This is a genomic window from Ensifer sp. VA4 (assembly GCF_055710065.1).
The window spans coordinates 225,328-339,345 of record NZ_JBVQPO010000006.1; the positions used below are offsets into that span (position 1 = coordinate 225,328).

Annotated in this window: 102 protein-coding genes, 5 tRNA genes, 2 pseudogenes and 1 riboswitch (1 of these 110 only partly in view); of the genes and pseudogenes, 56 read left to right on the top strand and 53 right to left on the bottom strand. The window is 62.0% G+C overall.

Going from position 1 to position 114,018, the window contains the following annotated elements; genetic code table 11:
* Positions 1-3,294, top strand: the 3' portion of a protein-coding gene (locus AC0C6X_RS12495; RefSeq protein ID WP_247958948.1) for a DUF3971 domain-containing protein. Its footprint begins 99 nt before the window's first position; 3,294 of the gene's 3,393 nt are visible here — the last part of the coding sequence; the start codon falls outside the window, past its left edge; it ends in the stop codon at positions 3,292-3,294.
* A gap of 153 nt (positions 3,295-3,447) precedes the next feature.
* Here AC0C6X_RS12495 and tyrS read toward each other — a convergent pair whose 3' ends face one another.
* Complete coding sequence (gene tyrS, locus AC0C6X_RS12500; protein WP_472953391.1) at positions 3,448-4,701, bottom strand: tyrosine--tRNA ligase; 1,254 nt, start codon at positions 4,699-4,701, stop codon at positions 3,448-3,450.
* Between the two features lie 98 nt (positions 4,702-4,799).
* On the opposite strand from tyrS, the gene AC0C6X_RS12505 reads away from it, so the two are divergent.
* Positions 4,800-5,948 (top strand): anhydro-N-acetylmuramic acid kinase, encoded by a 1,149-nt coding sequence (locus tag AC0C6X_RS12505; RefSeq protein ID WP_472953393.1) that lies wholly within the window; start codon positions 4,800-4,802, stop codon positions 5,946-5,948.
* Positions 5,949-6,066: 118 nt separating this feature from the next.
* Entirely contained in the window at positions 6,067-7,272 is a 1,206-nt protein-coding gene (locus AC0C6X_RS12510) for a GGDEF domain-containing protein (protein ID WP_472953396.1), read from the top strand.
* Positions 7,273-7,337: 65 nt separating this feature from the next.
* Here the strand turns inward: AC0C6X_RS12510 and AC0C6X_RS12515 are convergent, their stop codons facing one another.
* The gene (locus AC0C6X_RS12515; protein WP_173516584.1) at positions 7,338-8,015 is read right to left on the bottom strand and encodes an alpha/beta hydrolase; all 678 of its coding nucleotides are present in this window, start codon (positions 8,013-8,015) and stop codon (positions 7,338-7,340) included.
* Positions 8,016-8,239: 224 nt separating this feature from the next.
* On the opposite strand from AC0C6X_RS12515, the gene AC0C6X_RS12520 reads away from it, so the two are divergent.
* The 9 genes from AC0C6X_RS12520 to AC0C6X_RS12560 all read left to right on the top strand — a co-directional run bounded on the left by AC0C6X_RS12520 (position 8,240) and on the right by AC0C6X_RS12560 (position 17,514).
* Positions 8,240-9,406, top strand: coding sequence for a cysteine desulfurase family protein (locus tag AC0C6X_RS12520; protein ID WP_472953398.1), 1,167 nt, complete (start codon positions 8,240-8,242; stop codon positions 9,404-9,406).
* 152 nt (positions 9,407-9,558) lie between these two features.
* On the top strand, positions 9,559-11,028 hold the full coding sequence (gene sufB, locus AC0C6X_RS12525) for a Fe-S cluster assembly protein SufB (RefSeq protein WP_173516582.1): 1,470 nt from the start codon (positions 9,559-9,561) through the stop codon (positions 11,026-11,028).
* A 78-nt stretch (positions 11,029-11,106) separates the two neighbouring features.
* Positions 11,107-11,862, top strand: coding sequence for a Fe-S cluster assembly ATPase SufC (sufC, locus tag AC0C6X_RS12530; protein ID WP_173516581.1), 756 nt, complete (start codon positions 11,107-11,109; stop codon positions 11,860-11,862).
* 22 nt (positions 11,863-11,884) lie between these two features.
* Complete coding sequence (sufD, locus tag AC0C6X_RS12535; RefSeq protein WP_472953400.1) at positions 11,885-13,165, top strand: Fe-S cluster assembly protein SufD; 1,281 nt, start codon at positions 11,885-11,887, stop codon at positions 13,163-13,165.
* A gap of 129 nt (positions 13,166-13,294) precedes the next feature.
* Positions 13,295-14,536, top strand: coding sequence for a cysteine desulfurase (locus AC0C6X_RS12540; RefSeq protein ID WP_472953401.1), 1,242 nt, complete (start codon positions 13,295-13,297; stop codon positions 14,534-14,536).
* A 69-nt stretch (positions 14,537-14,605) separates the two neighbouring features.
* Positions 14,606-14,986: an SUF system Fe-S cluster assembly protein gene (locus AC0C6X_RS12545; RefSeq protein WP_173516578.1), complete on the top strand. Its 381-nt coding sequence runs from the start codon at positions 14,606-14,608 to the stop codon at positions 14,984-14,986.
* Between the two features lie 98 nt (positions 14,987-15,084).
* Positions 15,085-15,477, top strand: a complete 393-nt coding sequence (gene sufA / locus AC0C6X_RS12550) for a Fe-S cluster assembly scaffold SufA (RefSeq protein ID WP_247958953.1) — start codon at positions 15,085-15,087, stop codon at positions 15,475-15,477.
* Between the two features lie 92 nt (positions 15,478-15,569).
* Positions 15,570-17,075, top strand: coding sequence for a sensor histidine kinase (locus tag AC0C6X_RS12555; protein ID WP_472953403.1), 1,506 nt, complete (start codon positions 15,570-15,572; stop codon positions 17,073-17,075).
* 10 nt (positions 17,076-17,085) lie between these two features.
* Positions 17,086-17,514, top strand: coding sequence for a response regulator (locus AC0C6X_RS12560; protein ID WP_173516575.1), 429 nt, complete (start codon positions 17,086-17,088; stop codon positions 17,512-17,514).
* Positions 17,515-17,681: 167 nt separating this feature from the next.
* On the opposite strand, the gene gcvP is transcribed toward AC0C6X_RS12560, so the two are convergent.
* Genes gcvP through gcvT form a run of 3 tightly spaced genes read right to left on the bottom strand, consistent with a single transcriptional unit; the run spans position 17,682 to position 22,064 of the window.
* Positions 17,682-20,546: an aminomethyl-transferring glycine dehydrogenase gene (gene gcvP, locus AC0C6X_RS12565; protein ID WP_247958955.1), complete on the bottom strand. Its 2,865-nt coding sequence runs from the start codon at positions 20,544-20,546 to the stop codon at positions 17,682-17,684.
* Positions 20,546-20,908: a glycine cleavage system protein GcvH gene (gcvH, locus tag AC0C6X_RS12570; protein WP_173516573.1), complete on the bottom strand. Its 363-nt coding sequence runs from the start codon at positions 20,906-20,908 to the stop codon at positions 20,546-20,548. The genes gcvP and gcvH overlap by 1 nt, the downstream gene beginning before the upstream one ends.
* Positions 20,909-20,924: 16 nt before the next feature.
* Positions 20,925-22,064, bottom strand: coding sequence for a glycine cleavage system aminomethyltransferase GcvT (gene gcvT, locus AC0C6X_RS12575; RefSeq protein ID WP_173516572.1), 1,140 nt, complete (start codon positions 22,062-22,064; stop codon positions 20,925-20,927).
* Positions 22,065-22,205: 141 nt separating this feature from the next.
* Positions 22,206-22,293: riboswitch (glycine riboswitch) on the bottom strand.
* Between the two features lie 221 nt (positions 22,294-22,514).
* Here gcvT and AC0C6X_RS12580 point away from each other — a divergent pair.
* Positions 22,515-22,904 (top strand): hypothetical protein, encoded by a 390-nt coding sequence (locus AC0C6X_RS12580; protein ID WP_247958958.1) that lies wholly within the window; start codon positions 22,515-22,517, stop codon positions 22,902-22,904.
* Between the two features lie 96 nt (positions 22,905-23,000).
* The gene (locus AC0C6X_RS12585; RefSeq protein ID WP_472953405.1) at positions 23,001-23,999 is read left to right on the top strand and encodes a DUF1775 domain-containing protein; all 999 of its coding nucleotides are present in this window, start codon (positions 23,001-23,003) and stop codon (positions 23,997-23,999) included.
* 22 nt (positions 24,000-24,021) lie between these two features.
* Here the strand turns inward: AC0C6X_RS12585 and AC0C6X_RS12590 are convergent, their stop codons facing one another.
* Positions 24,022-24,378, bottom strand: coding sequence for a hypothetical protein (locus AC0C6X_RS12590; RefSeq protein ID WP_173516569.1), 357 nt, complete (start codon positions 24,376-24,378; stop codon positions 24,022-24,024).
* Positions 24,379-24,586: 208 nt separating this feature from the next.
* On the opposite strand from AC0C6X_RS12590, the gene AC0C6X_RS12595 reads away from it, so the two are divergent.
* Positions 24,587-25,039, top strand: a complete 453-nt coding sequence (locus tag AC0C6X_RS12595; protein WP_173516568.1) for a nuclear transport factor 2 family protein — start codon at positions 24,587-24,589, stop codon at positions 25,037-25,039.
* Here AC0C6X_RS12595 and AC0C6X_RS12600 read toward each other — a convergent pair.
* Positions 25,003-25,317: a chaperone modulator CbpM gene (locus AC0C6X_RS12600; protein WP_173516567.1), complete on the bottom strand. Its 315-nt coding sequence runs from the start codon at positions 25,315-25,317 to the stop codon at positions 25,003-25,005. The genes AC0C6X_RS12595 and AC0C6X_RS12600 overlap by 37 nt on opposite strands.
* Positions 25,314-26,234: a DnaJ C-terminal domain-containing protein gene (locus AC0C6X_RS12605; RefSeq protein WP_173516566.1), complete on the bottom strand. Its 921-nt coding sequence runs from the start codon at positions 26,232-26,234 to the stop codon at positions 25,314-25,316. The genes AC0C6X_RS12600 and AC0C6X_RS12605 overlap by 4 nt, the downstream gene beginning before the upstream one ends.
* Before the next feature lie 267 nt (positions 26,235-26,501).
* On the opposite strand from AC0C6X_RS12605, the gene AC0C6X_RS12610 reads away from it, so the two are divergent.
* Positions 26,502-26,744: a hypothetical protein gene (locus AC0C6X_RS12610; RefSeq protein WP_173516565.1), complete on the top strand. Its 243-nt coding sequence runs from the start codon at positions 26,502-26,504 to the stop codon at positions 26,742-26,744.
* A 217-nt stretch (positions 26,745-26,961) separates the two neighbouring features.
* Entirely contained in the window at positions 26,962-27,084 is a 123-nt protein-coding gene (locus AC0C6X_RS12615; protein ID WP_472953408.1) for a hypothetical protein, read from the top strand.
* 300 nt (positions 27,085-27,384) lie between these two features.
* Here the strand turns inward: AC0C6X_RS12615 and AC0C6X_RS12620 are convergent, their stop codons facing one another.
* From AC0C6X_RS12620 to uvrA, 8 genes are all read right to left on the bottom strand, one after another.
* On the bottom strand, positions 27,385-28,704 hold the full coding sequence (locus tag AC0C6X_RS12620) for a glucoamylase family protein (protein WP_472953410.1): 1,320 nt from the start codon (positions 28,702-28,704) through the stop codon (positions 27,385-27,387).
* Positions 28,705-28,800: 96 nt separating this feature from the next.
* Positions 28,801-31,263: a phosphoketolase family protein gene (locus tag AC0C6X_RS12625; RefSeq protein ID WP_472953412.1), complete on the bottom strand. Its 2,463-nt coding sequence runs from the start codon at positions 31,261-31,263 to the stop codon at positions 28,801-28,803.
* Positions 31,264-31,473: 210 nt separating this feature from the next.
* Positions 31,474-32,139, bottom strand: coding sequence for a CBS domain-containing protein (locus tag AC0C6X_RS12630; protein WP_247958965.1), 666 nt, complete (start codon positions 32,137-32,139; stop codon positions 31,474-31,476).
* Between the two features lie 232 nt (positions 32,140-32,371).
* Positions 32,372-32,447 (bottom strand) — tRNA-Ala (locus AC0C6X_RS12635).
* Positions 32,448-33,366: 919 nt separating this feature from the next.
* The gene (locus AC0C6X_RS12640) at positions 33,367-37,164 is read right to left on the bottom strand and encodes a vitamin B12-dependent ribonucleotide reductase (RefSeq protein WP_472953413.1); all 3,798 of its coding nucleotides are present in this window, start codon (positions 37,162-37,164) and stop codon (positions 33,367-33,369) included.
* A gap of 783 nt (positions 37,165-37,947) precedes the next feature.
* A complete protein-coding gene (locus tag AC0C6X_RS12645; RefSeq protein ID WP_173516558.1) occupies positions 37,948-38,751 on the bottom strand; it encodes a DUF72 domain-containing protein in 804 nt (267 codons plus the stop codon).
* Between the two features lie 42 nt (positions 38,752-38,793).
* A complete protein-coding gene (locus AC0C6X_RS12650; protein WP_472953526.1) occupies positions 38,794-39,246 on the bottom strand; it encodes a GNAT family N-acetyltransferase in 453 nt (150 codons plus the stop codon).
* Between the two features lie 45 nt (positions 39,247-39,291).
* The gene (gene uvrA / locus AC0C6X_RS12655) at positions 39,292-42,213 is read right to left on the bottom strand and encodes an excinuclease ABC subunit UvrA (RefSeq protein WP_472953415.1); all 2,922 of its coding nucleotides are present in this window, start codon (positions 42,211-42,213) and stop codon (positions 39,292-39,294) included.
* A 279-nt stretch (positions 42,214-42,492) separates the two neighbouring features.
* On the opposite strand from uvrA, the gene AC0C6X_RS12660 reads away from it, so the two are divergent.
* Positions 42,493-43,041 (top strand): single-stranded DNA-binding protein, encoded by a 549-nt coding sequence (locus AC0C6X_RS12660; protein ID WP_173516556.1) that lies wholly within the window; start codon positions 42,493-42,495, stop codon positions 43,039-43,041.
* 106 nt (positions 43,042-43,147) lie between these two features.
* Here AC0C6X_RS12660 and AC0C6X_RS12665 read toward each other — a convergent pair whose 3' ends face one another.
* Positions 43,148-43,777, bottom strand: a complete 630-nt coding sequence (locus AC0C6X_RS12665) for a MarC family protein (RefSeq protein WP_173516555.1) — start codon at positions 43,775-43,777, stop codon at positions 43,148-43,150.
* Between the two features lie 420 nt (positions 43,778-44,197).
* Between AC0C6X_RS12665 and gyrA the strand changes: the two genes are divergently transcribed.
* Positions 44,198-46,975: a DNA gyrase subunit A gene (gene gyrA / locus AC0C6X_RS12670; RefSeq protein ID WP_247958970.1), complete on the top strand. Its 2,778-nt coding sequence runs from the start codon at positions 44,198-44,200 to the stop codon at positions 46,973-46,975.
* A 204-nt stretch (positions 46,976-47,179) separates the two neighbouring features.
* Here the strand turns inward: gyrA and AC0C6X_RS12675 are convergent, their stop codons facing one another.
* Complete coding sequence (locus AC0C6X_RS12675; protein ID WP_173516553.1) at positions 47,180-48,109, bottom strand: LysR family transcriptional regulator; 930 nt, start codon at positions 48,107-48,109, stop codon at positions 47,180-47,182.
* Positions 48,110-48,201: 92 nt separating this feature from the next.
* Between AC0C6X_RS12675 and AC0C6X_RS12680 the strand changes: the two genes are divergently transcribed.
* The gene (locus AC0C6X_RS12680) at positions 48,202-49,215 is read left to right on the top strand and encodes an SDR family NAD(P)-dependent oxidoreductase (RefSeq protein ID WP_247958971.1); all 1,014 of its coding nucleotides are present in this window, start codon (positions 48,202-48,204) and stop codon (positions 49,213-49,215) included.
* Here the strand turns inward: AC0C6X_RS12680 and AC0C6X_RS12685 are convergent, their stop codons facing one another.
* A complete protein-coding gene (locus tag AC0C6X_RS12685; RefSeq protein WP_376741631.1) occupies positions 49,216-50,160 on the bottom strand; it encodes a lytic transglycosylase domain-containing protein in 945 nt (314 codons plus the stop codon).
* Between the two features lie 106 nt (positions 50,161-50,266).
* Positions 50,267-50,776, bottom strand: coding sequence for a GNAT family N-acetyltransferase (locus AC0C6X_RS12690; RefSeq protein WP_247958972.1), 510 nt, complete (start codon positions 50,774-50,776; stop codon positions 50,267-50,269).
* Between the two features lie 37 nt (positions 50,777-50,813).
* Between AC0C6X_RS12690 and AC0C6X_RS12695 the strand changes: the two genes are divergently transcribed.
* A complete protein-coding gene (locus AC0C6X_RS12695; RefSeq protein ID WP_247959117.1) occupies positions 50,814-51,383 on the top strand; it encodes a helix-turn-helix domain-containing protein in 570 nt (189 codons plus the stop codon).
* Between the two features lie 2 nt (positions 51,384-51,385).
* Here AC0C6X_RS12695 and AC0C6X_RS12700 read toward each other — a convergent pair whose 3' ends face one another.
* The 3 genes from AC0C6X_RS12700 to AC0C6X_RS12710 form a co-directional block, all read right to left on the bottom strand.
* Positions 51,386-52,189 carry an aminoglycoside phosphotransferase family protein gene (locus AC0C6X_RS12700; protein WP_472953417.1) on the bottom strand — a complete coding sequence of 268 codons (804 nt, stop codon included), beginning with the start codon at positions 52,187-52,189 and terminating at the stop codon, positions 51,386-51,388.
* A 66-nt stretch (positions 52,190-52,255) separates the two neighbouring features.
* A complete protein-coding gene (locus AC0C6X_RS12705; protein ID WP_472953420.1) occupies positions 52,256-53,377 on the bottom strand; it encodes an alkene reductase in 1,122 nt (373 codons plus the stop codon).
* Positions 53,378-53,432: 55 nt separating this feature from the next.
* Complete coding sequence (locus AC0C6X_RS12710; RefSeq protein ID WP_247958974.1) at positions 53,433-53,723, bottom strand: ArsR/SmtB family transcription factor; 291 nt, start codon at positions 53,721-53,723, stop codon at positions 53,433-53,435.
* 307 nt (positions 53,724-54,030) lie between these two features.
* On the opposite strand from AC0C6X_RS12710, the gene AC0C6X_RS12715 reads away from it, so the two are divergent.
* Entirely contained in the window at positions 54,031-54,375 is a 345-nt protein-coding gene (locus AC0C6X_RS12715; RefSeq protein WP_472953423.1) for a hypothetical protein, read from the top strand.
* Here AC0C6X_RS12715 and AC0C6X_RS12720 read toward each other — a convergent pair.
* Together AC0C6X_RS12720 and trxB are read right to left on the bottom strand one after the other, a co-directional pair.
* Entirely contained in the window at positions 54,339-55,235 is an 897-nt protein-coding gene (locus AC0C6X_RS12720; protein WP_173518131.1) for a LysR family transcriptional regulator VtlR, read from the bottom strand. The genes AC0C6X_RS12715 and AC0C6X_RS12720 overlap by 37 nt on opposite strands.
* Before the next feature lie 115 nt (positions 55,236-55,350).
* A complete protein-coding gene (gene trxB / locus AC0C6X_RS12725) occupies positions 55,351-56,325 on the bottom strand; it encodes a thioredoxin-disulfide reductase (RefSeq protein WP_472953425.1) in 975 nt (324 codons plus the stop codon).
* Positions 56,326-56,981: 656 nt separating this feature from the next.
* Between trxB and AC0C6X_RS12730 the strand changes: the two genes are divergently transcribed.
* Genes AC0C6X_RS12730 through AC0C6X_RS12740 form a run of 3 tightly spaced genes read left to right on the top strand, consistent with a single transcriptional unit; the run spans position 56,982 to position 59,313 of the window.
* Entirely contained in the window at positions 56,982-57,452 is a 471-nt protein-coding gene (locus tag AC0C6X_RS12730; protein WP_043614306.1) for an Lrp/AsnC family transcriptional regulator, read from the top strand.
* A 9-nt stretch (positions 57,453-57,461) separates the two neighbouring features.
* On the top strand, positions 57,462-58,283 hold the full coding sequence (locus tag AC0C6X_RS12735; RefSeq protein WP_472953426.1) for a glycosyltransferase family 2 protein: 822 nt from the start codon (positions 57,462-57,464) through the stop codon (positions 58,281-58,283).
* 7 nt (positions 58,284-58,290) lie between these two features.
* A complete protein-coding gene (locus tag AC0C6X_RS12740) occupies positions 58,291-59,313 on the top strand; it encodes a glycosyltransferase (protein WP_173516545.1) in 1,023 nt (340 codons plus the stop codon).
* A gap of 128 nt (positions 59,314-59,441) precedes the next feature.
* Here AC0C6X_RS12740 and AC0C6X_RS12745 read toward each other — a convergent pair whose 3' ends face one another.
* Both AC0C6X_RS12745 and greA read right to left on the bottom strand, forming a co-directional pair.
* A complete protein-coding gene (locus AC0C6X_RS12745; RefSeq protein ID WP_472953427.1) occupies positions 59,442-60,500 on the bottom strand; it encodes a glycosyltransferase family 4 protein in 1,059 nt (352 codons plus the stop codon).
* Between the two features lie 86 nt (positions 60,501-60,586).
* A complete protein-coding gene (gene greA / locus AC0C6X_RS12750) occupies positions 60,587-61,063 on the bottom strand; it encodes a transcription elongation factor GreA (RefSeq protein WP_077961205.1) in 477 nt (158 codons plus the stop codon).
* A 294-nt stretch (positions 61,064-61,357) separates the two neighbouring features.
* Between greA and AC0C6X_RS12755 the strand changes: the two genes are divergently transcribed.
* On the top strand, positions 61,358-62,872 hold the full coding sequence (locus AC0C6X_RS12755; protein ID WP_472953428.1) for an MFS transporter: 1,515 nt from the start codon (positions 61,358-61,360) through the stop codon (positions 62,870-62,872).
* Between the two features lie 116 nt (positions 62,873-62,988).
* Here the strand turns inward: AC0C6X_RS12755 and AC0C6X_RS12760 are convergent, their stop codons facing one another.
* The 3 genes and pseudogenes from AC0C6X_RS12760 to AC0C6X_RS12770 form a co-directional block, all read right to left on the bottom strand.
* A complete protein-coding gene (locus tag AC0C6X_RS12760; RefSeq protein ID WP_173516542.1) occupies positions 62,989-63,264 on the bottom strand; it encodes a DUF6894 family protein in 276 nt (91 codons plus the stop codon).
* A 198-nt stretch (positions 63,265-63,462) separates the two neighbouring features.
* Positions 63,463-66,954: a carbamoyl-phosphate synthase large subunit gene (gene carB / locus AC0C6X_RS12765; RefSeq protein ID WP_472953431.1), complete on the bottom strand. Its 3,492-nt coding sequence runs from the start codon at positions 66,952-66,954 to the stop codon at positions 63,463-63,465.
* Positions 66,955-67,168: 214 nt separating this feature from the next.
* Positions 67,169-67,300: pseudogene (locus AC0C6X_RS12770) on the bottom strand (zinc-dependent alcohol dehydrogenase family protein); the annotation flags it as partial.
* Positions 67,301-67,521: 221 nt separating this feature from the next.
* On the opposite strand from AC0C6X_RS12770, the gene ypfJ reads away from it, so the two are divergent.
* Positions 67,522-68,460 (top strand): KPN_02809 family neutral zinc metallopeptidase, encoded by a 939-nt coding sequence (ypfJ, locus tag AC0C6X_RS12775; RefSeq protein ID WP_472953433.1) that lies wholly within the window; start codon positions 67,522-67,524, stop codon positions 68,458-68,460.
* A gap of 62 nt (positions 68,461-68,522) precedes the next feature.
* Here ypfJ and AC0C6X_RS12780 read toward each other — a convergent pair whose 3' ends face one another.
* Complete coding sequence (locus tag AC0C6X_RS12780; protein ID WP_173516539.1) at positions 68,523-69,515, bottom strand: aldo/keto reductase; 993 nt, start codon at positions 69,513-69,515, stop codon at positions 68,523-68,525.
* 120 nt (positions 69,516-69,635) lie between these two features.
* On the opposite strand from AC0C6X_RS12780, the gene AC0C6X_RS12785 reads away from it, so the two are divergent.
* The 3 genes from AC0C6X_RS12785 to AC0C6X_RS12795 all read left to right on the top strand — a co-directional run bounded on the left by AC0C6X_RS12785 (position 69,636) and on the right by AC0C6X_RS12795 (position 73,581).
* Positions 69,636-70,544: a LysR substrate-binding domain-containing protein gene (locus tag AC0C6X_RS12785; RefSeq protein ID WP_472953435.1), complete on the top strand. Its 909-nt coding sequence runs from the start codon at positions 69,636-69,638 to the stop codon at positions 70,542-70,544.
* A 169-nt stretch (positions 70,545-70,713) separates the two neighbouring features.
* Positions 70,714-72,021 carry a TCR/Tet family MFS transporter gene (locus AC0C6X_RS12790; protein WP_173516537.1) on the top strand — a complete coding sequence of 436 codons (1,308 nt, stop codon included), beginning with the start codon at positions 70,714-70,716 and terminating at the stop codon, positions 72,019-72,021.
* Between the two features lie 144 nt (positions 72,022-72,165).
* A complete protein-coding gene (locus tag AC0C6X_RS12795) occupies positions 72,166-73,581 on the top strand; it encodes an MATE family efflux transporter (RefSeq protein WP_173516536.1) in 1,416 nt (471 codons plus the stop codon).
* Between the two features lie 126 nt (positions 73,582-73,707).
* On the opposite strand, the gene AC0C6X_RS12800 is transcribed toward AC0C6X_RS12795, so the two are convergent.
* On the bottom strand, positions 73,708-73,836 hold the full coding sequence (locus AC0C6X_RS12800) for a hypothetical protein (protein ID WP_349508020.1): 129 nt from the start codon (positions 73,834-73,836) through the stop codon (positions 73,708-73,710).
* Between the two features lie 360 nt (positions 73,837-74,196).
* Between AC0C6X_RS12800 and coaD the strand changes: the two genes are divergently transcribed.
* The 5 genes from coaD (at position 74,197) to tgt (ending at position 78,116) form a co-directional block, all read left to right on the top strand.
* Complete coding sequence (gene coaD / locus AC0C6X_RS12805; protein ID WP_173516535.1) at positions 74,197-74,691, top strand: pantetheine-phosphate adenylyltransferase; 495 nt, start codon at positions 74,197-74,199, stop codon at positions 74,689-74,691.
* A gap of 33 nt (positions 74,692-74,724) precedes the next feature.
* The gene (locus AC0C6X_RS12810; protein ID WP_472953436.1) at positions 74,725-75,297 is read left to right on the top strand and encodes a peptidylprolyl isomerase; all 573 of its coding nucleotides are present in this window, start codon (positions 74,725-74,727) and stop codon (positions 75,295-75,297) included.
* A 22-nt stretch (positions 75,298-75,319) separates the two neighbouring features.
* Positions 75,320-75,829 carry a peptidylprolyl isomerase gene (locus AC0C6X_RS12815; RefSeq protein ID WP_173516533.1) on the top strand — a complete coding sequence of 170 codons (510 nt, stop codon included), beginning with the start codon at positions 75,320-75,322 and terminating at the stop codon, positions 75,827-75,829.
* 73 nt (positions 75,830-75,902) lie between these two features.
* A complete protein-coding gene (gene queA, locus AC0C6X_RS12820; RefSeq protein ID WP_247958979.1) occupies positions 75,903-76,985 on the top strand; it encodes a tRNA preQ1(34) S-adenosylmethionine ribosyltransferase-isomerase QueA in 1,083 nt (360 codons plus the stop codon).
* Positions 76,986-78,116 (top strand): tRNA guanosine(34) transglycosylase Tgt, encoded by a 1,131-nt coding sequence (tgt, locus tag AC0C6X_RS12825; RefSeq protein WP_173516531.1) that lies wholly within the window; start codon positions 76,986-76,988, stop codon positions 78,114-78,116.
* Positions 78,117-78,128: 12 nt separating this feature from the next.
* Here tgt and AC0C6X_RS12830 read toward each other — a convergent pair whose 3' ends face one another.
* Positions 78,129-78,548: a DUF4864 domain-containing protein gene (locus AC0C6X_RS12830; RefSeq protein ID WP_247958980.1), complete on the bottom strand. Its 420-nt coding sequence runs from the start codon at positions 78,546-78,548 to the stop codon at positions 78,129-78,131.
* A 345-nt stretch (positions 78,549-78,893) separates the two neighbouring features.
* On the opposite strand from AC0C6X_RS12830, the gene AC0C6X_RS12835 reads away from it, so the two are divergent.
* On the top strand, positions 78,894-79,610 hold the full coding sequence (locus AC0C6X_RS12835; RefSeq protein WP_247958981.1) for a sulfite exporter TauE/SafE family protein: 717 nt from the start codon (positions 78,894-78,896) through the stop codon (positions 79,608-79,610).
* A gap of 250 nt (positions 79,611-79,860) precedes the next feature.
* Entirely contained in the window at positions 79,861-80,808 is a 948-nt protein-coding gene (locus AC0C6X_RS12840; RefSeq protein ID WP_246304402.1) for a phosphoribosylaminoimidazolesuccinocarboxamide synthase, read from the top strand.
* Positions 80,809-80,840: 32 nt separating this feature from the next.
* Here the strand turns inward: AC0C6X_RS12840 and AC0C6X_RS12845 are convergent, their stop codons facing one another.
* Genes AC0C6X_RS12845 through metG form a run of 3 tightly spaced genes read right to left on the bottom strand, consistent with a single transcriptional unit; the run spans position 80,841 to position 84,027 of the window.
* Complete coding sequence (locus tag AC0C6X_RS12845) at positions 80,841-81,680, bottom strand: MBL fold metallo-hydrolase (RefSeq protein ID WP_472953440.1); 840 nt, start codon at positions 81,678-81,680, stop codon at positions 80,841-80,843.
* 1 nt (position 81,681) lies between these two features.
* On the bottom strand, positions 81,682-82,461 hold the full coding sequence (locus AC0C6X_RS12850; RefSeq protein ID WP_472953442.1) for a TatD family hydrolase: 780 nt from the start codon (positions 82,459-82,461) through the stop codon (positions 81,682-81,684).
* 12 nt (positions 82,462-82,473) lie between these two features.
* Complete coding sequence (gene metG, locus AC0C6X_RS12855) at positions 82,474-84,027, bottom strand: methionine--tRNA ligase (protein ID WP_173516525.1); 1,554 nt, start codon at positions 84,025-84,027, stop codon at positions 82,474-82,476.
* Positions 84,028-84,205: 178 nt separating this feature from the next.
* Here metG and AC0C6X_RS12860 point away from each other — a divergent pair, with 178 nt between their 5' ends.
* Positions 84,206-84,511 carry a pyrophosphatase gene (locus AC0C6X_RS12860; protein ID WP_472953445.1) on the top strand — a complete coding sequence of 102 codons (306 nt, stop codon included), beginning with the start codon at positions 84,206-84,208 and terminating at the stop codon, positions 84,509-84,511.
* On the opposite strand, the gene AC0C6X_RS12865 is transcribed toward AC0C6X_RS12860, so the two are convergent.
* The 4 genes from AC0C6X_RS12865 to AC0C6X_RS12880 all read right to left on the bottom strand — a co-directional run bounded on the left by AC0C6X_RS12865 (position 84,506) and on the right by AC0C6X_RS12880 (position 88,693).
* Positions 84,506-85,537 carry a DNA polymerase III subunit delta' gene (locus AC0C6X_RS12865; RefSeq protein WP_472953447.1) on the bottom strand — a complete coding sequence of 344 codons (1,032 nt, stop codon included), beginning with the start codon at positions 85,535-85,537 and terminating at the stop codon, positions 84,506-84,508. The genes AC0C6X_RS12860 and AC0C6X_RS12865 overlap by 6 nt on opposite strands.
* On the bottom strand, positions 85,534-86,214 hold the full coding sequence (tmk, locus tag AC0C6X_RS12870) for a dTMP kinase (RefSeq protein ID WP_247959118.1): 681 nt from the start codon (positions 86,212-86,214) through the stop codon (positions 85,534-85,536). Before tmk ends, AC0C6X_RS12865 begins: the two co-directional genes overlap by 4 nt.
* 220 nt (positions 86,215-86,434) lie before the next feature.
* Positions 86,435-87,595: a D-alanyl-D-alanine carboxypeptidase family protein gene (locus AC0C6X_RS12875; protein WP_472953450.1), complete on the bottom strand. Its 1,161-nt coding sequence runs from the start codon at positions 87,593-87,595 to the stop codon at positions 86,435-86,437.
* Between the two features lie 63 nt (positions 87,596-87,658).
* The gene (locus AC0C6X_RS12880) at positions 87,659-88,693 is read right to left on the bottom strand and encodes a septal ring lytic transglycosylase RlpA family protein (protein WP_472953452.1); all 1,035 of its coding nucleotides are present in this window, start codon (positions 88,691-88,693) and stop codon (positions 87,659-87,661) included.
* A gap of 313 nt (positions 88,694-89,006) precedes the next feature.
* Between AC0C6X_RS12880 and AC0C6X_RS12885 the strand changes: the two genes are divergently transcribed.
* The 3 genes from AC0C6X_RS12885 to lexA all read left to right on the top strand — a co-directional run bounded on the left by AC0C6X_RS12885 (position 89,007) and on the right by lexA (position 90,672).
* A tRNA-Ser gene (locus tag AC0C6X_RS12885) sits at positions 89,007-89,096 on the top strand.
* 233 nt (positions 89,097-89,329) lie between these two features.
* Positions 89,330-89,626: a hypothetical protein gene (locus AC0C6X_RS12890; RefSeq protein ID WP_173516520.1), complete on the top strand. Its 297-nt coding sequence runs from the start codon at positions 89,330-89,332 to the stop codon at positions 89,624-89,626.
* Between the two features lie 317 nt (positions 89,627-89,943).
* Positions 89,944-90,672, top strand: coding sequence for a transcriptional repressor LexA (gene lexA / locus AC0C6X_RS12895; RefSeq protein WP_247958987.1), 729 nt, complete (start codon positions 89,944-89,946; stop codon positions 90,670-90,672).
* A 475-nt stretch (positions 90,673-91,147) separates the two neighbouring features.
* Here lexA and AC0C6X_RS12900 read toward each other — a convergent pair whose 3' ends face one another.
* From AC0C6X_RS12900 to AC0C6X_RS12920, 5 genes are all read right to left on the bottom strand, one after another.
* The gene (locus AC0C6X_RS12900; protein ID WP_472953455.1) at positions 91,148-92,230 is read right to left on the bottom strand and encodes an acyltransferase family protein; all 1,083 of its coding nucleotides are present in this window, start codon (positions 92,228-92,230) and stop codon (positions 91,148-91,150) included.
* A gap of 30 nt (positions 92,231-92,260) precedes the next feature.
* The gene (locus tag AC0C6X_RS12905; protein WP_472953458.1) at positions 92,261-93,442 is read right to left on the bottom strand and encodes a serine hydrolase domain-containing protein; all 1,182 of its coding nucleotides are present in this window, start codon (positions 93,440-93,442) and stop codon (positions 92,261-92,263) included.
* Positions 93,443-94,101: 659 nt separating this feature from the next.
* Positions 94,102-94,175: transfer RNA gene (locus tag AC0C6X_RS12910), tRNA-Cys, on the bottom strand.
* Positions 94,176-94,328: 153 nt separating this feature from the next.
* On the bottom strand, positions 94,329-94,985 hold the full coding sequence (locus tag AC0C6X_RS12915) for a thermonuclease family protein (RefSeq protein ID WP_472953460.1): 657 nt from the start codon (positions 94,983-94,985) through the stop codon (positions 94,329-94,331).
* 262 nt (positions 94,986-95,247) lie between these two features.
* A complete protein-coding gene (locus AC0C6X_RS12920) occupies positions 95,248-95,541 on the bottom strand; it encodes a hypothetical protein (RefSeq protein ID WP_173516515.1) in 294 nt (97 codons plus the stop codon).
* A 159-nt stretch (positions 95,542-95,700) separates the two neighbouring features.
* Here AC0C6X_RS12920 and AC0C6X_RS12925 point away from each other — a divergent pair.
* From AC0C6X_RS12925 to AC0C6X_RS12940, 4 genes and pseudogenes are all read left to right on the top strand, one after another.
* Positions 95,701-95,775 (top strand) — tRNA-Asn (locus tag AC0C6X_RS12925).
* 340 nt (positions 95,776-96,115) lie between these two features.
* A pseudogene (locus AC0C6X_RS12930) lies at positions 96,116-96,306 on the top strand (class I SAM-dependent methyltransferase); the annotation flags it as partial.
* Between the two features lie 80 nt (positions 96,307-96,386).
* Entirely contained in the window at positions 96,387-96,758 is a 372-nt protein-coding gene (locus AC0C6X_RS12935; protein ID WP_472953462.1) for an SMR family transporter, read from the top strand.
* The gene (locus AC0C6X_RS12940) at positions 96,745-97,071 is read left to right on the top strand and encodes an SMR family transporter (RefSeq protein WP_472953464.1); all 327 of its coding nucleotides are present in this window, start codon (positions 96,745-96,747) and stop codon (positions 97,069-97,071) included. The genes AC0C6X_RS12935 and AC0C6X_RS12940 overlap by 14 nt, the downstream gene beginning before the upstream one ends.
* On the opposite strand, the gene AC0C6X_RS12945 is transcribed toward AC0C6X_RS12940, so the two are convergent.
* Positions 97,059-97,898, bottom strand: coding sequence for an SDR family NAD(P)-dependent oxidoreductase (locus AC0C6X_RS12945; protein ID WP_173516512.1), 840 nt, complete (start codon positions 97,896-97,898; stop codon positions 97,059-97,061). The two genes, AC0C6X_RS12940 and AC0C6X_RS12945, sit on opposite strands and share 13 nt — an antisense overlap.
* A gap of 304 nt (positions 97,899-98,202) precedes the next feature.
* Here AC0C6X_RS12945 and AC0C6X_RS12950 point away from each other — a divergent pair, with 304 nt between their 5' ends.
* From AC0C6X_RS12950 to AC0C6X_RS12970, 5 genes are all read left to right on the top strand, one after another.
* The gene (locus AC0C6X_RS12950; RefSeq protein ID WP_173516511.1) at positions 98,203-99,243 is read left to right on the top strand and encodes a cysteine synthase A; all 1,041 of its coding nucleotides are present in this window, start codon (positions 98,203-98,205) and stop codon (positions 99,241-99,243) included.
* Between the two features lie 7 nt (positions 99,244-99,250).
* Positions 99,251-100,000, top strand: a complete 750-nt coding sequence (locus tag AC0C6X_RS12955) for an alanyl-tRNA editing protein (protein WP_472953467.1) — start codon at positions 99,251-99,253, stop codon at positions 99,998-100,000.
* 16 nt (positions 100,001-100,016) lie between these two features.
* Positions 100,017-100,871: a 3-mercaptopyruvate sulfurtransferase gene (sseA, locus tag AC0C6X_RS12960; protein WP_472953469.1), complete on the top strand. Its 855-nt coding sequence runs from the start codon at positions 100,017-100,019 to the stop codon at positions 100,869-100,871.
* A gap of 4 nt (positions 100,872-100,875) precedes the next feature.
* A complete protein-coding gene (locus AC0C6X_RS12965) occupies positions 100,876-101,439 on the top strand; it encodes a GNAT family N-acetyltransferase (RefSeq protein ID WP_472953470.1) in 564 nt (187 codons plus the stop codon).
* Positions 101,440-101,531: 92 nt separating this feature from the next.
* Positions 101,532-101,999 carry a DUF1203 domain-containing protein gene (locus tag AC0C6X_RS12970; RefSeq protein WP_472953471.1) on the top strand — a complete coding sequence of 156 codons (468 nt, stop codon included), beginning with the start codon at positions 101,532-101,534 and terminating at the stop codon, positions 101,997-101,999.
* Positions 102,000-102,046: 47 nt separating this feature from the next.
* Here AC0C6X_RS12970 and ald read toward each other — a convergent pair whose 3' ends face one another.
* On the bottom strand, positions 102,047-103,165 hold the full coding sequence (gene ald, locus AC0C6X_RS12975; RefSeq protein ID WP_472953474.1) for an alanine dehydrogenase: 1,119 nt from the start codon (positions 103,163-103,165) through the stop codon (positions 102,047-102,049).
* Positions 103,166-103,321: 156 nt separating this feature from the next.
* Here ald and AC0C6X_RS12980 point away from each other — a divergent pair, with 156 nt between their 5' ends.
* Positions 103,322-103,783 (top strand): Lrp/AsnC family transcriptional regulator, encoded by a 462-nt coding sequence (locus AC0C6X_RS12980; protein WP_057255972.1) that lies wholly within the window; start codon positions 103,322-103,324, stop codon positions 103,781-103,783.
* 9 nt (positions 103,784-103,792) lie between these two features.
* On the opposite strand, the gene AC0C6X_RS12985 is transcribed toward AC0C6X_RS12980, so the two are convergent.
* Positions 103,793-105,040 (bottom strand): GGDEF domain-containing protein, encoded by a 1,248-nt coding sequence (locus AC0C6X_RS12985; RefSeq protein ID WP_173516507.1) that lies wholly within the window; start codon positions 105,038-105,040, stop codon positions 103,793-103,795.
* 237 nt (positions 105,041-105,277) lie between these two features.
* On the opposite strand from AC0C6X_RS12985, the gene AC0C6X_RS12990 reads away from it, so the two are divergent.
* Complete coding sequence (locus AC0C6X_RS12990) at positions 105,278-107,251, top strand: bifunctional 2',3'-cyclic-nucleotide 2'-phosphodiesterase/3'-nucleotidase (RefSeq protein WP_173518129.1); 1,974 nt, start codon at positions 105,278-105,280, stop codon at positions 107,249-107,251.
* A 177-nt stretch (positions 107,252-107,428) separates the two neighbouring features.
* Here AC0C6X_RS12990 and AC0C6X_RS12995 read toward each other — a convergent pair whose 3' ends face one another.
* Together AC0C6X_RS12995 and ilvA are read right to left on the bottom strand one after the other, a co-directional pair.
* Positions 107,429-107,749, bottom strand: coding sequence for an HlyU family transcriptional regulator (locus AC0C6X_RS12995; protein ID WP_173516506.1), 321 nt, complete (start codon positions 107,747-107,749; stop codon positions 107,429-107,431).
* Between the two features lie 77 nt (positions 107,750-107,826).
* Positions 107,827-109,074 carry a threonine ammonia-lyase gene (gene ilvA / locus AC0C6X_RS13000; protein ID WP_472953477.1) on the bottom strand — a complete coding sequence of 416 codons (1,248 nt, stop codon included), beginning with the start codon at positions 109,072-109,074 and terminating at the stop codon, positions 107,827-107,829.
* Positions 109,075-109,230: 156 nt separating this feature from the next.
* Between ilvA and AC0C6X_RS13005 the strand changes: the two genes are divergently transcribed.
* The 4 genes from AC0C6X_RS13005 (at position 109,231) to AC0C6X_RS13020 (ending at position 112,408) form a co-directional block, all read left to right on the top strand.
* Complete coding sequence (locus AC0C6X_RS13005) at positions 109,231-110,685, top strand: TrkH family potassium uptake protein (protein ID WP_247958994.1); 1,455 nt, start codon at positions 109,231-109,233, stop codon at positions 110,683-110,685.
* Between the two features lie 82 nt (positions 110,686-110,767).
* Positions 110,768-111,358 (top strand): hypothetical protein, encoded by a 591-nt coding sequence (locus AC0C6X_RS13010; protein WP_173516503.1) that lies wholly within the window; start codon positions 110,768-110,770, stop codon positions 111,356-111,358.
* Between the two features lie 4 nt (positions 111,359-111,362).
* The gene (locus AC0C6X_RS13015) at positions 111,363-112,067 is read left to right on the top strand and encodes an HAD family hydrolase (RefSeq protein WP_472953479.1); all 705 of its coding nucleotides are present in this window, start codon (positions 111,363-111,365) and stop codon (positions 112,065-112,067) included.
* A 256-nt stretch (positions 112,068-112,323) separates the two neighbouring features.
* Positions 112,324-112,408, top strand: a tRNA-Leu gene (locus tag AC0C6X_RS13020).
* 84 nt (positions 112,409-112,492) lie between these two features.
* On the opposite strand, the gene AC0C6X_RS13025 is transcribed toward AC0C6X_RS13020, so the two are convergent.
* From AC0C6X_RS13025 to wrbA, 3 genes are all read right to left on the bottom strand, one after another.
* Positions 112,493-112,711, bottom strand: coding sequence for a hypothetical protein (locus AC0C6X_RS13025; RefSeq protein ID WP_173516501.1), 219 nt, complete (start codon positions 112,709-112,711; stop codon positions 112,493-112,495).
* A 193-nt stretch (positions 112,712-112,904) separates the two neighbouring features.
* Entirely contained in the window at positions 112,905-113,147 is a 243-nt protein-coding gene (locus AC0C6X_RS13030; RefSeq protein WP_173516500.1) for a DUF2188 domain-containing protein, read from the bottom strand.
* Between the two features lie 229 nt (positions 113,148-113,376).
* Entirely contained in the window at positions 113,377-113,976 is a 600-nt protein-coding gene (wrbA, locus tag AC0C6X_RS13035; protein ID WP_173516499.1) for an NAD(P)H:quinone oxidoreductase, read from the bottom strand.
* Positions 113,977-114,018: the final 42 nt, after the last annotated feature.

A 114,018-nucleotide genomic window follows, 5' to 3' on the forward strand; every position in this document is an offset into this window, starting at 1 on the left:
CACGCACCGCGCAAGAGCTCTCCTTTGCGTCTCTGTGCCAAGATTGTCCTGTCCATATCGCTGCTTGCCTTCATCCTGGGCGCGATCCTCGTAACCGTGATCGAAAGCGGGATGATGGACAGCACGCTGAATGCGCGTGCCCGGACCGCCCTCAATGCCGCGCTCGGGAGCGCCTACCGCGCCGACGTCGGCAGCACGGTGGTGCGCATGACGGCAAGCGGCGCGATTGCGCTCAAGGCGCGGGAGGTAGCTCTCAGCGAAACGGCAACCGGCCAACCCGTCGCAAAGCTTCGTTCGATCTCGATCGCGCTCGACCCGCTGTCACTGATGACGGGCCATATCGCCGTCTCCCGCCTGGAAGCGGAAGGTGGCGATTTCGACACTGGCCTGCTTCCTCGGGGCGAGCCGCTCGACCTCACCAAGATCCGCATCGCCGATGTCGGTGATGCTCTCGAGGCCCTGTTTTCCCATGTCGACCGCATGTCGCGGATGGCGGCCGGGAGAGGCAGCCAGACCGTAACGCTCTCCGACTTCAGCTTCTCCGTCGTCGGCGCGCGCAATCGCGTCGTTCCGGTCGTCGCCTCCGCGCTCGAATTCAACCGTGACGCAAGCGGCTCCATGAGCGTGCAGGGCAGCGCCATCGTCGATGGCGTCGCGGTCGATATCAAAGCCGATGCGCTTGGCCAAAGTGGGCACGTGACGGGCTTCGAGGCGGCGATCACCAACCTGCCGCTCGCGCCGTTCTTCTATCACGGCAAGTCGGGTGCGGAGCAGGCCTTTGGCATCGACGCAGCCGCAGGACTGACGCTGAAGGCGACACGGGCAGCCGGGGAGGCGAAGCCGGATCTGCGCGTAGCGGTGCGTACCTCCAAGGGTGCATTCCACGCTGGCGGCCTCGTCTCGACACTCAATCCGTCGCAAATGGACATCGCCTATGATTTCGAGCGCGCCTCGGTCGAGATCCTGCCGTCGGTGGTCAAGATCGGTCGTTCGACCTTTCCGTTTACCGGCGCCGTCATCGACCTCGACAAACTTGCCGGCGGCACGGACAAGGGCTTCGCTATCGATCTGCTTCTAAAGAACGCCAGCACGGCTCCGGAAGATGTCGCCGAGCAGCCGCTGATCTTCGATGCCAAGGCAAGCGGCCGGTTCACTTCGGACAGCCACCGGCTGATCTTCGACCAGCTCGCGGTGTCGAGCCCGCTCGGCTCGATGTACGGTTCGCTTTCGGTCGCTTTCGGCAAGACCTCGCCGCGGGTCAGCTTTGCCGCCGTCAGCGATAGCATGGAGGCGACGGCGGTCAAGCAATTGTGGCCGTGGTGGATCGCGAAGGGCGCTCGCCGCTGGGCGATCGGCAACCTCTTCGGCGGTATCGTCACCAATGCGCGCATCGAAGTGTCGGTTGCCGAAGGACGGATTGCCAATAACGAAGGGGAGTTGAAGCTCAACGAGCAGGAGCTCAACATCAACTTCGACATCGACGACACCCGTATCAACATAACCGGCGAGATACCGCCGCTGCGCGACACTTCCGGCAAGTTCAAGCTGAGCGGCCAGCGCATGACGGTTCAAGTGGGGAAGGGCACCGCCTATTTCCCGTCGGGACGGTCCGTGGCGCTCAACGGCGGCGACTTCATCCTTCCCGACGTATACACGAAGCCGCTGATGGCGGAGATGAAGATCGAGGTTGGAGGTGCCGCGGATGCGATCGCCGAGCTCGTCACCTACAAACCGATCCAGGCATTGCAAAAGACATCGTTGCTGCCCGAGGACTTCAGCGGTCCTCTCACCGCCCTTGTCGGCGCGCGCTTCGGCCTGATCTCGGACCAGCATCCGCCCAAGCCGCTGTGGCAGGTGGAGATGCAATTGGACAAGGTCAGCGTCAACAGGGCGTTCTACGGCCGGCCCGTTTCCGACCTCGTCGGGACGTTCCGGGTCGATAACCAGCAGGCCGTGCTCGATGCCGACGCGCGCCTGGAGGGTGCGAAGGTCAGCATCGCCTTGACGGAGCCGGTCGACAGCGATTCGAAGGTCAAACGCTCGCGTCAGATTTCGGGCATCCTGGACCAAGATGTCTGGCAGAAGCTGGCGCCGGGCCTGGCGAAGATCGTGTCCGGGCCGATCAGCGCCGACGTGACGATTGGCGATCAGGATCGTGTAGAGGCGAAGATCGGGCTCGCAAAGGCCGCTCTGTCCCTGCCATGGATCGGCTGGAGCAAGGGAGCGGGGATCCCGGCGGAAGCACGATTCACGGCGAGCAAATCCGATGAGACCGTTGTCATCGACGATTTTGCCGTCGCGGGAGACGGCTTCGGGGCACGGGGTGGCCTGCAGGTGGATGGCGGCGGACTGGTCTCCGCCCGCCTCGACAACGTCCGCCTAGCCCAGGGCGACGATTTCAGGGTCTCGGTCGACCGCCGCAAGGGTGGCTATACGGCGACGCTCAGCGGCGCGGCGGCGGACATCAGACCGATTCTTGCGCAGATGAAGGCGGGAAGCGACCAGAGCCGGGGCGGAGGCGACGACATCACGATCAAGGCCCAGCTCGATCGCGTCACCGGCTTCAATGGCGAGGCGCTGTCGAATGTGAACCTGGTCTACGCAGAGCGCGGCAGCCAGATCGAGGATGTCAACCTTTCGGCGGTTACCGGCAGCGGCCAGGCGCTCGTCGCCCGGCTCACCAAGGCCGGCGCCGACAACACGCTCGAGCTGACTGCAGGCGACGCCGGCGCGCTGGCGCGCTTCGCCGACATCTACCAGAACATGCGCGGCGGCTTGCTCAATCTGAAACTGCGTGATCGTGGGGGACGTTCCTGGCGCGGCAGCGTCGACATCCGCAAATTCCAGCTCGTCGGCGAGCAACGGCTGCAATCGATGGTGTCGACGCCGACGGGCGCCGATGGGCGGAGCCTCAACCAGGCCGTTCGCCGCGACATCGACGTGAGTTCCGCCCGCTTCGAGCGCGGCTTTGCCCAACTCGCCCTCGACCGCGGCGCGATCCGCGTCGATGGCGGCGTGTTGCGCGGTACCGACGTCGGCGCGACATTCCAGGGAACGGTGCGCGACACCAACGGCATCATGGACATGACCGGCACCTTCATGCCGGCCTACGGCTTGAACCGCATCTTCGGCGAACTGCCGCTGATCGGCGTTTTGCTCGGCAATGGCCGCGACCGTGGCCTGCTCGGGATTACCTTCAAGCTCAACGGTCCCTTCAATCAGCCGAAGCTGACGATCAACCCCCTGTCGATCATCGCGCCGGGCGTCTTCCGCAGCATCTTCGAGTTCCAATGAAAAAGGCCGGCGCACTGCATGTTCCTTAAATCGTCGCCGATTTAAGGACAAAACATGCAGCACTTCAAAGTGCGACAGCGACCTTTGCGCGTCTTACAATGACGCGCGGCGCTGTAGGGCCGGCCTTCTGGATCGATCGTGGGATGCCTTGGCTCAGGCCGGGCGCACGAGGATGTGCTTCTTCTTGCCGAGCGACAGCTTGACGATATTGTCGGCGGTCACGTCGCCGGTGCCGATCACGCGGCGCTCATCGCTGACAGCCTCGTCGTTGATCTTGACGGCGCCGCCCTGCACATGGCGACGCGCCTCGCCATTGGACGCAGCGAGGCCGGCGCGCACGATCAGCGTCAGCAGGCCCAGGCCCGCCTCCAGCTCAGCGGTCGGGATCTCGACCGAAGGCAGGTTCTCGGCCAGCGCACCTTCCTCGAAGGTCTTGCGGGCGGTCTCCGCCGCCTGCTCGGCGGCCGGGCGGCCGTGCAGCATGGCGGTGATTTCCGTCGCCAGGATCTTCTTGACCTCGTTGATCTCCGCGCCGCCGAGCTTCGAAAGCCGCTCGATCTCTGCGATCGGCAGGGTCGTGTAGAGCTTCAGGAAGCGGGTGACGTCGGCATCTTCGGTGTTGCGCCAGTACTGCCAGAAGTCATAGGCCGACAGCATATCCGGGTTCAGCCAGATCGCGCCGTTGACCGATTTGCCCATCTTGGCGCCCGACGACGTCGTCAGCAGCGGCGAGGTCAGCGCATAAAGCTGCTCAGTGCCCATGCGGTGGCCGAGGTCGATGCCGTTGACGATGTTGCCCCACTGGTCCGAGCCGCCCATCTGCAAGCGGCAGCCGGTCCGCTTGTACAGCTCGACGAAGTCATAGGCCTGCAGGATCATGTAGTTGAACTCGAGGAACGACAGCGACTGTTCGCGATCGAGCCGCATCTTGACGCTGTCGAAGGACAGCATGCGGTTGACCGAGAAGTGGCGGCCGACGTCGCGCAGGAATTCGAGGTAGTTGATGCCGAGCAGCCAGTCGGCATTGTTGATCATCAACGCGTCCTTCGGACCTTCGCCATAGGTCAGGTAGTTGGAGAAGACCGTCTTGATGCTGGCGATGTTGGCTTCGATCGTTGCCGGCGTCATCAGTTGCCGCGCCTCGTCCTTGAAGGACGGGTCGCCGACCATGCCGGTGCCGCCGCCCATCAGCGAGATCGGGCGATGGCCGGTCGCCTGCATCCAGTGCAGCATCATGATCTGGATGAGACCGCCGGCGTGAAGGCTCGGTGCGGTCGGGTCGAAGCCGATATAGGCCGTCACGGTTTCCTTCCGGAACAGTTCATCCAGGCCAGACTCGTCGGAGATCTGGTGGATGAAGCCACGCTCGCTGAGGGTGTGAAGGAAATCGGACTTGAAACCGGACATAATCTGTCTCTCTTGCGGGGAAGTTTTTGAACGAACGGGCGTTTAGCACTGTTTCCGCGCATAATCACTCCAAAAGTGATTCTGGAAACGTTGACGGCATGGCACAGACAAGAACGGCAATCGGCCTGATGAGCGGCACGAGCATGGACGGCATCGATGTCGCGCTGCTCAAGACCGATGGCGACGCCATCGTCGAGCGGGGCCCCTCTGCTGGCTTTGCCTATGACGCCCGCTTTCGCGACCGGCTGAAGCAGGGGTTGGTCGATGCGAAAGCGATCACGCAGCGGGACCAGAGGCCCGGCGCGCTGCCGGAGCTTGAGCGCGACCTGACGCTGCGGCATGCCGAAGCGGTCAAAACCTTCCTGCAGCAAAACAACCTGTCGCCGGCGGATATCGACGTGATCGGCTTCCACGGTCAAACCGTTCTGCATCGCCCTGACGAGGCCCTGACGGTGCAGATCGGTGACGGCCCGCTGCTTGCGCGCGAAACCGGTATCGACGTCGTCTACGACATGCGCGCCAACGACATGGTGCATGGCGGGCAGGGTGCGCCGCTCATCCCCGCCTATCACGCCGCTCTGGCGCGTGGCGCCGCCGGCCTTTCGGCGCCGGTCGTCTTCGTCAACATCGGCGGCATCTCCAACCTGACCTTCATCGGCGCCGGCGAGACGCTCGTCGCCTATGATAGCGGCCCAGGCAACACGCTGATCGATCAATGGGTGGAAGCCCATGCCGGCATTCCCTTCGACCAGGGCGGCATGGTCGCGAGCGAAGGGACCGTTCTTCCCGATCTTGCAGAGCGCTATCTCGCCAATCCGTTTTTCACCGCGAAACAGCGCCGCTCGCTCGACCGAAACGATTTCGTGCCGCCGGCGGGAAGCGACGCCGGCCTTGCCGACGGCGCCCGCACGCTTGCCCACGTCACCGCGGCTGCGATCCTCAAGTCGGCCGGACACCTGCCGCAGCGGCCATCCACCTACATCGTCTGCGGCGGAGGCCGCCTCAATCCGGTGATCATGCGCGACCTCGCAGCGCTCGCCGAGGCGGAGGGCGCTACGGTTCTGCCGGCGGAGGACGCCGGCTTCAATGGTGATTCCATGGAGGCAGAGGCCTGGGCGTACCTTGCCGTACGCTCGCTGCAGGGCCTGCCGCTGACCTATCCGGGAACGACCGGTGTCCGCCGGCCGATCACAGGTGGAAAACAAGCCGCCAGACCTCTTCGCGGAGAGGCCCGAAACAGTGTATAGGCTATCCACCGAACGGATTAATCAAATTTTCGCATCGGCCAATTAGCATCGGCAACCGCTACCGTCGGAGGTGGCGAAAGGCGGCTTGCCCCGCAATACGAAGGTTTCGGGTTCTTCGATGGGTGGTGCGATTTCTCTGCTGGCTGTGAACTTCATCATCGCGCAGATTTTCACGGTCGCATTCCTCACCATTGCTGTGAAGAGCCGTCAGCGTCCCGCGGCATTGTGGTGTGCGGCCGGTTTTGTCGTCGCCTCGCTTTCGGCCGTTTGTGAAGCGATCGTTCCTTTCTCGTCCACGCCACGGCTCTTCGCCATCGGTGCCTTCGCGTCTGTGCTCGGCGGCCTCTGTCTGCTGCGTTTTGGTCTCGGCCGCTTTTATGAGGTTCCGGTGCGCTGGACCGTGCTTTGCGCGTGTTTCCTCGCCGGCGTCGCGCTGGACGTGGCAATCTACGACCTGCCGCGCGGCACCTGGCAGCACGCGATCCCCTACCAGATGCCCTTCTTTCTGATCCAGGCGTGGACCGCATCCGTGGTAATCCGCTCGGGACGCCGCTCCTTTTTCGACCGGGTGCTCTTCGGGCTGTTGGCTTTGTCCGCGGCCTACTATCTCGTGAAAATCTATGCCGCCGTTGCCGCCGGCTCGGGCGCCACCGCCCAGGATTATGTCTCGAGCCCTTTTGCGCTCATTTCCCAGGCGCTTGGTGCGATGCTGATCGTCGGGGCGGGCCTGGCCGTGCTCGGCGTCATGGTCAAGGACATCGTCGACGACGCGCAGGCCCGCTCGGAAATCGATCTTCTTTCGGGACTCTACAATCGTCGCGGCTTCATGGACCGCGTCATACCGCTCCTGCATGCACGCGACACCCAGATGCCGGGCACGCTGATCCTCGCCGACCTCGATCGCTTCAAGCTAGTCAACGACACCTATGGCCACCTTGCTGGCGACGAGGTGATCCGCCGTTTCGCGCGGGTGCTGAAGGACGTCATGCCGAACCGTGCCGTGGCCGGTCGCCTCGGCGGTGAGGAGTTCGCGGTGTTTCTGCCCTGTACGGAGCTGTCGGAAGCGCGTGTCGTCGCCCATGGCATGCGCGCCGCCATCATGTCCCAGCAGATTGCCGGCCTGCCCGAAGCGGCGCGCGTGACGGCAAGCTTCGGCGTCACCGCCGCCGGTAGCGGCGAGGCTCTGGATCCCGTGATGCAGCGCGCCGACAAGGCGCTGTACGCGGCCAAGGCAAACGGACGCAACCGGGTCGAATGCGGCGAGACGCCGGGCACGGTCGTCAATCCGTCCGTGCCGCAGTGGGTCGGCCGCCCGCAAAGCTGATCTGAAACGAAAAGAGCCGCGCAATCCGAAGAACGCGCGCCTCTTTTGTTCAATTCATGAAACGATCAGCGAATGCGCTTGGCGGCCGGTTCCGGCGTCAACTCGCCATTCAGGCGACGGTCGAGGTAATCCTCGCATTCCGACATCAGGTTTTCGACCTGGCCGTTGAAGAAGTGGTTGGCGCCGGGAACGGTGCGGTGGGTGATGAGAATGCCCTTCTGGGCTTTAAGCTTCTCGACGAGACCGTTCACGTCCTTCTCCGGCGCGACCTTGTCGGAATCGCCGTTGATGATCAGGCCGGACGACGGGCAGGGCGCCAGGAACGAGAAGTCGTAGATGTTCGGCTGCGGTGCCACGGCCATGAAGCCCTCGATTTCCGGACGGCGCATCAGGAGCTGCATGCCGATCCAGGCGCCGAAGGAATAGCCGGCAACCCAGCAGCTCTTCGAATCCGGATGCAGGCTCTGCACCCAGTCGAGCGCGGACGCCGCATCCGACAGTTCGCCGGCGCCATGGTCGAACTCACCCTGGCTGCGCCCGATGCCACGGAAGTTGAAACGGAGCGTGGTGAAGCCGCGCTTCTGGAACATATAGAAGAGCTGGTAGACGATCTGGTTGTTCATCGTGCCGCCGAACTGCGGGTGCGGGTGCAGGATGATGGCGATCGGCGCGCTCTTTTGCTTCGAAGGCTGATAGCGGCCTTCGAGGCGGCCAGCGGGTCCGTTGAAGATAATTTCGGGCATTGGCTCTCCGGGAGTGTTCCTGGTTCGAATCTTGGTTTCAGATCGCGATCAGTCTTGACGAAAGCAGTCAGCTTTTCTAAAACCTAGTTTAGAACCGTTCAAAACTTCTGTGCGGGCATTCCGCCTTGTACTTCGTCTCATAAGGCAAGCGACGCGGAAAATTCAAGGAAAATGCATCGCCAGAGGTTGCCGGGTCGCAGCCTGTTGTTCTAGCGAAGGAAATCATGTCGGGTTCGCGCATCTACATGGACTGGAACGCCACGGCGCCGCTTCTGACCGAAGCGCGCGAGGCCTGCCTGTCGGCGCTCGACCTCGTCGGCAACCCTTCTTCCGTCCACGGCGAAGGCCGGGCGCTGCGCACGCTGATCGAAAACGCCCGCCGCGATGTGGCCGCCCTTTGCGAGGCAAAAGCGGCAAGCGTCATCTTCACCAGCGGCGCGACGGAAGCGGCCAACCTGGTGCTGACGCCCGATTTCCGCATGGGCCGCACACCGCTCAAGATCGGCCGGCTCTATGCTTCGGCGATCGAACATCCGGCAGTGCGCGAAGGCGGACGCTTTTCTCACGACGCCGTTTGCGAAATCCCGGTGACGCCTGCCGGCATCGTCGATCTCCAGGCGCTTCGTGAGCTGTTGACGGCACATGACCGCCAGCTCGGTCTGCCGATGGTTGCCGTCATGCTGGTCAACAACGAGACCGGCATCATCCAGCCGATCGCCGAGATCGCCGAGATCGTTCGCGCCAATGGTGGTATACTTGTCGTCGACGCGGTGCAGGCCGCCGGCCGCATGCCGCTTGCGATCGAAGAGCTCGGCGCCGATTTCCTCATTCTCTCCTCGCACAAGATCGGTGGCCCGAAGGGCGCCGGCGCGCTGGTGGCGCGCGGCGAGGTGATGATGCCCGCACCACTGATCCGCGGCGGTGGTCAGGAAAAGGGGCACCGTTCCGGCACCGAAAATTCGGTGGCGATTGCCGGCTTTGCCGCAGCCGCCCGGAAGGTCGGCGAAGGTGTCGGCCAACGGATGAGCATGATTGCCGCGTTGCGCGACAAGCTTGAAAACGCGATGCTGGCGGCGGCTGCCGATGTGGTCATTCACGGCCGTGACGTTTCGCGTGTTGGCAACACGACATTCTTCACGCTTCCTGGCCTGAAGGCGGAAACGGGGCAGATCGCCTTCGACCTTGAAGGCGTCGCGCTTTCGGCCGGATCGGCATGTTCGTCCGGCAAGGTGGGGCAAAGCCACGTGCTGACGGCGATGGGCTACGATCCGCGCCAGGGCGCGCTTAGAATTTCGATCGGCGAGGCGACGACGGCGGCTGAAATCGAACGTTGCGCCGCCGCTTTCGCAAAGGTAGCAGCAAGACGCCGGGCGCCGGGACGGGCGGCCTGAAGCGGGATGATGGGATGAAATTGCGGAAAAGCAATTTTCCGCTTGGCAAACAGGGTGAAAAGCGCCTTTTAGCCATTACATAAGCGGTGCGCCACGTTCGCATCGTGTTGACAAGCTGCCGGACCTTGGATCCGGCAAGATTGGAGAACGACATGCCTGCCGTGCAGGAAACCATTGATCAGGTCCGTCAGATCGACGTCGACCAGTACAAATACGGGTTCGAGACGCATATCGAAGTCGAGAAGGCGCCGAAGGGCCTTTCGGAAGACATCATTCGCTTCATTTCGGCGAAGAAGAATGAGCCGGAATGGATGCTCGAGTGGCGTCTTGGCGCCTATCGCCGTTGGCTGACGCTCGAAGAGCCGACCTGGGCCCGTGTCAGCTATCCGAAGATCGACTTCAACGAGATTTACTACTATGCCGCGCCGAAGGGCACGGCGGGTCCGAAGTCGCTCGACGAGGTCGATCCCGAAATCCTCAAGGTCTACGAGAAGCTCGGCATTCCGCTGAAGGAACAGGAAATCCTCGCGGGCGTCGAGAAGTCGAAGATCGCCGTAGACGCCGTCTTCGACAGCGTCTCGGTCGTCACCACCTTCAAGGAAGAGCTGAAGAAGGCCGGCGTGATCTTCATGTCGATCTCGGAGGCGATCCGCGAACATCCCGAGCTCGTGCAGAAGTATCTCGGCTCCGTCGTTCCGACGACCGATAACTACTATGCGACGCTGAACTCCGCGGTCTTCACCGACGGTTCCTTCGTCTATGTGCCGAAGGGCGTGCGTTGCCCGATGGAGCTCTCGACCTACTTCCGCATCAACGAGAAGAACACCGGCCAGTTCGAGCGCACGCTGATCATCGCCGACGAGGGCGCCTATGTGTCCTATCTCGAAGGCTGCACCGCGCCGCAGCGCGACGAGAACCAGCTTCACGCAGCCGTCGTCGAGCTCGTCGCGCTCGATGATGCCGAGATCAAGTATTCGACGGTGCAGAACTGGTATCCGGGCGACAAGGACGGCAAGGGCGGCATCTACAACTTCGTCACCAAGCGTGGCGATTGCCGCGGCAAGAACTCCAAGATCTCCTGGACGCAGGTCGAAACCGGTTCGGCGATCACCTGGAAATATCCGTCCTGCATCCTGCGCGGCGACAATTCGCGCGGCGAGTTCTATTCGATCGCGGTCTCGAACGGCCACCAGCAGATCGACTCGGGCACCAAGATGATCCACCTCGGCAAGAACACGTCGAGCCGCATTATCTCCAAGGGTATCGCTGCCGGCGTCTCGGAAAACACCTATCGCGGCCAGGTTTCGGCCCACCGCAAGGCCGAGAACGCCCGCAACTTCACCCAGTGCGACTCCTTGTTGATCGGCGACAAGTGCGGCGCGCACACCGTGCCCTATATCGAGGCGAAGAACTCGACGGCACAGTTCGAGCACGAGGCGACCACGTCGAAGATTTCCGAGGACCAGCTGTTCTACTGCCTGCAGCGCGGGATTCCGGAGGAAGCGGCGATCGCGCTGATCGTCAACGGCTTCGTCAAGGAAGTGATCCAGGAGCTGCCGATGGAATTCGCCGTCGAAGCGCAGAAGCTGATCGGCATCTCGCTCGAAGGCTCGGTCGGCTAAGGCCTTGAACTGAATATTGAATGGCGCGCATCGCGTTTGCGCGCGAACAGACATTCGCTTCCCAAGAGGACGATAGAAATGCTTGAAATCAAGAACCTGCACGCCCGTATCGCCGAAGACGGCACCGAAATCATCCGTGGCCTGAACCTGACCGTGAAGGCCGGCGAAGTTGCCGCCATCATGGGCCCGAACGGCTCCGGCAAGTCGACGCTTTCCTATATCCTCTCGGGCCGCGAAGACTACGAAGTCACCGAAGGCGACATCCTCTATAACGGCGAGAGCATCCTCGAGCTCGACGCTTCCGAGCGTGCGGCCAAGGGCATCTTCCTCGCCTTCCAGTATCCGGTCGAAATCCCCGGCGTTGCCACCATGCAGTTCCTCAAGGTGGCGATGAACGAGCAGCGCAAGTATCGCGGCGAAGACGAACTGACGACGCCGGAATTCATGCGCCGCGTCAAGGAAGCCGCAGCGGAACTGAAGATCGCGCCGGAAATGCTGCGTCGTCCGCTGAACGTCGGCTTCTCGGGTGGCGAAAAGAAGCGCGCCGAGATCCTGCAGATGTCGCTGCTTGAGCCGAAGCTGTGCGTGCTCGACGAAACCGACTCCGGCCTCGACATTGACGCGCTGAAGGTCGTCGCCGACGGCGTCAATGCGCTGCGTTCACCGGACCGCGCCGTCGTGGTCATCACCCACTACCAGCGCCTGCTCGACTATATCGTTCCCGATACCGTGCACGTGCTCTACAAGGGCCAGGTCATCAAGTCGGGCGACAAGACGCTGGCGCACGAACTCGAAGCCAACGGCTACGCGGACATCATCGGGGCCGCGGCCTGACGCCTGTTGAAGGAGTGTTCGAATGAATATGCAACAGGCAATCAAGATGACGGCCGCCGAAACGGCGCTTGTCGATGCCTATACGACGCAGATCGGCGATCTGCCGGGTGATGGCTCGGTGCTCTCGGTGCGCGACACGCTGGTGCACGAACTCAGGACCGCCGGCCTGCCGACCCGCCGGGTCGAATCCTGGCACTATACCGACCTGCGGACGTTGCTGCGTGCCGTGCCGGACGCTGATCCGACGGCCTTTGCCGACCGCGTTGACGCGCTGGTTCCGGGCTCGACCGTGCTTTCCGTCCGCAACGGCCGCGCCGAGGTCAAGGGCAGCCTGCCTGAAGGTGTGACCGTCCGTTCCTACGTCGACAGCCTGCTCGACGGTTCGGCGGCAGCCGGCCTGGCCGTGCTCGGCTTTGACGACGCGATCGGCCGCATCAATGGCGGCCTCGTTCGCGGCGGTCTCCAAATCGACGTAGCCGCTGGAACGGCACTGGAAGACCCGCTGGAAATCCAGCTGGTGCAGAGCCTGGGCCAGGCACACACGCGCTTCCCGGTGACCTTCGGGGCGGGTGTCACGGCAACGGTGATCGAACGGCATCTTTCAACTGATGACGCCGAAAGCTTCGTCTCGTCGGTCAGCGACGTGACGCTTGCCGAAGATGCCGATGTCATCTGGATCATCCTGCAGCAGCAGGGCGCTGCCGATACCCATCTCGGCCAGATCCGCTTCGACCTCGGCAAGAACGCCAAGTTGCATCTCTTCGTGATCAATGCCGGCGGCAAGCTGGTGCGCCAGGAGATCCACGGCAAGACGAGCGGCGAGGGCGCGGATTTCAAGCTGCGCGGCATCAACCTGCTTGGCGGCGAAAGCCACACGGACGTGACCTTCACGCTCGGCCACAACGTGCCGCACACGACCTCGACCGAGATCATCCGCAACGTCGTCTTCGATCGCGCCAAGGGCGTTTTCCAGGGCAAGATCCTGGTGGCCAAGGACGCCCAGAAGACGGACGCGAGGATGGCGTGCAACACGCTGCTCCTCTCCGACGATGCCGACCTGTCGGCAAAGCCGGAGCTGGAGATCTTCGCGGACGACGTTCAGTGCGGTCACGGCGCGACGGTTGCCGACATCGACCACACCCAGCTCTTCTACATGCTGGCGCGCGGCATTCCGGAGAACAAGGCACGGGCGATGCTCGTCAACGCCTTCGTCGCCGAGATCGTCGAAGAGCTGGAAGACCACGAAGCGGTGGTCGAGGCACTCGAAGGCGTCATTTCGACCTGGCTCGACAAGCACGCCTGAGCGTGCTCCTGCGTAATTCCTTAATTCGGCATCGATTTGGGGATAAATTATGCAGCAGTTCAACAAGTTACAGCGGCCTGGCGCGTCCTGGAAGGCGCACGGCGCTGTAGGGCAATTGGATTGAAAGACATGGAACACTCTGTACCGGTGCCCGCCTACGACGTCGAAGCGATCCGCAAGGATTTCCCGATCCTGTCGCGAACCGTCTACGGCAAGCCGCTTGTCTATCTCGACAACGGCGCATCGGCGCAGAAACCGCAGGCGGTGATCGACGCGGTGGCCCATGCCTATGCCAACGAATATGCCAATGTCCATCGTGGCCTGCATTTCCTGTCGAACGCGGCGACGGAAGCCTATGAGGCAGCGCGCGAGAAAGTGCGTCGCTTCCTGAACGCCCCTTCGCCCGACAACATTATCTTCACCAAATCCTCGACGGAAGCGATCAACACCGTCGCCTATGGCTACGGCATGCCAAAGCTCGGCGAGGGCGACGAGATCGTGCTGTCGATCATGGAGCACCACTCCAACATCGTTCCCTGGCACTTCATCCGCGAGCGACAGGGCGCCAAGCTCGTCTGGGCGCCGGTGGACGATGACGGCGCGTTCCACGTCGAAGATTTCGTCAAGTGCCTGACGGACCGCACCAGGCTCATCGCCATCACCCATATGTCGAATGCGCTGGGAACCGTGGTTCCGGTCAAGGAAATCTGCAGAATTGCCCGTGAGCGCGGCATTCCGGTTCTGGTCGACGGCAGCCAGGGCGCCGTTCACATGCCGGTCGATGTCCAGGATATCGATTGCGACTGGTACGTGATGACCGGCCACAAGCTCTATGGTCCGTCCGGCGTCGGCGTGCTCTACGGCAAGATGGACCGGCTGAAGGAGATGCGGCCGTTCCTCGGCGGCGGCGAGATGATCGAGGTGGTGACCGAGGACTACGTCACCTACAACGATCCGCCGCATCGCTTCGAGGCCGGCACGCCACCGATCGTCCAGGCGATCGGCCTTGGCTACGCGCTGGACTACATGGAAAAGCTCGGCCGCGAAGCGATCCGGGCGCATGAGGCGGACCTCACGGCTTACGCGCGCGAGCGTCTTTCGGCCGTCAATTCACTGCGGGTCTTCGGCGATGCGCCTGGTAAGGGCAGCATCTTTGCCTTCGAGATCGAAGGCATCCATTCGCACGACGTGTCGATGGTGATCGACCGCGCAGGCGTCGCCGTTCGCGCCGGCACCCATTGCGCCCAGCCGCTCTTGAAACGCTTCGGTGTCACCTCCACATGCCGTGCATCTTTCGGCCTCTATAATACAAGGGCCGAAGTGGACGCACTGGCGGACGCGCTGGAGCATGCGCGCAAGTTCTTCGCCTAAGAAATTGATAAAAGGTTCAAAGAGTTCCAGGATTTTTTTGAACCAAAAAAGAAAGCCCAGGAGGCCTGTATGAGCCTTGATGCTACGGAAGAAAAGGTCGATGTTCGCGAGGGCATCGTGCATTCGGCAATTCCGGCCGAGGAACTGGCGCGTCTCAGCGACGATATCATCGCCGCACTGAAGACCGTCTACGATCCGGAAATTCCGGCCGATATCTTCGAGCTCGGCCTCGTCTACAAGATCGACATCGAAGATGACCGCATGGTGAAGATCGACATGACGCTGACCGCGCCGGGCTGCCCCGTGGCCGGCGAAATGCCGGGCTGGGTCGAGAATGCCGTCGGCGCCGTCGAGGGCGTATCGGGCGTCGAAGTCTCGATGACCTTCGATCCGCCGTGGACACCGGACCGCATGTCCGAGGAGGCACAGGTCGCGGTCGGCTGGTACTGAGCCGACCACCGCGTATTGATCCGTCAAGGCACGGATACTACATTTGATTCTGTAAGGCGCCGGACCTTTACCCCGGTGACGACAAGGAGAATGAGCCCATGGGCTTTGCCGTTATGAGCCTGACCGATGCTGCCGCCGGCCGCGTCCGTTCAATTGTCGAAGGCGCCGGCGCCGATGCCAAGGGCATTCGCGTCAGCATCAAGAAGGGCGGTTGCGCCGGCATGGAGTATGCCGTCGATCTGGTGACCGAGCCCAATGCGAAGGACGACATGATCGAACATCAGGGCGCCAGGGTCTGGGTCGCGCCAGAGGCCGTGCTCTACCTGCTCGGCACACAGATGGATTTCGAAGTCACGGCGCTGCGTTCCGGCTTCACCTTCAACAACCCGAACCAGACGTCCGCCTGCGGCTGCGGCGAATCGGTCGAGCTGAAGCCCGCCGACCTCGCGGCACTCGCCGCTCGCGGTGATGCCGTGGTGCGCGCCAACTAATTTTCTCTGTTCCTTCAAACGGATAGGTCGGCCCGGTTTTCGCCGGGCCTTTTTTCTGCTGAGATGCGCTGACATGGAACAGGGGATCGGGCATGGCGGCGTTCAATGAGGATCTCGTCTTCAAGGCGCTCTACGAGGCCTTTCCCGATCCCGTGATCATCATCGACGCCGAGCGGATTATCCGCTCCGCAAACAATGCCGCCCTTCGCCAGTTCGGTTATCCCGCCGAAGAGTTCATCGACCGCTCGGTGCGGCTGATCTACGCCAACGACAAGGAATATGAGAAGCGCCTGCGCAACCGCGCGGCGCGCGTCGATGAAACCGCCGCCCGGACGTCGAACTATCTCTATGTCAGGCGCGACGGATCAACCTTTTCCGGCCACCTTCGCACGACGCCGCTGCTCGACAACCAGGGCGAGGAACTGGCGCTCATCGGCATCATCCGCGATGTTTCGGATCTGACGGAGGCTATGGGCGAGCGGCAGAAGGCTTCCGAGATGCTCAATGCAGCTCTGGAAGCGATGCCCGAGGGCTTTGCCATCTTCGACCGGCAGGAGCGGCTAGTCGTCTACAACAGGGCCTATCAGGCCATCTGCGGGCCGGCAGGAGCAGCCCTGAAGCCCGGTATCACCGCCGAGGAGATCCTGCTTCTGGGGCGGCAGGGCGGCCACTATCCCGATGCCTTGCCGGGCACCCGCGAGGGCGACGAGTGGATCGCCTCGCGCCTGCGCGATTTCCGTCACCCCGATGGTCGTCCCAAAATCTACCGCTATGCCGAAGATCGCTGGCTGCGCGTGGAGAACATCAAGGCGAAGGATGGCAATACCGTCGTCGCGCGCGTCGACGTCACCGATCTCAAGCGCGCCGAACTGGCGCTCGAGCGCCAGCGACAGGAACTCGAGCACAAGAACGAGGCGCTCGATCAATTCACGGCTACGGTGTCTCACGATCTGAAGGCGCCGCTCAGACACATCTCCATGTTCTCGGAAATGATCGAGGACGATCTGGCGGCAGGAGACCAGGCCGAACTCGCCGAGAATGCGCGTCATCTTCGCGACAGCGTGAAGCGGATGAACAGGGTGATCGACAGCCTGCTCGACTATGCGCAGATCGCGCACCGGATCAGCCATTGGACGAAGGTGCGACTAGCGGACGTCGTTTCCGAGACGCTGACGATGCTTGCCAGCGACGTGCAGGAAGCGCAGGCAACCTTCGAGGTCGGCGAGTTGCCGGAGGTGGATGGGGATCCGGAACTGCTCCGCCGCCTGGTCCAGAACCTGATCGGCAATGCGATCAAGTATCGGCACGCCGACCGCCAACCGGTGATCCGCATTCAGGGCGGCGTCGCCGACCAGATCGTCGAGCTGGTGGTCGAGGACAACGGCATCGGCATCGACCCGCGCTTTTCGACACGGATCTTCGAGGTGTTCCAGCGGCTGCACAAGGATGAATCCGTCTATGGCGGCACGGGGATCGGTCTGGCTCTTGCCAAACGCATAGCCGAAAGTCACGACGGCTCGATCCGACTTGACACCACCTTCCGCGAAGGCGCACGTTTCATCGTGCTTCTTCCGAGGCGGCTACGGAAGGCAAACTAGGGCGGAACAGGTGGTCTCGACGCCAAAGCGACTGCTCTTGGTGGAGGACGACGCGCACGACGCGCGCTTCGTGATGCGTGCCTTCGCGCAGGTGGACGAGACGATCGATCTGGTGCTGGCGGCGGATGCAGACCAAGCGATCGGTGAGCTTGCTCATGCCCATTTCGACTATGTGCTCCTGGATATCAAGTTGCCCGGCAGCGACGGTATCGAGCTTCTGCGGCGTATCCGCAGGGGACAGGCGACCGTCCTTATTCCCGTCATCGTGCTGACGTCGTCCAGCAATCCGGCCGACGTGCTCCATTGCTATCGCGCCGGTGCCAATGCCTATGTGGCCAAGCCTGCCTCGGTCGCCGGCTACCGGCACTTTGCCGAAGCCTTCGTGCGCTTCTGGATTGAAAACTCCATCCCGCCTCCCGGAATGAGCTCGCGTCGGTAAGTGCGCGGTCCGCAAGGACGCCGCGGATGAACGCTTCACGTCCTGGTGCCGATCTTTCTCTGCTTCGGAAGCGAATCTGGATGAGGGGCGCGTGGGGCGCGCTGTCACGCTCGCCGGATGGCGTGGGGGGAAACCGGCGGAGCGAGGCCCCGCCGGTTCGTTTGACGTTACTCTGCCGCTTCCGCGTAGCTTTCCAGCGGCGGGCAGGTGCAGACGAGGTTGCGGTCGCCATAGACGTTGTCGACGCGGTTGACCGGCGACCAATACTTGTCGACGCGGAAGGCGCCCGGCGGGAAGCAGGCCTGCTCGCGCGAATAGGGACGATCCCAATCGCCGACCAGGTCTTCGACCGTGTGCGGAGCGTTCTTCAGCGGGTTGTTGACCTTGTCCATGCGACCTTCCTCGATCGCGCGGGCTTCCTCGCGGATCGCCAGCATCGCATCGCAGAAGCGGTCGATTTCAGCCTTGGTCTCCGATTCCGTCGGCTCGATCATCAGCGTGCCGGCAACCGGCCAGCTCATGGTCGGGGCGTGGAAGCCGCAGTCGATCAGGCGCTTGGCAACATCGTCGACCGTGACGCCGGCGCTTTCGACCAGCGGACGGGTGTCGATGATGCACTCATGCGCGACACGGCCCTTCGACGACTTGTAGAGCACTTCGTAGGCCCCCTTCAGCCGTGCGGCGATGTAATTGGCGTTGAGGATCGCCACCTTCGTCGCCTGGGTCAGGCCTTCGCCGCCCATCATCAGGCAGTAGCTCCAGGAGATCGGCAGGATCGAAGCCGAGCCGAAGGGAGCTGCCGAGACCGCGCCCTCGTGTCCGTCCGTTTCCGGATGGCCGGGGAGGTAAGGGGCCAGATGCGCCTTGACGCCGATCGGGCCCATGCCGGGACCGCCGCCGCCATGCGGGATGCAGAAGGTCTTGTGCAGGTTCAGGTGGCTGACGTCGGAGCCGATGTCGCCGGGACGGGCAAGGCCGACCATGGCGTTCATGTTGGCACCGTCCATATAGACCTGACCGCCATGCTTGTGAACGATCTCGCAGACCTCACGCACGTTCTCCTCGAACACGCCATGGGTCGACGGATAGGTGATCATGCAGCAGGAGAGGTTTTCCGCGTACTGCTCTGCTTTCGCACGGAAATCTTCCATGTCGATATCGCCGTTGTCGCTGACCTTGACGACGACGACTTTCATGCCGGCCATCTGGGCAGAGGCAGGATTGGTGCCGTGCGCCGAGGTCGGGATCAGGCAGACGTCACGATGGCCGTTACCATTGGCGATGTGGTAGGCGCGGATCGTGAGGAGACCTGCATATTCACCTTGCGCACCGGAGTTCGGCTGCATCGAAATTGCGTCATAGCCGGTGACGGCGCAGAGCTTTTCCGAGAAGTCCTCGATCATGTGCTGGTAGCCAGCCGCCTGATCCTTCGGCACGAAGGGATGGATCTCCGAGAATTCCGGCCAGGTGATCGGCAGCATTTCCGCCGTGGCGTTCAGCTTCATCGTGCAGGATCCGAGCGGGATCATCGCCCGGTCAAGCGCGAGGTCACGGTCGGCCAGACGACGAATATAACGCGTCATCTCGCTCTCGGCGCGGTTCATGTGGAAGATCGGGTGTGTCAGATATTCGCTGGTGCGCAGCAGCGGCTGCGGCAGGCGGTAATCCGGCTCGAATTCTTCCACCTTGAAATCGCCGCCGAAGGCCCGCCAGACCGCCTCCAGCGTAACCGGCCGCGAACGTTCATCAAGGCTGATGCCGATCTTCGTGTCGCCGATCTTGCGCAGGTTCACTTCCTCGGCAACTGCGGTCTTGAGGATGATGCCCTGCAGCTTGCCGACCTCGACGGTGATCGTGTCGAAGAACACGTCGGGCTCGACGGTATAGCCGAGCTTTTCGAGGCCCATGGCAAGACGAACGGTCTTCTGGTGAACGCTCTGGGCGATCGCCTTGATGCCCTTCGGGCCGTGGAAGACGGCATACATCGAGGCCATGACGGCGAGCAGCACCTGCGCGGTGCAGATGTTCGACGTCGCCTTTTCGCGGCGGATATGCTGTTCGCGGGTCTGCAGCGACAGGCGATAGGCGCGGTTGCCGCGCGCATCGACCGATACGCCGACGAGGCGGCCGGGCATGGAGCGCTTGTGCGCGTCCTTGACCGCCATATAGGCCGCATGCGGACCACCGTAACCGACCGGGACACCGAAGCGCTGGGTGCAGCCGATGGCGATGTCTGCGCCCATTTCGCCGGGCGACTTCAGGAGCGCCAGCGCCAGCGGATCGGCGGCGACCGTGGCGATCGCCCCGGTCTGGTGCAGGCGGGCGATCAGTCCGGTGAAATCGTGCACGTGGCCGTAGGTGCCCGGATATTGGAAGATGGCGCCGAAAACGTCGACCGGATCGAGGTCGGTGAACGGATTGCCGACGACGATCTGCCAGCCGAGCGGCTCGGCGCGCGTTTTCAAGAGAGCAATCGTCTGCGGGTGGCAGTTTTCGTCGACAAAGAAGGTCTTGGCCTTCGACTTCGAGACACGCTCGGCCATCGCCATGGCTTCGGCGGCGGCGGTCGCTTCATCGAGCAGCGAAGCATTGGCAACGTCGAGGCCGGTCAGGTCGCAGACCATGGTCTGGTAGTTGAGCAGCGCTTCGAGACGGCCCTGGCTGATTTCCGGCTGGTAGGGCGTATAGGCCGTGTACCAGGCCGGGTTTTCCAGGATGTTGCGCTGGATGACCGGCGGCGTGATCGTGCCGTAGTAGCCCTGGCCGATCAGCGAGACGAGCTTCTGGTTGCGGTTGGCCGTTTCGCGCATCTTGTCGAGCGCTTCGCGCTCGGTCATCGGCGCGCCCCAGGAGAGCGGGGTCTTCTGGCGGATCGACGGCGGGACGGTGTCGTCGATCAGTGCATCGAGCGTCGGATAGCCGACGACCTTCAGCATCTCGTCCATTTCGGCCGGCGACGGGCCGATATGACGCCGGTTGGCGAAGTCATACGGCTTGTAGTCGGTAAAGGTGAAATCCTTGGGCATGCTCATCAGGCGACGAGCTCCTTATAGGCTTTTTCATCGAGAAGGGCGTCGGCATCGCCGGGATTGGTGAGCTTGAGCTTGAAGAACCAGGCAGCCCCCTGCGGGTCGCTGTTGACCAGCGACGGATCGTCAACGATCGCCTGGTTCACTTCGACGACTTCGCCGTCAAGCGGACAATAGACGTCGGAAGCTGCCTTGACGGACTCGACGGTGGCAGCGGAATCGCCCTTCGAGAAGGTCGAGCCGGTTTCCGGCAGTTCAACGAAGACGAGGTCGCCAAGCTGGCCGGCGGCGTGCTCGGTGATGCCGACGGTTGCGACACCAGCTTCGATCTTCAGCCACTCGTGTTCCTCAGTGAACTTCAACATGTGCGCTCTCTCCTGATCAGCGTTTGTAGGTTTGTTTGACAAAGGGCAGGGCGGCGACCGCTACAGGCAGGTATTTGCCGCGCACTTCCGCAAAAAGGGTGGTGCCGTTTTCGACATGGCCGGCGTCGACGTAGCCCATGGCAACAGGACCATCGAGGGAAGGGCCGAAACCACCCGAAGTCACCTGGCCGACCGGGGTCTTGCCCTCGGCGTCGGCGAAGAGCTTGGCGCCGCCGCGAACCGGCGCGCGTCCCTCCGGCTTCAGCCCGACGCGACGGCGCGAGGCGCCCTCGGCCAACTGCCCGAGGATGCGATCGGCACCGGGGAAGCCGCCTTCGCGGGCGCCACCGGCGCGGCGCGCCTTCTGCATCGCCCATTCGAGCGCTGCTTCCACCGGGGTCGTGGTGGTGTCGATGTCGTTTCCGTAGAGACAAAGGCCGGCTTCGAGGCGCAGCGAATCGCGGGCGCCGAGACCGATCGGCTTGACATCTGGATGTTCCAGCAGGCGCTGGGTCACATCGACGGCGGAGACGACGGGAATGGAGATCTCGAAGCCGTCTTCGCCGGTATAGCCCGAGCGAGAGATGATGCAGGTGACGTCGTGCAGGTCCGCCTCGGTAACATCCATGAAGCGCATGTCGGAGACATCGGCCCAGAGTTCGCCAAGAACAGCTTCGGCACGCGGCCCCTGAAGCGCGATCAGTGCCCGATCCGCGATCATCGTTACGTCGCAGGTGTCGGAAAGACCCTTCTTCAGCAGCTCGAAGTCGGCGTCCTTGCAGGCGGCGTTGACGACGAGGAACAGATGGTCGCCGCGATTGGTAATCATCAGATCGTCGAGGATGCCGCCTTCTGCATTGGTGAAGAGGCCATAACGCTGGCGTCCTTCGGCAAGGCCGAGCACATCGACCGGCACCAGCTTTTCGAGTGCCAGCGCCGCGTCTTCGATCTTGCCGGACTTCGGCCGGACGATGACCTGCCCCATATGCGAGACATCGAAGAGGCCGGCGGCAACGCGGGTATGCTGGTGTTCCTTCATCACGCCATCAGGGTACTGCACCGGCATTTCGTAGCCAGCAAAGGGCACCATGCGCGCGCCCAGGGAAAGGTGCAGCGCATGCAGCGGCGTATGTTTCAAATGAGGATTGTCTTCCAAATCCGGCCTCCAGGTCTGGCGCTCCCGCGCCGGCTCACACTTCCGGCGTCAATCGCCGTCGATTCGAGCCCCCTCTGTCCCTTTGCCTGAGATTGTTATCCCTTCGGCGAGCGCAAAAGCGCTTCTCTCCAGAGTCCTACCGGCACCTTGCTGGTCCTTTGGCCTGAGAGTTTCCGGGGCGGTTGCTCCTTCGGCACCGGAGTGAACCGGTTTCTCCCAACAAGATCGTCTCCAGATAACGGCGAAGGCGGGAGCTTGGCAAGAGGGCGGTGTCGCGGTGAAACATATTTTTGTCGCATGACCAAAAGACGCAGCCGACGCCGCTGCGGCAATTCTGCCTTTGCTTTCTTCTCCGGTTGAGGATAACCCAAGATCGATACGAGAGCGGGATGGGAAATATCTGTGCGGTTTTCCATCCGCATCCCACTCTAACCCATAAGAGTCGATCGGATGACAGGGCGCGAAGGCAAATTCGGGATAGCAGTGCGGCTGATCGCCGTATTTGCGCTCGTCTTCCTGACCTTTGCCCACAAGCCGCTCAGCGCCAAGACGCTGACACCGGCCGAGATCGCCGCCTATCAACTGCCCGACGGTACGCTCGCCGAAATCTGCTTCGGCATGGACGGAGTCGATCACCAAAGAGGCAAGGGCCAATCCATGGCCCCGGTCTGCGAAGCCTGCCGTCTTTCGAGTGCGATCCTTCTGCCGGTTCCGCCGGTGGAGAGCGTTCGCGCCGATACGGGCACATGGCTCGTTTCGCCTATCCTGACAGAAAACGATGCTGCCCATCAGCATCTGCGCCTGCTGCCGCCGTCGCGCGGGCCGCCGGCGCATTCGTAATCCTTCCTCCCGCTTTCCCATTACAATTCGCCGCTTTGGGCGGCTTGGACCACTGGCAGACGGGCAAAGGCCCGCGCGTGGTCAGGAGATTACGATATGACGAAAACCAGGATCGCTTCGCTTTCGCTCGGCCTTACCCTTGCCGCAAGCGGGATTGCCCACGCGCACGCGACGTTTGAAAACGACACGGCGCGGGTTGGGACCACCTTCAAGGCGGTGCTGCAGGTACCGCATGGCTGCGACGGCAAGCCGACGACGGAAGTTCAGATCAAGCTGCCGGAAGGCTTCGTCTTCGCCAAGCCGCAGCCGAAGCCCGGCTGGGAACTCGAGGTAATCAAGGGCGACTATAAGAAGACCTACGACAATCACGGCGAAAAGGTCTCGTCCGGACCGGTGGAAATCCGCTGGAAGGGCGGCAGCCTGCCGGACGAATACTACGACACCTTCGTCGTCCGCGGCAAAGTTTCGGGCTTCGACAAGGAGACCGTGCTTGCATTCCCGACCACGCAGCTTTGCGGATCCGGCGGCAAGGTCGTCTGGGACCAAGTGGCGGCCGAAGGCCAGAATGCGCATGACCTGAAGAGCCCGGCGCCGACTGTGACGGTAACGATGGCCGATGTCGCCGATCCCCATGCCGGCCATGGGGGGCATATGGGCGGGCATATGGCTGCTGCCGACGGGTCGGCAAAGATTGGCGACCTCGATATTTCGGACGGGTCGCTGAAGGCAATGCTGCCCGGCGCCAAGGTCGGTGGCGGCTTCCTGACGATCAAGAATGGGGGGGCAAGCGAAGACCGGCTGGTGGCCGTCGAGAGCCCCGCGGCCGCACGCGTCGAGATCCACGAGATGAAGATGGAAAACGACGTGATGAAGATGCGCAAGCTCGATGACGGCGTTGCGCTGCCGGCCGGAGAAACGGTCCAGCTCAAGGCCGGCGGCCTGCACCTGATGTTCATGGACGTGAAGACGCCGTTCGAGGAGGGCGATGCCGTTCCCGTCACGCTCGTCTTCGAAAAGGCCGGCAAGGTCGATGCGATGTTCCCGGTCGGCTCCGCCAAGGGCGGCGAAGCGGCTGGCGGCCACAAGCATCAGTGATTAAGATACTGCGACGCCCGCCTCAGGCGGCGTCGCTCTCATCCTCTTGGCCGCCGGGTTCCTCCTGCCGGCCTTCGTTTTCCTGCCTCTCGGCGCCGTCGTCATCATCACGCATGAATTCGAGATAGCGGCGCAGGGCTTCGGCCTCCGAGCGCTCCGGCAAGCGGCCATCGGCGCTTGCCAGCATGAAGGCGAGGGGCAGGGCACCCCTGGTCTTGGGGACGGAGACCGCCGTCAGCCGGGGCTCCTCGGGGCGCCGGATCGAAAGCAGCGTGATCGCCTCGTCGGTCGGACCGTCACCACCTACGCGTGCCGACGGCTTCAGCGCTTCCGCTGCATAGGCCGCCATCGTCGCGGATACTGTGACGACCTGTGTCACGTCTTTCCTGCCTTCCCGTTGTCAATCCTTTCTTGTCGCTCAATTCCACTTGCAGGCGTGTAAAAACCGGCGGCCAAATTTTAAGAAAATCCTAACGATAGCGAAATGGCAGCACTTGCCGCCAAAGAATCCCGAAGCACGACCTCATACTTGCGATATCGCTAAAGTGCGCGCACACTCGCCCTGATAGAAAACGGGGAGGCCTCCCATGACCGAGCGCAGCGTGCTGGAAAGCAGGGTGCGGGCCCTTTACAGCGCCCGCAATGTCAACGACCTCGATACCATAATGGCGCTGCTCGATCCCGACTTCAGCTTCCGCATCGTCGGGAACGCCAGGCTTGGCACGATGGCGCTCGCGGTCAACACGCCCGAGACCGTGCGCGGCAGTTTCCAGGCGCTCATAGAAAACTGGGACTTGAGCGAGATGGAGATGGTCGGCGCCTATGCTGACGGCGACACCATCGTCGTTCACCGCGCCGGCGTCGTTTGCTTCGTTCCCTCGCAAACCCGCGAACGGACCGAAATCATCGACAAGTTCACGTTCCGAAACGGCCGGATCATCGATCTGACGGAGTTCGTCGACACCTTGTTCGTCGCCGAAACGGTCGGGCTGCTGGACAGGGACTATTCGCCCTCAACCCTCGACAGGATGAGCCTTTGAACCTCCGGCTCCTGGGAGCGGATGGCGTCCATCAACTCGGCGAGGCGGCTGCGCAGGCCGTGGATCTGGTCGAGCAGCCGCATGGCGACGTCGACGCCGTTGTCGTTGACACCCATCGGGCCCGTCAGATCCTGGATCAGCCGGGCGCGGGCGAGGTCGGCCTCCTCGAAGAGCCAGCCGGCTTCAGCCTCACGCGGCATTAGCCAGCGCTGCTCGACCCAGATGCGCAGGACCTTCGCCTCGATATCCAGGTGTTCGCAGAATTCACGGTCGTTCATGCGTGCCCTCCCATGCCTTTGCGCGGGTCTTCCGTCTTTCCGGCTGCCCAGCTTTCGACGAAAGCGGACAACGCCGGGTCGGGGGTCTGCGGCAGCACGATCTTCAGGCTGACATAGGCGTCGCCATGGCCGCCGCCCGGCTTGTGCAGGCCCTTGCCCTTCAATCGCAGGGTCTTGCCGGTGTTGGAGTGCGGCGGGATCGTGACATTGACCGCCCCGTCGATCGTCGGAACCCGGATCTTGCCGCCAAGCACCGCTTCACTGAGTGAGATCGGCACCTCGTAGCGGACGTCGTCGCCATCGGCCGTAAACAGAGGATGGGGCCTGACGCGAATATCGATCAACGCATCGCCTGCCGGCGCGCCGTTGAACCCGGGCTCACCCTTGCCACGCAGCCGCAGCGTCTGGCCGTCGCGCGTGCCGGGCGGGATGGTAAGTTCGAGCGCCGGTCCGCCGCCCGGCAGGCTGATCTCGGTCTTGGTACCGTTGGCCGCATCGAGAAAGCCGATCTCCATGGAAAAGTGCTGATCGCGGCCGCGTCGACGTTGCTGCTGGCCGCCGCTGCGACGAGAAAAGAAGCTCGAGAAAATATCGTCCGCGTCGGCGAAATCCGAGAAACCATGCGCGTTCTCGTAGCGTCCCGCCGTATCGCCGGACGAGGCGTATTCGCGATAGTAGTGGCGGGGCGCAGTCTCCGCACCCGTCTCGTCAATTTCGCCGCGATCATATTTGCCGCGTTTCTCCTCGTCGCTGAGGAGGGCATAGGCTGCCGAAACCGCCTTGAAGCGGTCCTCCGCCCCTTTGTCTCCCGGGTTTAGGTCCGGGTGCAATTTCTTGGCGAGCTTGCGATAGGCGCTCTGGATGTCCTTCAGTGTCGCATCGCGGCTGACGCCGAGCGTTTCGTATGGGCTCGTCATGCGGTCTCCCTCAGGCGGCAACGATCGAGGGCGCATTGCCGACGCCCTGCGCGAACGGCCGCCATGCGTCTTCGATCACTCGCCTAAGAGCATAGGGCGGATTTTCCCGTGCGACAGGGGCAACGCGCTGTACGTGACGCATTGTCGCCGGCGCAGCCCGTGCGGCCGTGCCCTCGCGCCATTTCGCTTATTCGCGATCCCTGATAAAATCGGCGGCGGGAATTTCGTTCGAGGTGCGATGTGGCCTCGAAGCTCGGGGAGGTCGAAATGTCCGTCCGCCTGCAACTCGCCATCATGGTCGGCCTGATGATCAATGCGATTCTGTTCGGGATCGGCATCGTGACGGTTTTGTCGATCCCGGTGCTCGCCGATAACGCCAAGTATGCGATCCCGACGCTGGTCGTCGCCTGCTTTGTCACGACGCCATTCGTCGCCTGGATCATGGCGCCGCGGCTTCGCCTCAGATATTGGCAGGAGCGGGAGCAGGGGAACAAGCAGCAGTCGATCTAGTCCTCGCGCTCATCGATCGTTGACCACGTTTCACGTTCATCCATGAATTTCCGGGTGCGCGAGGCGCCAAGCGGATGCCGGCAAAATTTACATCTTCAACGATCAAGCGTTTTGTTATACCACCGACTGGATGCCGCTTGTCCCTTACGCTAAGCCTTATATACCCCACTAGTCTCAAGGACATAGCTGCCGCCAAGGCCCGAAAGGAATCGACTTCATGAGAACGATCGTATTGCTGCTCGCACTCGCCACCCTGGCCGCTTGCTCGCAGAACGGTGGTGGCCCGCGTTATGTTGGCGGTGACGGCGATTACTACCAGGGCATCGTCGCCCCCCGCTAAGAGCGACCGTTTTCCATCGATCCGTTGGCTGCTCCAAGCGTGCCTTCGCAAGAGGGAAAGGTCTGGGACAGCCTCTTTCAGGGGCCGGCGCTGGCCAGGCCGAAGTGGCAGGCTCCTGCGGTCTTCCGCGCACCGCGCCTGAGGCTGCACCGCGGAGCCCGGCGCAAGACGAACCGCTCAGTTGGGTGATGCGTCCAACGGCCATTCTCCCGGCAATCCAATATGGCTTCATAGAGGCCACACACAGCGCCTTCTGGTCGGCACTGGCTGTCCAGCCGAGTACCTTCGTTGGATTGGCCTTCAGAGCCAGCCGCCGGAGAAACCGGCTCGCCTCAACCCCACCACCAGCGGCCCGCATCGGCGCATGATGTTCCACAGCAGGCCGGTTCGGTAGTTCTCGATCATCAGGACAACCGGGCCCTGGTCGATGCCGAAGTGATAGGGGCTGACCCACCAGCCGGCTTCGGTTCCTTCCACCGGAAAGCTTCGATTGAAGGACGGCTTGAAGCCATAAAGCCTGGTCATGCCGAGATTCATGCGGGCAAAGTTCCGGACCGTCGGGATGACGATCTCCGGCGCGAACGGCAGCGAGGCGACGACGGCCCAGGGTGACACGGTCCCATCATCCGGGCCGAAGGGCGCGCCGCGGGCGAGGTAATCGAAGAACTCCCTTTCGCTGCCGTTCACGGTGCGCTTGGTCCAGCCCGGTCCGTCGCTTGCCGTGAAGCCCCAGCAATGCTCGCCGTAGCCGACGAAATTCAGCGGGTTGCGGATGGCATATTGCTGCTGGACGAAGGTCGCGTGCCGGCTGTTTTGGAAGTAGTCGCTGTTGTGCTCGCGCATGAAGGCGTCACGGATACCGCGGAAATCGATCCACATATGTGACAGCTGGTGCGTGAAGAGTGGGCCCGAATAGAGGAGCTCGCGACCATAGAGGTTCCGCCAGTCGTAGCTTTCGGTATAGGCGGTGTAGGCTTCCGCCGGCAGCGGACGGGTGGGGGAACCGAGGCCCAGGATGTAGAGAAGCAGGCCCTCGTCGTAACCGCGCCAGCGATAGGGAATGAAGCCGCTTTCCGGCCGCCAGCCATGCGTCAGCGTAAGTCCGTGATCGCAGGCCCAGTTCCAGTCGGCCCGTTCATAGAGCGCATTTGCCGAGCGGCGAATTTCGGCTTCGTCCGCCGCATCGCCATTCAAATAGGCGGCGACCGTCAGCGCGCCAGCGAAGAGGAAGGCGGAGTCGATCGTCGACAATTCGCATTCCCAAACGCGCCTGCCGGTCTCGATGTCAAGGAAGTGATAGAAGAAGCCCTTGTAGCCCGAGGCGTCCGGCTCCGGCCCCTGCGGGCATTGCAGCAGAAACTGCAGCCGTCGACGCGCGATCTTCGCGGCGAACTTGCGAATGACGATGCCCCGCTCGACCAGCACGGGGATCGTCGCAAGCGCCATGCCGATCGCCGCGATACTTGCGGGCGCATCTTCCTGAGTCTTGTCGCGCACGAGCCCGTTATCGGGATTGGTGCAATGCAGATAGTAGAGCAGGGTCGTGAACTGCAACCGGGCAAGGTCCTGCTCGGTCGGCATCCGGTTCAGTTCGGGATCTGTCGACAGCAATTCCGACATGGCCAGCCAGCCGCGATTACGACGAGGTTCATTCACCTAATGTGAGCGAGACGCCCCTGCCGGAGCGGCTCGGTCATCGATCTGGCAGCGCGCGCCTTAGACGTTATCGCCTTCCGTCGAGGTCGTCGGCTTTGCCTGCTGCGCATCCTTGACGCCCCATTTCCAGCCGCTGATCGACGGCATGTCGTCACCATGCTTTTCGATATATTCCCGATGCTCGATCAGCTTGGCTTGTATCGCCTGCTTGAAATAGGCGGCACGGGCGCCGAGCTGCGGCAAGCGGTCGATGACGTCGCCGGCGAGATGGAAACGATCGAGCTCGTTCAGCACCACCATGTCGAACGGCGTCGTCGTCGTGCCTTCCTCCTTGTAACCGCGCACATGCAGGTTGTCGTGGTTGGTACGGCGGTAGGTGAGGCGATGGATCAGCCACGGGTAGCCATGGAAGGCAAAGATGATCGGCTTGTCCCTGGTGAAGATGCCATCGAAATCGCGGTCGGAGAGGCCATGGGGGTGCTCTTCCGCCGGCTGCAGCTTCATCAGATTGACGACGTTGACGACCCGGACCTTCACTTCGGGAAGATGCTCTCGCAGCAATTGGACCGCGGCCAGCGTTTCGAGCGTCGGAACGTCGCCGCAGCAGGCCATGACGACGTCCGGCTCGCTGTTGGCATCATTGCTGGCCCAATCCCATATGCTGACGCCCATGCTGCAATGGCGCACGGCCTGCTCCATCGTCAGCCATTGCGGCCCCGGTTGTTTGCCGGCGACGACGACGTTAATGTAGTTGCGGCTGCGCAGGCAGTGGTCGGTGACGGAGAGCAGGGTGTTGGCATCCGGCGGCAGGTAGACGCGGATGACGTCGGCCTTCTTGTTGACGACGTGATCGATGAAGCCAGGATCCTGATGGCTGAAGCCGTTGTGGTCCTGCCGCCAGACATGGGAACTCAAGAAGTAGTTCAGCGACGCGACGGGCCGGCGCCAGGGAATCTCATTGCAGACCTTCAGCCATTTGGCATGCTGGTTGAACATCGAATCGATGATGTGAATGAAGGCTTCGTAGCAGGAGAAGAAGCCGTGGCGGCCGGTCAAGAGATAGCCTTCGAGCCAGCCCTGGCACTGGTGTTCGCTTAAGACCTCCATGATGCGGCCATCCGGTGAGAGGTGATCGTCCTCCGGATAGATCTCGGCCATGTAGCAGCGATTGGTGACCTCCAGCACGTCCTGCCAGCGGTTGGAATTGTTTTCGTCCGGGCTGAACAGACGGAAGTTCCTGGAGTCCATGTTGGACTTCATGACGTCGCGCAGGAACTTGCCCATGACACGGGCGGCCTCCACGGTCGTCGCACCCGGACGCGGAACGTCGACGGCATAATTCCGGAACGCCGGCATCTTCAGGTCGCGCAGCAGCAGGCCGCCATTGGCGTGCGGATTGTCGCTCATGCGGCGATGCCCCGTCGGCGCCAGCGCTGCGATTTCGGGCTTCAACCGGCCCTCGTCGCTGAAAAGCTCCTCGGGGCGGTAGCTCTTCATCCACTGCTCGAGGATGCGGATGTGCTCGGGCTTGTCCATTTCGCCCATCGGCACCTGGTGCGAGCGCCAGTAATCCTCGCATTTCTTGCCGTCGATCTCCTTCGGGCAGGTCCAGCCCTTGGGCGTGCGGAAGATGATCATCGGCCAGGCTGGCCGCTTCAGGTTACCCCTCACGCGGGCGTCGTCCCAGATCTGCCGGATCTCGGCCATGGCCGTATCGAGCACGCCCGCCAGTTGCTGGTGCACGCTTTCCGGATCATGCCCTTCGACGAAATAGGGCTTGTAGCCCATGCCCTCGAAGAACTTCTGCAACTCGTCACGCGGGATGCGGGCGAGGAAGCACGGGTTGGCGATCTTGTAGCCGTTCAAATGCAGGATCGGCAGGACGCAGCCGTCGCGGGCGGGGTTCAGGAACTTGTTGCCTTGCCAGCCGGTCGCAAGCGGCCCGGTCTCGGCCTCGCCATCGCCGACGATGCAGGCGACGACGAGATCCGGGTTGTCGAAGGCCGCGCCATAGGCGTGGCTCAGCGCATAGCCGAGCTCGCCGCCTTCATGGATGCTGCCGGGCGTTTCCGGCGCCACGTGGCTCGGTATGCCGCCCGGAAAGCTGAACTGCTTGAAGAGCCGCTGCATGCCCTCGGCGTCTTCGCCGATATCCGGATAGAACTCGCTATAGGTACCTTCGAGATAGGCATGCGCTACCAGCGACGGTCCGCCGTGCCCCGGCCCGATGATATAGATCATGTTGAGATCGTCGCGCTTGATCACGCGGTTGAGATGCACATAGAGCATGTTGAGGCCGGGCGAGGTGCCCCAATGGCCGAGCAGGCGTGGCTTGATGTGTTCGCGTTTCAGCGGCTCGCGCAGCAGCGGATTGTCGAGCAGATAGATCTGGCCGACGGAAAGGTAGTTGGAGGCTCGCCAATAGGCGTCCATCAGGCGGAGTTCGTCCGATGACAACGGAGTTGCTGAATGCGATTTTCCGGATGCCGTCTCTTTCATCGATGCCGTTTCAGGCGAAACCATCTGAACCTCCCGATCATTAGGACATTGCCTGGATTTCTCAGGCTCGCCGTGGTGAAGCCACTGCAGTCTTCTGAATTCGCTTCGGTCGATGCTGTCTCCCGGTGGCGGGCGGAAGGGTGGAACGCCTGTCTTCGGACGACAGCGGCAGGGATCGTCTTGCTATTTCAGTGCCGCGAACACCTGCGTGCCGCGGCGGTGTCAGGATGCGCTCTATTGCGGATATGGTTCCGAGAAATGCTCGACCACGGCCCGAACGCCGCGGACATTTTCCGCAACGATCCGCGCGGCTCGCCGGCACTCGGCCGTCTCCACATTGCCCCAGAGATGGACGATGCCGTCGGTCACAGCGACCTTTATATCCAGCCCTTCGACGCCGGTATTCTCGCCGAGGCGCACGAGAATGCTGCGCCGGATGGCTTCATCGCCTGCGGCCGTCTCGTCCTGCTTCGCTGACAAAACCGCCTGCAGCAGGTCGGCGCGGCTGACGATGCCGACCAGAATGCCGTTTCTGAGGACGGGAATGCGCTTGATGCCGCGCTCCTGCATGACCGCCGCCACACGCGCCACGGAAGCACCCTCATCGATCGTCACCGGATCGACTGTCATCGCGTCGCCGACCCGCCAGGAGGACCGCCGCACATAGGCGTTGGCACGATCGTCGGCGGCGATCGTCGCGTCCACCATCGGCACACCGCCCCCGAGTTCGGTCCGACGGATGAGATCACCCTCGCTGATCAAGCCCACCAGCCGGCCCTCATCGTCAACGACGGGGAGGCCGCTGACGTGATTGTCGAGCATGATCCGGGCTGCCTGTCTGACGCTGTTGTCAGGGGATAGCTTGACGACCGATGTCGTCATTACATCTTTGACGCGCATGTCGATCCAACCCCGAATAGGACCTTGGTACCGTCATCAGCGGGCGTAAGGTAAACCTATCGCGGTTGTTCGACAACCGGTTGGCGCGATGCAATTTCAATGGAGGCACAAACAAGCTGCATCTTCCAGGAGAAGACACATTCTGCCGGCGCTTACTGTGAGAGCACGAGATTGTCACCCGTGTCTTACGAACAAACTGTCACCTATGTCTTCGGGTCGGACACTTAGGTCTTGGTGGAGCCGAAGGGAGTCGAACCCTCGACCTCCGCAGTGCGATTGCGGCGCTCTCCCAACTGAGCTACGGCCCCATCCCAAGTGGGATCATGTACAAATCTACGGTCTTTGCAAGGGCAACGGCAGCAGACCTTGGTCCGTTCAGAACGTAAGAGGGCGAGGCGGGTCATCCGCCGATCGTGGCGTTGGTCTCAGAGTCACGTAGCAGGACGGCAAAAGCGGGCAGGCCCGCCATGCCGCTATGCGTGTCGTTATAGCGTCCAGCGTGGCGACGATGCCGCGGAGGTCGTCCGGGTCTTCGAGAATGATATCAATGATCGGGGTGGACATCCTGAGAACTCGGTTCGCAACTGAAATCGGCGGCCGACTCGGCCACCTTCGCGTCGATCAACAAACTCGGGGTATCAAACCGGACTTAATCTCTTAGAGGTTGCTAGGGCTGCTACTGTCATAAGTATGGCAGGAAAAACACCATAGACGACACCAACAAGAACGTCTTCGATATTATAATCACCTGAAAATAATTGCGGCAGACTATAGTCTGAAAAATCGTATGTGATGTAGCAAGGAGTGGCGCCTGTAGCTAATACACCCCAGGCGAGGCCTCTATTAATAAAGAGCAATAAAAATGATACGCAGAAGGTGCCTATATTACATCCCAGCTCTTTCGTGGACCATTTGTATGGTCGCGGCCTCATGAAGCCGAAGTAACAAAAGATTGCTATCGGAATAATCAAAAAAGGGGGCGCTCAGCATTGCCCCAACTTGGAAGCTACCTGTGTCCCCTTGCGTGCAGGTCTCGGAATAGCCGAGCGCTTGCAGAACACACGCCACCACTGTTGATACGAATGCTGCCCCCATCCACAAGCTCACGACCTCGCCTCTGCCGAGCAGCGCGTGACATTTTTAACGGCTCAATCTGTCTCGCACTATGGGCTCCGTGACATTTGTACGGAGCCCACCATCCTCCACCCACACTCGTCTGCGATCTGCTTAGCTGCAGCCGCTCGTCGCGCCGCAGGTGTCGCACTTCTCGCAGGTGCCGTTGCGCACCATCGTGAAGTTCTGGCACTCGGAGCACATGTTGCCGGTGTAGCCCTGCATGATCGAGCGGGCGCGGCGTTCGGCTTCCACCTTCTTGGCGTCAGCCTTCGCCGATGCCGCTTCCGCAGCGGCCTTGTCGGAGAAGAGCGCAGTCACTTCCTGCTCGACCTCAGTGGCGATCTCTTCTGCGAGTTCCGCGGCGCGCTCTTCGTATTCGCGCTTGAAGGCCACGACTTCAGAGCTTGCCGCAGCCGTTGCCGGCTCGAGCTTGCGGGCCGTGTTGCCGGCAATCGCCGTCACGGTCGCGCCGGAAGAGGCGCGGGCAGGGGCGGCGGTTGCGGAGCCCTTCGGCTCGCTGGCCGTGCGGTCGCTGGAGCCGCCGACGATGGTCGGCTTGTAGCCGCGGGTCCAGCCGGTGGAGATCAGGTTGGTCTTGCCTTCCTGGATGCCCTTGCCGAGCGCGGTGTTGCCGAAATCGGAGGTGTCGACATGGGCGAGGTCGTGGCGGCCCAGGTAGGAAACCGCGAGCTCGCGGAACACGTAGTCGAGGATCGACGTCGCGTTCTTGATCGCATCGTTGCCCTGAACCATGCCGGCCGGTTCGAACTTGGTGAAGGTGAAGGCCTCCACATATTCTTCGAGCGGCACGCCATATTGCAGGCCGAGCGAGATGGCGATGGCGAAGTTGTTCATCATCGCACGGAAGGCAGCACCTTCCTTGTGCATGTCGATGAAGATCTCGCCGAGGCGGCCGTCACCGAATTCGCCGGTGCGCAGATACACCTTGTGGCCACCGACGACGGCCTTCTGGGTGTAGCCCTGGCGGCGGTTCGGCAGTTTCTCGCGGGCGCGGATCACCTTTTCGATGACACGCTCGACGATCTTCTCGGTGATCGTGACGGCCTGGGCGGCGGCAGGTGCCTGGATCAGATCCTCCAGCGCATCCTCGTCCTTGTCGTCCTCGATCAGCGAGGCATTCAGCGGCTGCGACAGCTTGGAGCCGTCGCGATAGAGGGCGTTTGCCTTCAGCGCCAGCTTCCAGGAAAGCATATAGGCGTTCTTGCAATCCTCGACCGTCGCCTCGTTCGGCATGTTGATCGTCTTGGAAATCGCGCCCGAGATGAACGGCTGGGCCGCCGCCATCATGCGGATGTGGCTTTCGACCGAGAGGTAGCGCTTGCCGATCTTGCCGCAGGGGTTGGCGCAATCGAAGACCGGCAGGTGCTCGTTCTTGAGGAACGGCGCGCCTTCAAGCGTCATGGCGCCGCAGACGTGGATGTTGGCCGCTTCGATGTCCTTCTTCGAGAAGCCCATGTGCTCCAGCAGGTTGAAGTCCATCGCGCCGAGCTGTTCGTCGGTGACCTTCAGCGTGCCCTTCAGGAAATCGGCGCCGAGCGTCCACTGGTTGAAGACGAACTTGATGTCGAAGGCGCTCTTCAGCGCGGCGTTGACGGCTTCCACCTTCTCGTCGGTGAAGCCCTTGGCCTTCAGCGTCGTCGGGTTGATCGCCGGCGCCTGGTTCAGGTTGCCGTGGCCGACTGCATAGGCTTCGATCTCGGCGATCTGGCTCTCGCTATAGCCGAGCGAACGCAGCGCTTCCGGAACGGCGCGGTTGATGATCTTGAAGTAGCCGCCGCCGGCGAGCTTCTTGAACTTGACCAGCGCGAAGTCGGGCTCGATGCCAGTCGTGTCGCAGTCCATGACGAGGCCGATCGTGCCGGTCGGCGCAATCACGGTCGCCTGGGCGTTGCGGTAGCCGTGCTTCTCGCCGAGTTCCAGCGCCTTGTCCCAGGCGCTCATGGCGTGGATGACGAGGTCCTGGTCCGGATTATCGGCGTGGATGAGCGCGACCGGGTTGACCGAAAGTGCCTCGTAGCCGGTCGTCTCGCCATAGGCGGCGCGGCGATGGTTGCGGATGACGCGAAGCATGTTTTCGCGATTCGGCGCAAAGCCCGGGAACGGGCCCAGCTTCTCAGCCATCTCGGCGGAGGTGGCGTAGGAAATGCCGGTCATGATCGCGGTGAGGGCACCGGCGATGGCGCGGCCCTCGGCGCTGTCATAGGGGATGCCCGAGGACATCAAGAGACCGCCGATATTGGCGTAGCCGAGGCCGAGCGTGCGGTATTCGTAGGAAAGCTCGGCAATCTCGCGGGACGGGAACTGCGCCATCATCACCGAGATTTCGAGAACGATGGTCCACAGGCGCACGGCATGTTCGTAGTCGGCGATGTTGATGCGCTTGGTCGCCGCGTCCTTGAACATCATCAGGTTCAGCGAGGCGAGGTTGCAGGCGGTGTCGTCGAGGAACATGTATTCCGAGCACGGGTTCGACGCGCGGATCGGGCCGGCGGCCGGGCTCGTGTGCCAGTCGTTCATCGTCGTGTTGAAGTGCAGGCCCGGATCGGCGGACGCCCAGGCGGCGTAGGAGATCGACTCCCAGAGGTCACGAGCCTTCAGCGTCTTCAGAACGCGGCCGTCCTTGCGGGCGGTCAGGTGCCAGTCGCCATCAGCCTCGACGGCGCGCAGGAAGTCGTCCTTGATCGAGACCGAGTTGTTGGAGTTCTGGCCCGAAACCGTGAGGTAGGCTTCCGAATCCCAATCGGTGTCGTAGGTCTTGAATTCGAGGTCCTTGTAGCCCTGCTTGGCGAACTGGATGACGCGCTGGACGTAGTTTTCCGGAACCAGGGCCTGCTTGGCAGCGCGGATCTCGCGCTTCAGCGCCGGGTTCTGCTTCGGGTCATAGCAGGCATCGTCGGTGCCATCGCAATTGACGCAGGCCTTCATGATCGCCTTCAGGTGCTTGGCGACGACCTTGGAGCCGGTGACAAGGGCTGCAACCTTCTGCTCTTCCTTGACCTTCCAGTTGATGTATTCCTCGATATCCGGATGGTCGATGTCGACGACGACCATCTTGGCGGCGCGACGGGTGGTGCCGCCCGACTTGATGGCGCCGGCGGCGCGGTCGCCGATCTTCAGGAACGACATCAGGCCCGAGGACTTGCCGCCGCCCGAGAGCTTTTCGCCTTCGCTGCGCAGGTGCGAGAAGTTGGAGCCGGTGCCGGAGCCGTACTTGAACAGGCGCGCCTCACGCACCCAGAGGTCCATGATGCCGCCTTCGTTGACGAGATCGTCGGCGACCGACTGGATGAAGCAGGCATGCGGCTGCGGGTGCTCGTAGGCGGACTTGGACTTCGTCAGCTTGCCGGTGAAGGGGTCGACATAGAAGTGGCCCTGGCCGGGGCCGTCAATACCATAGGCCCAGTGCAGGCCGGTGTTGAACCATTGCGGCGAGTTCGGCGCAACGCGCTGGGTGGCGAGCATGTAGGCGAGTTCGTCGCGGAAGGCGGAGGCGTCTTCTTCCGTGTCGAAGTAGCCGCCCTTCCAACCCCAATAGGCCCAGGTGCCGGCCAGGCGATCGAAGACCTGGCGGGCATCGGTTTCGGAACCGTATTGCTCTTCTTTCGGCAGCGCCTTCAGCGCATCCTGATCGGGAACCGAGCGCCAGAGGAAGGAGGGGACATCGTTCTCCTCGACGCGCTTCATCTTGGCGGGAACGCCAGCCTTGCGGAAATACTTCTGGGCGAGAATGTCGGCAGCGACCTGGCTGAACTGCGCCGGGACGTCGATATCGGCAAGGCGGAAAACGATCGAACCATCGGGGTTCTTGATCTCACTCGTAGCCTTGCGGAATTCGATCTCCGCATAGGCGGATTGCCCGGCCTTGGTGAAACGACGTTCGATCTTCATTGTCCCTGGTCCTTCGTGTTGCCTAGCGCCCGCCACAGGCGCAATTGTCCCCGCCCGGCCGCGAGGGGCATCCCGCAGCCAGTCTCAGCTTCCGTCATTGGAGAGAAACCCATAACTGGGTGACCCTGTATCTTGTGAGATAGGCTGACTGCAAGCACTAAATATAGTGTTAACAGCTGATTTATGCCAGCCAATTGTTGCTCAAGCGGGCCACAAAGATCGCACAACAATCCTCACGGCGACCGCATGGTGAAATCCATGACTGCCGCCTGTCAGAACCGACGATTTGGTGAGATGAACCGGGCGCTCAACAATCCGGTCCGCCGCCGTCGCAACGTGAAATCCATTAACCGTGAATCGTCCGGGGGCGTCAAGGGGTGGTTTGTGACGGAAGTTTGAGCGCTAGATGTTGTGTGGGCCGACTGTGGAAAACGGGGACATCGGCCAACCCCATGAAAATCAGGCACTTCCAGAGGTTGCCTGCGAGACTGCCGCAACGGCGAGCGCGAAATCAAAAAATTGACGGGTAAAAAACTGCATAAATACCATCCCCAACGGTACCCTCGGTTGCACTTGCGGAAGCGATGTGGGGTGAACGTGGTGATTCGCGTCTTGCGCCTTGAGGCCGTTGGGCTTTTTGGCTCCCGCGGCGCAACGCCGACACCGCTTGGAGCGGCTGTTCCGGCCTCGCTGCGCGCCGATGACGCCGGCCCGGGCACAAGGACTGGTAGGTTGGCGACGGGTGAGCGGGATCAGGCACGTGCACTGATCCCGCCTTGGACCTCAATCGACGCGTTTCTGCAACTCACGGGCACCGTTCGGCGCATTCACCTTGCCCTCGGTGATGAAGTAGGCGAACACGTCGCGCGGCTCCTTCGCGACCTTGCGCTCCGGAGCGCTCTTGTCGAGCCCGCTCGGCTCGTCGCCGCTTGCGAAGGCCTTGGCGCGCTCGGCCCAGAGGTCGAGCTTGTCGGCCGCATAGCAGGTCTCGATGTCGTCGCTGCCCTTCTGCAGGCGGAGATAGACGAAATCGGCGGTAACGTCGGCGATCATCGGATAATCCGCGTGTTCGGCGAGCACCACGGCAACGCCGTATTTCTCCAGCAGGGCCACGAATTCCGGAACCTGGAAGGTGGGATTGCGGACCTCGACCACGTGGCGCAGCGCAAGCCCGTCCTGCTTCTCGGGCAGAAGTTTCAGAAAACCCTCGAAGTCGTCGGGTTCGAACTTCTTTGTCGGCGCGAACTGCCAGAGGATCGGCCCGAGATGGGGGCCGAGTTCGGTCAAGCCTTGCGTCAGGAATCGCTCCATGGATTCACCGGCTTCCGAGAGAACCTTGCGGTTGGTGACGAAACGGCTCGCCTTCAACGAAAAGATGAAATCCTCGGGCACTTCGGAGGCCCACTTGGCGAAGGTCTCGGGCTTTTGCGAGGAGTAATAGGTGCCGTTCACCTCGATCGCGCGAAGCTGTTTGCTTGCGTATTCGAGCTGGCGCTTCTTCGCGAGCCCGCTCGGATAGAAGGTGCCCTCCCAGGGCTCGAAGGTCCAGCCGCCGATACCAACGCGGATCTTTCCGGATTTTGCCATGCCATCCTCCTCGACAACGGTCATCGCTTGACCGCGTGCTTTTCAGTCTTTGATCGATTTCGTCATGTCCACGAGCGTCCACCCTGGACGATAGGGATTGGGTCTGCGACCCGTTTCTTGAAATCCATAGGCGCGATAGAGCGCGATGTTTCGCTCCATGCGTGAATTGGTATAGAGCCGCACCTCCGGCAAGTTCCACTCGGCGGCCTTGCCATCCAGGAATTGCAGGAGTTCGATACCGAGCCCCTGGCCCTGACAGCCAGGCTCGACGGCAATGCTGAAGATCAGCAGGTGATCGGCGTGCCGCTCGAAGACGGCAAGCGCCACGACAACATCATCTCGCTCCCGAAGCCAAACCTCGCCGCTGACAATGCGTGGGCCGTAGTCCTCGGTGACCGGGAGCGGCGGCCCGCCAAGAAGCGCCCGGTAGGGCTCGTAGGCCGCCTCGGTCAGGCTTTGCACAGCAGCCAGATCCTCCAGACGAGCAGGCCGCATCATGCCGCGATCACTCCTTGCGGTCGCCGATCGGCGTCGAGGCGATCACTCCGCCGCCTCGACCTTCTTCATCGGCCGGCGCTCGAGAAGCTCCTTCAGGAACTGGCCGGTATAGGAGCGCTTCTCCTTGACCACCTCCTCAGGCGTACCCTTGGCGATGACCTCGCCGCCGCCATCGCCACCTTCGGGACCGAAGTCGATGATCCAGTCGGCGGTCTTGATGACCTCGAGATTGTGCTCGATGACGACGACGGAATTGCCCTGGTTCACAAGTTCATGCAGAACTTCAAGAAGCTTGGCTACGTCATGGAAATGCAAGCCGGTTGTCGGCTCGTCGAGAATGTAGAGCGTACGGCCGGTGGAGCGCTTCGACAGTTCCTTCGCCAGCTTGACGCGCTGGGCTTCACCGCCTGAAAGCGTGTTTGCCTGCTGCCCGACCTTGATGTAGCCGAGGCCCACCTGGTTCAGCGTCACCAGCTTGTCGCGCACGGCGGGGACGGCGGCAAAGAACTCCACGCCTTCCTCGACCGTCATGTCGAGCACGTCGGCAATGGACTTGCCCTTGAAGTGCACGTCGAGCGTTTCGCGGTTGTAACGCTTGCCGTGGCAGACGTCGCAGGTGACGTAGACATCCGGCAGGAAGTGCATTTCGATCTTGATGACGCCGTCGCCCTGACAGGCCTCGCAGCGGCCACCCTTGACGTTGAACGAGAAGCGGCCCGGCTGGTAGCCGCGTGCCTTTGCCTCCGGCAGACCGGCAAACCAGTCGCGGATCGGCGTGAAGGCGCCGGTATAGGTCGCTGGGTTGGAGCGCGGCGTGCGGCCGATCGGCGACTGGTCGATGTCAATCACCTTGTCGATATGCTCGAAGCCATCGATGCGGTCGTGCTCCGCCGGGTTCTCGCGCGCGCCCATGATACGGCGGGCAGCGGCCTTGTAGAGCGTTTCGATCAGGAAAGTCGACTTGCCGCCGCCGGACACACCGGTCACGGCGGTGAAGACACCGAGCGGGATTGAGGCGGTGACGTTCTTCAGGTTGTTGGCGCGGGCGCCGACGACGGTGATTTCCTTCTTCTTCTTCGGCTTACGACGTTCCGAGGGAACCGCGACCGAAAGCTCGCCGGAAAGATACTTGCCGGTCAGCGATTTCGGATTGGCCATGATGTCCGACGGAGACCCTTGCGCGATGACCTCGCCGCCATGGATGCCCGCGGCCGGGCCGATGTCGACGACATAATCGGCCGTCAGGATCGCGTCCTCGTCGTGCTCGACGACGATCACGGTATTGCCGATATCGCGCAGATGCCGGAGCGTTTCGAGCAGGCGGGCGTTGTCGCGCTGGTGCAGCCCGATCGACGGTTCGTCGAGCACGTAGAGCACGCCCGTGAGGCCCGAGCCGATCTGCGAGGCAAGCCGGATACGCTGGCTTTCACCGCCCGAGAGGGTTCCGGAGTTGCGCGACAGGCTGAGATATTCGAGGCCGACGTCGTTGAGGAAGCGCAGACGGTCGCGGATCTCCTTGAGGATGCGGACGGCGATTTCGTTCTGCTTGGTATTGAGATGCGCCGGCAGCGCCTCGAACCAGTCGCGCGCAACGCGGATCGACATCTCGGTGACCTGACCGATGTGCAGCTTGTCGATCTTGACCGCCAGCGCCTCGGGCTTCAGGCGGAAACCGGCGCAGGCCGGGCAGGGGGCGGCCGACATGTAACGTTCGATCTCTTCGCGCGCCCAGGCGCTATCGGTTTCCTTCCAGCGGCGCTCGAGATTGGGCACGATGCCTTCGAAATTCTTGGTGGTGTTGTAGGAGCGGGCGCCGTCCTCATAGTGGAAGACGATCTTCTCTTCCGTTCCGTGCAGGATCGCATTCTGCGCGGCCGAAGACAATTCGTTCCAACGGTTACCGAGCTTGAAGCCGAAGGCCTTGCCGAGCGCCTCCAGCGTCTGGTTGTAGTAGGGCGAGGACGACTTGGCCCAGGGCGCGATCGCGCCGTCGCGCAAGGTCCTGTGCTCCTCCGGAACGATCAGCGCCACGTCGATCTTCTGCTGGCTGCCGAGACCGTCACAGGTCGGGCAGGCGCCGAAGGGATTGTTGAACGAGAACAGGCGCGGCTCGATCTCGGAGATCGTGAAACCGGAGACCGGGCAGGCGAATTTTTCCGAAAACAACACGCGCTCGTGGGTCTCGTTCAGCGACTTGTTGGCCGAGCCGCCTGCAGCCGTTTCTTCCGGCGGCAGCGGCTTGTCGGCGAATTCGGCAATCGCAAGCCCGTCGGCCAGCGTCAGGCAGGTCTCGAGGCTGTCGGCGAGGCGCGAAGCGAGATCCGGCCGCACGACCACGCGGTCGACCACGACGTCGATGTCATGCTTGTACTTCTTGTCGAGCGGCGGAACTTCGGCGATCTCGTAGAAGGTGCCGTCGACCTTGACGCGCTGAAAGCCCTTCTTCATCAACTCGGCGAGTTCCTTCTTGTACTCGCCCTTGCGGCCGCGAACGAGCGGCGCGAGGATATAAAGACGCGTGCCTTCGCCAAACTCCAGCACCCGATCGACCATCTGGCTGACGGTCTGGCTTTCGATCGGCAGGCCCGTCGCCGGCGAATAGGGCACGCCGACGCGCGCGAAGAGCAGGCGCATATAGTCGTAGATTTCCGTGACCGTGCCGACCGTCGAACGCGGGTTGCGCGAGGTCGTCTTCTGCTCGATAGAAATCGCCGGCGACAGGCCGTCGATCTGGTCGACATCCGGCTTCTGCATCATCTCGAGGAACTGGCGCGCATAGGCCGACAGGCTCTCGACATAGCGGCGCTGCCCCTCGGCATAGATCGTATCGAAGGCGAGCGAGGACTTGCCAGAGCCGGATAGGCCGGTCATCACGATCAGCTTGTTGCGCGGCAGATCGAGGTCGATGCCTTTCAGATTGTGCTCACGCGCACCACGAATGGAGATGGTCTTGAGTTCACTCATCGGAAGCCAGCTTTTGCATGTCGGTTGAAAGCCCCCTATGTAATGACGCTAACGCCCATGTCGAGGCGCAATCGGCAAAAGAGGCGGCCAATTCGAGTCGGTTGACAGGATCATAGCCAAATACTAGAACAAAGAAAGAACAAATCGCCCATAAAACGACCAAAACTGTTGTGGATTATGTGCGAGGCGGGGCGTATCGGCGGCATCTGGCCGCTAAGATGCGCGCTCTTGAAATTCCAAGCCGGGCCTAAGGTCCGGTGAAACCACGGGAAAAGCAACATGGCTGGAAGCGTCAACAAGGTGATCTTGATCGGAAATGTCGGGGCAGACCCGGAAATCCGGCGCACGCAGGACGGCCGGCCGATCGCCAACCTGCGCATCGCAACCTCGGAATCCTGGCGCGACCGCAACAGCGGCGAGCGTCGTGAGAAGACCGAATGGCACACCGTCGTGGTCTTCAACGAGGGCCTCTGCAAGGTCGTCGAGCAATATGTGAAGAAGGGCGCCAAGCTCTACATCGAAGGCGCGCTGCAGACCCGCAAGTGGCAAGACCAGAACGGCAACGACCGCTATTCCACGGAAGTCGTGCTGCAGGGCTTCAACTCGACGCTGACGATGCTTGACGGCCGCGGCGAGGGCGGCGGCTCCGGCGTCAGCCGTGGTGGCGGCGGCGACTTCGGCGGCAGCAGCTACGGCGGTGGCGGCGGCGGTTACGACGATTACGATCAGCCGCGCCAGTCGTCCGGCGGCGGACGCTCCGGCGGCCAGGGTGGCCAGGGCCAGGGCGGCGGCTTCTCGCGCGATATGGACGACGATATTCCGTTCTGATCGTTGTAGCCAACCCGCACTGTTTCAAACGCCGTGTCCGTTTGGGCACGGCGTTTCTGTTTGTACGGAAACCACCGTCGTCTCGCGATGACTTCAGATCGTCGGCCTAGAGGGCCATGGCGGATTTGACACCGTCGACGACGAACTGGACGGCAAGAGCCGCCAGGATGACGCCGAGCAGGCGGGTCAGGATGGCCCGGCCGGTGACGCCGAGAAACCGGTCGATGCGCTCGGCGATCACGAGCGCCAGGAAGAGGCTCAAGATCGACAGCGCGATGACGATGATGAGCTGCGTGCGCTCCACGGCCGTCGGAAACGAGCCGGCAAGCAGGATCGTCGCCGAGATCGCGCCTGGCCCGGCAATCAAGGGCAGGGCGAGCGGGAAGACCGCGATGTTGTGGATGTGGTCCTTGGCGGTTGCGTTCTCGCCGGTCTTTTCCTTGCGTTCCTGCCGCTTCTCGAAAATCATCTCGAAGGAGATCCAGAAGAGCAGCAGGCCGCCGGCGATGCGGAAGGCGCCGATCGAGATGCCGAGCAGACCGAGAATGCCATTACCGAAGAGCGCGAAGGCGGCGAGAATGAAGAAGGCGATCAGCGAGCCGCGCGTGGCCACCTGAAAGCGCTCCTGCCGGCTGAGGCCGACCGTCAGGCTCAGGAAGATTGGCGCGAGGCCGGGCGGATCGAGGGTGACGAGAAGCGTGGTGAGCGCATTGACCAGGAGGTCGATATTGAACATCCGTTTCCCCTTCCGGATTCGCCCCGGGTTTTCCCGGTGGCATGGGGCATTGTTAGGCAAGCCGCGAGCGCTTGGAAAGAGGGCGGCAAACAAAGTCTCAGCAATGACTTAATGAGCAATTCCTTGCGGCGAGCGGCCCGCAAATGCGCGGCGCCGCGGCGATTGGCGGCGGGGGTCTTCCGATTTGCCGCGCAATGCCCTAGAAAAGCCTCCTCCGGCGGCAAAAGACTGTTCACAACTGCCGCATGGCTCGCCGGCTCCTGATCTGGATCACCGAGCGAATCATGCAGTGAATCAAAACGTTACAGTGAAATCTTCACACTTGGGCGGACGAGTGGTGCCGTGGGCCGCAAATTGGCGATTCCGGTGGCAATCCGCTATAAATATCCGACTGATTCTGAACAAAGATCGTGATCACCATTGACTGAGCAAAGCACTCCCGGCGGCGGAAAAACTCCGCCAGGCATTGAGCCGATTTCCATCATCGAGGAAATGCAGCGGTCCTATCTCGATTACGCGATGAGCGTCATCGTCAGCCGCGCGCTTCCCGACGTGCGTGACGGTCTGAAACCCGTGCACCGCCGCATCCTCTACGGGATGAGCGAGCTCGGCATCGACTGGAACAAGAAATACGTCAAATGCGCCCGCGTCACCGGGGACGTGATGGGTAAGTATCACCCGCACGGCAACGCCGCGATCTACGACGCGCTTGCACGCATGGCGCAGGATTGGTCTCTGCGCCTGCCGCTGATCGATGGCCAGGGCAACTTCGGTTCCGTCGACGGCGACCCGCCGGCAGCGGAACGCTACACCGAATGCCGCCTGCAGAAGGCAGCGCATTCCCTGCTCGACGACCTCGACAAGGAAACGGTCGACTTCCGCGACAACTATGACGGCACCCTGCAGGAGCCGTCCGTCGTTCCCGCGAAGTTCCCGAACCTGCTCGTCAACGGCGCCGGCGGCATCGCCGTCGGCATGGCGACGAACATCCCGCCGCACAATCTCGTCGAAGTCATCGACGGTTGCGCCGCGCTGATCGACAATCCGGCGATCGAATTGCCGGAACTGATGGAAATCATCCCGGGGCCGGACTTCCCGACCGGCGCGCTGATCCTCGGCCGCTCCGGCATCCGCTCGGCCTACGAGACCGGTCGCGGCTCGGTCATCATGCGCGGCCGCGCCCATATCGAGCCAATGCGCGGCGACCGCGAGCAGATCATCATCACCGAGATCCCGTTCCAGGTGAACAAGGCGACGATGATCGAGAAGATGGCCGAACTGGTGCGCGAGAAGCGCATCGAGGGCATCTCCGACCTGCGCGACGAATCCGACCGTCAGGGCTATCGCGTCGTCATCGAACTGAAGCGCGACGCCAATGCCGACGTCATCCTGAACCAGCTCTACCGCTATACGCCGCTGCAGACCTCGTTTGGCTGCAACATGGTGGCGCTGAACGGCGGCAAGCCCGAGCACATGACGCTGCTCGACATGCTCAGGGCCTTCGTTTCGTTCCGCGAAGAAGTCGTTAGCCGGCGCACGAAATACCTGCTGCGCAAGGCGCGCGACCGGGCCCATGTGCTCGTCGGTCTCGCCATCGCGGTCGCCAATATCGACGAAATCATCAAGCTCATCCGCCATGCGCCAGACCCGCAGACGGCGCGCGAGCAACTGATGGAGCGTCGCTGGCCGGCCCATGACGTCGAGAGCCTCATTCGCCTGATCGACGACCCGCGCCACCGCATCAACGAGGACGGCACCTACAACCTCTCGGAAGAGCAGGCCCGCGCCATCCTCGACCTGCGCCTGCAGCGCCTGACCGCGCTCGGCCGCGATGAAATCGGCGACGAACTCAACAAGATCGGCGAGGAAATCAAGGATTACCTCGACATCCTGTCGTCGCGCCTGCGCATCATGTCGATCGTCAAGGAAGAGCTCATCGCCATCCGCGACGAGTTCGGCACACCGCGCCGCACCGAGATCATGGAAGGCGGCCCGGACATGGACGATGAGGACCTCATTGCCCGTGAAGACATGGTCGTGACCGTCTCGCATCTCGGCTACATCAAGCGCGTGCCGTTGACGACCTACCGGGCGCAGCGTCGCGGCGGCAAGGGCCGTTCGGGCATGGCGACCAGGGACGAGGATTTTGTTACCCGGCTATTCGTCGCCAACACCCATACGCCGGTTCTGTTCTTCTCCTCGCGTGGCATCGTCTATAAGGAGAAGGTCTGGCGCCTGCCGATCGGCACGCCGCAGTCACGCGGCAAGGCGCTGATCAACATGCTGCCGCTGGAGCCCGGCGAACGCATCACCACCATCATGCCGTTGCCGGAGGACGAGGCGACCTGGGAAAACCTCGACGTCATGTTCTCGACGACCCGCGGCACGGTTCGCCGCAACAAGCTGTCGGACTTCGTCCAGGTCAACCGCAACGGCAAGATCGCGATGAAGCTCGAGGAAGAGGGCGACGAGATCCTGTCCGTCGACACCTGCACGGAGCATGATGACGTCATGCTGACAACGGCGCTCGGCCAGTGCATCCGCTTCCCGGTCGACGATGTGCGCGTCTTTGCCGGCCGCAACTCGATCGGTGTTCGTGGCATCAACCTCGGCGACGGCGACCGCATCATCTCGATGGCGATCCTTGGCCATGTAGACGCCGAACCGTGGGAGCGCGCTGCCTATCTGAAGCGTGCGGCGGCAGAACGACGCGCGACGAACGGCGACGAGGAAGAAATCGCGCTGGTTGGCGAGGAAGTCACCGATGGCGGCGAGCTTTCGAACGAACGCTACGAGGAACTCAAGGCACGCGAACAGTTCGTGCTGACGGTCTCGGCCAAGGGCTTCGGCAAGCGCTCGTCATCCTACGACTTCCGCACCTCCGGTCGTGGCGGCAAGGGCATCCGTGCCACCGATACGTCGCGGACCGCGGAAATCGGCGAGTTGGTCGCAGCCTTCCCGATCGAAGACAACGACCAGATCATGCTCGTCTCCGATGGCGGCCAGTTGATCCGCGTTCCGATCAATGGCGTCCGGCTTGCGAGCCGCGCGACCAAGGGCGTCACCATCTTCTCGACCGCCAAGGACGAGAAGGTCGTTTCGGTCGAGCGCATCAGCGAGCCAGACGGCGAAGACGAAGGCGAGGAGGCAGCGGTCGACAACGGCGTGCCGGAAACGCCAGCCGAATCCGAGGGCTAACCGCCACGCGATCGACTAACCCAAGAAATTTGAGAGCCCGTCATCTTGGCGGGCTCTTCTCTTGTCTGATTTGAAGCTGCCCTTCGCGACGATCGCAAACTTGCTGAAGGAAGCGGGGTCTGTTGGGCGCGATCCGCGCTCGTGCTCGACACGGTGGACGCGGATGGAGGCGATGTCTCCATCGTCAGGCGGGCAACCACTGCGCTAGGCGGAAGCATCGCCGTCCTCTGCCGCAGGTGCCGCTCCGCGAATGTAGTCGCGCAGCCCCTTGGCCAGTGCGTCGAACGTGACGCGGCAGCGCGGCGCCGACTTCAGGTTCTCGTGCATTACCAGCCAAGTATCGAGTTTCATCTCGAAGAGGCCCGGCAGCACCGGGAGAAGATTGGGGTCGCGCGCCGCCAGGCCGTTCTGGCAGATGCCGATGCCGAAGCCGGCGCGGATCGCGGCCAATTGGGCAAGGTTGCTGTCAGCCTTCAGCGCAAAGCCTGCCGGCGGCAGTTCGGGCGAGCGCGCGATGATCGCCCGGATTGCCGCGGTTTCCCGGTCGTAGCCGATCAGGCTGTGATCGGCGAGATCGGTCAGTGCCTGAGGCATACCGCGCCGCGCGATGTAACGGCGGTGGGCGTGAAAGCTGATGGGGACGACGCCGAGGTGGCGGGCGATCAAGGCATCCTGCGCCGGCGCGACCATGCGCACCGCGATATCCGCCTCCTGGCGCAACAGATCTTCGACCGCATCGGACGCGGAGAGTTCGATCGTCAGTTCCGGATAGTCCTCGTGCAGTTGCGCCAGGATCGGCGGCAGGACCTCGATGCCGATGACCTCGCTGGCACTGATGCGCACCGTACCGCTGACGGCATCACGCTGGCTGGACGCGGCCCGCAGGAGCGCCGCCGATGTCGCGGAAAGCGTCTCGGCATAGGGCCTGAGCGCCAGCGCGGCTTCGGTCGGCAGCAGGCCGTGCGGAGACCGCACGAAGAGCGGATAACCAAGGGATGCTTCCATCGCATCTATGTGCCGGCCGATGGTCGGCTGCGTCAGGCCGAGCTCGCGGGCGGCCGCGGACAGCGATCCCTCCCGTAACACCGCGAGAAAGCTTCTGTAGAAATCCCAGCTCAAATCCAGTTTGCTCATACATTTCAGTATATCCGCTCAAAGATGTTCGGCAATTCCGTTTAGCTCCATGATGCGTGATCCTCTGTTCATCGAAATGGATGGAGCGTGACATGATCGGGACGCAGGAAAGAACAAGGATCGCACTGGTGCTCGGGGCGACGGGCGGTATTGGCAGCGCCGTCGCGCGCGGGCTTGACAGGCGCGGCTGGCAGGTGCGCGCCTTGAACCGAAACGCCGAGAAGGCGGCGCGGGCGGAGCCGGCACTCGACTGGCGGCAGGGCGATGCCATGAGCACGCGGGATGTCCGCGCCGCGGCCGAAGGCGTCGATCTGATCGTGCACGCCGTCAATCCGCCCGGCTACCGCAATTGGGGCACCCTGGTGCTGCCGATGCTCGACAGCACCATCGCTGCGGCCAAGGCCACAGGGGCGCGCATCCTGCTGCCGGGAACGATCTACAATTTCGGCCGCGATGCCTTTCCCATTCTGACGGAGGACGCGCCGCAGAACCCGGATACGGACAAGGGCATGATCCGCAAAGAAATGGAGCGTCGGCTGAGGAATGCGTCCGACGCAGGCGTCGGTGTCATCATCGTCAGGGCAGGCGACTTCTTCGGCCCGGGAGCCGCGAACAACTGGTTCTCGCAAGGACTGGTAAAAGCCGGAAAACCGCTGACGGCGATTTCCTATCCCGGCCGCGAAGGCACTTCGCACCAGTGGGCCTATCTGCCCGACGTGGCGGAAACCATGATCCGTCTCGTCGAGCGTGCCGAGAACCTGCCGCGCTTTGCCGTCTATCACATGCGCGGCTTCCTCGACCGCAACGGCACAGAGATGGTGGCGGCGATCCGCCGTGCGGTCGGTAAGCCGGAGCTACCGGTGCGGGCGTTCCCCTGGTCGCTGATCGGCCTTGCCTCGCCCTTCGTCCCGCTCTTCAAGGAATTGCGCAAGATGCGCTACGTTTGGCGCGAACCGCTGAGGATGCCGAACGATCGGCTGCTTGCCGTTCTCGGTGAAGAGCCGCACACGCCGATCGACGAGGCGGTGGCTACGACGCTCAGGGGACTCGGCTGCCTGCCGTTGGAGGGAGCAGCTAGGAGCGCCGGCGACCGCGTTGCCACGTGATCAGTTCTTGAAGACGAGGCAGGCGCCGCCGCTCTTGCGGATGGTGGTGCAGAGCTTGTTCGCTTCCGCTTGGGTCTCGCGGCCGATGCGCGCGGCGTAGCGAATCCTGAGGCCAAAGCTGGCATTGCGCTCCCTAAGCAACAAAGGCTTCTCGCTTCGGATCGATTCCGGCAGGCGCTTGACCGCGTTCACGAACAGTCGCTGCGCTACCGATTTTTGGAAGTGCGCGGCGAGCTGTACGCCCCAGGGCGCCCATTCGGCTTCGTCGATCACCTCGATATCGCGAAGGTTGCGGGTACTGGCCAGCGCCACGCAGCCATCCAGGAAGGTCTTGTTCTTGTCGAGCGTCAGATCGAGGATTTTTGGAGGATTGTCGCGCCAGTCCTCGACGCTGTAGGCGGTGATCGCGAGCACGTAGTTGCGGGTTTCGGCCGGCAGCCAATCGACCTCGAGGAACCGCTCCAGCCCGTTTTCTCCGGCATTGTAGGCAGCGGCGGCAAAGCCGAGATTGCCGTAACGCGACTTGAGCTCGTTCAGATATTCCGCCGATTTTCCCAGTGCCTCGACGGCATCGAAGCTGTTGTTGAGCCCCCGCAGCTTCGCCGTTCCCGGCATGAACTGCGCGATCCCTTCGGCGCCCTTGGGGCTGACCGCATTCGGCCGGAACAGGCTTTCGCGCCAGATCAGGCGGGCGAAGAAGGCGGAAGGCAGGTCGTTCGCCGTCGCGTAATGATCGATCACGCCGCAGACGTCGCGGGCGAAATTCTCCTTGCTGATGCAGAGTGCCTGCGCGGGGTCTTTGGCCGACCGCCCCGAATAGACGCATTTCGGGCCAGGGGCGAGGTCGTCGATACGAGCAGCCGCCGATCCCGCGACGAAAACGGGTGCGCTGACAAGCAGCGCCAGCGCCGCTCTCGCGACCCGTGACCAAGCGACCGATCTCACTTTCCGCCGAAGACTCACGTTGCTGCGTTCCAGAAACACGCCTTATGCGTTCATAGCATCTCCAATCGCCTCGACAAGCGGTCATTGTCGAGGCGGATGCCGGAGCCTAGCGTGGCGAGCCCGTCCGAAGCACCAGTTGCATGAATGTGAGATCGAGCCAGCGGCCGAATTTCGTGCCGACCTCGCGCATGCGGCCGGTATCGACAAAACCCAGTTGGGCGTGAAGGCGGATCGAGGCCGTGTTTTCCGATTCGATGCCTGCGATCATCACATGCTTGCCCAGCCGTTCCGCTTCGGCGATCAGCGCGACCATGAGTTTGCGGCCGATGCCACCACCGCGATGATCCTTGTGAACGTAGACGGAATGCTCAACCGTGTGGCGATAGCCATCGAAGGCGCGCCAATCGCCGAATGAGGCATAGCCGACGATATCTCCCTCGTCGGAAACGGCCACCAGCACCGGATAGCCTGCGTCCGCACGGGCTTTCAGCCAGGCCGCCCGATTGGCGACATCGACCAGGGTCTCGTTCCAGATCGCCGTCGTGTTCGCGACGGCGTCGTTGTAGATCTCGCAGATGGCTGGCAGATCGTCTTGGATGGCCGCCCTGATCAACATGCTTGCTCCTCGCATTCGTCCACTATATGACTACGACATGAATACTAAAGTAGACGGTCTGGATCAACGGCTCGGTGAACGAATTCGTCTCGAACGGGAAGCGCGCGGCTGGTCGCTGAGCGAACTTTCAGAGCGCTCCGGTGTCTCGCGCGCAATGATCCACAAGGTCGAGCGGGGCGACAGCAGCCCGACGGCGACATTGCTCGCAAAGCTTGCGGGCGCGTTCGGCCTGACCATGTCCAGCCTGATCGCGCGAGCGGAGATGAGTCAGGGCCGGCTGTCGCGACGGCGGGATCAATCGGTGTGGCGCGATCCGCAAACGGGATATCTTCGGCGCCACGTTTCACCGATGTCGGACCTGCCGCTCGAACTTGTCGAGGTCGAGCTTCCGGCCAGCGCCGAGGTGCCGATCCCGGCATCCGCCTATGCGCTTCATCGTCGATGGATATGGGTGAAACAAGGCAGCCTCACCTTTGTGGAGGGCCCTGAGACCCACGTTCTTGGCGAGGGGGACTGCCTGGAACTCGGGCCGCCGCAGGATTGCGTCTTCCGCAACGCCGGCAGCGAGGCGTGCATTTATGCCGTCATCCTGTTGAGGACCGGCTGAGCTTAGCGATCGAGCTCGGCGATTGCGATCTCGGCCATCGTCAGATCGCTCTCGACGCCGAAGTCGTCACCGTCCTCCAGGAACCAGGCAGCGGAAAGCCCGGAATAGGCCAGCACCCAATTGAGGATGCGCCGCGGGTGAAGGCCCGTCTCTTCGGCAACGATCGGCAGATGCCTTTGCAGCCGGCCAGGAGCGGTGACCAAAGGTAGCTCCGGATTGCAGAACAGGTTGGCATAGTCGTAGCCGCGATCGCCGAACACGCGCTTTGGATCGATCGCCAGCCAGCCGCGGTCGCCGAAATCGAGGATGTTGGCGTGGTGCACGTCGCCATGAAGCACGACGGGCGGTTCCGGATCGGCAAGCAGGCCCTTCGCCGCCTCCAGCGCACGCGCAAACAGGCCACCTCGGGCAGGGGCGGCGGCTTCCAGCGAGGCGAACCATTTGTCGAGCGGGACGAGATCCTGCGGAACGGGCGTCAAACGCGGCGCATGCAGTTCCGCAACCGTGCGGCAGATGATGCGCGTCGCGTCTTGATCGCTTCCCGTCATTGCCATGTGGAACAGGTTGCGCTGGCTATCCGTGCGCTCCATCAGTACGGCATCGCCGTCGGACTCATAGACTTTTGCGGCGCCTTGCCCGTTCCAATAGAGCATCGGCAGGCGACCGAACTTTTCTTCGGGATCCCGCGCGACCTTCAGCATCGCTTGATGGTTGCGATAGCGGACGGGATGAAGATGGCTGGAGGGCGTGACGATAATTTCGCCGTCCGGCTGTAATGACCATTTTTCAAAATATAAAGAAAACATAAGAGGTTGATTTCCCAATGGACAAATGCCCCGCCGAGGTGACGGGGCATGGGCCATGTGGGAGCGTCAGGCGACCTGTTCAAGGGCCGGATAGTCGGTGTAGCCCTTGGCGCCGCCCCCATAGAAGGTCGCCTGGTCCGGCGCGTTGAGCGGCGCGTCGAGCTTCAGCCGCTCGACGAGATCCGGATTGGCGATGAACGATTTGCCGAAAGCGACGAGATCGGCTTCGCCGTCCCTGACCGTCTTCACCGCCAGCGCCTTGTCATAGCCGTTGTTCGTCATCCAGGCAGCCTTGCCGCCGGCCGTCACATAGGCGGAACGCAGCGCGTCATAGTCGAACGGCCGGTCGCCCTGCTGGTGGTCGCGCGGGCCGCCCGTCGCGCCCTCGATGATGTGGATATAGGCGAGGGGATAACGGGCGAGGTTCGCGACGACATAGCCGAAGAGCGATTGCGGTTCGGGATCGAACGCGTCGTTGGCCGGTGTTACCGGCGAAAGACGGATGCCGACGCGGCCAGCGCCGATTTCCTTCGTCACCGCATCCATGACCTCAAACAGGAAGCGAGCCCGGTTCTCGATCGAACCGCCGTAGGAATCCGTCCGATGGTTCGATCCGGAGCGCAGGAACTGATCGATGAGATAGCCGTTGGCCGCGTGGATCTCGATGCCGTCGAAGCCGGCATCGATCGCGGCGCGCGCAGCCTTGCGGTAGTCCTCGACGATACCTTCGATCTCGCCAATTTCCAGCGCGTGCGGTTCGGAGGTTTCGGCAAAGGAGCCGGTGCCATCCGGATTGATCAGATAGGTCTTGGATTTGGCGCGGATTGCGGACGGCGCAACCGGCTTGAGGCCGTTCGGCTGCAGCGAATTGTGCGAGATACGGCCGACATGCCACATCTGCACGACGATCCGTCCACCTTTCGCATGCACTGCATCCGTCACCTTGCGCCAGCCTTCCAGCGCCTCCGGCGTATAGAGGCCGGGCACGTCGGCATAGCCCTGACCCTGCTGTGTGATTGCCGTTCCCTCGGTAATCAGCAAGCCGGCCGTTGCACGCTGCTCATAATAGGTGACGTTCAGTGTGTTCGGTACGGCGCCGGGAGAACGATTGCGCGTCAGCGGCGCCATGACGATGCGGTTCTTCAGCGGGATATCGCCGATGGTGATGGGGTCGAAAAGCGAGGCCATGTGAGGTCCTTTCATGGAGGTCTGTTTGGGAGGTCTGCTTGGGAGGTGTTGCGGTTCAGAGGTCGCCGATGCTCTTGAGGAAGGCGGCAATCGTCTCTTCGTCACGACGATAGAAGATCCACTGGCCGACCCGGCGCGTTGTCACGAGGCCGGCGCGCTGAAGTACCGCGAGGTGCGAGGAAACGGTCGACTGCGACAGGCCGCAGCGTTCGAACTGACCGGCGCATACGCCGAGATCGAACGGATGCTCCTGCGTCGGGAAATGGAGCTGAGGCTCTTTCAGCCAGGCGAGGATGTTCACCCGCACTGGATGGGCAAGCGCTTTCAATATCTCGTCTCGGTCCACTGCATATCGCCATATCGAGTTTTATCGATAGATGTATCGTGAAAGGACGATATTCAAATCACAAGGCCGTGAGCATCGGCGAGGGCAAAAAAAAAAGGACCTCAAGAAACTTGGGCCCTTGTAGTTGTGAAGGTAATGAGAACCTCCAGAGGGGAACAGCTAATGCGGTGGCGGGGAGGAGAAGCCACCAAGAATGCATCAGCTGCAATTTGATATGGGAAGCGAACTACCGACTTTCAATAGTCGGCTGTGATTTTCGTCACAGTTCGCCCGCATCTAACAGTAGACAAAAAAAGAGGGCCACAAGGTGACTTGGGCCCTTATAAGTTGTGAAGGTAATTTAAACCTCCAGAGGGGAACAGCTGCTGCGGTGGCACTGGGAGGAGAAGCCACCAAAGATGCATCAGCTGAGTTTGGTATGCTGCTTTTTTGGGCGGGCAACAATCATTTAATATGCATGACAGCCATGTCATGTGCGCATCCCTGCACATTATTGCATCGCACAACAAAATGCGCCGCACAAAATCGAGGAAGCATTCAAAATATCGCAGCAAAAACAGCTTGTTATGGAAGAAACCAAGAAATGCCCACAAAAAGAGCATTTGCAGATCGGCGTCAGAAATTCCAGTTCCGCGCTTTGGCGACGATGTAATCGCGGAAGACCTTGAGCTTCGCAGCGTTCTTCATCTCGTCGGGATAGCAAAAATAGGTATCGAACGACGGGATGTCGGCACTGATCGGAAGCTGGATGAGGCCGGGGTCGCGGCCGACGATATAGTCCGGCAGCATGGCGATGCCGATGCCCAAGAGGCAGGCGCGCTTGATCGAGGTCTGGCTGTTGATCTGCAGGTGCGACACGCGCGGATTGTCGGAATCGCGGCCAGCGATCTCGAGCCAGTTCACGTCGAGCAGATAGTTCGGCGCCGGTTCGCCGAAGGTGATGATGCGGTGATTGTCGAGGTCGTTGATCGACTGCGGTTCACCGTACTTGTTGATGTAGGACGGCGCGGCGTAGACGTGCATATGCACGGTGAAGAGCTTGCGCTGAATCAGGTCCGACTGCTGCGGCTGGCGCAGCCGAATGGCGCAGTCCGCATGGCGCATGTTCACGTCGAGCTCTTCGTTGTCGAGGATGAGCTGGACCTGCACATCCGGATGCAGCGACATGAATTCCTGGATCTTGTCCGTGAGCCAGCCCTGGCCGAGACCGACGGTCGTGGTGATGCGCAGCTTGCCGCTCGGCTTGTCGGTGGTCTCGCTGAGCTGAATCTTGACGCTTTCGAGCTTCATCAGCACTTCGTGCGCCGTGCGGTAGAGGATTTCGCCCTGTTCGGTCAGGATCAGGCCGCGCGCATGACGGTGAAACAGCTTGATGCCAACGTCCTGTTCAAGCGAACTCACCTGCCGGCTGATCGCCGACTGGGAGAGATGGAGCTTGTCTGCCGCATGCGTGAACGACCCAGCCTCGGCCGCCGCGTGAAAAATGCGCAGTTTGTCCCAGTCCAGCGACATGAAGTCCCCCATATGAAACCACTCCGGGAGACGGGGTCCTGTCTCCCGGATGTGGCTGATGCGTCTGTTCCCACACGGGGAGGTGCCTCAGGACACCCGCCCCGATTCGCAGCTTCTATTCGGCTGCAATTGCGACGGGCATATGACCCGCCAGGTATTTCTCAGCCTCGAGCGCTGCCATGCAGCCCATGCCGGCCGCCGTCACCGCCTGACGATAGATGTCGTCCGTCACGTCGCCTGCGGCAAAAACGCCGGGTACGTCGGTCGCCGTCGAATCGGGCGCGGTCCACAGGTAGCCGTTGGACTTTTGCCGAAGCTTGCCTTTGAAAAGTTCGACCGCCGGCGCGTGGCCGATCGCGACGAAAACGCCGTCGGTGACCATGTCCGAGGTCTCGCCGGTCTTGGTGTTGCGCAGCTTCACGCCGTTGACCGAGGCAGGCATCGGCGGCTTCGCCGGAGTACCCAGGTACTCGACGACCTCGTGGTCCCAGATCACCTTGACATTCGGCTTGGCGAACAGGCGCTCCTGCAGGATTTTCTCGGCGCGGAAGGAATCGCGGCGGTGCACGACGGTGACGGTCTTGGCGAGATTCGACAGATACAGCGCCTCTTCCACGGCCGAGTTGCCGCCGCCGACGACGATGACGTCCTTGTTGCGGTAGAAGAAACCGTCGCAGGTGGCGCAGGCCGAGACGCCGAAGCCCATGAAGGTGTGTTCGGTCTCGATGCCGAGCCACTTGGCCTTGGCGCCGGTTGCGATGATCAGGGCGTCCGCCGTCCACTCGCTACCGCTGTCGGTCTTGACGCGGAACGGGCGCACCGACAGATCGACATCGGTCACGAGATCATTGACGATATCGGCACCGACATGGGTCGCCTGCTTCAGCATCTGCTCCATCATCCAGGGCCCCTGAACCGGATCGGCATAACCCGGATAGTTTTCCACGTCGGTGGTGATCATCAGCTGGCCGCCCTGTTCCAGGCCGGCGATCAGCACCGGCTCGAGCATGGCGCGCGCCGTATAGATGGCGGCGGTATAACCAGCCGGGCCGGAGCCGACGATCAGCACTTTCACGTGACGGGCAGTCATAGTCTTGTCCTTCGTTCACGGGGAGAGGAAACGCTCTCGTCCGATTCCATTGCGTCAATGGGAAATAGTTCCATAGTTTAGGTATTCCCTGCCATGACTTTCAAGGGCGTCCGCCCTGATACACACAAGTGCTTGAGCGCCAAGCCTAGTTTTGCCACCAGATGACGCGTTTGTGCACCAGGTTCGGCCATGCGATCCGATTTGCCGGACCTTGCGCCGCGAGCGGTGCGACGAAGGAATGATCGCCATAGCCGGCCAAGCCTGTGCCGCTTGCGGCGGTCGCGGCCCATTTTTGCGATCCTACCGGTCTCGGCCATGCCATTTTCCCGCGAATAGTCGGCGCGACTGCTTGTTGTCCAGCGGGTTTGGCGATATTTCACGCGGATTCACTTTGCTGGAGAAGCATATGGGGTTGAATGCCGGCCGTGCTTGGTTCCATCGCGAAGGCGCTGCGCCCGGCCACGCACCGACTCGAGACGACCTCGCCCTTGGAGAGCGCGCCTTGCCGAAAATCTCGACAGAGATGATCGCGGCCGCGCCGGGATAGGGGACCAGTCAGCGTCGCCGGCCATCGGGCCAGCCCAACCATCGGCAAATACAAGGTTTTCGACTTTGCCCTCGCGCATAAAGTCGCCACGCAAAAAGGACGAACGTTCATGACGAAACAAGTCGAGCTCGACGCAATCGATCTCAAGATCCTTCGCGAGCTCCAGCGTGATGGCCGGATGACCAATGTCGATCTCGCCCAACGGGTCGGCATCTCTGCGCCGCCCTGCCTCAGGCGCGTGCGCAAGCTCGAAGAAACCGGCGTCATCAAGGGCTATCACGCGCTCCTGAACGCGCCGGCCCTCGGCTTCGATCTCGTCGCCTTCTGCATGGTGGGCCTCAAGCGCCAGTCGGAAGCCGATCTCAAGGCCTTCGCTGCCGCCACGGCCGAATGGCAGATTGTCCGCCAGGCCTGGACAGTTTCCGGCGAAAGCGACTTCCTGCTGCATTGTGTCGCCGAGAACCTGACAACTTTCCAGGATTTCGTCATCGAAGTGCTGACGGCCAACGAACGGGTCGACACGGTGCGCACGATGCTGACCATTCGCCAGGTCAAGGATATCGGCCTCGTCCAGATCTAAGGCCCGCCCATGAGCAAGCTTCCGCTTTCCGCCTTCATCATCTGCCAGAACGAAGAAGCCTATCTCGGCAATTGCATCGAGAGCCTCGATCAATGCGCGGAAATCGTCATCGTCGACTCCGGCTCGACCGACGGCACGCCGGCACTCGTGCAATCCTATATCGACAAGGGCTGGCCGATCCGCTTCCTGCACGAGCCGTGGCGGGGTTATGCCGGTCAGAAGCAATTCGCCCTCGATCAATGCACGCAGCCGTGGTGCCTCAACATCGATTCCGACGAGCGCCTGGACGGGTCGCTGAAGGCGCTGCTGCCATCGCTGCTCGAGGCACCGGCGGAGACGGTCGGCTGGCGCGTTGCCCGCAGGCCCTATCTGATCGGCTACGGCTACACGCCAGAGCGCGTGCACGAAAGGCGGAACCTCAGGCTGATCCGCCAGGGCAGGGGACGCTACGACCTCAACCAGAAGGTCCATGAGGGTATCGTGCCGGATGGTGCCGTCGGCGCTGCCCGCAAGGGCAGCCTGCTTCACTACCGGCCGTTGATCATCGACGAGCAGATCCTCAAGGAAAACAAATACTCGACGCTCAAGGCAGACCAGCAGTTTGCCGCCGGCAAGTCCGCGCGGCCCTACAAGATGCTGTTCAGCCCACCGCTCTATTTCTACCGGCTCTATTTCCGCAACGGCCTTTGGCGCTGCGGCTTTCCGGGCTTCATCGAAGCGATGACGGGGGCCGTCTACGCCTTCCTGACCGCAGCCAAGATCTATCAGAGGCACGCGCTGAAACGCCGTCCGAACCATGACGACATGGATCGGCGCCAGGCCAGCCCGTGAGGTTCCCATGAAAATCATGCACTTTCATTTCGGTAAGGACGGCGGCGCAGAGCGCTTCTTCGTTCATCTGGTCAATGCGCTTGGCGAGCGCGGCGTCGAGCAGACGTCGGTCATCCGGCCCGGGCGCATCTGGCGGAAGGATATCGAAGGTGCGACGCGCATCATCGAAAGCAATTTCCGCAACCTGTCGCTCGACCGGATCCTTCTGCCGATGAAGGTCAGCAGCATGGCGCGCCGCGAGAAGCCGGACGCGCTCTTCGCCTGGATGCCGCGCGCAAGCCGCCTCATGCCGAACTACAAGGGCTGCATCAAGATTTCCCGCCTCGGCGACTATCCGCTGCGTCTCGACTATTTCCGCAATACCGATTGTCTCGTCTGCAACACGCCGGGCATTGCCGAACATGTGCGCAAGCTCGGCTGGACGCGCGACGTCGAGGTCATCTCCAACTTCACCGGTACCGAGCGGGTCGCCTCCGTCAGCCGGGCAACACTTGATACGCCGGAGAACGCGCCCGTCGTCATGTCGATGGGACGCTTCGTCCCACGCAAGGGATTCCACACGCTGATCCAGGCGATCGCCAAGGTGCCGGACGCCTACCTCTGGCTCGTCGGCGACGGCGAGGAACGTGGAAACCTGGAGAAGCTGGCCGCCGATCTCGGCGTCTCGAAGCGCGTACGCTTTGCGGGCTGGCAGAAGGATACGCGTCCCTTCCTCGCCGCTTCGGACATTTTCGTCATGGCATCGAGCCATGAGCCGCTCGGCAATGTCATCCTCGAGGCCTGGGCCCAGGGCACGCCCGTTGTTTCGAGCCGTTCCGAAGGGCCGCAATGGTTCATGCGCGACGGCGAAAACGGCTTGATGGTCGATATCGGCGATGCCGACGGCTTTGCCCAGGCGATTGACAGGATCGCAAACGACACGTCGCTGGGCGAACGCCTTGCCGTACGCGGCCACGAGACGCTGATGAACCAGTTCTCCAAGCAGGCGATCACCGACGCCTATCTGAAGCTTTTCGCCTCGAAGCGCTGAGGTCGCTCTACAGCGCCGCGCGTCTAATCAGACGCGCAAAGGTCGCCGTAGCACTTTGATTTTCTGCATGTCTCCTTAAATCGAGGTCGATTTAAGGAGACATGCAGCAGCACGCGGCCGCCGGCCGCTCAGAAGCGCATCAACCGCTCGTAGACGGCATTGATCGCACGGGCCTCACCTTCGATCGCGAAGGACGCACAGGTCAGCCCCAGGCCATTGGCGCCGGCCGTGGCGCGGCGGCCATCATCGTCCATGAATCCGGCAGTCGCCTCGACCATCGCCTGCAGGTCGTTTGCGGCAATGATCGTGCCGGTTTCCTGCTCACCGACGACGACCAGTTCCGAAAACGCGCCGACATCGGTCGCGACAACCGGCACCCCGGTTGCCATGGCCTCGAGCGGCGTCAGGCCAAAACCTTCCCAGCGTTGCGGCGCGACGAAGAGGTCGAGCGCGCGATACCAATCGGGAATGTTTGTGTGTTCGCCGACGAAACGGATGCGGTCCGTCAGGCCGGCCTTTGCCACACGTTCCTTCAGCTCGTTCTCGAACGCCACATGCGGGCCGGTCGCGCGCCCCGCAACGACGGCGCTCCAGCCCGGCCGGCAGGGGAGCAGCGCGATCATGCTGTCGACGAAGAGATCGGTTCCCTTCTGCTTACGAACCCGCCCGAAGCAGCCGACATATTTCTGCGCGGGGTCGAGGCCGAGCGCGGACTTGGCGGCAGCCGCGTCCACAGGCGGCCGGAAGCGTTTCGTGTCGATGCCGTGCAGGATCACCGTGTTCGGCACTTCGAGATAGGCGGCAGTCTTGCCGCTCGTCGCGATCACCGCATCCATCCTGGAGATCAGGAACTTGCTCCAGCCGGTGTGGCGGCGTTGCGAGGCGGACGTGAAGACGATCTTCAGCTTCATGCCGAGCAGGTCGCGCAGCACGATCGCCGGCAGCATCTCGACGTTGCGGCGCGCATGCCAGACCCGGCAGGGCCGACCGTCCGGTGCGCTCCACAAGCGCAGGAGATCGCGGAATCGGATCGAGGGCAGGGTATCCGGCAGTCCCGGGCCGAGCACGGCGATCTTTTCGCCGAGCGCGCGCTGGATCGGAATCAACTGAATAATGGTGGACGTCACGCCCGAGAGGCGGCGCTTGAAATTGGGAGCGATGACTTCGACGTTCCGGATATCGGCCACGAAAGCGCACTCCTTGCGCGAGCAACGATCGTCTTTTGGGAATGAGAGAATGGGGCGATGGGAGGCTTCGCCCCTGCCGGGGCTGATCAGCCCCAGTTGACCGCGAGAATTTCATAGGCCTTGGAGCCGCCGGGGGCGTTCACTTCGATGGAATCGCCGACTTCCTTGCCGATCAGGGCGCGCGCGATCGGCGACGAGATCGAGATGCGGCCAGCCTTCACGTCGGCCTCCTGGTCGCCGACGATCTGATAGGTCTTTTCTTCGTCCGTGTCCTCGTCAACGAGCTTGACCTTGGCGCCAAACTTGATCTTGGAGCCGGACATCTTCGAGAGATCAATGACTTCCGCGCGGGCGATCAAGTCTTCGAGCTCGGTGATGCGGCCCTCATTGTGGCTCTGCGCCTCCTTGGCGGCATGGTATTCGGCATTTTCCGACAGGTCGCCATGTGCACGGGCTTCGGCAATCGCCTCGATGATTCGTGGTCGTTCTTCCTGCTGGCGCCAGCGCAGCTCCTCCTGCAGGTTGACGAATCCACCCTGGGTCATCGGCACTTTTTCGACCATTTCATTGTCCTTCATCAAGCACGAGGCGCCGCCCTTCGGGCAGCGCCAACGCAAAAGAAAACGGTCTCCGGCGCGCGAACACCGGAACCGTCCGAAACTTTGAGCCCCGGTTATAGCAGAAACGGAAGCGCGAAAGCCAGATATTTCGCCACCGTCCACCGAAGGTGACAAACCATCCGCAACTTGTAGACGAACAAAACCGGTGGCAAGTTTCGCAGAAACCGCTTTACCTCAACTGCGGTTGAGGTCGTATCAGAATTGCTCCTGCAGTATATCAAAGAGGAAGCAAGGGGCATGGATCTGGCCAAGGACCACGATATCAAGGCGGACCTGGACGCGGGGTCGCACGAGGACGGGCGCTGGAGCGAACTGCTCCGGCCAGGCTATCTGGCGGCAACGGTGACGCTCTGCCTTGGGGTCGCACTTTTTGCGTTCAATGAATTTTTCATAGCGACGGCACTACCGACGGCTGTCGCGGACATCGGCGGCGCCACGCTGCTTTCCTGGGCGGTCACGCTCTATCTCGTCTTCGCGATTCTCGGCGGGGCGGTTGCGGCCAATCTGAAGGCAAGGTTCGGCGCCCGCGGCACGCTGATTGCAGCCGCCATCGTATTTGTCGGCGGAACCATGATAGCGACGACCGCGAGCAGCATGCCGCAGGTGCTCGCCGGCCGGGTGTTCCAGGGATTCGGCGAGGGTATCATCGCCGCGGTCTGCTATGCGCTGATCCCGGAGCTCTTTCCGCCGCGGCTGGTGCCGAAGGTCTTCGGAGCCGAAGCCATCGTCTGGGCGATGGCGGCTTTCGGCGGTCCGCTCGTCTCCGGATTCGTCACGGAACATTGGTCCTGGCGGGCGGCCTTCGGCGTCAACGTCCCTGCCGCGGCAATCTTCGTCGCCCTCGTCCTCGCCATCGTGCCGACCCAAAAGATATCGATCGGCAAATCACGCCCGATCCCGCTCCTGCGGCTGACCGTCGTCGGCGCCGGCATATTGCTGATATCGGTTTCAACCACGGCCAGAAGCGTTCCGTTGATGGTCGTCGCATTGACAACGGCGCTGACGATCCTTTGGGCAGCGGTCGAGACCGACCGGCGGGCGGCGCATTCGATCTTGCCTGCCGGCGCCTTCGCGCTCACAAAACCGCTCGGTACCGGCCTTTGGGTCGTGCTGTTGATGCCACTGGCGCAAGCGTCCGGCTCCGTCTACCTCATCTATGGCCTGCAGCACGTGTGGAACTTCAGCCCGACCGCTGCCGGATTTTCCGGTGCGCTGATGGCGATCTCCTGGAGCGTGACAGCAATTCTCGTTGCGAGCCTGCACTCGCACGATCTGCGTGTGAAGCTCATCCAGACGGGGCCGGCCCTACTCAGCCTCGGACTCGTCGGCCTGACGATCGCGGTCGCCATTGACGAGTTCCGGCTGGTCTTTCCAAGCCAGATCGCGATCGGCGCCGGCTTCGGAGTCTCCTGGGGGCCGCTCAGCCAGTTGATGATGGATGTTTCGCCCCATAGGGAACGTGACAAGACCTCGGCATTTCTGCCGACGCTGCAATCGGCGGGTTACGCCATCGGTGCAGCAATCTGCGGATTGACCGCGAATCTCCAGGGCTTCGACGAGAAGGCAAGCGTCGCCACGATGCACGGGGCACTGTTCGCCGTCTTCATCGTCGCGACCATGATCTCGACGGCATCGCTCTACTTCGGCCTTAGGACCGTGCGGCTTGCCACCAAGCCGTCCGGGAGGAATGCGGGGGAAGCAGCGGTCCAGGCGGTCTCTGGAAACCAAAGCGTCGTGCTTTCAGATGAGTGACGCTTTGGCACTTTGATTCGGGAGCATCTTTCGGTTCTCGCGGCGCCGCCGCTCTAACCCATTGTTCTTGCCGCATTTGTGCGACGTCAGGTGATTCCACCTGACTGCAAAACGCTCTAGGCGGCCGCGTGGAGCGGGGCGCCGACGTAGCGGCGCCCAAGCAGCGCGCGCTGCTCGCCGCCACGGCCGCTCGACGGAACGATCGTCGCAAGCAGCCGGCGATTGCCGGAGAAGACCTCGACCCTCAGCGATCCATAGTCCGCATCGCGACCTATCCTGTCGGCGATGCGCTGGCCATAATAGAGCGCCGAGCCCTCGTCGAAATGGATGATGCCGTCCTCGTCGACGAAGTGCTCGTCGCCCCAATGCAAATCGAAAAAATAGAGTTGCACGATCTTGCCCCGTAGCGCGCCCGCCGGAGGCCCCTCCGATTCCCAAGCGCTGACACATTGGAGCACGATGCGGACGAACGCAGCCTGAACCGCCCATTCATGCGGCATTCAGCCGGACCGGGTGGACGAAAGCGCGGATGGCGGTCGATCGTCAGGACTGGAAGCGGCGCGCGAGATCGTCGCGCGCCGCTCGTACTATCAGGCCTTGAAGTAGCTCTGCAGCGGGCGCACTTCGAGGCTGCCGGCCTTCAGCGCCTTGATTGCATGCGCTGCCGCTTCCGCGCCGGCCATGGTGGTGTAGTAGGGCACCTTCTGCATCAGCGTTGCGCGGCGCAGCGACTTCGAGTCCGAAATCGCCTTGTTGCCATCGGTCGTGTTGATGACCAGTTGGACCTGGCGGTTGCGGATCGCGTCCTCGACGTGCGGCCGGCCTTCCTGGACCTTGTTGACCTTGGTCGCGGCAATGCCGTTTTCACCGAGGAAGCGAGCGGTACCGGCCGTGGCCATGACCTTGAAGCCGATATCGACGAGGATGCGGATCGCCGGAAGAACCCGGGTCTTGTCCTCGTCGCGCACCGAAACGAACACCGTTCCATCGCGCGGCAGGTCGACGCCGGCGCCGAGCTGCGACTTGGCGAAGGCGAGCGCATAGTCGGTGTCGAGACCGATGACTTCGCCGGTCGAGCGCATTTCCGGACCGAGCAGCGTGTCGACGCCGGGGAAGCGCGCGAAGGGGAAGACCGCTTCCTTCACCGCAATGTGCTTCAGGTTGCGCGGATCCGGCTTCTCGCCATAGGCGGCGATCGCCACATCCAGCGTTTCGCCCGCCATGACGCGGGCCGCGATCTTGGCGATCGGCGCGCCGATCGTCTTGGCGACGAAGGGCACGGTACGCGAGGCGCGCGGGTTGACTTCAAGCACGTAGATCGTGCCGTCCTTGATGGCGAATTGCACGTTCATCAGGCCGCCGACATTGAGCGCCTTGGCAAGCGCCGACGTCTGGCGCTCGAGTTCGTCGACCAGGGCCGTGTCGAGCGTGTGCACCGGCAGCGAGCAGGCGCTGTCGCCCGAGTGAATGCCGGCTTCCTCGATATGTTCCATGATGCCCGAGACGAAGACGTCCTTGCCGTCGCAGAGGCAGTCGACGTCCACTTCCGTGGCGTTTGTCAGGTAGCTGTCGAAAAGCAGCGGGTTCTTGCCGAGCAGCGTGTTGATCTGGCCGGTCTTGTCGTTCGGGTAGCGCTGCTTGATGTCTTCCGGAACCAAGCCCGGAACCGTGTCGAGCAGATAGGTCTGCAGCATGCTTTCCGAATGGATGATCTGCATGGCGCGGCCGCCGAGAACGTAGGACGGGCGCACGACCAGCGGGAAGCCGATCTCGGCAGCAACGAGGCGTGCCTGCTCGACCGAGTAGGCGATGCCGTTGCGCGGCTGGTTGAGGTCGAGCTTCATCAGGAGCTTCTGGAAGCGGTCGCGATCTTCGGCAAGGTCGATCGCATCCGGTGCGGTGCCGAGGATCGGGATGCCGTTCTTTTCCAGCGCTTCGGCGAGCTTCAGCGGCGTCTGGCCGCCGAACTGCACGATGACGCCGACGAGTTCACCCTTCTCCTGCTCGGCGCGCATGATCTCGATCACGTCTTCGGCCGTCAGCGGCTCGAAATAAAGGCGGTCGGAGGTGTCGTAGTCGGTCGAAACGGTCTCCGGGTTGCAGTTGATCATGATCGCTTCGTAGCCGGCGTCCTTCAGCGCGAAGGCCGCGTGGCAGCAGCAATAGTCGAACTCGATGCCCTGGCCGATGCGGTTCGGACCGCCACCGAGGATGACGACCTTCTTTCGGTCGGAGACCCCGGCTTCGGAACGGGCGGCACCGACGAAGGGCGTTTCATAGGTCGAGTACATGTAGGCCGTCGGCGAGGCGAACTCGGCAGCGCAGGTGTCGATGCGCTTGTAGACCGGACGGACATTCAATGCATTGCGCAGTTCCGCCACTTCCTTCGGGCGCCTGCCGCCGAGCGTGGCGAGCCGGGCGTCGGAGAAGCCCATGGCCTTCAGCATGCGCAGGTTTTCGGCATCCTCGGGCAGGCCGTGCTCGCGGATGCGCGCCTCCATGTCGACGATCGCCTTGAACTGGGCGATGAACCACGGATCGATCTTGCTCGCCTCGTGAACGTCCGCCTCGCTCATGCCGAGGCGGAGCGCCTGAGCAACCATGCGCAGCCGGTCCGGCGTCGGCGTGCCGATCGCAGCGCGGATGGCGTTGCGGCCATCGCCGTCGTCGTCCATGTCGGGGATTTCGATTTCGTCGAGCCCGGTGAGGCCGGTTTCGAGGCCGCGCAGCGCCTTCTGCAGCGATTCGGCGAAGGTACGGCCGATCGCCATGACTTCACCGACCGACTTCATGGCGGTCGTCAGAACCGGCGAGGCACCCGGGAACTTCTCGAAGGCGAAACGCGGGATCTTGGTGACGACGTAGTCGATCGACGGTTCGAATGATGCCGGCGTCGCGCCGCCGGTGATGTCGTTGTCGAGCTCGTCCAGCGTGTAGCCGATCGCGAGCTTCGCCGCGATCTTGGCGATCGGGAAGCCGGTCGCCTTCGATGCGAGCGCCGAGGAGCGCGAAACGCGCGGGTTCATCTCGATGACGACCAGGCGGCCGTTCTCCGGGTTGACGGCGAACTGGACGTTCGAGCCACCGGTTTCGACCCCGATCTCGCGCAGCACCGCGATCGAGGCGTTGCGCATGATCTGGTATTCCTTGTCCGTCAGCGTCAGCGCCGGGGCAACGGTGATCGAATCGCCGGTATGCACGCCCATCGGATCGATGTTCTCGATCGAGCAGATGATGATGCAGTTGTCCGCGGTGTCGCGGACCACTTCCATCTCGTATTCCTTCCAGCCGAGCACCGATTCTTCGATCAGCACTTCAGTGGTCGGCGAAGCATCGAGACCGCTGCCGACGATGTCGAAGAATTCAGTACGGTTGTAGGCAATGCCGCCGCCGGTGCCGCCAAGGGTGAAGGACGGGCGGATGATCGCCGGCAGGCCGACATCGTCGAGCGCCTGTGCGGCAATCGCCATCGCATGGTTCATGTAGCGCTGCTTGCGATCGCCTTCGCCGAGGTTCCACTGGTTCTCGAGCTCGTCGAGCGCCTTGTCGAGTTCCGGGCCAGAAAGACGGTTCTTCAGTTCGGCGCGCTCGGCCTCATGCACCTTGCGGTCGTGGTCCTTGATGTCGGTGGCGTTCGCCAGCCGCGACTTCGGCGTTTCGAGGCCGATCTTCGCCATGGCTTCGCGGAAGAGCGCGCGGTCTTCGGCCTTGTCGATCGCGTCCGGCTTCGCGCCGATCATCTCGACATTGTAGCGGTCGAGAACGCCCATGCGGCGCAGCGACAGCGCCGTGTTGAGCGCGGTCTGGCCGCCCATGGTCGGCAGCAGCGCGTCCGGGCGCTCCTTGGCGATGATCTTGGCGACGACTTCCGGCGTGATCGGCTCGACGTAGGTTGCGTCGGCGAGGCCCGGATCGGTCATGATCGTTGCCGGGTTGGAGTTGACGAGGATGACGCGGTAGCCTTCCTCTTTCAGCGCCTTACAGGCCTGGGTGCCGGAATAGTCGAATTCGCATGCCTGACCGATGACGATCGGCCCCGCGCCGATGATAAGAATGGACTTGATGTCTTGGCGCTTCGGCATGGTCGGTCATCCGTTTCTAGCTGCGCGAAAAACCGGCCAAAGTGGGAGGTCACCGGCCGGGCACGCATTGATGGTCTTTTCAGGCTAGAAGCGGCTTATAGGCAAATGTATCTGCAAGCGAAACCCCGAAAATTCCGGAATCGACAAGAAGCCCGCATATTTGCGCGTCCTCTGCTTTCTCGTTCTCTCGGCAGCGCCAAATCCGCGCCAAACGTCAGGCGCGACCGGGAAACACCAGAACCTTGACTTCCCCGGCCGCCGGACGGTGTGAGATGACACCGGCGGCCTCATCGAGCGTTACGCGCCGTGAAATCAGCTTGTCGATCTCGATGACCCCGGATGCATAGGAGCGATAATGTGGCCGAGGGTCAAGAAAGCCGCGCGCGTACCGAGGCGACAGAGCGCGACCTGGGTTGCGAAAAACCTTCGCAGGCCGGCTCGAAGCAGCAAAAAGTCTGGCCAGATCGCGAACTTACGGGTGGCAATTGCGTTTTACAACGACGATAGGCCCGTCCTATAAAAGAGCAAACCGACAACGCCTGTTGACCGAGGCTGGGAGGACAGATCATGGAATGGAAAGGCCGCCGCCAATCCGAAAACATCGAAGATCAGCGCGGCGCGAGCCCGGGTGGCGGCAATCCGTTCGGGCGCGGCGGCGGTTTCCGCATGCCGGGCGGCGGAGGCGGAATGCGTCGCGCCGGCGGCGGCATGAGCTTTGGCACGATCATCTTCCTCGTCATCCTCTACTTCATCCTCAAGGCCATGGGCATCGACATGCTGCAGGTGCTGGAAGGCGGCGGCGGTCAGATGCAGTTGCCCGGCTTCGAGCAGAGCGACGGTTCACCGGCGCCGCGCGGCTCGGCTGAGGAAGAGGAAATGAAGGCCTTCATGGCGACCGTCCTTGCCGAGACCGAGGATACCTGGAACGGCATCTTCCAGGCGAGCGGCAAACAATACGAAGAGCCGAAGATGGTGCTCTTCCGCGGCCAGGTGAGCTCGGCTTGCGGTTTCGCGTCTGCCGCCTCCGGGCCGTTCTATTGCCCAGGGGACCACAAGGTCTATCTCGACATGAGCTTCTTCGACGAACTCGCGCAGAAGTTCGATGCATCGGGCGACTTCGCCCAGGCCTATGTGGTCGCGCACGAGGTCGGCCATCACGTCCAGAACCTGATCGGCGTCCTGCCGAAGTTCAACCAGATGCGCCAGTCGATGAGCGAGACTGAAGCGAACCAGATGTCTGTCCGCGTCGAACTGCAGGCCGATTGCTTCGCCGGCGTCTGGGGCAAATATACGGACCAGAAGGGTCTGCTGGAAACGGGCGACCTCGAGGAAGCGCTGAACGCCGCCACCCAGATTGGCGACGACACGCTGCAAAAGCGCATGCAGGGCTATGTCGTTCCGGAAAGCTTCAACCACGGCACCTCCGAACAGCGCATGCGCTGGTTCAAGCGTGGCTTCGATAGCGGCAAGATGTCGGCCTGCGATACCTTCTCGGGTGCCGTCTGACCGCAGCGCCGCAAGATGCCATCAGGGCCGGCACGATTGCCGGCCCTTGTCGTTTGTCGTGGTCAGCGTTCGCTGTCCATATGGGCGAGCAGGGCTTCTGGATAGCGGGCGCCCGCTGCGGCGTCTTTCGGAACCGCCTTTTCGATCGCAGCCAGATCGCCGGAGCTGAGAGTGATATCGCGCGAGGCGAGGGCTTCCGCCAAGCGATCCCGCCGGCGCGCCCCGATCAACGGCACGATGTCCTGGCCCTGTGCCGCCACCCAGGCAATCGCGATCTGCGCCACCGAAACGCCCTTGCTATCGGCGATCTGCCTCAGCGCCTCGACGAGGGCGAGGTTCTTGTCGATGTTGCCCTCCTGGAACCGCGGGCTCATGGCGCGGAAATCGCCCTTGCCGACCGCGCCCTTCTGCCAATGACCGCTAATCAGGCCGCGCGAGAGAACACCGTAGGCGGTGACGCCAATGCCGAGAGCGCGGCAGGTCGGCAGGATCTCCGACTCGATACCGCGTGATATCAGCGAATATTCGATCTGCAGATCCGAGATCGGGTGGACGGCAGCAGCGCGGCGGATGGTTTCGGAGCCGACTTCGGAGAGGCCGATATGTCGGACGTATCCAGCCTTCACCATGTCGGCGATCGCACCAATGGTGTCCTCGATCGGAACGTCGGGATCGAGCCTGGAGGGGCGATAGACGTCGATATGGTCGACACCGAGCCGCTGCAGCGAATAGGCGAGAAAGTTGCGGATGGCCTTGGGGCGGCAATCGTAGCCGGACCAGTTGCCGGCGGCATCACGCAAGGCGCCGAACTTCACGCTCAACAACGCCTTCTCGCGTTTTCCGCCTTTCAGCGCCTCGCCGATCAGCATCTCGTTATGGCCCATACCATAGAAGTCGCCGGTGTCGAGCAGCGTGATGCCGGCCTCCAGCGCGGCATGGATGGTAGCGATGCTTTCGGCACGATCGGCCGGGCCGTACATGCCGGACATGCCCATGCAACCGAGGCCGAGGACCGACACCGACGGGCCGGTCTTTCCGAGTGAAACGTAATCCATTCGTGTTCTCCTTCGACAAGGCCGAAATCTGCCGGCCGTTTGCTCGGTCTCTTGTTTACTTCGATCGGCGTCGTGCGATAATCCGATCTCACCCGAACGACTTGTACGAAATTCCGCACAATGAACGACCTGCCGCTCGCCGATCTCGATGCCTTCACCGCCGTTGCCGCCGCGCGCAGCTTCCGCGCGGCAGCGAAGAAGCGTGGCGTTTCCGCGTCGTCGCTCAGCGAAGCGCTGCGCCGGCTGGAAGCGAAGCTGCAAGTGCGCCTGCTGAACCGCACGACCCGCAGCGTCACACTCACGGAGGCCGGCACGCGGCTGCTCGATCGGCTGTCGCCTGCACTCGGCGAAATTGCCGGCGCGCTCGAGCAGGTCAACGAAATGCGCGACAGTCCGGCGGGAACGCTGAAGCTCAATGTCCCAACCATCGTCGCCCGCGAAATCCTACCACCGATCGTCGGTCGATTCCTCAGCGAGCACCCGGCGATCTCGTTGGAAGTGACGGCGGAAGATGGCTTCGTCGACGTTCTGGCGGCCGGGTTCGATGCCGGCGTGCGTTACGAGGAACGCGTCGAGCGCGACATGATCGCGATCCCCATCGGGCCGAGCCGGCAACGCTATGTTACGGCCGCGGCACCGGATTATCTCGCGAGGCGAGGGGTGCCGCGCCATCCACGCGACCTGCTCGAACATCGCTGCATTCGTCACCGTTTCGCCAGCGGCATTTCCCTTCCCTGGGAGTTCGGCGAAGGCGACGCGGCGCTGACGATCGCGCCGCCCGCTGTGGTGACCGCCAACACGATCGACCTCGAAATCGGCGCCGCCATCGACGGGCTTGGCATCATCCGCACCTTCGAGGAGTTCGTGGCGCCTGCGATCGCGATCGGGCAGCTCGTGCCCATCCTCGATGACTGGACGACCAACTTTTCCGGGCCGTTTCTGTATTATGCAAGCCGCAGGCACATGCCGGCGCCGCTGCGCGCCTTCGTCGATTTCTTGAAGCTCGAGCAACGGCGCGACCATGCGTGACAGGCGGTCGCCCCCGTCACGCGACGCATCAACCATTGCGATAATCTCATCAGATAATTTGAGATGTTCACGGATTGTTTCGCGCAAAATGATCCGTTACACCTAAATTGGTAGCGTCGTTCACGTTCTGTCTCTCACCCTGAGGCAGGCCGCACGGGGGAAGAATCGCATGCTCGACGAGAAATTTGTGCGACGCGGCCTGTTCCTCGTCTTCCTCATCCTGTTCCTGGATATCCTCGGCATCGCGATCATCGTTCCGGTGTTGCCGACCTATCTGGAAGAGCTGACCGGATCCAATGTCAGCGAGGCGGCGATAGATGGCGGCTGGCTGCTGCTCGTCTATGCGGCGATGCAGTTTCTCTTCGCCCCGCTGATCGGCAATCTCAGCGACCGATTCGGCCGACGCCCGGTCCTACTCGCGTCCGTCTTCACCTTCGCGCTCGACAATCTGATCTGCGCGCTCGCTACCAGCTACTGGATGCTGTTCATCGGCCGCATTCTCGCCGGCATCAGCGGAGCGAGCTTCGGCACCGCATCGGCCTATATCGCCGACATTAGCAACGACGGGAACCGCGCCAAGAATTTTGGGCTGATCGGCATTGCCTTCGGGACTGGCTTCGCCCTTGGTCCCGTGCTCGGCGGCCTGCTCGGGGAATTGGGTCCGCGCGTGCCGTTCTACGGTGCCGCAGCGCTCTCCTTCCTGAATTTCATCCTCGGCGTGTTTCTGCTGCCGGAGACACTGGATCGCGCCAATCGCCGCCGTTTCGAGTGGAAACGCGCCAATCCGCTCGGTGCTCTGAAGCAGATGCGCAACTATCCCGGTATAGGCTGGGTCGGCTTGGTGTTTTTTCTCTTCTGGCTCGCCCATTCCGTCTATCCGGCAGTCTGGTCCTTCGTATCCAACTATCGCTATGGCTGGAGCGAGGGGCAGATCGGGCTTTCGCTCGGGATCTTCGGTATCGGCGGCGCGTTCGTCATGGCCGTCATTTTGCCGCGTGTCGTGCCGCGGCTTGGAGAGTGGCGGACGGCGGTGCTCGGACTGACCTTCACGACGCTCGGCGCCATCGGCTATGCCGGCGCCTGGCAGGGATGGATGATCTATGCGGTGATCATCGCGACCGCGCTCGAAAGCCTCGCCGATCCGCCGCTGCGCAGCATCGCAGCCGCGCATGTCCCACCGTCGGCACAGGGAGAACTTCAGGGTGCGCTGACCAGCATCGGCAGCATCACCACGATCATTGGCCCGCTGATCTTCACCCAGGCCTTCGGCTACTTCACCAGTCCCGGCGCTCCCGTCGCTTTCGCCGGCGCTCCCTATGCGCTTGCGAGTTGCTTCCTCGTCGGCGCGCTCGTCGTCTTCCTGTTGAAAATACCCAGGAGTAGCGCGGTCGGGCCACAAGCGTTGGAGACGGACGCGCCGGTCGTTGCCGCAGCAGCGGTTGAAACGGTCGAACGACCGAGAATGCACGGAAATTGATCAATTTTCGTGATCTATCGATGAAAGTTTGAGCAAAGCCGCCCTAGCGGCTGGCTCTTTTCCCGGCGGTATTCTATTTCCGGTTTTCCTCCCTCCGACTTCCAGTTGCGGCCCCGGGGCCGCGCCGACTGCCAGGAATCTGCCATGCTGACCGCGAATGCGAGCTCGATACCGTTGACGACCGACAACTCCTGGCGGACGCATTATCGCGCAAGCTTCCATCTCGGCGTGCCGTTCGTCGGTGCCCAGCTTGCCCAACTCGCGATCAACACGACGGACGTTCTGATGGTCGGCAAGCTCGGCGCAACCGAGCTTGCTGCGATCATCCTGGCGACGCAAATGTATTTCACCGTCTACATCTTCGGCAGCGGCTTTGCGAACGCTGTGGTGCCGATGGCAGCGCAGGCCGTGGGGCGGGGCGACAAGGTCTCGGTGCGCCGCTCCGTGCGCATGGGCATGTGGGTCGTCCTGCTCTATGGCGTGCTGACGGCGCCGATCCTCTGGATGGCCGAACCGATCCTGCTCTTTGCCGGGCAGCAGCCGAAGGTGGCAGCGCTTGCGGCCGAATATATCCACGTTGCGCAATGGGCGATCTTCCCGGGCCTCATCTTCATGGTGCTGCGAGCATTCCTGAGCGGTTTGGAGCGGGCAGGGGTCATTCTCTACGTGACGCTGGCGACGCTCGTGCTCAATGCCACCCTCTGCTACGTGCTGATCTATGGCCATTTCGGCTTTCCTAAGCTCGGCATCTTCGGTGCTGCGGTGGCGGCCCTTGGCGTGGCGCTGCTCGGCGCGGCGCTGACGATCGGCTATATCAAGAGCAAGCCTGAGCTCAACCGGTACGAGCTCTTCGTGCGCTTCTGGCGGCCCGACTGGGCTGCTTTCCGCGAGGTCGTCCATCTCGGCATTCCGATCTCGCTGACGATCCTCGCCGAGGTCAGCCTCTTTACCGTCGCATCGCTGCTGATGGGCACGATCGGTACGATCGAGCTTGCCGCGCACGGGATCGCGCTGCAGTTCGCCTCGATCGCCTTCATGATCCCGCTTGGTATCGCGCAGGCGGCCACGGTTCGCGTCGGGCTTGCCTTTGGTCGCGGCGACCTGCTGGGCGTGCGGCGCGCGGCGATTGCGTCTCTGGTCCTCGGAGCCGGCTTTGCCGTCGTCGGCAGTGCGATCTATGCGTTTTTCCCGAGCCAGCTCGCCGCGCTCTATCTCGATACCGATCGGCCGGATGCCGCCGCCGTGCTTGCCTTTGCCGCGCCGCTCATCGTCATTGCCGGCGCCTTTCAGCTCGTCGACGGCATGCAGGCAATCGCTGCCGGCATGCTGCGCGGCCTGAAGGATACCAAGGTGCCGATGCTGCTGGCGATGATATCCTATTGGCCGATCGGTTTCGTCTGCGCCTGGGCCTTCGCCTTCCCGTTCAACTTCGGCGGAATCGGTGTCTGGTTCGGATTCGTCCTTGGCCTTGCCGCGGCGGCGTTATTGTTGAATTGGCGCTTCTTCCGGATGATCAACGGGATTTCGGCAAGGGCTGCCCAACCAGCCAAGGCGCGGTGAGCGCCTGGCCAAGAAAAAGCCGGACGGGCAGGGGATGCCGTCCGGCTTGCAATGGCGGTCGCCTCAGGGGAAGGGAAGGAACGACGACCGCTTATTACCAAGCTTCATTCGCGAAGCCGTGGGCTGCTAGACGTTGAATCCGTCGAGCCGCTCCGAACCCTGGCGATCGCGCTGGAGGTCGCGTATCGTCCGGGCAAAATCGATCAAAAAAACGGAACTGATGACCGCAGCCGCGATCATGAACAGGGTGGCCATGACGCCCTCCGTCAACGGAAGATCTTCTGGGTCACGAATTGCTCGCGCCGGTCACGGGACTCGTTGCGAAGTCCTTGAATCGTCGCGAAAAGCATCGTGAAAAACATCGCCATCGAAAACAGAGCAAGTCCCATAGCCGTAATCCTTTCGCATCCTAAACGGCAATACGTTCGAAAAGTTCCGTTGTTTATGGCGCTACACTAACGTTCTGCGTGTGAAGCACCGTTGAACATGACATTCATCTAGCATTCATTCTTTCCGCCCCGCTGTTTCCCAGGGAACAGTCCTCAGCCATCGGCACAACTCTTGCGGTCCGTCGCCGTACGTGACAAAAGGCTTCACCAAACGGAAACAGGTGCAATGACCACGGCATTCTATCCCGGCTCCTTCGATCCAATGACGAACGGGCATCTCGACGTGCTCGTGCAGGCACTGAACGTGGCGGCGAAGGTCATCGTCGCGATCGGCATCCATCCGGGGAAGGCGCCGCTGTTTTCCTTCGAAGAACGCGCCGAGCTCATCCGTCAGTCACTGCAGGAGTTTCTCCCCGAAAGGGCCGGTGACATCGAAGTCGTCGCCTTCGACAATCTGGTCGTCGACGCGGCGCGCGCCCGCGGCGCGAAACTGCTGGTGCGCGGGCTTCGCGACGGCACGGACCTCGACTACGAAATGCAGATGGCCGGCATGAACCGGCAGATGGCCCCCGACATCCAGACGTTATTCTTGCCCGCGGGCACGGCATCGCGGCCCATTACGGCCACATTGGTCCGCCAGATCGCGGCCATGGGCGGTGACGTCAGCGCCTTCGTGCCCGCGGCAGTTTACCAAGCGCTGCAGGCCAAACGCCGCGCCTGACGCGCGGCACAATTCACCACGCAGGGAGAAACCATGAAAATCCTCCACCTCGCTTTCGCCGGCGCCCTTGCGCTTGCCTCCTGGACGGGAACGGCGATCGCACAATCGGCCGACAACTTCATCACGATCACGCTCAAGGATGGGCCTGTCGTCGTCGAGTTGCGTCCGGACATTGCTCCGAAGCATGTCGAGCAGATCAAGGCGCTTACCGCCGCCGGCGAATATGACAACGTTGCCTTTCACCGCGTGATCAAGGGCTTCATGGCCCAGACCGGCGACGTGCAGTATGGCGACATGGAAAACGGCTACCAGCCGCAGGCTGCCGGCACCGGTGGTTCCTCGCGGCCCGACCTGCCGGCGGAGTTCTCCGACGTTCCGTTCGAGCGCGGCACGGTCGGCATGGCCCGCTCGCAGGACCCGAACAGCGCCAACTCGCAGTTTTTCATCATGTTCGCGCCGGGAGACTTCCTGAACGGCCAGTATACTGTCGTCGGCAAGGTCGTTTCCGGGATGGAGAACGTCGACAAGATCAAGCTCGGCGACGATGCCAACAACGGCTCCGTTACCGATCCCGACCGCATGATCAACGTCAAGGTCGGCAAGTAAAGTCAACAGAAGGAGAAAACCCATGGCCGAGATCAAGGATCCGGAAAACACGATCATCCTGGAGACCACCAAGGGCAGGGTCGTCATCGAGCTTCTGCCTGACGTCGCTCCGGGCCATGTCGCCCGCATCAAGGAACTGGCTCGCGAAGGTGCCTATGACGGCGTGGTGTTCCACCGCGTGATCGAGGACTTCATGGCGCAGACCGGCGACGTTCAGTACGGCAAGACCGGCGGCGAGCACTTCAACCCGGCGCGTGCCGGCATGGGCGGCTCCTCCAAGCCGGATCTGAAGGCCGAATTCTCGAACGTCAGCCACGTTCGCGGCACCTGCTCGATGGCCCGCAGCCAGATGCCGAACTCGGCTAACTCGCAGTTCTTCATCTGCTTCACCGATGCCCCCTGGCTCAACAAGCAATACTCCGTTTGGGGTCAGGTCATCGAGGGCATGGACAATGTCGACAAGATCAAGCGCGGCGAACCGGTGCGCGATCCCGACTCGATCGTGACGATGCGGGTTGCCGCCGACGCCTGATTTGCGCTAATGCACGGACCCGCCCCGGTCGCCGAACGCGCCGGGGCGGGTTTGCTTTTGTCTGAAGATAACGATGCGCGTAGACCTGTTCGACTTCGACCTTCCGGAAACCTCGATTGCGCTTAGGCCCGCAAGCCCACGCGACAGCGCCCGCATGCTCGTCGTTCACCCTGGTGGCCCGGAAGTTCTGTCCGACAAGGGCGTGCTCGACCTGCCGTCGTTCCTCAGGGAGGGCGACGCACTGGTCTTCAACGACACCAAGGTCATCCCGGCACAATTGGAAGGCATTCGCCGCCGCGGCGAGGAGATCACCACGCCCGTCTCGCTGACGCTGCACATGCGGACAGCACCCGATCGCTGGAAGGCCTTTGCCCGCCCGGCGCGGCGGCTGAAGGTCGGTGACCGCATCGCCTTTGGCCATGAAGGCGCGAGCTGCATGCTCGGCACGCTCGACGCGACCGTGGAAGAGAAGGGCGATGCCGGCGAGGTGACGCTGCGCTTCGACCTTTCGGGCCCGTCGCTCGACGAGGCGATCATGGCGGTCGGCCATATTCCCTTGCCGCCCTACATCGCCTCGAAACGCGCCGAAGACGCCCGAGACCGCGCTGACTACCAGACGGTGTATGCCCGGGAGGAGGGCGCCGTTGCCGCGCCCACGGCAGGGTTGCACTTCACCGACCGTCTCTTTGCCAAGCTCGACGAGGCCGGCATCGAAAGGCACTTCGTGACGCTGCATGTCGGGGCGGGAACGTTCCTGCCAGTCAAGGCTGACGATACCGATGATCATGTGATGCATCAGGAGATCGGCCATGTCGACGCCCGCACCGCCGAGCGGCTCAATGCCGTCAAGGCGAGGGGCGGGCGCATCGTCTGCGTCGGCACGACTTCGCTGCGGCTGATCGAGAGCGCGACTTCCGACGACGGCCTCGTCAGTCCGTGGTCGGGGCCAACCGGCATCTTCATCACGCCCGGCTATCGTTTCCGTGCCGTCGACATGCTGATGACCAATTTCCACCTGCCGAAATCGACCCTGTTCATGCTGGTCTCGGCCTTCTCGGGCCTGGAAACGATGCGCGCGGCCTACACACATGCGATCGAAACCGGCTACCGCTTCTATTCCTATGGCGATGCCAGCCTGCTCTTCCGGAAAGACTAGATGACCGAGACCTTCCAGTTCAAGCTCCACAAAACCGACGGCAAGGCACGTCGCGGCGAGGTTTCCATGCCGCGCGGCACGATCCGCACGCCGGCCTTCATGCCGGTCGGCACGGTCGGCACGGTCAAGGCGATGTATCTCGACCAGGTGAAGGATCTCGGCGCCGACATCATTCTCGGCAACACCTACCACCTGATGCTGCGCCCCGGCGCCGAGCGCGTCGCCCGGCTTGGCGGCCTGCACGGGCTGATCCGCTGGCAGGGACCGATCCTCACCGATTCGGGCGGCTTCCAGGTCATGTCGCTTGCCGGCCTGCGCAAGCTCGACGAGCAGGGCGTCACCTTCAAGAGCCACGTCGATGGCGCAATCTTCCATATGTCGCCGGAACGCTCGATCGAGATCCAGGGTCTGCTCGACAGCGATATCCAGATGCAGCTCGACGAATGCGTGGCGCTGCCGGCTGAACCCAAGGAAATCGAGCGCGCGATGGAAATGTCGCTGCGCTGGGCCGAACGCTGCAAGGTCGCCTTCGGCAACCAGCCGGGCAAGGCGATGTTCGGCATCGTGCAGGGTGGCGATATCCCGAAGCTGCGTGAGCGCTCGGCCGAAGCGCTGAAAGGCCTCGATCTCAAAGGATACGCCGTCGGCGGTCTCGCCGTCGGCGAGCCGCAGGAGGTGATGCTGCGCATGCTCGACATCACCTGCCCGATCATGCCGGCGGACAAGCCGCGCTACCTCATGGGAGTCGGCACACCCGACGATATCCTGAAGTCGGTGGCTGAGGGCATCGACATGTTCGACTGCGTGATGCCGACCCGTTCGGGACGCCACGGCCTTGCTTTCACGCGCCACGGCCGCATCAACCTGCGCAATGCGCGGCATGCCGAAGACATGCGCCCGCTCGACGAACAATCCTCATGCCCGGCGACGCGCGACTATTCGCGCGCCTATCTGCATCACCTGATCCGTTCGAACGAGTCGCTTGGCGGCATGCTTCTGAGCTGGAACAACCTGGCCTACTATCAGGAACTCATGGCCGGCATTCGCCTGGCGATCGACGAGGGGCGCTTTGCCGACTTCATGGCCGAAACCCAGGAAAACTGGCGGCGAGGGGACCTGCCGCCAGTGTGAGGCGCGAGGCACTCAAATCGCCGGCCCTGGCGCCGACTGCAGCATCATCACGGCATTGATCTTGTAGCTGCCATCCGGCTGCTTCACGAGCTGGTAAATCGCCGTCCAGTCCTTGCCATCGGGCGCCGAGATCAGCACCTCCTGGAACACCTGGTCGCCCACGACTTTCGACCGGCCAAAGGCGAAATTGCCGGGCCGGTAAACCGGCCGATAGCCGCGCTTGACCATGTCGAAGAAGGCGGACTTGTCGGGAAACTTGCCGCGGATCTCGGGCGAGGCAAAGGAATAGGCGGCCTCCGCATCATCACGCAGGAAGGCGGCGATCTGCTCCTGAATGATCGATCGCACTGTATCGACCGGTTCTTCCGCGCGCGAAGCGCCTGTGCCAGCCAGAGCCACTAGCCCGAGGGCCATAACAAAGCTCCTGAACATCGCCGATCTCCATAGCCAGAGCTGAAGAGCATAGGACAGTCGCGCACTTCGGAAACGGTCGTGTGCCAGCGGCGTGCGGCTCTCGGCATCAAGCGATCCAATATTACCAAATATAATCATATAATTACATCATGTTCTGAGTAGTCTTCCTTAAATATCATAAGTTGGTGATGTTTTTCGAAATGAACCGATCAGGCAGGGCCGCCCGACGCCCGCGCGAACGTTTTTTCGAACCGGAGGAACGGGATCTCGCACGGCTGGCAGGAGCGGGGCGGCGTTCTGCTTTTCAGAATCAGAAAACTCGAATTTTATCCGTGAGACGTCAGAAATTGATGGAGCCCGTGCTTGCTTCTTGTCCTCATCATTGGCCTGCTCGCCGGGGTCGTTAGCGGCATTATCGGTACGGGCGCTTCGATGATGCTCCTGCCGGTGCTCGCATACGTTAATGGCCCAAAGGAAGCCATCCCGATCATGGCCATCGCCGCCGTGATGGCAAATGTCTCCCGCATTCTCGTATGGTGGCGCTCCATCGACTGGCATGCAGTTGCGGCCTATGCGGCGACAGGGATACCGGCAGCAGCACTGGGCGCGCGCACAATGTTGGTTTTGCCTCCGCGCACAGTGGATGCGGCAATCGGAATCTTCTTCCTGACCATGATCCCAATGCGCCGCTGGCTTGCCGCAAATTTACGGCAACTGACGCTGCCACATCTCGCTTTGGCGGGGGCTGCCATAGGTTTCCTGACGGGCATTGTCGCTTCGACCGGCCCCGTATCCGTGCCGGTGTTCATCGGATACGGCCTGACAAAAGGAAGCTTCATCGGCACAGAAGCCGCAGCGTCGCTTGCGATTTACGTCACCAAGGCGCTCACGTTTCAAAGTTTCGGCGCTCTGCCATTCGCGGTCTTGGCAAAGGGGTTGTTGGTGGGCGGATCGTTGATGGTCGGCTCACTGATTGCCAAACCTTTTCTGCTACGCCTGACGCCTGAAGCCTTCAGGCACATCATGGATGCGCTGTTGCTCGGTGCGGGCGTCAGCCTCCTATGGGGTGCCGCAAGCTGAAATCTCCCGGGTCATCAAAAGCCGGGGAGAGTGACAACCCATTGGTATCTATCGTAAGTCGCACTTCATCCTTGAACCCACCCGGCTACACACACAAAGATCACATAAGATAGATTATGGAACTTCCGTATATGGCGGAAAACATGAATTGCGCACTGTTCCTTGCCTTGCCGAGCTTGACCCGGCCTTTCCCGCCTGCTTAGCGTTCCAGCGATCGACACCTCTTTCAAGGCCAGATGTGATGAGCGAATTGCGCGTTCTTTCAGATGCTTTCATTCCGGAACTGCCAAACCGCTACAAAGGCAAAGTTCGCGAAAATTACGATCTGCCCGACGGCAACCGGATCATCATCGCGACGGATCGGCTGAGCGCCTTCGACGTCATCCTGACCTCCATTCCGCACAAGGGTCACGTCTTGACCCAGACCGCGCGCTATTGGTTCGAGGAAACGGCCGACATCTGCCCGAACCATGTGGTCAGCTATCCGGACCCCAATGTCGTCATCGGCAAGCGGCTCGACATCCTGCCGGTCGAGGTCGTCGTGCGCGGTTATCTCGCCGGAACCACGAGCACCTCGATCCTGACGAAGTACCGTAACGGCGAACGTGAGATGTACGGCATCACCTTGCCGGACGGCATGCGCGACAACGAAAAGCTGCCACAGCCGATCATTACGCCCACCAGCAAGGCTTTCGACGGCGGTCACGACGAGCCGCTTTCGGCCGAAGCCATCCTCGAGCAAGGACTGCTAACGAAAGAACAGCTCGACACGGTCTGGAACTATGCGCTGGCTCTGTTTGCCCGTGGCCAGCAGCGCGCCGCCGAGCGCGGCCTGATCCTCGTCGACACCAAATACGAGTTCGGCACCGACGAGAACGGCACGATCATTCTCGCCGATGAGATCCACACGCCCGATAGCAGCCGCTACTGGATTGCCGATAGCTACCAGCAGAGCTTCGAACGCGGCGACCGCCCGAAGAGCTTCGACAAGGATTTCGTGCGCGCCTGGGTCACCGCGCGCTGCGATCCCTACAAGGATCCGATCCCGGAAATTCCCGTCGATCTCATCGAACAGACCTCGGCGGTCTATATCGAGGCTTTCGAGAAGATCACCGGCCAGCGCTTCGTTCCGGATCTTTCAGGCGCAACGGTACTGGAGCGCATCCGCTCCAATCTCGCACCCTATTTTTCCAAATAAATCAGCATATTAGAAAATACTTCTAATCTAATTTACGCGTTATCGGCGGATGCCGGATCGTCGACGTCGAATTCGAGCCGCATCATGTCGTAGGCCGGCTCGATGTGATCGGGCGTTTCGCCCTGAACCGTGTCGTAATCCAACGGCACGTGCATGTGCGTCAGCACCGCCCGCTTCGGCTGCAGCCTGGCGATCCAGCCGAGCGACTGCACCAGCGACAGATGGCTGGGGTGAAACTTGTACTGCAGCGTGTCGATGACCAGGAGATCGAGACCGTCGAGCTTGGCGACGGTTTCGGCAGGAAAATCACTGACATCGCTGCAATAGGCGAAATTACCGATACGGAACCCCAGCGAATGGATGTTGCCGTGAAACTGCATCAGCGGCCGGAACGGAATCGGCCCGCCGGCGCCGGTGATCACGACGGGCGACAGATCGTCGGGAATGATCCGTGGCTCGACGATCGGCGGGTAACCGCTTCCGGGAGGTGATTGCAGGCAATAGCCGAAGCCTTCGCGGATTCGGCCCATGGTATAGGCATCGGCCCAGATCGGCACCCTTCTCCGGTTTTCAATGACGTAGCCGCGCAGGTCGTCGATGCCGTGCAAGTGATCGGCATGGGCGTGGGTATAGAGCACCGCATCGATGTGGCGCACCCCTGCTGCAACCATTTGCGCACGAAAATCCGGCCCGGTGTCGATGACGACGGTCGTCTTGCCGCCATCGGGCGCGGTCTGCTCGACCAGCAAAGCCGCGCGCATGCGCCGGTTCTTTGGATTTTCAGGATTGCAGGCGCCCCAGTCACCGGTAATGCGCGGGACGCCCGGCGACGAGCCGCAGCCGAGAATGGTGAAGGCGCGCCGGAACGCCATGTCAGATCCTCGGCATCTTGGAGAAGATGCGGAAGGCGTTTTCCGTGGTGATCGTCGCGATCTCCTCAGTGCTCACGCCGATCGTTTCGGCGAGCACGGCAGCGGTATGGGCGACATAGGCCGGCTCGTTGCGCTTGCCGCGGAACGGCTTCGGCGCGAGATACGGCGCGTCGGTCTCGACGATCATCCGGTCGTGCGGCACGGTCTTGGCGATCTCGCGCAACTCTTCGGATTTCGGGAAGGTCAGGATGCCCGAAAAGGACACGTAGCCGCCGAGTTCGACGCCGATGCGGGCGAGGTCAGGACCGGAGGAGAAGCAGTGCAGAAGGAAAGGGAAGGCCCCCTTCCCGGTTTCCTCGGTCAGGATCGCCGCCATATCCTCGTCCGCCGAGCGGCTGTGAATGACGAGCGGCAGACCGGTCTCGCGCGCTGCGGCGATGTGACGGCGCAGGCCCTCGGCCTGGGCATCGCGCGGCGCGTTGTCGTAGAAGTAGTCGAGACCCGCCTCGCCGATCGCAACCACCTTCGGATGCGCCGATAGCCGGACAAGATCTTCGGTCGTGACGTCCAGCTCCTCATCCGCATTGTGCGGATGGGTGCCGACGGAACAGAAAACGTTCGGATAGGATTCGGCGATCGAAAGGATCGTCTCGAACCGCTTCACGCGGGTCGAGATCGTGATCATCTGCTCGACACCGGCCTCGTGCGCCCGCGCGACAATGGCATCGCGCTCCGCTTCGAAGTCGGGGAAATCCAGATGGCAATGCGTATCGATCAGCATGCTCAAAGTGCCTTATTGCGCTTCCGGTGCAACATAGCGCGGGAAGACCGGCTTCGGTGCCTCTAGCGGTGTACCCGAGACAAGGCGTCCCGCCTCGCCAAGTGCTGCGAAGTCGCGCTTGTCCGGCGGAGCGGCGACCAGATCGAGCAGCTTTGCCGACGATTCCGGCATGAAGGGTTGCAGCAGGATGGCGATCTGACGCACGACTTCGGCGGTGACATAAAGCACAGTCCCCATGCGCGCCGGATCGGTCTTCTTCAGCGCCCAGGGCTCCTGGCCGGCGAAATAGCGGTCCGTCTCCGAGACGACGGCGATGATCGCCGCCAATGCCCGGTGGATCATCTGCTTGCCCATCTCGTCGCGCGTCGTTTCCAGCAGCGCGTCGGCGGCCGCCAGCATCGCCTTGTCCTCGTCGGTCAAGGTACCGCAGACCGGGATCTGGCCGTCGCAGTTCTTGACGATCATCGACAGCGAGCGGCTCGCCAGGTTGCCGATGCCGTTGGCGAGGTCGGAGTTGATGCGGGTCGCGATCCCCTCCTCGCTATAGCTGCCATCCTGACCGAAAGAGACTTCACGCAGGAAGAAGTAGCGGATCTGGTCGAGGCCGAAATGCTCGACGAGATTGAACGGATCGACGACGTTGCCGAGCGACTTCGACATCTTCTCGCCCTTGTTGAGCAGGAAGCCGTGGGCGAAGACGCGCTTCGGCAGCGGCAGGCCGGCCGACATCAGGAATGCCGGCCAGTAGACCGCATGGAAGCGGATGATATCCTTGCCGATCACATGGATATTCGCCGGCCAGAACTTGGCGCGCGGCCCCTTCGGATCATCGAGATAGCCAGTGGCCGTGAGGTAGTTTGTCAGCGCGTCGACCCAGACATACATGACGTGCGCCGGGTCGTTCGGAACCCTGATGCCCCAGTCGAAGGTGGTGCGCGAAACCGAGAGATCCTTGAGGCCCGATTTTACGAAGGAAATCACTTCATTACGACGCTCGGCCGGACCGATGAAATCCGGGTTTTCCTCGTAATGCTTCAGGAGCTTCTCCTGATAGGCGGAGAGGCGGAAGAAGTAGCTCTGCTCCTCGACCCATTCGACCGGCGTTCCCTGCGGCCCATAGCGGACGCCATCGTCGCGCAGTTCGGTCTCGTTCTCCTGGTAGTAGGCTTCGTCGCGCACCGAATACCAGCCGGCATAGGAATCCTTGTAGAGATCGCCCGCCTCCCCCATGCGGATCCAGATCGCCTGCGACGCCTCGTGATGGCGCTTCTCGGTCGTGCGGATGAAGTCGTCGTTGGACGCGTTCAGAAGCACCGCCATCTTCTGGAATTCCGCGGAGTTGCGGTCAGCCAGTTCCTGCGGCGTCACGCCTTCCTTGCGCGCCGTCTGCTGCATCTTCTGGCCGTGCTCGTCCGTACCGGTCAGGAAGAACACGTCACGTCCGTCGAGGCGCTGGTAGCGCGCCATGGCATCGGTCGCGATCAACTCATAGGCATGACCGATATGCGGCCGGCCGTTCGGGTAGGAAATCGCGGTGGTGATGTAGAAAGGGGACGTGTCTCTCATAGGCGGATTCGATCTATCTCGGATTAAGCTACGCACGCTCTTAGCGCATACGCTTAAAGGAAGAAACATGCGATCCGTGAAAAGGCCCGCCGGAGAGTTCGCCGCGGATGCCGTCAACCTTGCGCAATCCGCACGCGCCGCCTAGAACAAAACAGAAACATAAAGCAGAGGGCGAGTCATGCTGGAGCGACTTGGCAGCCAATTTGAAACCGCCTCCGCCGGTTATGCCGGCGCGCACGGGATCGAGCGCGATGCCGACTGGTTCATCCTGAAGATACAGGAGCAACTTGGGGAGTTGACCCAGGTCTGGAACAAGCTCAGCGGTCGTGGCCGGCGTCACGGCAAATCGACGGAGGAACTCACGGCGCTGATGGCCGACGAGACCGCTGACCTGCTCGGGCATGTCCTGCTTTTCGCCCACCATCATAAGCTCGACCTGCCGGCGGCAATCGAGCGCAAATGGCGCTTCCAGGCAACGCTATAACGCCGCCTTCATGTCGTCGAGGAGCGACAGGATGGTTTGCTTGCGGTCGAGATTGTAGGCGTCGCTGACGGACAGGCGCTCGGTCACGGAGGCCGATAGCCGCGCGAAGCGCTCGGCGCGCATGATGTCTCCGGCAATCGCGGCCTCGCGCGCGTCGCGCATGATGCGGTCGCTGGCGAGTGCCTGGAAAAACTCGAAGATCGTTTCGCTGTCCTTGCCCGAGAGCACGTCCGCCAGCTTGTGCATGTCCTTGCGGACCGCCGGGCCCTGCCCTGCGAGGATCCCATCGAAGGTCGCGGCAATCTCCAGCCCGCCATAATTGATGAGCTTCAGCGCTTCGGCAACGCTGCCATTGGCCGCCGTGACGATGCGCTCGGCATTTTCGCCCTCGAGATCGAAACCGAGATGGGCCAGTGCCTGATGGAGCGGCGCGGCGTCGAGCGGCTTCAGCCGTAGCGGCAGGCAGCGCGAGCGGATCGTCGGCAGCAATTTTCCAGGCGCATGCGTCAGCACCAGGAAGAGCGAGCGGCGCGGCGGCTCCTCGAGGATCTTCAGGATGGCATTGGCCGCATTGCGGTTGAGGTCGTCGGCCGGGTCGATGATGACGATGCGCCAGTTGCCCGTTCCAGACGTCTGGCTGAAGAACTTGCCGGCACGCCGGACCTCATCGACCGTGATCGCGCCCTTCGCCCTGCCCGTCTTTTCATCGATCGGCCGCGTCAGGTGCAGCAGATTGTGCGAGGCGCCCGAAGCGAGCTGCCGCCCGATGGCGGAAGACGGATCGGGATCGGCAAGCGCCTCAGGCGCTTCAGCGGGTTCGGGATGCTTCAGAATGTGGTGCGCAAAGCGGAAGGCAAGCGTCGCCTTGCCGATGCCCTCCGGCCCTTCGATCAGGATCGCGTGGTGTCCCTTGCCGGAGCGATAGCTCTGCGCCAGGAAGCTTTCTGCCTGTTCGTGGCCGAACAGCCGATTGTTCTCGGCGGGCGCGATGGCGCCATCCAGGACGCCGGCTCTTTCTGCGCTCATGACACGACTTCCTCGGTCGCGGCGTCAGCGCCGTTACCGTGCGGCAAAAGGGCCTGCACGAGCGAAAGCACCTCGGCGGCGATGGCTTCGACGGGTTGCGTCGCGTCCACCACCCGGCATCGGTCGGCATCGCGCCTGGCGATATCGAGAAAAGCCTCCCGCCGGTTTTCGTGGGTCTCCAGTTGCTCCTTTTCGAAACGATCCGGATTGTCGTCGCCGGCCCGGAGTTGCGCCCGCTGGAGGCCGATGCTGGCCGGCAGATCGAAAATCACGGTCAGATCCGGCACGACGCCGTTGATCGCCACACGCTCGAGGCTCTCGACGAAGCTTTGCTCGAGATTGCCGGTGATGCCTTGGTAGACGCGCGAGGAATCCATGAAGCGGTCGCAAAGCACGATCGTGCCCTTTTCGAGCGCTGGGCGGATGACCTCTTCGACGTGGTCGCTGCGGGCCGCGGCAAAGAGAATCGCTTCCATCTTAACCCCGAAGGCCTCCGCCGCTCCCGAAAGCAGCACGTGGCGGACCGCTTCGGCGCCCGGTGATCCCCCAGGCTCGCGCGTCGTCAGCACCTCGTAACCGCGGGCGCGCAGGGATTCGGCCAGAAGGCGGAGCTGCGTCGACTTGCCGGCACCCTCCCCGCCTTCGAATGTTACGAACAGACCTTTTTTCAGCGACACCATGCTTTCCCATATCGGCATGCAACCTCCGGCCATGATGATTAGGTCGAATCGACCCAATCATCATGGCCGGCTCTCATAAGTTAGACCGGGATGCGGGCGGAAAACCGCACACTTTATCCTCATCCCGCTCCGGCCCTGTTTAGCCGATTGGTCCGCGGTGCGAAACCGTCAGGCGGCGATCAATTGGCAGGAATAGCCTTCGCCGCAGATAGGGCGACTAAATCCAGAAGAACAGCAGTTCCTGCAGCGCATCGAGAGCGCGGCTGGTCAACGTGCCCTGCCCCACGGCGCTGGCGGTCTTGACCGGCACTTCGCGCAGCAGTTTCTCGCCATTCCACAATTTGACGACGCCGACCTCCGTGCCAGCCGTCACCGGTGCGCGCAAGGGCCACCTGTAGACGATCCGTGCAGTCAGCCGTTCCGGGTTGTCGACGGGCAACAGCACGTCGACGGGACCGCCGGCCACCAGCGGGACGTGAGACGCATCGCCGCCATAGACGGCCGCTTCGCCAATCGCTTCCCCATCGGCAAAAATCCGCTTCTTTTCGAAGGCAGTCATGGCCCAATCGAGCACCCTGCGGCTCTCCTCGATGCGCTCCTTGTCGGTTTCGAGACCACCCATGGCGAGATAGACCCGGCGGTCGCCGCGCTGCAGCGAGGCGGCGAGCGAGAAGCCGAAGCCTTCGGCAAAACCGGTCGCCAGGCCGTCCACGCCGATATTGGCCGAGATCAGCGGGTTCTTGTTGCGCTGCAGGATCTTGTTCCACTCGAACTCCGGCTGCGAATAGAGCCGGTAGAGATCCGGATGGGCCTCATGGAGATGCCGAATGAGCGTTACCAGTTCGCTCATCGTGATCTGGTTGCCGGGATCAGGCAGCCCCGTGGCGTTGCGGAACGTCGCAACCGGCATGCCGAGCTCGCGAGCGCGCGCCGTCATGCGCTCGGCAAAGGCGCCCTCATTGCCGGTCATGCCCTCGGCAAGGATGATGCAGGCATCGTTGGCGAGCTGCACCGCCACGCCCTGCAGAAGGTCGGCAACGCGGATGCGGGATTTCAATGCGGCAAACATCGTCGAGGTGCCGGACGGGGCACCACCGGTACGCCAGGCGTGCTCGGACACGTCGAAGGTGGTTTCGGCGGAAAGCTCACCCTTGACGAGAGCCTCGGCCACGACTTCCATCGTCATCAATTTGGCGAGCGATGCCGGCGGAATCGGTTGGTTTTCGGCGCGCGAGAAAAGCACGGTGCCGGTTTCGGCATCGACCAGCAGGATCTGTTTTGCCTTGGTATCGAAGGCAGGCGCCGGTGTCTGCGCGAGTACGGCACCAGCAAACAATGCCACGCCGAAAAACACCGCCGAAAACATCTTCATGCGCATGGGAAACTCCGGTTTCCCCTTGGCCATAGCAGCGTGGTCATTTTGGCACAACGCCGCTTACGGTTATCGGACAGAACCGCTTGCTTTCTGGCGCTTCGCGTAATCGACAATCACCTGGGGGGTAAGCTGCTTCTTGTCGACCATGATCGCTTCAAACGGCGATTCGGCGTCGCTGACGCGAACTTCGTAATAGGCGGCCGCATAGGCCATGTTGCCGTCGGGCATCGGGATGAATTCCGGCCGCTCACGCGGGATCGGGCCGATCTCCGGGAGCACCACGAACTCGTTCAGCGACTCTGGCTGAGCGAACTGCGGCACGGGCGCGGCAAGTGCCGTCACCGGTTCGCCGACGTCAAGCGAAGCCTTTGCGGGAACGGTGAGCGTGCCGAGGCTCTGATTGCGGAACGGCTCGTTCGACGCAACCATCACGCCGGTTGCGATCTGGCCTTCCGGCATCACGCTCGGGCCCCGTTCGCCCTTCTGGACATAGGAAGCCATCAGATAGGGCATGTCGTTGCCTTCAAGCGGCGCGCGGCCGACATATTGTACGCGCACTTTCGCGCTGCCCTTGCGCTTGATGTCGAGCATGTCGGCCGTCTTCGAGGAAACGTCGATGATGCGGCCGTATTCATAGGGGCCACGGTCGTTGACGCGCACGATCACCGACGCGCCATTTTCCATATTGGTGACGCGCGCATAGCTCGGCAGCGGGAATGTCGGGTGCGCGGCGGACAGGTGCGCCTTGTCGTAGACCTCGCCGTTGGCAGTCAGGCGGCCGTGAAACGCCGAGCCATACCAGGAGGCGACACCGGTCTTGTTGTAGCCGAAGTCCTCCTTCGGCTGATACCACTTGCCCTTGACTTGATAGGCCTTGCCGACCTGGTAACGTCCGCCGCCCTTCGGAATACTGTTTCCAGTCGCAACGCGCGGGCTCGCCTTCACGCCATAAACGGATTCGGCGAAGTATTCCTTGCTGCGCGACTTGGACTTCTTGATGCTCGACGTGGATCCGCAGGCCGCAAGCGTTACGCACAGCATGGGGACTGCCGCAAGGCGCAGTCCCTTGACCAGATATGCCGCATTTTTACTGGATGTCATCTGTCCCACAACATCGATCGAATAAGCCGTACTCGAAACCTTCCGCTCATGCCCCCAGCGGAAATCTCGGCGTCCCGAAACGGAACAGTCGATCAAACATGACAGCAACACGGCAAAAATGCGAACTCATCCACAGATCAACGCCGGATTTCATGCGTTATGGTTTACAGATGGTTACCGGCAGAGCGGGCCCGCGCTCTAATACCGGGCCACCGAGAAAATCCTTCGGCGATGCATCTTAAATCTTGCAAAGCGACGGAGCTTCGCGCAATAACGCCGTGCCCGAAAGCCGTTAGCTGCCGGCTTCAGGCAAGGACAGGTGGCCGAGTGGTTTAAGGCTCTGGTCTTGAAAACCAGCGTACGGGAAACCGTACCGTGGGTTCGAATCCCACCCTGTCCGCCATTCCCCCTTGGAAATACGCTGACGCCGCCCCCCTTGCCGCAGCGCGCCGCTGCTGCAAAGCCCTGCGGCCTTTGCGCGTCGGGCACGTGACGTAAAACAGCCACAGCTTACACTCAAAGAGCTGTTGAACACGTCAGAGTGATCGCCAGGCTTGCTGGACACCGGAACGAAAGCGCGGTTCACATCGTTAACCGCCCCGTAGTCCCACCCTTGCATCAAAGTGGACGATCACCGTGCTCGCCGCCCTCCTCCTCGCTTCGATAGTCGCATCGCCCAATATGCCTGACATCAAGCTCAGCGCCGCCACGGTTGACGAACTGCAGACCGATTTCGAAACCGCCGTTCCCTGCCATCAGATCGACGGACGCAAAGTGTGGAAGGGCGCGATTGCGTTCTACATCCAGTCGTTCGTCTATGACGGCGACACAGCTGTTGCGACCGATGCGGCGGACGCCGTGCTTCCCGAAGACAACACCCCCGAGACGGTGAAGGAATTCGAAGACGCCTGCTCCAGCACGCAGCCGGCCTAAAGCGAAGAGCGTTCGGATGAACGCACGTCGCTTTAGTACCTTCCGCTTACAGCGATTCCACCTGAACACCGGATCAGCTCGCCTGCTCCACGAAAACGATCACGAATCGTTCGAATCAACCTCACGGTCTCGCCATGCGCCACGCCGCAGGCCCTATTTCGCGCACTCAAACCCGCTTTGCTCCCGTAAAAGTGACCGATTGATACGCGCAGACGCGTCAATTGCCTGAATTCACGGAATTTTAGGCACTTGCAGAACACATATGGAACAGATAGTGTCTGTTCTTGATTTGTTTCACGCTTCTGGAGCGACGTGCCATGCTGACCCGCAAGCAACAGGAATTGCTTCTGTTCATTCACGAACGCATGAAGGAGTCGGGCGTCCCGCCATCATTCGATGAAATGAAGGATGCGCTCGAGCTGGCGTCGAAATCCGGCATCCACCGCTTGATCACGGCGCTCGAAGAACGCGGGTTCATTCGCCGTCTGCCGAACCGGGCCCGTGCGCTCGAGGTCATCAAGCTCCCGGAAGCCTACGCATCCATCCAGCAGCAGCAGCCGCGCCGCGGCTTCTCCCCGAGCGTGATCGAGGGAAGCCTCGGCAAACCGGCAGCACCTCCCCCTGCTGCACTGCCAAAGCCGGCGCCAGCGGCTGAAAACGCTTCGGTGTCCGTGCCGGTCATGGGCCGCATCGCTGCAGGTGTGCCGATCTCGGCCATCCAGAACAACACGCATGACATCACCGTTCCGCTCGACATGCTCGGCAACGGCGAACACTACGCCCTCGAAGTCAAGGGCGACTCGATGATCGAAGCCGGCATCTTCGACGGCGACACGGTGATCATCCGCAATGGCAACACGGCCAATCCCGGCGATATTGTCGTGGCGCTCGTGGACGATGAGGAAGCGACGCTGAAGCGCTTCCGGCGCAAGGGCGCGTCGATTGCGCTCGAAGCCGCCAATCCCGCCTACGAGACACGGATTTTCGGACCCGATCGGGTGAAGATCCAGGGCAAGCTCGTCGGACTGATCCGCCGCTACCACTGACATCCGGACAAGATCTGGAACGGCAGCTCCTTTCGCTGCCCAATATCTTCTCCGGGACATCGGCGGCGTCTGCGTATCTTGTATAGGGTCCGGCAAACGGCCTGGGAGGTTTGGCTCCCAGTCGAGTTGGAGCGCCGCCTGTCACTCTCGGATGGCGTCGTATATGACGGCTTCGGGTCTATGGCGCGGAAAACCGCAGGCAATCCGTCGCCTTCACTGGCTTCTTGGCGCATCGTGGGCGTTTATAGCCCGGCCAGCGATTGGGCTATGATGCTCGACGGGCATCCTTCTTCTCGACGAGCAGCAGTACCGTCGGGTTTACGTCCTCGCCAGTTCTCGGGAATCTCGGACCACTACAGCGGTTGCATGGCTCGCCTGCTTTAGTGCCGAGGCCATCTTCACCAACGCCCAGCAATCACAGTCTGACCGGAGGTCGAGGGCTTTCTGGCCCACAAGTGGGGGCTGACCGGGAATCTCAGCGCAGGGCACCCGTATAAGAGTTCTCCGGCCTAAAATGAGGGCCACGCCTCGCGTATCTCGTACGGAGCTTCAAGAACGGCTGTTCGATGCATCGGTAGCTGAGTGCTGCGATCGGCAGGAACAGCACAAAAGCCAGCAGGGAACACAGAAGCGAAAGCCCAAAGGGCAGAAGACCAAGATACTGCGTCACCATTTTTGCAGCGGGGCCATAGTACCAAAAGTGAAGCAGGTAGATCGAATAGGAGACCGTGCCTACGAAGGAAATCGAGGCCGATAGCCGTTTAGGCAAACTCAATTTCGATCCGTCGTAGGCGGCGATCATCACGGCGTAGAACGCGGCCTCGGCGGCGGGAAGATAGATCCATACGGGCGATGCTTGAGGCCCATAGAAACCGCCGCTGATGTTGAACCAGTGGTAGAAGGTGACGAACGCCATGGCGACCGCAAGGACTGCCAAGGGCCGCACGCGTTCACCTCGGAAGAGATACCAGACATATATCCCGGCAACGAACTGGTCGAAGTGACCGATGATTGTCCAGTACGCGGTTGGATGGATTTCCCAGCCGGTTATAAACAGGCTCAGGCGCAACACGACCGCCGTAAAGATCAGGATCAAGGCCACCAATCGCCGCAGGAAGAGAATTGCGGGAAGGATCAGATAGAAGTGCCATTCTACGGCGATGCTCCAAGCACCGTTCGGCCACCTTGGAAGTATGCTTCCAAGCGCGATCTGTGTCGCGACTGCTTGAACCGAGGATCCGTTGGCAATCCAGGCTGCCGCCTGCAGCAGCAGTGCGACCGTCAACAAAGGCAGCAGACGAAGGGCTCGGTTCCACAGGAAGCTCTTATAGTCGATCTGCCTGCCGTCCAGCAGCTTGGCGAACAGGTACCCGCTCAGCGTCATGAATAGCGAAACGCCCGTATGGCCTTCCTCAAGCAATGAGAGCAGCGGCAAGGCCGGGACGTAATTTACTGGGACCCCGCCGGCATGGATGAAGTGCCAAGTGAACACCATGAAGGCGGCGAATGCTCGCACGTGATCCAGCTTTTCAAAGTATTGCTCTGAAGACGATTGCACTCGTCCGCCCCGCTCCGAATGTCTCATGGATCAGCACGGCGTGGTAATCCGTCCGTCGGCACCGTAGTCGACTGATGTTATAAGCCTGCGAGGCGCCCAGCCGGATTTGCGTCTTTTGTAGGCGCGCTCATAGGCGCGTCGGGCTGCGTCGATGAGACTATGCTGGATGCGAACGAAACGGCTCAAATCGCGGGCTTTTTCGCGTCCGTTGAAGAGTGCGACAATCACGATTCCGTCTGATGAGCGAGCGACCACTGCCCGTGTTCCGTTCAGCGCTCCTGTATGCGCGATATCGGTCTCGGTTCCGCGCTGCCATATCCACCATCCGAGGCCGAAGGACTGTTCAGAAAACTCGCCTGGTACAGGAGTGGCAATCTCGGTATCACGGATGGCGCGCGACGCGAAACGGTAGAGGTCTTCGGCTGTCGACGTCCAGCCGGCAGACGGGTTGAAGTGCGTCCTGGCCGCGTCCATGCCGACAACGTGATGACGGACCTCCGCGGGTGCTTCGCTAATGAGGCCCGTTCTCTTGAGGCCCAGGCGGTTCAGGACGCGCGTTTGGACAAACCGTTCGTAAGACATCCCGCTGATCTTGGCGACGATCAGGCCAAGCCAGCAGGGGCCGAAGTCTGTGTATTCCGCTTCCTCGCCGGGGTCGCTATCCAAGGGGCGCTTTTGGCGCTCAAGAACGACCGGTAAACAGGCCTCAGCCGGCGCGAACGTTTCCTTGTCGGCCGCGACCAGATCGAAATGCTGACGCCACCCCAAGCCGGAAGTATGTTGCAACAGGTGGCGAACCGTGATGTTGCTGAAGCGGGGATCTTCGGCCTTGGCGACGGATGGGAAGATGCTTTGGAGTGTATCGTCAAGCCTCAGTTGGCCATCATCTATCAACGTCAGTACTGCTTCTGCAGTGATGAGCTTTGAGATGCTGGCTATTTGAAACGTCATGTTGTCTTGCATGGGACGCCCGGTCGCATGATCAGCAACGCCAAAGCTCAGCAGTCGCGGCTTCTCTCCAGCTTTACCGAATGCGACGACCGCGCCGGGTATTCCCTCGCGATCCAGGAACCATTTGACGGTTTCGGTAATCGAATGCGGCTTGGCCCAGAACATGGCCTCAGTCACGCTGGGCCAGACAACACCATAGCCGAACACAATGCCAATGCCGGCCACGAACACGGCGATGCGGCGCAACCATTTCGAATGCATTCGATCCTCCCCTCACGCCAGAGGTAACGAATGCGATGGTTGCGGCCAATTCTCTTGGAAAAGGAAGTGTGCGGCAACTGGCGGCAGCGCGAAGGCCCACGCACCAAAAGCCCCCACCGAGGTGTACCGCATCCTGTAAATCTTCATCGATTCCCCCACAACCGTGAGGCCTTAGGGTCGCATAGCGCACGTTTTAGTCAATGATAAAATAAGGTAACAAAAAGGTTGGGCTGAACCCGGCCGCCCCTCCAAGCCCTCATGGCTCCGACAGGCCGCTGTGGGCGCTATGACAGCCTTCCAGGCGGCAACGTCCAGATGACATCGCCGCCGAGATCATGAGGACCGGCGAGGCGCCGTGTTCCTGTCCTCCGGCCACAATCGAGGGAGTCCATCTCAAGGCCGGATACATGATGCGCTACGACGTGTTTGTCGGTGGCGAGGATGGAGATCCAGTTTTCACGCACGCGCAGTTGGTAAGTGGGTTTCTGGCTCCGGATTCGCCGTGATCATGTCGCATTCCATGTCGCGTGAATTCGCCGTCGCCTCGTGGAAATGCTTGGCACGCAAGGGAATCCCGTTGCAACATGACGCGACATGGAAGCAGGCAAATCCCCGCTTCACCACGACGGCAGCCTATTGAATTCGTTGGTGAAAATGTTTGGAGGCCTCGCCCGGAATTGAACCGGGGTACAAGGATTTGCAGTCCTCTGCGTCACCACTCCGCCACGAGGCCTCACGGCTCGGATAACCGAGCGTTGGCGCGGATTTAGAATGATTGCAGAAAAACCGCAAGAGGCATTTTCCGAAAAACGCGCCGTCGATTTGTAAGATCGGCACTTTCCACAGAGCGATCGAGAAGCTCGGCCGATTGTATACCGGATTGGCCTCAGCACCAGGGAGTAGCGTGGCCCGTCCACGGGCGCACCAGCCCTTCGGAGACGAGCACGCGCCCGATGGACTGGTCGCCGCGGGTGACCAGTCGCAGCTTTTCGCCGGGCTTGGCATCCGGGCGACCGCTCGCCGCTTCCAGCTTGAAGTCACCCGCATTCAGCAGTTCGCGCAAGCGCTGCTTGGCGTAGAAGCCGCGCGAACGTTCCTTGTCGCAGCTTGCCTGGCGGATGCGCGGTGCGTCGACGTCTGCCACGCGGATCGTTTCGCCGCGGTACAGGAAGGTGGCGCCGTCGATCACGCAATTGTCGTTGCGAATCCCGCAAAAATAGAACTGATCCGTGCGGATGGATGCCGTCTTCACTTCCTCGTTCGGCCGCACCGCGGGTGTCGGCGCCTTTGCGCCGACGTCAACGGACGGCACCGGCGCGGCAAGTGCGACTCTCGTCACCGGATTCGGTTTCTGCTTCTCGGCTTGCTGAGCAGGACGCTCGTCCGTTTTCTGCGCGACGCGAACAGACTTCGGCTTCGATTCATGCCACGACGTGAATGCCAGCACGTCCGATGCCACCGGCCAGTGTTTCAGTTCGGCACGGTGATCATAGGCGACCACGCCGCCGACGGTCAGCGCCGCGGCCAGATACCACGGTGCCATACCGCCTTGTTTACCCCTGCTCCGACCGGAATTCCGGCTTCGACGTTTCGTAGTGCCTTTGGCCATGCGTCCCCATCCTGATTCGCGACCGCATTATGCGTTTGATGGGTTGCCGAAAAGTTTTCGGCGGCCTCCCTCAACAAGGGGCTCGCTGGGCCGGTGTGAATCAGACCGTCGGGAAGTGGAAGTGCTCTGGCCGGTTGCGATCCGGATCGATCAAACATTTCGCGATCCATAGAAATAGTAGGCAGCAGCTCTCGGTTCACGAGCCGTTGGAGGAATTCGCGCGTCCGCGCCAGCGTGCCCACCAGACAGCCAAGCGACGACGGCGGCGGCGAACGGATGGGATATCGTGCGAAAGGACGATGAGGCCCAGCGGTATCATCCAGAAGCCGAGCACCGGCAGAAAGCCGAGTAAGCCGCAGAACACCAGGAGCGAGCCCAACAGGATACGCAGCAGCGGCGATTGCGGCAGGGTGATGCGCCATTTGCCGAGCACGATCTGGCGCGTCTGCGGATCAATCCCGAAATGCGTCTGCTTCCTGTTTTTATTCATCATTCGCTATCCGGCGTCTTTTCCCACAATTGGGGACTTCTCCACAGCCTCGCAACCGAACTTGTCATTTTTTTTGAAAAAACCGCTTGGCAAATCAGAAAAGCATGCGTATTAGCAGCCTCACTTCTGAAGCGCACAGCGAAACAGCGGCGCGGATGATCCCTGGTAGCTCAGCGGTAGAGCACTCGACTGTTAATCGATAGGTCGCCGGTTCGAATCCGGCCCGGGGAGCCAGTTTCAAAAAGAGCCGTTTGCAGAAATGCGAATGGCTCTTTTTCATTTTGCACCTGTGTTCCCCGGGTGATCAATCCCCTTCTACACGGTAGGCCTGGGTTCATCATGGTTCTCTCGGCACGCTTGTGATCTCGCGGATGATAAGTTGCGAGCCTTGGCGGCCGAGGCGCCCCTAACGCCTCCAGCGCATGGTGCAACCACATTGCTGCGCCGCCCCCAGTGGGGCCGTCGCCGCGTTCGTCCAGCTTCCGAATAGAGCGCGCAAGGCGCAGATCCTTGCGGAACCAGACGATGATCGGCGCTGCCTTTTGTCATAGGTGTCGGCCTGCGCATGATCAACGCCTTCGGCTTCGGTATCGATTGCGCCGGACACTCGGCGAATGGCGCGAGCGCTTCTGGTCCGTCTGGAACCGGATTGAGCCGTTGGGCTTCGACCTGCGTTTCAAGTGGCTATGGGAGTTCTATTTCTACTATTGCGAAGCCGGCTTCCGCGCCCGCAACATCACCCTTCGCCAGATCGTGTTCAAATAGGAACGCGTATGGCGCATCTTTACCGCGTCACGCGCAGCGCTTAAGAGGCGGTCGATCCAATTCTCTTTTGAAGGTTCCGCATGCGTCTTGCATGGTTTTTCCTCGCGCTCGCCATCGCGACCGAAGTGGTGGGCCTGACGGTAATGAAGGCCGCCTCATCGAGCGGCTCTTATCTCGGCCACATCGTCATGTATGTCTCGATCGCCCTCTCCTACGTCTTCCTGGCCAAGGCCGTGAAGACGATCTCCGTCGGCGTCGCCTATGCGATCTGGGAAGGTTCGGGTGTCGCGATCATCACGCTGGTCTCGGTATTCGTCTTCGGCCATGTGCTGACCGGCCGCGAGATGCTGGGGCTTTCGATGGCGATCGTCGGCATATTGCTCGTCAATGCCGGCCAGCGTCACGACGAGGACGAAGCCGCGACGGAAGGAGCAGCCAGTGAGCGCGCCTAGCATCTACTTCGCGCTGGCCGTGATGGCGGGCATTCTCGATGTTGCCGCGAACCTCGCCTCGACGAAATCGGAGGGCTTTGCCCGCCGCGGTTGGGGGGCCCTCTCCATTCTGCTGGTGCTTGCCGCCTTCGCGCTCCTTGCCGAAGCGGTCAAGGGCATGGAGCTTGCGATCGCCTACGCCGTCCTCGGCGCGACCGGAATCTTCGGCACGGCCATCTGCGGACGGCTGCTCTTCGGACAGAAGTTGAAGCCGATCGGCTGGGCCGGGCTCGCACTCATCTTCGGCGCCGTGCTGGTGCTTCACACCGCCTGACGCCGACGCTCGCCGGAGCCGGCATGTTTTTTCGCCTCTCTGGCCTCGGCAACGACACCCGTCAGCCGCCTGATAAGAGCGAAATAGAGACTATAGGGCAGCAGGCGCATGAGCTTCACCGCGTAGGTGAAATGCCGCGGAAAGGTGATCTCGAAGCGTCGCGACTTCAGGCCCGCGACGATGCGATCCGCCGCCTGCTCGGCACTGACGAGGCCCGGGCGCGGGAAGCGTATCCTCGCGGTACCCGGCGTATCGACAAAGCCGGGGCAGATGATCTGCAGCCGGATGCCGATCCGGTCGAGATCGAACTTCAGGCTCTCGGCCATGTTGATCAGCGCGGCCTTGGAGGCGCCGTAGGCGGCGCTGGTGGGCAACCCGCCATAGCCGGCGACGGAAGACACGATGGCGATGTGGCCATATCCCTGCGCCTTCATATGCTCGACGGCCGGCAGCAGGCAGTTGACCACGCCGTTGAGATTGACCGCGAAGCTCTCCTCGAAGGCTTCGCGGTGGAGATCGTCTCCCCGCACGGGGACCGCCACCCCGGCATTGAGGATCACCAGCGACAGGTGGCCATGATCGTACTCGATCGCTGCCAGCACGCGCTCCATGTCCTTGGGGTCGGTGACGTCGCCGTCGAGAACGGTGATCCTTCCCTCCCCGGCCGCCTCGTGCTGCAGGTCCACCAGTTTCTCGTGGCTTCTGGCCGTGACGACCACCGAATAGCCTTCACGCACCAGCTTGAGCGCCAGCGCCCGCCCGATGCCCGCGCTCGCGCCGGTGACCCAAGCCAGTTTATGTTCGGATTTCACAGACTGAATACTCATCACTCTCACTCCTCGGCACGCGCCGGAAAAAACGCACGCATCTCCTTCTGGCGAAAGAGACGAGCCCGGCCCTTCATCGCGGCAGCGGTCCTTGCCGCGGAGCCCCAGATGCCTTGGAGACGATTTTTGTTCGGGACAGAGCGGCGGCGAAACGCTATTTCTTGCCTGAAGTGCAGGCTGAGCCGAAAACACGCCAACATTTCGGCGGTCCGGGGTCGTTGTCGATTTTCGTCAGCCGCCGTTCGTATTTCCCTGGCTGTGTCGCCCTGCTCCGGCGCCTGTCCTCAAGCACGAGGTTCTGAAAATGACCATTCTACCGTCCGTCCTCGAAGCGATCGGCAACACACCCTTGATTCGGCTGAAGGCCGTGTCTGAAGCCACGGGCTGCGACATCCTCGGCAAGGCCGAGTTCCTCAATCCGGGACAGTCGGTCAAGGACCGCGCCGCGCTGTCGATCATCCGTCACGCGGAACGGAGCGGGCAGCTCCGCCCCGGCGGCGTCATCGTCGAAGGTACGGCCGGCAATACGGGCATTGGGCTTGCGCTCGTCGGCCAGGCGCTTGGTTATCGCACCGTGATCGTCATTCCCGAAACCCAGAGCCAGGAGAAGAAGGACGCCTTGCGGCTGCTTGGCGCCGAGCTCGTCGAAGTGCCGGCTGTTCCCTACAAGAACCCCAACAACTACGTGAAGCTCTCCGGCCGGCTCGCCGAGCAATTGGCAAAGACAGAACCGAACGGCGCCATCTGGGCGAACCAGTTCGACAACGTCGCCAACCGTGACGCGCATGTGGAAACCACGGCGCCCGAGATCTGGCGCGACACGGACGGCAAGGTCGATGGCTTCATCTGCGCCGTCGGCTCCGGCGGAACGCTGGCGGGCGTCGCACTGGGGCTGAAGGCGAAGAACCCAGCAATCAAGATCGGCCTTGCGGATCCGCAGGGCGCAGCGCTTTACAGCTACTACACCAGCGGCGAACTGAAGGCCGAGGGCAGCTCGATTACCGAGGGCATCGGCCAGGGCCGCATCACCGCCAATCTCGAAGGCTTTACGCCGGACTTCTCCTACCAGATTCCGGATTCGGAAGCCGTTCCCTACGTCTTCGACCTGATCGAACGGGAAGGCATCTGCGTCGGCGGCTCGACGGGCATCAACATTGCCGGTGCCGTGCGGCTCGCCAGGGAGCTCGGTCCAGGACATACGATCGTGACGATCCTCTGCGACTATGGTAACCGCTATCAGTCGAAGCTCTTCAATCCGGACTTCCTGGTCTCCAAGGGACTGCCGGTGCCGGCCTGGTTGAAGACGTCTTCCCACATTGCGGTGCCATACGAATCAGTTGGATAGGAATGCGATGACTAGGACCGTGACCGCCCTTTTCCGAGACGATTTCTACCTCTCGACCTGCGAAGCAAGCGTCACCGGGATCCTGGAAGATGGCGGGATCGAACTGGATCAGACCTGCTTCTACGCAACATCGGGCGGGCAGCCCGGCGACACCGGCTTTCTGGAGCGCGCCGACGGCAGCCGGATCGACATCGCGGTCGCGCGTCACGGCGAAACCAAGGACATCATCATGCATGTGCCGGCTGAGGGACAGCCGGCGCCGAATGTCGGTGAAAAGCTCGTCCTGCACATCGACTGGCCCCGCCGCTACCGGCTGATGCGCATGCACACCGCCTGCCATCTGCTCTCGGTCGTCTGCCCCTTCCCGATCACTGGAGCCTCGGTCGGCGAGGACGAGAGCCGCGTCGATTTCGACATGAGCGAGACGATCGACAGGGACGAAGTCACGACGGCGCTGATGAAGCTCGTCGAGGAAAATCACCCGGTTTACGTCCAATGGATCACGGACGAGGAACTCGCCGCCAATCCCGGCATCGTCAAATCGAAGAACGTGCGCCCGCCGATCGGCCTTGGGCGCGTCAGCCTTGTCTGCATCGGCGAAAATTCGGCCATCGACAGCCAACCCTGCGGCGGCACCCATGTGTCGGAAACGCAGGAAGTCGGGGCCATCCACATCGCCAAGATCGAAAAGAAGGGCAAGGAAAACCGTAGGTTCCGTATCCGCTTCGGCAAGCCCGAAGATCGCGCATCAGTTTGAGTAGGGAGTTGCGACCGTGACCAACAACAAGAGCGCCTTTATCGTTTCCGCCGATTGGCTGCAGGAGCGCCTCGGCGACCCGGCGATCCGGATCCTCGACGCTGCCTGGTACCTGCCCGCACAGAACCGCAACCCGAAGGCGGAATACGACGCCGGACATATTCCCGGTGCCGTATTCTTCGACCAGGATGCCATTGCCGACCACACGAGCGGCCTGCCCCACACCTTGCCCTCGCCGGAAGTCTTCGCCTCGTCGGTCGGCGCGCTCGGCGTCAGCGAGACGGACACGATCGTCGTCTATGACGGCCCCGGCATCATGACCGCACCGCGCGTCTGGTGGATGTTGCGCATCATGGGCGCCAAGAACGTTTACGTGCTCGATGGCGGCATGGATGGCTGGAACAAGGAAGGACGCCCTGTTACCACCGAAGTGCCCTCGCCCAAGCCGGCGACGTTCAATGCGAGCTTCACGCCTTCGGCAGTCACTTCCTTCGAGCGGATGAAAGAGATCGTCGCCGACGGCAGCATCCAGATCGCCGATGCCCGCGGCGCCGGACGTTTCTATGGCGAAGAACCGGAGCCGCGCGCCGGCATGCGCTCGGGCCATATGCCTGGCGCGCACAGCCTTCCCTCCGGCATTTTCTCGGAAAACGGAAAGTTCAAGGATCTCGCGACGCTGCGCCAAACCTTCGCCGACGCCGGCGTCGATCTCTCTAGGCCCGTGGTCACGACCTGCGGGTCGGGTGTCACCGCCGCCATCATCACCCTGGCGCTGCAATCGCTCGGCCACACGGACAACACCCTTTATGATGGCTCCTGGTCGGAATGGGGCGGCCGCGCCGACACGACGATCGTCACCGGTCGAGAGTGATATCATGCGCTCGCCGAAGCTCGCCTCCCTGACAGCGCACGTAACCGAACTCGAGATGACGGCGCCGCCGAAGCAAAGCCTGCCGATGCCGGTCAACATCCAGACCGCCATCCTGCGCGTCTCCGACATCCCGCTCAGCTATTACCGCTTTTTGTACCTGCGTGTCGGTCGCCGCTGGCACTGGACCGAGCGACTGCGGATGAGCGACGAGGAACTTTCGGCGGTGCTCGGCGACAAGCGGACCAGTGTCACGGTTCTCTATGTCAACGGCGCGCCGGCCGGCTTTTTCGAGTTGCACCAGGGCGACGACGACGTCGTCGAACTCGTCCATTTCGGCCTGATGGAACATGCACTCGGCCTCGGCCTCGGCAAGTGGTTCCTGCTCCAGACGCTCTTTGCCGCCTGGGCGCTTAATCCGAGCAAGCTGACGGTAACGACCAACAATCTGGATCACCCCCGCGCGCTCCAGCTTTACCAGCAGTTCGGCTTCTCGCCGGTCGCCACCCGTGAGGAGACGGTCGAGCCTTTGACCGACGAGGAACTGCTGACCCTGGCGAAAAACCTCTGAAGCGTGTCGCCCGGCAAGTTCCGGGTGTCGAAAGGATCGCGACTGGCGCATTCTCCTGATCGAACACTTCAGACCGATCAAGGAGATACGCCATGACCTTGCGCTACATTCCGATGTCCGACGACGAAGCGCGGCGGATCCGAGAGGGCGGGCCGGACGCCTATGGCAATCCACCGGAGCGAGAGATTTCCGACGGTGACGGAGTGCCATGCCGGCACTGCCTGCGCAATGTCGGCGCCGGGGAGCCCTACCTGATCTTTGCGCTGCGGCCATTTTCGTCGTTGCAGCCCTATGCGGAGACAGGCCCGGTGTTCATGCATGCCGAGGAATGTCCGGCGCATGACGGCGGCGCGCTTCCGCCGATCCTGGCTTCGAGCGTCAGCTATCTGTTGCGCGGCTATGGCGAGAACGAACGGATCGTCTATGGAACCGGCGGTGTCGTTTCGTCGGAACAACTGCAGGCGCGGGCGGAAGAATTGCTGGCACGACCGGACGTTTCGTCCGTACATGTGCGTTCGGCCAAGAACAATTGCTACCAGTGCCGGATAGAACTGGCTTGAACACGAATTCGGCCCGGCATCTCTGCCGGGCCGAAAAGTTCTATCGCTCAGGCGACGTTCAGGACGGCCTCGGGCGCATAGGCATCATAGCCCAGCGCTTCGGCGACCGGCGCGTTGGTGACGCGGCCGCGATGGACATTGAGGCCGGCACGCAAATGCCGATCCTCGGCGATCGCCTTCAGGCCCTTGTCCGCGAGTTGCAGGCCGTAGTGAAGCGTCGCGTTGTTCAGCGCGTGCGCCGATGTCACCGGCACCGCGCCCGGCATGTTCGCCACGCAGTAGTGCACGATGCCGTCGACCTCGTAGGTCGGGTCGGAATGGGTGGTGGCATGCGAAGTCTCGAAGCAGCCGCCCTGGTCGATGGCGACGTCGACGATGACAGCACCCTTCTTCATGCCGGTCAGCATTTCGCGCGTCACCAGTTTCGGCGCCGCAGCGCCCGGAATGAGAACCGCTCCGATCACCAGATCGGCGGAGAACACTTCCTCTTCCAGCGCGTCGATGGTCGAATAGCGCGTGTGGACGCGGCCGGCGAAGAGATCGTCGAGCTGGCGCAGGCGCGGAATCGAGCGATCGATAATCGAGACATCGGCGCCAAGCCCGGCCGCCATCCGTGCCGCATGCAGGCCGACGACGCCGCCGCCGATGACCGTGACCTTCGCCGGCAAGACACCCGGCACGCCGCCGAGCAGGATGCCGCGGCCGCCATTGGCCTTCTGCAGAGAGGTCGCGCCCGCCTGGATCGCCAGGCGTCCGGCAACTTCGGACATCGGTGCAAGCAACGGCAGGCCACCGCGATCGTCGGTGACGGTTTCATAGGCGATCGCCGTGACGCCGGAATTGAGGAGACCCTTGGTCTGCTCCGGATCGGGCGCAAGATGAAGGTAGGTGTAGAGAATTTGGCCTTCGCGGAGTTGCGCCCATTCGGAGGGTTGCGGCTCCTTGACCTTGACGATCATGTCCGACTTTTCGAACACTTCCTTTGCCGTCGCGACAATCTTCGCGCCAGCGGCACGGTAAGCATCGTCATCCGCGCCGATCCCTGCCCCAGCCTTGGTTTCCACGATCACCTCGTGGCCATGGGCAACATATTCACGCACCGAGCCGGGCGTCAGGCCGACTCGATATTCATGGTTTTTGATTTCCTTCGGGCAACCGACACGCATCCTCGCGTTCCTCTCCTGTATGGGCTTTTCGCCGCTTTTGACGAGGCATTCAGCAAAACACGGCCTAGATCGAATGTCCTTGCAAAGAGGGAATCCCGGGCGCATTGATTTCGAATAGTATTGCGCGAACTGAAGCATTATTGAGGGAAACCACCAATGAGCGAACTCGATGCCATCGATCATGCGATTCTGCGCATCCTCCAGCAGAATGGCCGGATCTCGAATGCAGACCTCGCGGCGAAGGTCGGACTCTCTCCGTCCGCGTGCTCCCGCCGGGTCGACATCCTCGAAAAGTCAGGAACGATCGCCGGCTATCATGCACGCATCGCCCACAAGGCGCTCGACTACCAGATCATGGTGATCGTGCATATTTCGCTGTCGGGCCAGTTTGCCAAGACGCTTGCCGAGTTCGAGGCGGCAGTGAAACTCTGTCCGAACGTGCTCGTCTGCTACCTGATGTCGGGAGAATACGACTATATTCTGAGGGTCGCGGCCAAGGACCTGCAGGACTACGAGCGCATCCACCGCGATTGGCTCTCGGCGCTGCCCCATGTGGTCAAGATCAATTCCAGCTTCTCGTTGCGGGAAGTGATCGACCGGCCGAACGTCGGTATCTGAGCGAGCGGCCTACCGGCCGACGACACAATTGCGGCCGCGTCCCTTGGCGGCGTAGAGCCGAAGGTCGGCCTCGGACAGCAGGTTCTCGATCGCCGCTCCGTCGTCCGGTGTGGACGACAGGCCGATGCTCGCGGTCACCGGCCGCCCATCCGGCGTCGAGACGAGATCCGACACGGCTACGCGAATCTCGTCCGCCCGGCGCAAGGCATCGCCATGGGTCATTGCCGGGCAAAGGATCACGAACTCCTCGCCGCCATAACGAAACAGCCGATCGATCGGGCGCAGCTTCGATTTTACCGTCTCGACCAGCCGCTGCAGGACGCGATCGCCTTCCTGATGGCCGAAACGGTCGTTGACGCCCTTGAAATGGTCGACGTCGATGATCATCAGCGTAACCGCGGCGTTGCCGGCGCTCGCTGTGCGGAGCATTTCCGGCCCTTCGATTTCAAACCGGCTGCGGTCGAGCGAACCGGTCAGCGTGTCCTGTCCCGACCGCGAAAGCAGGTCTTCGTAGCGTTCGCGGAACGTCAAGGTGTTGAAGATATCGCCAAGTGGCCGATCCGACATAGCCAGGAACGGATGGCGCGAGGCATTGAGATACATGCCTGTCGCGATCGCAAAAAAGGGCGCCGCCAGCATCTTCGCCATCCAGCCGCCCCAGAAAACCTCAAGGGGCGCACCGTTCCACCAGCGTAGTGCCACGTAGAACGCAGCCTGGTCGAACGTCAGCACGACGACGCCGCAGATCAGGAATCGGACAGTCGCGAAACGCCGCAGCCACCGTCCCAGCCGCTCATAAAGCAAGATGATCATCAGCGAATCGAAATAGAGGATCGTCGTCCCCCAGACCATCAGCCAACCCATCTCGTCGATGAAGGCGAGGTCGGCGGATCGGTGCGCCACAATCGATACGGTATCGTGCTGGCGCAGCAAGAGGCTCAGCGCCACCGTCAGGAAATTGCCGGCGAGCAAGCCATAGATCGGCTGGCGAACGGTTGCCGCATCCTCCTTCACGTAGAGCAGCAGGATCATCATCAGCTTGCCGGAGAAAAGCACGGCCGAGCCGGGCGAGATCACGCCGAACGGCAATTGCACGTAGAAGACGGCCGCGAGATAGGTCTCGATGAAATGCATCACGCCGAGCGCGGCGACGAAGACGCCAAGTCCGAGCCGGACCCGTAGATGCAGCAGCCCGATCATCGCCGTGACGTAGACCAGCGCCTCGCCGACGAAGAGAAGAAGGTTGGCGTTTGGCATGCGCTTCAAAAAATCCGTTTCCCGAAGCCCGGTTAAACGGGAAGTTTGAAGAAAACTTTAGCGGGACCCGCAGTTGCCCGGCTTCAGAATGCGAAAATCTGCCGCTTTCGGAAATGTCGCCTTTCCGGCATAGTCGCCGCCAACCCACCGTGGTCCGCGCGTCAGCGGACAAACTCCGGATTGCACTCGTCTCGGAAGAACCGGGATCCTTGATAAATGGAGGACCGCATGCCAACGATGACATCCCCGTTCCACCTCACGCGCCGTTCGCTTCTCGCCGGGGCCGCAGCTTCCTCGGCGCTCGTCATCCTGCATCCGTTTTCCGTCCGCGCCGCCGCCAATCAGGCGCATCTCAGAATCATGGAAACGACGGACCTGCACGTCCACGTCTTTCCCTACGACTATTATGGCGACAAGCCCAACGATACGGTCGGTCTTGCCCGCACCGCCTCGATCATCGACGCCATCCGGGCCGAAGCGACAAACTCCATCCTGGTCGACAACGGCGATTTCCTCCAAGGCAATCCGATGGGCGACTACATCGCCTATCAGCGCGGCATGAAGGATGGCGATATCCACCCTGTCATCGCCGCCATGAACGTGCTCGGCTACGATTGCGGCACGCTCGGCAACCACGAATTCAACTATGGCCTGGACTTCATGTTCAAGGTCCTGAACGGCGCGAATTTCCCGCTCGTCTGCGCCAACCTGACGAAGGGCGCCCTTGCCGCCAATGGGCGTCAGGACGAGCTGTTTCTCAAGCCTTACGTCCTTCTCGACCGAAAGGTGAAAGATGGTTCCGGCACGGAGCATCCGATCCGCATCGGTCTCATCGGCTTCGTCCCGCCGCAGATCATGACCTGGGATGCCAAGAACCTCGAGGGCAAGGCCAATGCCCGCGATATCGTCAAGGCGGCCGAAGCCTGGGTGCCGCAGATGCGCGAGGAAGGCGCCGATATCGTCGTCGCGCTCTCGCATTCGGGCATCGGCCAGCAGTCCTATGCGGAGAACCTCGAAAACGCATCCGTGCCGCTGGCAGCGATCGCAGGCATCGATGCGATCGTCACCGGACATAGCCACCTGGATTTCCCCGGGCCGAAATTCGACGGCATCGCGGGGCTCGACAACACGAAGGGCCTGATCTCCGGTAAGCCCGGCGTCATGGGCGGCTTCTGGGGTTCGCATCTCGGCCTGATCGACCTGCTGATCGAACGCGAGGGTGGTGCCTGGCGTGTCGTCAACTCTACGAGCGAGGCACGGCCGATCTATCGTCGCGAAGAGAAGAAGGTGATCGCTGAAGTCACCGACAAGCCGGAGGTGCTGGCCGCCGCAAAGAAGGACCACGAGGCGACGCTCACTTATGTGCGCACGCCCGTCGGCAAGACCAGCGCGCCGCTCTATTCCTACTTCGCTCTGGTCGCGGACGACCCTTCCGTGCAGATCGTCAGCCAGGCGCAGACCTGGTACATCAAGGACATGCTGAAGGAGACCGAGTACCGCGACCTGCCGGTGCTTTCGGCCGCCGCTCCCTTCAAGGCCGGCGGCCGCGGCGGCGCGGACTACTACACCGACGTTCCGGCCGGCGACATCGCAATCAAGAACGTTGCCGACCTCTATCTCTACCCGAACACGGTGCAGGCCGTTGTCATCACTGGCGACCAAGTGCGCAACTGGTTGGAAATGTCCGCCGGCATCTTCAACGAGGTCAAGCCGGGCGCCACCGATGCACCGCTGATCAACGGCGGTTTCCCGTCCTACAATTTCGACGTCATCGACGGGGTCACCTACCAGATCGACCTTTCCGAGCCGCCGAAGTTCGACAAGGACGGCAACGTCATCAGTCCTTCCTCGAACCGCATCAAGAATCTGCAGTTCAACGGGAAAGCGATTGATCCGGCACAGAAATTCGTGGTCGCCACCAACAACTACCGGGCTGGCGGCGGCGGCAATTTCCCCGACATCGCCGCCGACAAGGTGGTGTTCGTAGCCCCCGACACCAACCGCGATGTCGTGGTGCGCTACATCATCGATCAGGGCACCATCAACCCCTCGGCCGACGCCAACTGGACCTTCGTGCCGCTCGCCAATACGAGCGTGACATTCGACAGCGGACCGAAGGCCCGGCAGTTCCTGGCGCAGGTGAAGGGTGTGGCGATCGAGGATGCCGGTGATGCCGCCGAAGGGTTTGCTCGCTTCCGGATCAAGCTCTGAGCCCCAGTCAAACGAAGATCGGGCCGCCACCCGTGGCGGCCCGCCGCTTTTTGGCAGGCGACGAAGGTTCAGCCGAATCAGCGAAGCCTATGGCAGGCTGCCCAAAGGCAATGCGAGACATTAATAATGTCCGCTAACTATATGAGAAGATTTGGATATGCCGCAGGCGGCAACCGATCAAACCTGGCGCGACTGGGCGTCGTCGGAAAACAGCGACGGGCCGGTCTGGTCGATGATCTGGCGTCCCTTGCGCAGCGCGGCGTCGATCGCGTCCTGCTCGGATGTGAAGAGATCGGCGCGAATGAAGCTGCGGATTTTGGCGCTGCCATCGGCCGAGGGCTTCTCGATACTGCCCGCCAGGCGAAACTGCGAGCCCTCGCGCATGGGCGTCGCGCGGATGGTGCATTCGGCATAGGCCTCGGTCTTGCCGGGCGCAGCCTGCGTCTGGTTTTCGGAGGAACCCGAACGGCCGAACAATTTCGAGAAAAACGATGCCATGACCAAGACTTAGACGCCGCAGCCGGCACTGTCAAAGCTTAAGTGCCGATTTTCGACCGCGGCGCCGTCATCCCGGCCTAGATGATGAGATTGGAGAGGATTTCGTTCTCGGTGATGTCCTGGTAACGCAATCCAGCGGCGTCGAAGCGGGCCTTCAGCACTGGGAAATTCTCGGCGTGCTTGGTCTCGATGCCGATCAGGATGGAGCCGAAATTGCGCGCCGATTTCTTCAGATATTCGAAGCGCGAAATATCGTCCTCGTCCCCGAGCAGATTGAGGAAATCGCGAAGCGCGCCCGGTCGCTGCGCCATGCGCAGGATGAAGTATTTCTTGAGCCCCGCGTGGCGCATTGCCCGCTCCTTTACGTCCGGCAGGCGCTCGAAGTCGAAGTTGCCGCCGGACACGACGGCAACCACCGTCTTGCCCGCAAGCGCCTCGGGGCCCAGCGCTTCCAGCGCCGCAACCGAGAGGGCGCCCGCCGGTTCCAGCACGACGCCTTCGACATTCAGCATATCGACGATCGTCAGGCAGATCGCATTCTCCGCCAAGAGCATCACCTGATCGGCGGAAAAGCGGCGGAGGGCCGCAAAATTGAGGTCGCCAATCCGTCCGACTGCGGCACCGTCGACGAAATTGTCGACCTGATCGAGGGTGACGACGCTGCCGGTTTCGAGGCTCTCGCGCAGGCTGGGCGCGCCGGCGGGTTCGCAGAAGATGAAGTGATCCGCGGCGATCACGTCCTTGAGATACCCCGTCACGCCGGCGGCAAGGCCACCGCCGCCGACGGGCAGAACAACGAGATCGGGTGTCACGCCATCAGGCAGTTGCCAGACAATTTCAGCGGCGACGCTTGCCTGGCCCTCGATGATATCGGCATGATCGAAAGGCGGCACCATGACGCCGCCGATCGCTTCGACGTGATCGCGCGCCGCCTTGTAGCACTGGTCGAAGATATCGCCGACGAGGCGGATGGTGATGAATTCGCCGCCGAACATGCGGGTCTTGTCGATCTTTTGCTGCGGCGTCGTCACCGGCATGAAAACGACGCCAGGCACGCCGAAATGGCGGCAGACGAAGGCAAAGCCCTGGGCGTGGTTGCCGGCCGAGGCGCAGACGAAGGTCTTGCCGGATGCGTCGGCGCCGAGCGCCTTGCGGAAGAAGTTGAACGCGCCGCGGATCTTGTAGGAGCGCACGGGCGACAGGTCTTCGCGCTTGAGGTAGATATTGGCACCGTAGCGCGCGCTCAAGTGCTCGTTGAGCTGCAGCGGCGTCGGCGGGAAGATCTCCCGCAAGGCTTCGGTTGCGGCTTCGACATCCTGCTTCATCGCGTGCGGTCTTCCGTTGAGTTGGTCGATGGCTGTGGCTATTGCACATTGCAACGCCCGAAGCCATCGCTTTGACTCGAATCGGACCGCCGTGAACAATGCAGCCGCATCCCCTTCGGCCGGGACGTCCGCAACACTTTCCGGGAAATTGAACGCTTGAACGCAACCTTGATCCGGCATGCCGTGCACATCGCGGCAATCCTCGGCATATACCTGGCGGGCGCCATGCTCGTGCCAGCGATGGTCGATCTCTATTACGGCCACCCGGACTGGCCGATCTTCACCGCTTCGGCCTTCATGGTCGGAGGCCTGTCGCTCGCGACCTTCATGGCGACCCGCATGGGGCCGCCGCCGTTTTCCAAGAAGTTCGGATTCGTCCTGGTCAATCTGTTGTGGGCGGTCTTTTCCGTGGTCGGAGCAATCCCGCTCTGGCTGTCGTCGCTCGATCTTGATTTTGCCCAGGCGCTTTTCGAGTCCGTCTCGGCAATTACCACGACCGGCGGCACCGTCATCGTCGGTCTCGACGACGCGCCGCCGGGGCTTCTGGTCTGGCGTTCGCTGCTCTGCTGGCTGGGCGGCATCGGCATCGTCGTGCTCGGCCTGTTCATCATCCCCTATCTCAGGGTCGGCGGCATGTCCTTCTTCAAGATGGAATCCTCCGACACCAGCGACAAACCGTTCGCGCGCCTCGCCAGCTTCAGCCGCGCCTTCCTGATCGTCTATGTCGTCATCACGCTTCTCTGCGCGATCGGCTACTTCCTGACCGGCATGAGCCGCTTCGACGCCGTCAACCATGCAATGTCGACGGTCGCGACCGGCGGCTTTTCCACCCATGATGCGTCCTTCGCCTATTTCGGCAGCATCCCGCTGCTCTGGACGGCGACCTTCTTCATGGCGCTCTGCAGCCTGCCCTTCTCGATCCTGATCGTGCTGGTGGCACGCGGCCGGCTCGACGCGCTGCGCGATCCGCAGATCATCGTGTTTCTCGGCTATCTCTCGGCCTTCTCAATCGCGGTCGCCGTTTATCACCGCCTCGCGAATGGCGTCGAATTTCACCTGGCGCTGGCGCATTCCTTCTTCAACATCACCTCGATCCTCTCGACCAGCGGCTATGCCAGCCAGGATTACAGTCTCTGGGGGCCCTTCGTCGTCATGGCCGCCTTCACCGCCACCTTCATGGGCGGCTGTTCCGGATCGACGGCAGGCGGCATCAAGGCCTATCGCTTCATCGTGCTCTTCAACGCGATCCGGTCGGGGCTCAACAGACTCGTCTACCCCAACGCGATCTACGCCGTGCGCTACGGCACAAATCCCGTCGATGCCGACACGCAACGCGCGATCTTCCTGTTCTTCATCACCTATATCCTGCTCTGGGCCTTCGGGAGCCTCGCCATGGGTGCGCTCGGCTATGATCTGATCACTGCGACATCGGCAGTCATCACCTGCCTTTCAAATGTCGGTCCAGGGCTTGGCCCCATCATCGGACCGGCGGGTAACTTCTCGACGCTCGGCGATCCCGAACTCTATCTACTGTCGCTGATGATGCTGCTCGGCCGTTTGGAGGTTCTGACCGTGCTCGTGATCCTGACGCCGGTGTTCTGGAAGCATTGACCATCGGCCCGCCGGCCCTATCGTCTTGACTCGATGCGGCAGATGCCGAAAGTCGGTGTCATCCGGCGAGGGGGAAAACGTCATGGTGAAACATATGCTTCTTCTGGCGACGCTGACCGCCGCCACGACACTATCCGGAAATCTGATCGCACACGCCGGACCACTCACCGATGCCGCGGCGCAGGCGGAGAAGCTTGCCGCTTCGGGTGACGCTGCAAAAGCCCGCGACCTCCTTCGCCAGGCGATCAGCGACTTTTCGCAAAAGCTACCCTTCGCGATCGGCAAGGCGATTTTTGTTTCCAAACAGCCGACTGGCTATGCGATGTACCAGCCGAGGGACAACTCGGTCTTCAAGGAGGGCGAGTCGCTGATCTCCTACATCGAGCCGATTGGCCTCTCCTGGAAGGATGCCGCCGAGAAAGGCAAGCTCGAGAGCCACTTCACAGTCGATTTCGACATCCTCAACCCGAAGGGCGACGTGCTCGCCGGGCAAAAGGCCTTCGGCGATTTCACCTTCACCGGCTATCTCAGAAACCAGGAAATCTATGCGACGCTGACCATCGATGTTTCCGGCGCGCCGGCGGGCGAATATGTGCTGCGCTTCCACTTCAACGACATCAACAGCGGCAAGAGGGCCAGCGTCGACCAGCCCTTCAAGATTGCCGGACCGTAAGACCATGCCTGATGCAATAACGACCGTTGGTTTCGATGCCGACGATACCCTCTGGCAGAACGAGCAGTTTTTTCGCCTGACCGAGGCTCGCTTCGCCGAACTTCTCAGTCCCCACACCGACACCGAGCATCTGTCCGAACGGCTGCTTGCCGCAGAAAAACGCAATCTCCGTCTCTACGGGTTCGGCATAAAAGGCTTTGTCCTCTCGATGGTCGAAACCGCGGTGGACGTGACGGAGGGGAAAGTCCCCTCTTCCGTCATCGCCGAAATCCTGGCGGCCGGCCGCGACATGCTCGTGCACCCGGTCGAGCCGCTCCCGCATGCCAAGGAAACACTTGACGCCCTTCATGACCAGGTCCGGCTCGTCTTGATCACCAAGGGTGATCTCTTCGACCAGGAGCGCAAACTTGCCGCCTCCGGCCTTGGCGACTATTTCGACGCCGTCGAAATCGTCAGCGACAAGAATGCCGGCACCTACGAGCGCATCTTCAAGCGCCATGGCGACGGCCCGTTGAAGAGCCTGATGGTCGGCAATTCGCTAAAGTCCGATATCGTCCCCGCGCTCGATGCGGGCAGCTGGGGCGTCTATGTCCCGCACGCGCTCACCTGGTCATTCGAGCACCACGACAAGCCGGAGCATCACCCGCGTTTCCGCGAGATCGAGCATCTCGGCGGACTGGCCGCGCTCGTTCGTGGTTTGAGCGACTGACCTGCTCCGCCTCATCCGCAAGACAGGTCGTCCATTGGTGCGGGCGACGGGAATCGAACCCGTACGGTTTCCCGAGGGATTTTAAGTCCCTCGCGTACATCAGGTCTACGCCGGATCCGGCGCTCCGAGCACCGCCAAATCGATGCAAGAAGAAGCGGTAGACAGCGGCACGCGGACGATTTCCAGGGAAGGCGCGGGAAAAGCGAAGGCGCATCCCCTTGACGCAGCAGCGTAAGTGATTGATCTAAGAGCTCATGCGGGCGTGGCGAAACTGGTAGACGCAAGGGACTTAAAATCCCTCGGCCTTGGCCGTACGGGTTCGACCCCCGTCGCCCGCACCAGACAGACGGCTTTCAGGATCATTGGGCGGCCGGCATCCAACCCTCGCTCGGCAGCGACAGGTTTGCGCCGGAAAAGGTGGCCGCTCAGTTGTTGTAGTAGTAGCAATCGCATTCCGCCTGGTGAGCATCGTCGTGCCATACCCGGACGGCGAGTTTCGAAGCGCATCCCTCGTCTTCCAGCCTGAGGCCGAGAAGCGAGACCGCTGCCGCCTTGGAATTGGGGGCGTCCACCTCGATTGCCGATCCGACCTGGTGGACTCCCTGCCGCGGGGTCCAGGTGAAGATCTGAACGCTATAGTGCATCGAATATCCTCCGTGGAGAGATGGTGTGCACGCAATACTGTTGCAGAACGCTGGAGCGGAATGAGGAAGCGTTGACGTTTCCGCCCGCATCCTAGTCTAAGCTATTATAATCGATCACGTTTGCGATATTGTGTCGCCCGACCAAAATCATCGTGATCTGGTGTTCGGATTGAGCCGGTTGCCTTGAAGCGAACTAACCGTCTTCTACAGTCGCCTCCGGTCGATCGCCGCCGTCTGTGTGTTCGAAGTGCCAGCGACCCTGCTCGTCCTGGAAACTGATATCTTCGTCGTCACCGCCAACCTGCTGTTCAGCGGCGGCGGCCTTGGCGGCGGCGAGCGCCAATTCGCGGCTGGGAAAGGGTTCCGAAAATGCGTCGGCAGCCTTGTAGGCCCAGCCTCCGTCATGAGGAACGATGGTGTAAGTGATCCTCGCCATACTTCCCTCCAACAGTCCGAAAGACGCTTCGGTCTTCGGGCGGGCCGTTGCCGCACAGCCCTTCTTTCCTCCTCGTCAAAGGCATGCTCATGCCGAACGCCGCGGATATTACCACAGGTACGGTGCGAATTGCCACCTTCGCGAATCACCTGGGAACGGTGTGCAGCGAATCAAAAGAGCGGCCCCTCTCGGAGCCGCCCTTGATCAAGAAATCCAATATGTTGAGCGATCAAACCGCGAGCTTCGCGGCGATCTTGGCGACATGTGCGCCCTGGAAGCGAGCGGCCTCGAGTTCGACCTCGGAGGGCTGACGCGAACCGTCGCCACCGGTGATCGTCGAGGCGCCGTAGGGCGAGCCGCCCTTGATCTCGTCGAGGCCCATCTGCCCCTGGAAAGCATAGGGAAGGCCGACGACGACCATGCCGTGGTGCATCAGGGTCGGGATGAAGCCGAGGATCGTCGACTCCTGGCCGCCGTGCTGCGTCGCCGAGGATGTGAAGACCGAGCCGACCTTGCCGACCAGCTTGCCCTTGGCCCACAGGCTGCCGGTCTGGTCGATGAAGTTGCGCATCTGCGAGGCAACCGTGCCGTAGCGCGTGCCCGCGCCGAAGATGATCGCGTCATACTGCGCAAGTTCCTCGACATTGGCGATCGGCGCTGCCTGGTCCAGCTTGTAGTACGAAGCCTTGGCAACTTCTTCCGACACCAGCTCGGGAACGCGCTTGACGTCGACCTCGGCGCCGGCCGATTTCGCGCCTTCGGCCACCGCATAGGCCATCGTTTCGACGTGTCCGTATGCCGAATAATAGAGAACAAGAACCTTGGCCATTAAATGCTCCTTTGGATTCAAGCGATCCCACTTGATCACCGC

Bases quoted from the DNA above. Each gene is read 5' to 3' on its own strand.
- tyrS (WP_472953391.1), bottom strand. From the start codon at position 4,701: ATGTCCGGTTTCAAGTCCGATTTCCTTCACACCCTCAGCGAGCGTGGC.
- AC0C6X_RS12505 (WP_472953393.1), top strand. From the start codon at position 4,800: ATGGCACAGACAAGAACGGCAATCGGCCTGATGAGCGGCACGAGCATG.
- AC0C6X_RS12510 (WP_472953396.1), top strand. From the start codon at position 6,067: ATGGGTGGTGCGATTTCTCTGCTGGCTGTGAACTTCATCATCGCGCAG.
- AC0C6X_RS12515 (WP_173516584.1), bottom strand. From the start codon at position 8,015: ATGCCCGAAATTATCTTCAACGGACCCGCTGGCCGCCTCGAAGGCCGC.
- AC0C6X_RS12520 (WP_472953398.1), top strand. From the start codon at position 8,240: ATGTCGGGTTCGCGCATCTACATGGACTGGAACGCCACGGCGCCGCTT.
- sufB (WP_173516582.1), top strand. From the start codon at position 9,559: ATGCCTGCCGTGCAGGAAACCATTGATCAGGTCCGTCAGATCGACGTC.
- sufC (WP_173516581.1), top strand. From the start codon at position 11,107: ATGCTTGAAATCAAGAACCTGCACGCCCGTATCGCCGAAGACGGCACC.
- sufD (WP_472953400.1), top strand. From the start codon at position 11,885: ATGAATATGCAACAGGCAATCAAGATGACGGCCGCCGAAACGGCGCTT.
- AC0C6X_RS12540 (WP_472953401.1), top strand. From the start codon at position 13,295: ATGGAACACTCTGTACCGGTGCCCGCCTACGACGTCGAAGCGATCCGC.
- AC0C6X_RS12545 (WP_173516578.1), top strand. From the start codon at position 14,606: ATGAGCCTTGATGCTACGGAAGAAAAGGTCGATGTTCGCGAGGGCATC.
- sufA (WP_247958953.1), top strand. From the start codon at position 15,085: ATGGGCTTTGCCGTTATGAGCCTGACCGATGCTGCCGCCGGCCGCGTC.
- AC0C6X_RS12555 (WP_472953403.1), top strand. From the start codon at position 15,570: ATGGCGGCGTTCAATGAGGATCTCGTCTTCAAGGCGCTCTACGAGGCC.
- gcvP (WP_247958955.1), bottom strand. From the start codon at position 20,546: ATGAGCATGCCCAAGGATTTCACCTTTACCGACTACAAGCCGTATGAC.
- gcvH (WP_173516573.1), bottom strand. From the start codon at position 20,908: ATGTTGAAGTTCACTGAGGAACACGAGTGGCTGAAGATCGAAGCTGGT.
- AC0C6X_RS12580 (WP_247958958.1), top strand. From the start codon at position 22,515: ATGACAGGGCGCGAAGGCAAATTCGGGATAGCAGTGCGGCTGATCGCC.
- AC0C6X_RS12585 (WP_472953405.1), top strand. From the start codon at position 23,001: ATGACGAAAACCAGGATCGCTTCGCTTTCGCTCGGCCTTACCCTTGCC.
- AC0C6X_RS12595 (WP_173516568.1), top strand. From the start codon at position 24,587: ATGACCGAGCGCAGCGTGCTGGAAAGCAGGGTGCGGGCCCTTTACAGC.
- AC0C6X_RS12600 (WP_173516567.1), bottom strand. From the start codon at position 25,317: ATGAACGACCGTGAATTCTGCGAACACCTGGATATCGAGGCGAAGGTC.
- AC0C6X_RS12605 (WP_173516566.1), bottom strand. From the start codon at position 26,234: ATGACGAGCCCATACGAAACGCTCGGCGTCAGCCGCGATGCGACACTG.
- AC0C6X_RS12610 (WP_173516565.1), top strand. From the start codon at position 26,502: ATGTCCGTCCGCCTGCAACTCGCCATCATGGTCGGCCTGATGATCAAT.
- AC0C6X_RS12615 (WP_472953408.1), top strand. From the start codon at position 26,962: ATGAGAACGATCGTATTGCTGCTCGCACTCGCCACCCTGGCCGCTTGC.
- AC0C6X_RS12620 (WP_472953410.1), bottom strand. From the start codon at position 28,704: ATGTCGGAATTGCTGTCGACAGATCCCGAACTGAACCGGATGCCGACC.
- AC0C6X_RS12625 (WP_472953412.1), bottom strand. From the start codon at position 31,263: ATGGTTTCGCCTGAAACGGCATCGATGAAAGAGACGGCATCCGGAAAA.
- AC0C6X_RS12630 (WP_247958965.1), bottom strand. From the start codon at position 32,139: ATGCGCGTCAAAGATGTAATGACGACATCGGTCGTCAAGCTATCCCCT.
- AC0C6X_RS12640 (WP_472953413.1), bottom strand. From the start codon at position 37,164: ATGAAGATCGAACGTCGTTTCACCAAGGCCGGGCAATCCGCCTATGCG.
- AC0C6X_RS12645 (WP_173516558.1), bottom strand. From the start codon at position 38,751: ATGGCAAAATCCGGAAAGATCCGCGTTGGTATCGGCGGCTGGACCTTC.
- AC0C6X_RS12650 (WP_472953526.1), bottom strand. From the start codon at position 39,246: ATGCGGCCTGCTCGTCTGGAGGATCTGGCTGCTGTGCAAAGCCTGACC.
- uvrA (WP_472953415.1), bottom strand. From the start codon at position 42,213: ATGAGTGAACTCAAGACCATCTCCATTCGTGGTGCGCGTGAGCACAAT.
- AC0C6X_RS12660 (WP_173516556.1), top strand. From the start codon at position 42,493: ATGGCTGGAAGCGTCAACAAGGTGATCTTGATCGGAAATGTCGGGGCA.
- AC0C6X_RS12665 (WP_173516555.1), bottom strand. From the start codon at position 43,777: ATGTTCAATATCGACCTCCTGGTCAATGCGCTCACCACGCTTCTCGTC.
- AC0C6X_RS12675 (WP_173516553.1), bottom strand. From the start codon at position 48,109: ATGAGCAAACTGGATTTGAGCTGGGATTTCTACAGAAGCTTTCTCGCG.
- AC0C6X_RS12680 (WP_247958971.1), top strand. From the start codon at position 48,202: ATGATCGGGACGCAGGAAAGAACAAGGATCGCACTGGTGCTCGGGGCG.
- AC0C6X_RS12690 (WP_247958972.1), bottom strand. From the start codon at position 50,776: ATGTTGATCAGGGCGGCCATCCAAGACGATCTGCCAGCCATCTGCGAG.
- AC0C6X_RS12695 (WP_247959117.1), top strand. From the start codon at position 50,814: ATGAATACTAAAGTAGACGGTCTGGATCAACGGCTCGGTGAACGAATT.
- AC0C6X_RS12700 (WP_472953417.1), bottom strand. From the start codon at position 52,189: ATGTTTTCTTTATATTTTGAAAAATGGTCATTACAGCCGGACGGCGAA.
- AC0C6X_RS12705 (WP_472953420.1), bottom strand. From the start codon at position 53,377: ATGGCCTCGCTTTTCGACCCCATCACCATCGGCGATATCCCGCTGAAG.
- AC0C6X_RS12720 (WP_173518131.1), bottom strand. From the start codon at position 55,235: ATGTCGCTGGACTGGGACAAACTGCGCATTTTTCACGCGGCGGCCGAG.
- trxB (WP_472953425.1), bottom strand. From the start codon at position 56,325: ATGACTGCCCGTCACGTGAAAGTGCTGATCGTCGGCTCCGGCCCGGCT.
- AC0C6X_RS12730 (WP_043614306.1), top strand. From the start codon at position 56,982: ATGACGAAACAAGTCGAGCTCGACGCAATCGATCTCAAGATCCTTCGC.
- AC0C6X_RS12735 (WP_472953426.1), top strand. From the start codon at position 57,462: ATGAGCAAGCTTCCGCTTTCCGCCTTCATCATCTGCCAGAACGAAGAA.
- AC0C6X_RS12740 (WP_173516545.1), top strand. From the start codon at position 58,291: ATGAAAATCATGCACTTTCATTTCGGTAAGGACGGCGGCGCAGAGCGC.
- greA (WP_077961205.1), bottom strand. From the start codon at position 61,063: ATGGTCGAAAAAGTGCCGATGACCCAGGGTGGATTCGTCAACCTGCAG.
- AC0C6X_RS12755 (WP_472953428.1), top strand. From the start codon at position 61,358: ATGGATCTGGCCAAGGACCACGATATCAAGGCGGACCTGGACGCGGGG.
- carB (WP_472953431.1), bottom strand. From the start codon at position 66,954: ATGCCGAAGCGCCAAGACATCAAGTCCATTCTTATCATCGGCGCGGGG.
- ypfJ (WP_472953433.1), top strand. From the start codon at position 67,522: ATGGAATGGAAAGGCCGCCGCCAATCCGAAAACATCGAAGATCAGCGC.
- AC0C6X_RS12780 (WP_173516539.1), bottom strand. From the start codon at position 69,515: ATGGATTACGTTTCACTCGGAAAGACCGGCCCGTCGGTGTCGGTCCTC.
- AC0C6X_RS12785 (WP_472953435.1), top strand. From the start codon at position 69,636: ATGAACGACCTGCCGCTCGCCGATCTCGATGCCTTCACCGCCGTTGCC.
- AC0C6X_RS12790 (WP_173516537.1), top strand. From the start codon at position 70,714: ATGCTCGACGAGAAATTTGTGCGACGCGGCCTGTTCCTCGTCTTCCTC.
- AC0C6X_RS12795 (WP_173516536.1), top strand. From the start codon at position 72,166: ATGCTGACCGCGAATGCGAGCTCGATACCGTTGACGACCGACAACTCC.
- AC0C6X_RS12800 (WP_349508020.1), bottom strand. From the start codon at position 73,836: ATGGCCACCCTGTTCATGATCGCGGCTGCGGTCATCAGTTCCGTTTTT.
- coaD (WP_173516535.1), top strand. From the start codon at position 74,197: ATGACCACGGCATTCTATCCCGGCTCCTTCGATCCAATGACGAACGGG.
- AC0C6X_RS12810 (WP_472953436.1), top strand. From the start codon at position 74,725: ATGAAAATCCTCCACCTCGCTTTCGCCGGCGCCCTTGCGCTTGCCTCC.
- AC0C6X_RS12815 (WP_173516533.1), top strand. From the start codon at position 75,320: ATGGCCGAGATCAAGGATCCGGAAAACACGATCATCCTGGAGACCACC.
- queA (WP_247958979.1), top strand. From the start codon at position 75,903: ATGCGCGTAGACCTGTTCGACTTCGACCTTCCGGAAACCTCGATTGCG.
- tgt (WP_173516531.1), top strand. From the start codon at position 76,986: ATGACCGAGACCTTCCAGTTCAAGCTCCACAAAACCGACGGCAAGGCA.
- AC0C6X_RS12830 (WP_247958980.1), bottom strand. From the start codon at position 78,548: ATGTTCAGGAGCTTTGTTATGGCCCTCGGGCTAGTGGCTCTGGCTGGC.
- AC0C6X_RS12845 (WP_472953440.1), bottom strand. From the start codon at position 81,680: ATGGCGTTCCGGCGCGCCTTCACCATTCTCGGCTGCGGCTCGTCGCCG.
- AC0C6X_RS12850 (WP_472953442.1), bottom strand. From the start codon at position 82,461: ATGCTGATCGATACGCATTGCCATCTGGATTTCCCCGACTTCGAAGCG.
- metG (WP_173516525.1), bottom strand. From the start codon at position 84,027: ATGAGAGACACGTCCCCTTTCTACATCACCACCGCGATTTCCTACCCG.
- AC0C6X_RS12860 (WP_472953445.1), top strand. From the start codon at position 84,206: ATGCTGGAGCGACTTGGCAGCCAATTTGAAACCGCCTCCGCCGGTTAT.
- AC0C6X_RS12865 (WP_472953447.1), bottom strand. From the start codon at position 85,537: ATGAGCGCAGAAAGAGCCGGCGTCCTGGATGGCGCCATCGCGCCCGCC.
- AC0C6X_RS12875 (WP_472953450.1), bottom strand. From the start codon at position 87,595: ATGCGCATGAAGATGTTTTCGGCGGTGTTTTTCGGCGTGGCATTGTTT.
- AC0C6X_RS12880 (WP_472953452.1), bottom strand. From the start codon at position 88,693: ATGACATCCAGTAAAAATGCGGCATATCTGGTCAAGGGACTGCGCCTT.
- lexA (WP_247958987.1), top strand. From the start codon at position 89,944: ATGCTGACCCGCAAGCAACAGGAATTGCTTCTGTTCATTCACGAACGC.
- AC0C6X_RS12905 (WP_472953458.1), bottom strand. From the start codon at position 93,442: ATGCATTCGAAATGGTTGCGCCGCATCGCCGTGTTCGTGGCCGGCATT.
- AC0C6X_RS12915 (WP_472953460.1), bottom strand. From the start codon at position 94,985: ATGGCACCGTGGTATCTGGCCGCGGCGCTGACCGTCGGCGGCGTGGTC.
- AC0C6X_RS12920 (WP_173516515.1), bottom strand. From the start codon at position 95,541: ATGAATAAAAACAGGAAGCAGACGCATTTCGGGATTGATCCGCAGACG.
- AC0C6X_RS12935 (WP_472953462.1), top strand. From the start codon at position 96,387: ATGCGTCTTGCATGGTTTTTCCTCGCGCTCGCCATCGCGACCGAAGTG.
- AC0C6X_RS12945 (WP_173516512.1), bottom strand. From the start codon at position 97,898: ATGAGTATTCAGTCTGTGAAATCCGAACATAAACTGGCTTGGGTCACC.
- AC0C6X_RS12950 (WP_173516511.1), top strand. From the start codon at position 98,203: ATGACCATTCTACCGTCCGTCCTCGAAGCGATCGGCAACACACCCTTG.
- AC0C6X_RS12955 (WP_472953467.1), top strand. From the start codon at position 99,251: ATGACTAGGACCGTGACCGCCCTTTTCCGAGACGATTTCTACCTCTCG.
- AC0C6X_RS12965 (WP_472953470.1), top strand. From the start codon at position 100,876: ATGCGCTCGCCGAAGCTCGCCTCCCTGACAGCGCACGTAACCGAACTC.
- AC0C6X_RS12970 (WP_472953471.1), top strand. From the start codon at position 101,532: ATGACCTTGCGCTACATTCCGATGTCCGACGACGAAGCGCGGCGGATC.
- ald (WP_472953474.1), bottom strand. From the start codon at position 103,165: ATGCGTGTCGGTTGCCCGAAGGAAATCAAAAACCATGAATATCGAGTC.
- AC0C6X_RS12980 (WP_057255972.1), top strand. From the start codon at position 103,322: ATGAGCGAACTCGATGCCATCGATCATGCGATTCTGCGCATCCTCCAG.
- AC0C6X_RS12985 (WP_173516507.1), bottom strand. From the start codon at position 105,040: ATGCCAAACGCCAACCTTCTTCTCTTCGTCGGCGAGGCGCTGGTCTAC.
- AC0C6X_RS12990 (WP_173518129.1), top strand. From the start codon at position 105,278: ATGACATCCCCGTTCCACCTCACGCGCCGTTCGCTTCTCGCCGGGGCC.
- AC0C6X_RS12995 (WP_173516506.1), bottom strand. From the start codon at position 107,749: ATGGCATCGTTTTTCTCGAAATTGTTCGGCCGTTCGGGTTCCTCCGAA.
- ilvA (WP_472953477.1), bottom strand. From the start codon at position 109,074: ATGAAGCAGGATGTCGAAGCCGCAACCGAAGCCTTGCGGGAGATCTTC.
- AC0C6X_RS13010 (WP_173516503.1), top strand. From the start codon at position 110,768: ATGGTGAAACATATGCTTCTTCTGGCGACGCTGACCGCCGCCACGACA.
- AC0C6X_RS13015 (WP_472953479.1), top strand. From the start codon at position 111,363: ATGCCTGATGCAATAACGACCGTTGGTTTCGATGCCGACGATACCCTC.
- AC0C6X_RS13025 (WP_173516501.1), bottom strand. From the start codon at position 112,711: ATGCACTATAGCGTTCAGATCTTCACCTGGACCCCGCGGCAGGGAGTC.
- AC0C6X_RS13030 (WP_173516500.1), bottom strand. From the start codon at position 113,147: ATGGCGAGGATCACTTACACCATCGTTCCTCATGACGGAGGCTGGGCC.
- wrbA (WP_173516499.1), bottom strand. From the start codon at position 113,976: ATGGCCAAGGTTCTTGTTCTCTATTATTCGGCATACGGACACGTCGAA.